The organism is Pseudomonas sp. TH39(2020) (assembly GCF_016650715.1).
Taxonomy (GTDB): domain Bacteria; phylum Pseudomonadota; class Gammaproteobacteria; order Pseudomonadales; family Pseudomonadaceae; genus Aquipseudomonas; species Aquipseudomonas mandelii_C.
Window position 1 is genome coordinate 402,287 of record NZ_JAEKFF010000008.1, and the last position, 115,343, is coordinate 517,629.

At 57.0% G+C, this 115,343-nt stretch carries 104 protein-coding genes and 4 pseudogenes (2 of these 108 running past the window's edge); 50 read left to right on the plus strand and 58 right to left on the minus strand.

From position 1 onward, the window contains the following. The 4 genes from thrC to JFU47_RS30155 form a co-directional block, all read right to left on the minus strand. On the minus strand, positions 1–323 hold the beginning of the coding sequence (gene thrC, locus JFU47_RS30140; protein WP_201187851.1) for a threonine synthase. It extends 1,066 nt beyond the left edge of the window; 323 of the gene's 1,389 nt are visible here — the first part of the coding sequence; it begins with the start codon at positions 321–323; its stop codon lies off the left edge, out of view. A gap of 18 nt (positions 324–341) precedes the next feature. Then, complete coding sequence (locus JFU47_RS30145) at positions 342–1,232, minus strand: LysR substrate-binding domain-containing protein (RefSeq protein WP_140681253.1); 891 nt, start codon at positions 1,230–1,232, stop codon at positions 342–344. A 50-nt stretch (positions 1,233–1,282) separates the two neighbouring features. Beyond that, entirely contained in the window at positions 1,283–2,722 is a 1,440-nt protein-coding gene (locus tag JFU47_RS30150; protein ID WP_201187853.1) for an amino acid permease, read from the minus strand. A gap of 139 nt (positions 2,723–2,861) precedes the next feature. Then, positions 2,862–4,130 (minus strand): cystathionine gamma-synthase family protein, encoded by a 1,269-nt coding sequence (locus JFU47_RS30155; protein ID WP_201187855.1) that lies wholly within the window; start codon positions 4,128–4,130, stop codon positions 2,862–2,864. Between the two features lie 359 nt (positions 4,131–4,489). On the opposite strand from JFU47_RS30155, the pseudogene JFU47_RS30160 reads away from it, so the two are divergent. Further along, positions 4,490–4,795 (plus strand): annotated as a pseudogene (locus tag JFU47_RS30160) (histidine phosphatase family protein); the annotation flags it as partial. 228 nt (positions 4,796–5,023) lie between these two features. On the opposite strand, the gene JFU47_RS30165 reads toward JFU47_RS30160, so the two are convergent. Continuing rightward, a complete protein-coding gene (locus JFU47_RS30165; protein ID WP_201187857.1) occupies positions 5,024–5,932 on the minus strand; it encodes a carbohydrate kinase family protein in 909 nt (302 codons plus the stop codon). Between the two features lie 65 nt (positions 5,933–5,997). Continuing rightward, entirely contained in the window at positions 5,998–7,563 is a 1,566-nt protein-coding gene (locus JFU47_RS30170) for a carbohydrate porin (protein ID WP_201187859.1), read from the minus strand. Between the two features lie 168 nt (positions 7,564–7,731). Between JFU47_RS30170 and JFU47_RS30175 the strand changes: the two genes are divergently transcribed. The 9 genes and pseudogenes from JFU47_RS30175 (at position 7,732) to JFU47_RS30215 (ending at position 16,013) form a co-directional block, all read left to right on the plus strand. Continuing rightward, positions 7,732–9,006, plus strand: a complete 1,275-nt coding sequence (locus JFU47_RS30175) for an ABC transporter substrate-binding protein (protein ID WP_201187861.1) — start codon at positions 7,732–7,734, stop codon at positions 9,004–9,006. 21 nt (positions 9,007–9,027) lie between these two features. Further along, entirely contained in the window at positions 9,028–9,990 is a 963-nt protein-coding gene (locus JFU47_RS30180) for a carbohydrate ABC transporter permease (RefSeq protein ID WP_140894347.1), read from the plus strand. Further along, the gene (locus JFU47_RS30185; RefSeq protein ID WP_008074255.1) at positions 9,987–10,829 is read left to right on the plus strand and encodes a carbohydrate ABC transporter permease; all 843 of its coding nucleotides are present in this window, start codon (positions 9,987–9,989) and stop codon (positions 10,827–10,829) included. Before JFU47_RS30180 ends, JFU47_RS30185 begins: the two co-directional genes overlap by 4 nt. A 27-nt stretch (positions 10,830–10,856) precedes the next feature. After that, positions 10,857–12,002, plus strand: a complete 1,146-nt coding sequence (locus JFU47_RS30190) for a sn-glycerol-3-phosphate ABC transporter ATP-binding protein UgpC (RefSeq protein WP_201187863.1) — start codon at positions 10,857–10,859, stop codon at positions 12,000–12,002. Beyond that, positions 11,999–13,501 carry a glycoside hydrolase family 32 protein gene (locus JFU47_RS30195; protein WP_201187865.1) on the plus strand — a complete coding sequence of 501 codons (1,503 nt, stop codon included), beginning with the start codon at positions 11,999–12,001 and terminating at the stop codon, positions 13,499–13,501. The genes JFU47_RS30190 and JFU47_RS30195 overlap by 4 nt, the downstream gene beginning before the upstream one ends. Positions 13,502–13,576: 75 nt before the next feature. Next, on the plus strand, positions 13,577–14,569 hold the full coding sequence (locus JFU47_RS30200) for a LacI family DNA-binding transcriptional regulator (protein WP_123368775.1): 993 nt from the start codon (positions 13,577–13,579) through the stop codon (positions 14,567–14,569). A 46-nt stretch (positions 14,570–14,615) separates the two neighbouring features. Beyond that, positions 14,616–14,801: pseudogene (locus tag JFU47_RS30205) on the plus strand (GFA family protein); the annotation flags it as partial. A gap of 80 nt (positions 14,802–14,881) precedes the next feature. After that, a complete protein-coding gene (gene msrA, locus JFU47_RS30210) occupies positions 14,882–15,388 on the plus strand; it encodes a peptide-methionine (S)-S-oxide reductase MsrA (RefSeq protein ID WP_201187867.1) in 507 nt (168 codons plus the stop codon). A gap of 205 nt (positions 15,389–15,593) precedes the next feature. Further along, positions 15,594–16,013, plus strand: a complete 420-nt coding sequence (locus tag JFU47_RS30215) for an organic hydroperoxide resistance protein (RefSeq protein ID WP_201187869.1) — start codon at positions 15,594–15,596, stop codon at positions 16,011–16,013. A 623-nt stretch (positions 16,014–16,636) separates the two neighbouring features. Here the strand turns inward: JFU47_RS30215 and JFU47_RS30220 are convergent. The 5 genes from JFU47_RS30220 to JFU47_RS30240 all read right to left on the minus strand — a co-directional run bounded on the left by JFU47_RS30220 (position 16,637) and on the right by JFU47_RS30240 (position 22,282). After that, a complete protein-coding gene (locus tag JFU47_RS30220; protein WP_201187871.1) occupies positions 16,637–18,145 on the minus strand; it encodes a tripartite tricarboxylate transporter permease in 1,509 nt (502 codons plus the stop codon). Between the two features lie 24 nt (positions 18,146–18,169). Then, positions 18,170–18,664, minus strand: a complete 495-nt coding sequence (locus JFU47_RS30225; protein WP_201187873.1) for a tripartite tricarboxylate transporter TctB family protein — start codon at positions 18,662–18,664, stop codon at positions 18,170–18,172. Next, positions 18,661–19,632 (minus strand): tripartite tricarboxylate transporter substrate binding protein, encoded by a 972-nt coding sequence (locus JFU47_RS30230; RefSeq protein WP_201187875.1) that lies wholly within the window; start codon positions 19,630–19,632, stop codon positions 18,661–18,663. The genes JFU47_RS30225 and JFU47_RS30230 overlap by 4 nt, the downstream gene beginning before the upstream one ends. A gap of 208 nt (positions 19,633–19,840) precedes the next feature. Next, a complete protein-coding gene (locus JFU47_RS30235) occupies positions 19,841–20,929 on the minus strand; it encodes a polyamine ABC transporter substrate-binding protein (protein WP_201187877.1) in 1,089 nt (362 codons plus the stop codon). Between the two features lie 51 nt (positions 20,930–20,980). Beyond that, a complete protein-coding gene (locus JFU47_RS30240; protein ID WP_201187878.1) occupies positions 20,981–22,282 on the minus strand; it encodes an NAD(P)/FAD-dependent oxidoreductase in 1,302 nt (433 codons plus the stop codon). A gap of 149 nt (positions 22,283–22,431) precedes the next feature. On the opposite strand from JFU47_RS30240, the gene JFU47_RS30245 reads away from it, so the two are divergent. Continuing rightward, complete coding sequence (locus JFU47_RS30245) at positions 22,432–23,334, plus strand: LysR substrate-binding domain-containing protein (RefSeq protein WP_201187879.1); 903 nt, start codon at positions 22,432–22,434, stop codon at positions 23,332–23,334. A gap of 17 nt (positions 23,335–23,351) precedes the next feature. Here the strand turns inward: JFU47_RS30245 and JFU47_RS30250 are convergent, their stop codons facing one another. Beyond that, positions 23,352–23,573, minus strand: coding sequence for a hypothetical protein (locus tag JFU47_RS30250; protein WP_201187881.1), 222 nt, complete (start codon positions 23,571–23,573; stop codon positions 23,352–23,354). 217 nt (positions 23,574–23,790) lie between these two features. Here JFU47_RS30250 and JFU47_RS30255 point away from each other — a divergent pair, with 217 nt between their 5' ends. The 7 genes from JFU47_RS30255 to JFU47_RS30285 all read left to right on the plus strand — a co-directional run bounded on the left by JFU47_RS30255 (position 23,791) and on the right by JFU47_RS30285 (position 31,304). Next, entirely contained in the window at positions 23,791–24,561 is a 771-nt protein-coding gene (locus tag JFU47_RS30255) for an alpha/beta hydrolase (protein WP_201187882.1), read from the plus strand. 129 nt (positions 24,562–24,690) lie between these two features. After that, positions 24,691–24,948: a DUF2790 domain-containing protein gene (locus JFU47_RS30260; protein ID WP_201187883.1), complete on the plus strand. Its 258-nt coding sequence runs from the start codon at positions 24,691–24,693 to the stop codon at positions 24,946–24,948. Between the two features lie 108 nt (positions 24,949–25,056). Next, positions 25,057–25,728, plus strand: coding sequence for a heavy metal response regulator transcription factor (locus JFU47_RS30265; protein WP_201187885.1), 672 nt, complete (start codon positions 25,057–25,059; stop codon positions 25,726–25,728). Then, positions 25,725–27,131: a heavy metal sensor histidine kinase gene (locus JFU47_RS30270; protein ID WP_201187886.1), complete on the plus strand. Its 1,407-nt coding sequence runs from the start codon at positions 25,725–25,727 to the stop codon at positions 27,129–27,131. The genes JFU47_RS30265 and JFU47_RS30270 overlap by 4 nt, the downstream gene beginning before the upstream one ends. Positions 27,132–27,589: 458 nt before the next feature. After that, positions 27,590–28,030: a helix-turn-helix domain-containing protein gene (locus JFU47_RS30275; protein ID WP_201187888.1), complete on the plus strand. Its 441-nt coding sequence runs from the start codon at positions 27,590–27,592 to the stop codon at positions 28,028–28,030. A gap of 222 nt (positions 28,031–28,252) precedes the next feature. Next, positions 28,253–29,437: an acetyl-CoA C-acyltransferase family protein gene (locus JFU47_RS30280; RefSeq protein ID WP_140681226.1), complete on the plus strand. Its 1,185-nt coding sequence runs from the start codon at positions 28,253–28,255 to the stop codon at positions 29,435–29,437. Positions 29,438–29,879: 442 nt separating this feature from the next. Next, the gene (locus JFU47_RS30285) at positions 29,880–31,304 is read left to right on the plus strand and encodes an undecaprenyl-phosphate glucose phosphotransferase (RefSeq protein WP_140681225.1); all 1,425 of its coding nucleotides are present in this window, start codon (positions 29,880–29,882) and stop codon (positions 31,302–31,304) included. A gap of 77 nt (positions 31,305–31,381) precedes the next feature. On the opposite strand, the gene JFU47_RS30290 is transcribed toward JFU47_RS30285, so the two are convergent. From JFU47_RS30290 to JFU47_RS30345, 12 genes are all read right to left on the minus strand, one after another. Then, positions 31,382–32,503 carry a glycosyltransferase 61 family protein gene (locus JFU47_RS30290; protein ID WP_201187889.1) on the minus strand — a complete coding sequence of 374 codons (1,122 nt, stop codon included), beginning with the start codon at positions 32,501–32,503 and terminating at the stop codon, positions 31,382–31,384. A 77-nt stretch (positions 32,504–32,580) separates the two neighbouring features. Beyond that, positions 32,581–33,675 carry a hypothetical protein gene (locus JFU47_RS30295; RefSeq protein WP_446739650.1) on the minus strand — a complete coding sequence of 365 codons (1,095 nt, stop codon included), beginning with the start codon at positions 33,673–33,675 and terminating at the stop codon, positions 32,581–32,583. 430 nt (positions 33,676–34,105) lie between these two features. Beyond that, complete coding sequence (locus JFU47_RS30300; RefSeq protein WP_201187892.1) at positions 34,106–34,840, minus strand: WecB/TagA/CpsF family glycosyltransferase; 735 nt, start codon at positions 34,838–34,840, stop codon at positions 34,106–34,108. Beyond that, entirely contained in the window at positions 34,840–36,039 is a 1,200-nt protein-coding gene (locus tag JFU47_RS30305) for a glycosyltransferase family 2 protein (RefSeq protein ID WP_201187893.1), read from the minus strand. The genes JFU47_RS30300 and JFU47_RS30305 overlap by 1 nt, the downstream gene beginning before the upstream one ends. Continuing rightward, positions 36,036–37,238, minus strand: coding sequence for a glycosyltransferase (locus tag JFU47_RS30310; protein ID WP_201187895.1), 1,203 nt, complete (start codon positions 37,236–37,238; stop codon positions 36,036–36,038). Before JFU47_RS30310 ends, JFU47_RS30305 begins: the two co-directional genes overlap by 4 nt. Before the next feature lie 75 nt (positions 37,239–37,313). After that, positions 37,314–38,249, minus strand: a complete 936-nt coding sequence (locus JFU47_RS30315) for a DUF535 family protein (protein ID WP_201187896.1) — start codon at positions 38,247–38,249, stop codon at positions 37,314–37,316. 7 nt (positions 38,250–38,256) lie between these two features. Further along, entirely contained in the window at positions 38,257–39,234 is a 978-nt protein-coding gene (locus JFU47_RS30320) for a glycosyltransferase (protein WP_201187897.1), read from the minus strand. A 43-nt stretch (positions 39,235–39,277) separates the two neighbouring features. Further along, positions 39,278–39,802 carry a serine O-acetyltransferase gene (locus JFU47_RS30325; RefSeq protein WP_201187899.1) on the minus strand — a complete coding sequence of 175 codons (525 nt, stop codon included), beginning with the start codon at positions 39,800–39,802 and terminating at the stop codon, positions 39,278–39,280. Positions 39,803–39,810: 8 nt separating this feature from the next. Next, positions 39,811–40,767 carry a glycosyltransferase family 2 protein gene (locus JFU47_RS30330; protein ID WP_201187900.1) on the minus strand — a complete coding sequence of 319 codons (957 nt, stop codon included), beginning with the start codon at positions 40,765–40,767 and terminating at the stop codon, positions 39,811–39,813. Further along, positions 40,760–41,377 carry an acyltransferase gene (locus JFU47_RS30335; protein ID WP_201187901.1) on the minus strand — a complete coding sequence of 206 codons (618 nt, stop codon included), beginning with the start codon at positions 41,375–41,377 and terminating at the stop codon, positions 40,760–40,762. The genes JFU47_RS30330 and JFU47_RS30335 overlap by 8 nt, the downstream gene beginning before the upstream one ends. Positions 41,378–41,512: 135 nt before the next feature. Continuing rightward, positions 41,513–42,982, minus strand: coding sequence for an FAD-dependent oxidoreductase (locus JFU47_RS30340; RefSeq protein ID WP_201187903.1), 1,470 nt, complete (start codon positions 42,980–42,982; stop codon positions 41,513–41,515). 325 nt (positions 42,983–43,307) lie between these two features. After that, positions 43,308–44,684 carry an oligosaccharide flippase family protein gene (locus JFU47_RS30345; RefSeq protein ID WP_201187905.1) on the minus strand — a complete coding sequence of 459 codons (1,377 nt, stop codon included), beginning with the start codon at positions 44,682–44,684 and terminating at the stop codon, positions 43,308–43,310. 95 nt (positions 44,685–44,779) lie between these two features. Between JFU47_RS30345 and JFU47_RS30350 the strand changes: the two genes are divergently transcribed. After that, positions 44,780–46,303 (plus strand): O-antigen ligase family protein, encoded by a 1,524-nt coding sequence (locus JFU47_RS30350; RefSeq protein WP_201187907.1) that lies wholly within the window; start codon positions 44,780–44,782, stop codon positions 46,301–46,303. Positions 46,304–46,308: 5 nt separating this feature from the next. Beyond that, positions 46,309–48,927: a glycosyl hydrolase family 5 gene (locus tag JFU47_RS30355; protein WP_201188528.1), complete on the plus strand. Its 2,619-nt coding sequence runs from the start codon at positions 46,309–46,311 to the stop codon at positions 48,925–48,927. Between the two features lie 64 nt (positions 48,928–48,991). Here the strand turns inward: JFU47_RS30355 and JFU47_RS30360 are convergent, their stop codons facing one another. Continuing rightward, on the minus strand, positions 48,992–50,638 hold the full coding sequence (locus tag JFU47_RS30360; protein ID WP_201187909.1) for a phosphoethanolamine transferase: 1,647 nt from the start codon (positions 50,636–50,638) through the stop codon (positions 48,992–48,994). Positions 50,639–50,896: 258 nt separating this feature from the next. On the opposite strand from JFU47_RS30360, the gene galE reads away from it, so the two are divergent. Continuing rightward, positions 50,897–51,874: a UDP-glucose 4-epimerase GalE gene (gene galE, locus JFU47_RS30365; protein WP_201187911.1), complete on the plus strand. Its 978-nt coding sequence runs from the start codon at positions 50,897–50,899 to the stop codon at positions 51,872–51,874. A 44-nt stretch (positions 51,875–51,918) separates the two neighbouring features. On the opposite strand, the gene JFU47_RS30370 is transcribed toward galE, so the two are convergent. The 5 genes from JFU47_RS30370 to JFU47_RS30390 form a co-directional block, all read right to left on the minus strand. Further along, positions 51,919–52,650, minus strand: a complete 732-nt coding sequence (locus JFU47_RS30370) for a CpsD/CapB family tyrosine-protein kinase (RefSeq protein WP_240050547.1) — start codon at positions 52,648–52,650, stop codon at positions 51,919–51,921. A 68-nt stretch (positions 52,651–52,718) separates the two neighbouring features. Next, entirely contained in the window at positions 52,719–54,281 is a 1,563-nt protein-coding gene (locus JFU47_RS30375; RefSeq protein WP_201187913.1) for a GumC family protein, read from the minus strand. A 20-nt stretch (positions 54,282–54,301) separates the two neighbouring features. Further along, positions 54,302–55,357, minus strand: coding sequence for a hypothetical protein (locus JFU47_RS30380; protein WP_446739651.1), 1,056 nt, complete (start codon positions 55,355–55,357; stop codon positions 54,302–54,304). Positions 55,358–55,443: 86 nt separating this feature from the next. Next, positions 55,444–56,001 (minus strand): polysaccharide biosynthesis/export family protein, encoded by a 558-nt coding sequence (locus JFU47_RS30385; RefSeq protein ID WP_140681200.1) that lies wholly within the window; start codon positions 55,999–56,001, stop codon positions 55,444–55,446. Between the two features lie 459 nt (positions 56,002–56,460). Further along, positions 56,461–56,958 carry a VPLPA-CTERM sorting domain-containing protein gene (locus JFU47_RS30390; protein WP_201187915.1) on the minus strand — a complete coding sequence of 166 codons (498 nt, stop codon included), beginning with the start codon at positions 56,956–56,958 and terminating at the stop codon, positions 56,461–56,463. A 406-nt stretch (positions 56,959–57,364) separates the two neighbouring features. Between JFU47_RS30390 and JFU47_RS33410 the strand changes: the two genes are divergently transcribed. After that, complete coding sequence (locus JFU47_RS33410; RefSeq protein ID WP_201187917.1) at positions 57,365–57,505, plus strand: hypothetical protein; 141 nt, start codon at positions 57,365–57,367, stop codon at positions 57,503–57,505. A 3-nt stretch (positions 57,506–57,508) separates the two neighbouring features. Here the strand turns inward: JFU47_RS33410 and JFU47_RS30400 are convergent, their stop codons facing one another. Then, positions 57,509–58,162: a peroxiredoxin gene (locus tag JFU47_RS30400; RefSeq protein ID WP_201187919.1), complete on the minus strand. Its 654-nt coding sequence runs from the start codon at positions 58,160–58,162 to the stop codon at positions 57,509–57,511. Between the two features lie 528 nt (positions 58,163–58,690). Here JFU47_RS30400 and JFU47_RS30405 point away from each other — a divergent pair. Next, complete coding sequence (locus JFU47_RS30405; RefSeq protein ID WP_201187921.1) at positions 58,691–59,407, plus strand: glycosyltransferase family 25 protein; 717 nt, start codon at positions 58,691–58,693, stop codon at positions 59,405–59,407. Between the two features lie 102 nt (positions 59,408–59,509). Here JFU47_RS30405 and JFU47_RS30410 read toward each other — a convergent pair whose 3' ends face one another. Continuing rightward, on the minus strand, positions 59,510–59,839 hold the full coding sequence (locus JFU47_RS30410) for a hypothetical protein (RefSeq protein ID WP_134418540.1): 330 nt from the start codon (positions 59,837–59,839) through the stop codon (positions 59,510–59,512). 149 nt (positions 59,840–59,988) lie between these two features. Between JFU47_RS30410 and JFU47_RS30415 the strand changes: the two are divergent. After that, a pseudogene (locus JFU47_RS30415) lies at positions 59,989–60,087 on the plus strand (Orn/Lys/Arg family decarboxylase); the annotation flags it as partial. A 126-nt stretch (positions 60,088–60,213) separates the two neighbouring features. On the opposite strand, the gene betA reads toward JFU47_RS30415, so the two are convergent. The 4 genes from betA to speB form a co-directional block, all read right to left on the minus strand. Next, positions 60,214–61,902, minus strand: a complete 1,689-nt coding sequence (gene betA, locus JFU47_RS30420; protein ID WP_201187925.1) for a choline dehydrogenase — start codon at positions 61,900–61,902, stop codon at positions 60,214–60,216. A 2-nt stretch (positions 61,903–61,904) separates the two neighbouring features. Next, entirely contained in the window at positions 61,905–63,473 is a 1,569-nt protein-coding gene (locus JFU47_RS30425; protein WP_201187927.1) for a purine-cytosine permease family protein, read from the minus strand. Positions 63,474–63,646: 173 nt separating this feature from the next. After that, positions 63,647–65,155: an aldehyde dehydrogenase family protein gene (locus tag JFU47_RS30430; RefSeq protein WP_201187929.1), complete on the minus strand. Its 1,509-nt coding sequence runs from the start codon at positions 65,153–65,155 to the stop codon at positions 63,647–63,649. 27 nt (positions 65,156–65,182) lie between these two features. Then, positions 65,183–66,187 carry an agmatinase gene (gene speB, locus JFU47_RS30435; RefSeq protein ID WP_123368824.1) on the minus strand — a complete coding sequence of 335 codons (1,005 nt, stop codon included), beginning with the start codon at positions 66,185–66,187 and terminating at the stop codon, positions 65,183–65,185. Positions 66,188–66,338: 151 nt separating this feature from the next. Between speB and JFU47_RS30440 the strand changes: the two genes are divergently transcribed. From JFU47_RS30440 to lipA, 6 genes are all read left to right on the plus strand, one after another. Beyond that, positions 66,339–67,253: a LysR substrate-binding domain-containing protein gene (locus JFU47_RS30440; protein WP_201187931.1), complete on the plus strand. Its 915-nt coding sequence runs from the start codon at positions 66,339–66,341 to the stop codon at positions 67,251–67,253. Between the two features lie 56 nt (positions 67,254–67,309). After that, a complete protein-coding gene (locus JFU47_RS30445) occupies positions 67,310–68,818 on the plus strand; it encodes a sigma-54-dependent transcriptional regulator (RefSeq protein ID WP_201187933.1) in 1,509 nt (502 codons plus the stop codon). A gap of 417 nt (positions 68,819–69,235) precedes the next feature. After that, entirely contained in the window at positions 69,236–69,613 is a 378-nt protein-coding gene (gene gcvH, locus JFU47_RS30450; RefSeq protein ID WP_201187935.1) for a glycine cleavage system protein GcvH, read from the plus strand. 10 nt (positions 69,614–69,623) lie between these two features. Further along, positions 69,624–72,479 carry an aminomethyl-transferring glycine dehydrogenase gene (gcvP, locus tag JFU47_RS30455; protein WP_201187937.1) on the plus strand — a complete coding sequence of 952 codons (2,856 nt, stop codon included), beginning with the start codon at positions 69,624–69,626 and terminating at the stop codon, positions 72,477–72,479. Between the two features lie 149 nt (positions 72,480–72,628). Next, complete coding sequence (glyA, locus tag JFU47_RS30460) at positions 72,629–73,885, plus strand: serine hydroxymethyltransferase (RefSeq protein ID WP_201187939.1); 1,257 nt, start codon at positions 72,629–72,631, stop codon at positions 73,883–73,885. Positions 73,886–74,109: 224 nt separating this feature from the next. Then, positions 74,110–75,126, plus strand: coding sequence for a lipoyl synthase (gene lipA / locus JFU47_RS30465; protein WP_201187941.1), 1,017 nt, complete (start codon positions 74,110–74,112; stop codon positions 75,124–75,126). On the opposite strand, the gene JFU47_RS30470 is transcribed toward lipA, so the two are convergent. Further along, positions 75,101–75,610 (minus strand): winged helix-turn-helix transcriptional regulator, encoded by a 510-nt coding sequence (locus JFU47_RS30470; RefSeq protein ID WP_201187943.1) that lies wholly within the window; start codon positions 75,608–75,610, stop codon positions 75,101–75,103. The two genes, lipA and JFU47_RS30470, sit on opposite strands and share 26 nt — an antisense overlap. Before the next feature lie 100 nt (positions 75,611–75,710). On the opposite strand from JFU47_RS30470, the gene JFU47_RS30475 reads away from it, so the two are divergent. Together JFU47_RS30475 and JFU47_RS30480 are read left to right on the plus strand one after the other, a co-directional pair. Continuing rightward, entirely contained in the window at positions 75,711–76,340 is a 630-nt protein-coding gene (locus JFU47_RS30475) for an isochorismatase family cysteine hydrolase (RefSeq protein WP_140681186.1), read from the plus strand. A 6-nt stretch (positions 76,341–76,346) separates the two neighbouring features. After that, a pseudogene (locus tag JFU47_RS30480) lies at positions 76,347–77,908 on the plus strand (aldehyde dehydrogenase (NADP(+))). An 81-nt stretch (positions 77,909–77,989) separates the two neighbouring features. On the opposite strand, the gene JFU47_RS30485 reads toward JFU47_RS30480, so the two are convergent. The 5 genes from JFU47_RS30485 to JFU47_RS30505 all read right to left on the minus strand — a co-directional run bounded on the left by JFU47_RS30485 (position 77,990) and on the right by JFU47_RS30505 (position 80,910). Then, positions 77,990–78,370 carry a RidA family protein gene (locus JFU47_RS30485; RefSeq protein ID WP_123369193.1) on the minus strand — a complete coding sequence of 127 codons (381 nt, stop codon included), beginning with the start codon at positions 78,368–78,370 and terminating at the stop codon, positions 77,990–77,992. Between the two features lie 136 nt (positions 78,371–78,506). Further along, entirely contained in the window at positions 78,507–78,965 is a 459-nt protein-coding gene (locus JFU47_RS30490; RefSeq protein WP_123369203.1) for a metallophosphoesterase family protein, read from the minus strand. 33 nt (positions 78,966–78,998) lie between these two features. Next, the gene (locus JFU47_RS30495) at positions 78,999–79,391 is read right to left on the minus strand and encodes a GFA family protein (protein ID WP_201187946.1); all 393 of its coding nucleotides are present in this window, start codon (positions 79,389–79,391) and stop codon (positions 78,999–79,001) included. A 45-nt stretch (positions 79,392–79,436) separates the two neighbouring features. After that, positions 79,437–80,138 carry a hypothetical protein gene (locus JFU47_RS30500; protein ID WP_201187948.1) on the minus strand — a complete coding sequence of 234 codons (702 nt, stop codon included), beginning with the start codon at positions 80,136–80,138 and terminating at the stop codon, positions 79,437–79,439. Position 80,139: 1 nt separating this feature from the next. After that, positions 80,140–80,910 (minus strand): DUF2092 domain-containing protein, encoded by a 771-nt coding sequence (locus JFU47_RS30505; RefSeq protein ID WP_201187950.1) that lies wholly within the window; start codon positions 80,908–80,910, stop codon positions 80,140–80,142. Between the two features lie 117 nt (positions 80,911–81,027). Between JFU47_RS30505 and JFU47_RS30510 the strand changes: the two genes are divergently transcribed. From JFU47_RS30510 to JFU47_RS30535, 6 genes are all read left to right on the plus strand, one after another. Next, entirely contained in the window at positions 81,028–81,429 is a 402-nt protein-coding gene (locus tag JFU47_RS30510) for a hypothetical protein (protein ID WP_046049539.1), read from the plus strand. Continuing rightward, positions 81,422–81,979: an HD domain-containing protein gene (locus tag JFU47_RS30515; protein WP_240050542.1), complete on the plus strand. Its 558-nt coding sequence runs from the start codon at positions 81,422–81,424 to the stop codon at positions 81,977–81,979. The genes JFU47_RS30510 and JFU47_RS30515 overlap by 8 nt, the downstream gene beginning before the upstream one ends. 208 nt (positions 81,980–82,187) lie before the next feature. Continuing rightward, positions 82,188–82,469, plus strand: coding sequence for a DUF3303 domain-containing protein (locus tag JFU47_RS30520; protein ID WP_140681178.1), 282 nt, complete (start codon positions 82,188–82,190; stop codon positions 82,467–82,469). A 291-nt stretch (positions 82,470–82,760) separates the two neighbouring features. Continuing rightward, the gene (locus JFU47_RS30525; protein ID WP_201187952.1) at positions 82,761–84,377 is read left to right on the plus strand and encodes an arylsulfatase; all 1,617 of its coding nucleotides are present in this window, start codon (positions 82,761–82,763) and stop codon (positions 84,375–84,377) included. 69 nt (positions 84,378–84,446) lie between these two features. Further along, positions 84,447–85,715 carry an OmpP1/FadL family transporter gene (locus tag JFU47_RS30530; protein WP_201187954.1) on the plus strand — a complete coding sequence of 423 codons (1,269 nt, stop codon included), beginning with the start codon at positions 84,447–84,449 and terminating at the stop codon, positions 85,713–85,715. 48 nt (positions 85,716–85,763) lie between these two features. Continuing rightward, on the plus strand, positions 85,764–86,453 hold the full coding sequence (locus tag JFU47_RS30535; RefSeq protein ID WP_123369187.1) for a DUF3313 domain-containing protein: 690 nt from the start codon (positions 85,764–85,766) through the stop codon (positions 86,451–86,453). Here JFU47_RS30535 and ligD read toward each other — a convergent pair whose 3' ends face one another. The 3 genes from ligD to JFU47_RS30550 are packed head-to-tail and all read right to left on the minus strand — an operon-like array spanning position 86,454 to position 91,433. Beyond that, positions 86,454–89,045 (minus strand): DNA ligase D, encoded by a 2,592-nt coding sequence (gene ligD / locus JFU47_RS30540; RefSeq protein WP_201187956.1) that lies wholly within the window; start codon positions 89,043–89,045, stop codon positions 86,454–86,456. Then, complete coding sequence (locus JFU47_RS30545) at positions 89,042–90,037, minus strand: methyltransferase (protein ID WP_201187958.1); 996 nt, start codon at positions 90,035–90,037, stop codon at positions 89,042–89,044. The genes ligD and JFU47_RS30545 overlap by 4 nt, the downstream gene beginning before the upstream one ends. 10 nt (positions 90,038–90,047) lie before the next feature. Next, a complete protein-coding gene (locus tag JFU47_RS30550; RefSeq protein WP_201187960.1) occupies positions 90,048–91,433 on the minus strand; it encodes an iron-containing redox enzyme family protein in 1,386 nt (461 codons plus the stop codon). Positions 91,434–91,626: 193 nt separating this feature from the next. On the opposite strand from JFU47_RS30550, the gene JFU47_RS30555 reads away from it, so the two are divergent. After that, the gene (locus tag JFU47_RS30555; RefSeq protein ID WP_201187961.1) at positions 91,627–92,079 is read left to right on the plus strand and encodes a cupin domain-containing protein; all 453 of its coding nucleotides are present in this window, start codon (positions 91,627–91,629) and stop codon (positions 92,077–92,079) included. A gap of 52 nt (positions 92,080–92,131) precedes the next feature. On the opposite strand, the gene JFU47_RS30560 is transcribed toward JFU47_RS30555, so the two are convergent. After that, the gene (locus tag JFU47_RS30560; RefSeq protein ID WP_140681169.1) at positions 92,132–92,857 is read right to left on the minus strand and encodes a tellurite resistance TerB family protein; all 726 of its coding nucleotides are present in this window, start codon (positions 92,855–92,857) and stop codon (positions 92,132–92,134) included. Positions 92,858–93,023: 166 nt separating this feature from the next. Here JFU47_RS30560 and JFU47_RS30565 point away from each other — a divergent pair, with 166 nt between their 5' ends. The 5 genes from JFU47_RS30565 to JFU47_RS30585 all read left to right on the plus strand — a co-directional run bounded on the left by JFU47_RS30565 (position 93,024) and on the right by JFU47_RS30585 (position 96,183). Further along, the gene (locus tag JFU47_RS30565) at positions 93,024–93,449 is read left to right on the plus strand and encodes a GNAT family N-acetyltransferase (protein ID WP_123369181.1); all 426 of its coding nucleotides are present in this window, start codon (positions 93,024–93,026) and stop codon (positions 93,447–93,449) included. 247 nt (positions 93,450–93,696) lie between these two features. Next, complete coding sequence (pcsA, locus tag JFU47_RS30570; RefSeq protein WP_134104210.1) at positions 93,697–94,413, plus strand: phosphatidylcholine synthase; 717 nt, start codon at positions 93,697–93,699, stop codon at positions 94,411–94,413. 16 nt (positions 94,414–94,429) lie between these two features. Further along, positions 94,430–94,816 carry a DUF488 family protein, N3 subclade gene (locus JFU47_RS30575; RefSeq protein WP_201187963.1) on the plus strand — a complete coding sequence of 129 codons (387 nt, stop codon included), beginning with the start codon at positions 94,430–94,432 and terminating at the stop codon, positions 94,814–94,816. An 84-nt stretch (positions 94,817–94,900) separates the two neighbouring features. Then, positions 94,901–95,416, plus strand: a complete 516-nt coding sequence (locus JFU47_RS30580) for a GNAT family N-acetyltransferase (RefSeq protein WP_201187965.1) — start codon at positions 94,901–94,903, stop codon at positions 95,414–95,416. Next, positions 95,416–96,183 (plus strand): metallophosphoesterase, encoded by a 768-nt coding sequence (locus JFU47_RS30585; RefSeq protein ID WP_201187967.1) that lies wholly within the window; start codon positions 95,416–95,418, stop codon positions 96,181–96,183. Before JFU47_RS30580 ends, JFU47_RS30585 begins: the two co-directional genes overlap by 1 nt. On the opposite strand, the gene JFU47_RS30590 is transcribed toward JFU47_RS30585, so the two are convergent. From JFU47_RS30590 to JFU47_RS30600, 3 genes are all read right to left on the minus strand, one after another. Next, positions 96,157–97,032: an alpha/beta fold hydrolase gene (locus JFU47_RS30590; protein WP_201187969.1), complete on the minus strand. Its 876-nt coding sequence runs from the start codon at positions 97,030–97,032 to the stop codon at positions 96,157–96,159. The genes JFU47_RS30585 and JFU47_RS30590 overlap by 27 nt on opposite strands. Before the next feature lie 193 nt (positions 97,033–97,225). Then, positions 97,226–98,695, minus strand: a complete 1,470-nt coding sequence (locus JFU47_RS30595) for an aspartate/glutamate racemase family protein (protein WP_201188530.1) — start codon at positions 98,693–98,695, stop codon at positions 97,226–97,228. Between the two features lie 10 nt (positions 98,696–98,705). Then, on the minus strand, positions 98,706–99,998 hold the full coding sequence (locus tag JFU47_RS30600) for a cation:dicarboxylate symporter family transporter (protein WP_201187971.1): 1,293 nt from the start codon (positions 99,996–99,998) through the stop codon (positions 98,706–98,708). A gap of 180 nt (positions 99,999–100,178) precedes the next feature. On the opposite strand from JFU47_RS30600, the gene JFU47_RS30605 reads away from it, so the two are divergent. Continuing rightward, a complete protein-coding gene (locus JFU47_RS30605; protein ID WP_201187972.1) occupies positions 100,179–101,102 on the plus strand; it encodes a LysR substrate-binding domain-containing protein in 924 nt (307 codons plus the stop codon). Positions 101,103–101,460: 358 nt separating this feature from the next. On the opposite strand, the gene JFU47_RS30610 is transcribed toward JFU47_RS30605, so the two are convergent. The 3 genes from JFU47_RS30610 to JFU47_RS30620 form a co-directional block, all read right to left on the minus strand. After that, a complete protein-coding gene (locus JFU47_RS30610) occupies positions 101,461–102,474 on the minus strand; it encodes a GlxA family transcriptional regulator (protein WP_201187974.1) in 1,014 nt (337 codons plus the stop codon). A gap of 157 nt (positions 102,475–102,631) precedes the next feature. Then, positions 102,632–103,423, minus strand: coding sequence for a type I methionyl aminopeptidase (gene map / locus JFU47_RS30615; RefSeq protein ID WP_201187976.1), 792 nt, complete (start codon positions 103,421–103,423; stop codon positions 102,632–102,634). Next, positions 103,420–103,686: a TA system antitoxin ParD family protein gene (locus JFU47_RS30620; protein ID WP_201187978.1), complete on the minus strand. Its 267-nt coding sequence runs from the start codon at positions 103,684–103,686 to the stop codon at positions 103,420–103,422. The genes map and JFU47_RS30620 overlap by 4 nt, the downstream gene beginning before the upstream one ends. Positions 103,687–103,996: 310 nt before the next feature. Between JFU47_RS30620 and JFU47_RS30625 the strand changes: the two genes are divergently transcribed. Both JFU47_RS30625 and JFU47_RS30630 read left to right on the plus strand, forming a co-directional pair. Continuing rightward, a complete protein-coding gene (locus JFU47_RS30625; protein ID WP_201188531.1) occupies positions 103,997–105,676 on the plus strand; it encodes a thiamine pyrophosphate-binding protein in 1,680 nt (559 codons plus the stop codon). 256 nt (positions 105,677–105,932) lie between these two features. Then, positions 105,933–107,150: a DUF3422 domain-containing protein gene (locus JFU47_RS30630; protein WP_201188532.1), complete on the plus strand. Its 1,218-nt coding sequence runs from the start codon at positions 105,933–105,935 to the stop codon at positions 107,148–107,150. 149 nt (positions 107,151–107,299) lie between these two features. Here JFU47_RS30630 and JFU47_RS30635 read toward each other — a convergent pair whose 3' ends face one another. Beyond that, positions 107,300–107,521: a hypothetical protein gene (locus tag JFU47_RS30635; RefSeq protein ID WP_201187980.1), complete on the minus strand. Its 222-nt coding sequence runs from the start codon at positions 107,519–107,521 to the stop codon at positions 107,300–107,302. Between the two features lie 196 nt (positions 107,522–107,717). Between JFU47_RS30635 and JFU47_RS30640 the strand changes: the two genes are divergently transcribed. Continuing rightward, entirely contained in the window at positions 107,718–107,930 is a 213-nt protein-coding gene (locus JFU47_RS30640) for a hypothetical protein (RefSeq protein ID WP_201187982.1), read from the plus strand. A gap of 114 nt (positions 107,931–108,044) precedes the next feature. On the opposite strand, the gene JFU47_RS30645 is transcribed toward JFU47_RS30640, so the two are convergent. The 5 genes from JFU47_RS30645 to JFU47_RS30665 form a co-directional block, all read right to left on the minus strand. After that, positions 108,045–108,818 (minus strand): L-iditol 2-dehydrogenase, encoded by a 774-nt coding sequence (locus JFU47_RS30645; RefSeq protein WP_140895384.1) that lies wholly within the window; start codon positions 108,816–108,818, stop codon positions 108,045–108,047. A 64-nt stretch (positions 108,819–108,882) separates the two neighbouring features. After that, on the minus strand, positions 108,883–109,980 hold the full coding sequence (locus JFU47_RS30650) for an ABC transporter ATP-binding protein (protein ID WP_201187984.1): 1,098 nt from the start codon (positions 109,978–109,980) through the stop codon (positions 108,883–108,885). Positions 109,981–110,145: 165 nt separating this feature from the next. Further along, on the minus strand, positions 110,146–110,976 hold the full coding sequence (locus JFU47_RS30655; protein ID WP_111450004.1) for a carbohydrate ABC transporter permease: 831 nt from the start codon (positions 110,974–110,976) through the stop codon (positions 110,146–110,148). 10 nt (positions 110,977–110,986) lie between these two features. After that, the gene (locus tag JFU47_RS30660) at positions 110,987–111,913 is read right to left on the minus strand and encodes a carbohydrate ABC transporter permease (RefSeq protein WP_024164558.1); all 927 of its coding nucleotides are present in this window, start codon (positions 111,911–111,913) and stop codon (positions 110,987–110,989) included. Positions 111,914–112,072: 159 nt separating this feature from the next. Further along, positions 112,073–113,380 carry an ABC transporter substrate-binding protein gene (locus JFU47_RS30665; RefSeq protein ID WP_201188533.1) on the minus strand — a complete coding sequence of 436 codons (1,308 nt, stop codon included), beginning with the start codon at positions 113,378–113,380 and terminating at the stop codon, positions 112,073–112,075. 287 nt (positions 113,381–113,667) lie between these two features. On the opposite strand from JFU47_RS30665, the gene JFU47_RS30670 reads away from it, so the two are divergent. Further along, a complete protein-coding gene (locus JFU47_RS30670; RefSeq protein ID WP_140892911.1) occupies positions 113,668–114,618 on the plus strand; it encodes an AraC family transcriptional regulator in 951 nt (316 codons plus the stop codon). Positions 114,619–114,689: 71 nt separating this feature from the next. Further along, positions 114,690–115,343, plus strand: the 5' portion of a protein-coding gene (locus JFU47_RS30675) for a carbohydrate kinase family protein (RefSeq protein WP_201187986.1). 246 nt of this gene lie beyond the right edge of the window; the window shows 654 of its 900 coding nt (coding positions 1–654); it begins with the start codon at positions 114,690–114,692; its stop codon lies beyond the right edge, outside the window.

The following is a 115,343-nucleotide window of genomic DNA, read 5'->3' on the forward strand; positions in this document are numbered from 1 at the left end:
GTTGGGCCATGAAACAGCTGGAGTATCCACTCGTTATGGCCAATCTGCTCAAGCGGCGTAATAGCGCGGTGGTTAAAGTTTCGATAGCTGTCGCTCAGCAAAGCACGCAGAGTGCTTTCGTCCATGGAAGAGCCAACGTAGGGTGAGACCACTCGCCAGACCAACTCATCGAATGGTAGCCACGACCAGCTGGTAATCTGCTTCTCAGTGAAGACAGGCAAACTTGCGGGGACATAGAGACCACCATCTTCGGCGAGCCCCGACAGAACCACACTGCGAAAGTCCGCCCGCACGTCACCGCCGCGTGTGCTTACGTAATGCATGATGACTCCAGATCAGAATTACAAAAGGCGGTGGGCTTGAGCCACCAACCAAGTAGAAAAAGTTGCGGCATCAGGCGAGAGCTCCTCGGCCTGCTCACGCACTAGATAAAAAGACTCGCTGGCCTCGATTCGGTGACTGAATGGAGCAATCAGGTGCCCACTCTTGAGCAAATCTTCCACTACGGAAGACCGCGCTAAGGCAACGCCCTGACCTAGTTCTGCCATGCGGATTGTGGAAATCAGTGTGTCGAACTGAAGACCACGGGAATAGTCGACATCGTCTGCTCCAACCCGCTTCAACCAGTAACCCCAACCTTCCTCGTACCCCAACACATGCAGCAAAGAATGGTTCATCAAATCGCGGGGCTCACGTATCGGTGAGCTGGCCATGAGCTCTGGCGAGCAAACGGGCTGGAGGATGTCCCAAGTTAATCGTTGAGAGTGCAATCCCGACCACTCCCCGCATCCCCAGCGAATCTCCAGGTCATCCTCTCCATCCGGTTCTTTCACCCAAATGTTGCTGATATATCGGATGTCGATTTGGGGAAACTCTCGACAAAAATCTGCGAGCCGAGGGGCCAACCAATAGTGAAGGAAGGAAAGACTGCCACGCACCTTCACATGCCTTCGATTGTGCTGGCCAAAAATCTCGTTTGTACCCACTGCAAGACGGCTGATCGCGTCTTGTACTACCGGCAGGTACGACTGCCCTTCTTCAGTCAAGCCAAGCCCTCGGGGTAGGCGCTTGAACAGCGCCACTCCGAGATGCCCCTCTAACTGACGGATCTGCTGACTTACTGCACCTTGAGTCAGGTGCAACTCCTCCGCTGCATGGGTGAAATTCAAATACCGCGCCGACACTTCGAATGCCCTCAGCCAATTCAAGGGCGGTAGTGATTTTTGACTCATCGGCGCAACCTCATCGGGACTTATCTCTGCTCAATCATCGCCTGAGCTACTCACGCAGCACCAGCGGAATGATGTGCAGCCGCTGCTAATGCCAACCGCTCTTCTCGCTTCTTGCGAGTGATCCAATAAACGAAGTAACACCACGCGATAAACGGAAGACCGAAGTAAAGCGCCACTCGCTGCTCAGGATCAAAAGCAATGCCGACGCAGGCGAGCAAGCAACACAACAGAGCACCAATAGGAACCCAAGGGTAGCCGCGCACACGGAAATGCAGATCCTCAACTCGCCCGCCATTGGCGACGTATTGGCGTCGGAATGCGATTTGGCTCGCAGCGATGCTCATCCAAACGATCACGACCGCGAGGCCCGAAATCGACACTAGAGCCAAGTAAACAGTGTCAGGGGCAAGCACACTGCTAAGCAGCGAGGCCATCGCACCCGCCATACTCAAAACGATCGCGTTAACCGGTGTACCCCGACGCGAAAGCGTGGCGTAGCGCTTAGGCATGTGACCTTGATCACTCAACGTCCAAAGCATGCGCGAAGCCGCATACAACCCTGAGTTAGCCGCAGAAACCAGCGCGGTAAGAATGACAAAGTTCATGATGTCAGCTGAGTACGGGATACCAATCAGCTCGAACACCATCACGAATGGACTTTCGATGACGCCGGCCTGCTCGCGGGGCAGCAAGGTCGCAAGGACAAAAATCGTACCCACGAAGAACAGCGCCAGACGTACCACCGTCGTCCGGATCGCCTTGGGTACGCTTGTCTGAGGATCTTGCGCTTCACCTGCCGCAATCCCGATAAGCTCAGTCCCAGAAAATGCGAAGGAGACAGCTAGGAGTGTCATCGCAATGGGTAAGAACCCTGTAGGGAAAAGCCCTTCACGGGTAAAGTTGGAGAGTCCGGCGCCCTGCAAATTCTGTACTTGGAAGAGACCGCAAATAGCCCCACCACCAATTACGATAAAAGTGATGACGGTCAGAACTTTAATGAGCGAAAGCCAGAATTCAGTCTCCGCAAACAGACGAACAGATACAACGTTGCTTAAAAATACTGCAATGGCAAAAAACGCGCTCCAAATCCAGACCGGTGTATCAGGGAACCACCGAACCATCAGGATACCCGCAGCCGTAAATTCAGAGCCAATAGCTACTGCCCAAGTGAGCCAGTACAGCCAGGCAACCGTATAACCCGTACCTGGGCCCAAGTATCGAGTTGCATAAGTACTGAAAGATCCGGTTTCTGGCATCTGTACTGCCAACTCACCGAGACAGACCATTACCAAATACACCATCACCGCACCGATGATGTAGGCAATCACTGCGCCGAGCGGCCCTGCCTGATTAACGGTGTAGCCGGAGGTAAGGAATAATCCCGTACCGATTACACCGCCCAACGCCAACATAACAATGTGGCGGGTTTGCATCTCTTTCTTAAAGTTTAACCCTGGATCGGACTGATCGTTTTTTATTTGAGTGGACATCGCTATATTCTCATGAAGTGTTCGGACAAAAATTCTTGCACCGGCTATTAAGCAGTACAATTAGATTGTCGCTAGTTGTTATTGTTTTCACCATTCATGAAAGACTGTCCGATCATAAAACCGGACGTCTTACCCAAGCTCAGGTTCCCACCTTAGTGAAACGCTCGGTGTTACCAGCATGGTGACTTGCATGACTTTGTTTACTGCGAACTAACGTGAATGCTTGTTTAAGATCAGCCAACAAATCGGCCGTATCTTCAATACCTACGGAAACCCTGACCAAGCCCTCAGAAATTCCAAGTGCCTCACGTTCCTCCAAGGTGTTTTCCACGTGGCTGGTTGTCCGTGCCGGCCCGTAGATGGTTTCAACCGCTCCTAAGTTACCTGCCCGATGGGCATACTTAAGCAGCGGTAGCAAACGAGTCACTGTGTCCATGCCCCCTACCAGCACGAAGCTGACAATTGCGCCAAATCCGCGCATCTGCGAGCGAGCAATGACATGACCTCGATGTTGAGGCAGTCCCGGATAGTTCACAGACTCAACCAGCGGCTCGGTGCATAGGTACTCGGCCAGTGCTTGCGCGCTCACCTGTTGCTGGCGGAGACGCAAAGCCAGAGTCTTGATGCCCCGGATGATGAGATAAGCCGAGAACGGATCCAGCGAGGCCCCATTAATTTCGCGGTAATGGCGAACTTGAGTCATAAGATGCTCGTTGCCGCAGACCACACCGCCAAGCACATCGCCATGACCGGACAGGAACTTGGTAGCACTGTGCACCACCACATCTACCCCGAGAGTAAGGGGATTCTGATTCAAGGGCGTTGCGAACGTGTTGTCTGCTATGACCAACGCCCCAACACGCTTCGCCGCCGTCACTAGACGTCGTATATCCAGAACTTTCAGTGTTGGGTTCGTCGGGGTTTCCAGGTAAAGGACATTGCAGCCTTTTGCGATCTCATGCTCGATAGCTTCTATGTCGAGGGTATCGCAAAGCGTGACTTCGACTCCCATGCGAGGGAGAAACTCTTCAAAGATCTTGTTTGTACCACCGTAGCTGTCGCGGGTAGAAACCACACGCTGACCATAGGACAGGAAGGTATGCAGCACACCACTGATTGCAGCCATCCCGGTACTGAAAGCGACAGCCGACTCTGCGCTTTCAAGCTCGCAGAGTTTGTCTTCCAGGACAGAGACAGTCGGGTTGCTCATGCGGCTGTAAATGAAGCCAGGCTCTTTACCCAATGCCACGTCATACCATTCATCGATGTCATGGTAACCGTAGGCGGCACTGACTACGATGGGAGTCTGGGTAGCGTTGTAGGGATGCTGAACTTGCTCTCCCCCCCAAACCACTCGCGTCCCCAAACCAGCATTCTGGCTATGGCCGGGTTTTATCTTGTCATCCATAAGTCTATCTCGCATCGATGAAACACAGATGTGTTCCGAATGGGCTTGTGATGACTATATGGAAGACTTGAACGTGTGAAAAATCATGTTATCTGGGGCTGAGGGGTGCTTTTTTTAATGGCTGATCGATATGAAAGGGCCAAGATTGGCAAGTTACTGCCACATAGGTGGCCGCCCGTTTAGTCACAGAAAATTTGATGGGCGGACGCTCACGTCACTTCTGGCTGATACTCTCGCGTCCCTATGTTGTGTTATTCAGGCACGCTCATTGCGCTTCAAATACCCGTAGGAGCGCATCCTACGAATTCGCGAGAGAACAAAACAAGGACGTAATTACAGTGGACAGGGAAATCATCTTAATGCGTCATGGCCAGCCGGATCTGGTTGTGGTCGACAAGGTTTCAGCGCTCGATATGAAACGCTGGATCGAGCAATACGACCTATCCGAAATCATCAACCAGCCCGCCCCTAAGGCTAGTTTGGAGCTGGCCGTTACCGCCAAAGTGATCGTGTCGAGCAGTGCGCCCCGGGCGCTGACATCTGTTCGGGCGCTGGGCCTTCAGCCCACCCTTATAGATGAGATTTTCTGCGAGGCGCAGCTGCCCTATGGACGATGGACACTGCCGCGCCTTTCACCGTTTACGTGGGCATTTATTCTCCGAGTTGGAAGCAGCCGGATGGACTCGCAAAAAAAGCAACGGTAACCGTTACTGGAGCGCGACGACCTATCGAATGAATCAGAGTTAAGGCACACACACTTCGTACGATGCTGGAGTCTCAAGTTCAAGAAAAGCTACAGCGCGATCCTGAAGCGATAACGACCTATGCAGCCAAACCTGAACCAGAACGAAAGCCGTACACCAGCAAGCCAACGGCTCAGGACAAGGCCATGGTCAGGTATGTGTTAGCAGCTCCAGTAAACCTTCCACATCAGCTAGCGCAGGAGAATGGGCTCCGGCATGGCGGCAAGATATGGATGCGCAAGCCGCTGAAAATCGCAAGCGCTCTCCCAAGTCTGCGATCCCCAGCAACTCCGCAGCCAACCAACCAGCCATACAAGCGTCTCCTGCTCCAACCGTGTCTTCCACTTTCACGGCAATAGCCAGCTGCTCGAGTTGGCTGTTCGGGGTGTGGAGAATCATCCCGTGCTCCCCTCGGGTAAAAAGGATCTGCGCCTGAGGATTAAGAGCACGAAGTTCATCCATTGCCTGGTGCTCGGTCAGCCCTGGATAAATGTGCCGAAGGTCTTCGTCGGAAAGCTTAATCATGTCAGCAAGAGTAGTCATCGTAGGGAAGGTCTGCTCCCGATAATGGCTATCCATTAAATTGCGCCAGTTCGGATCATAGCTAATCCGTTTACCGGCTTCTTTGGCCTGCTGAGCTATTTTAACCAGCCTGTCTGCGAGTGGCTGTCGAGCCAAACTGATGCAGCTGAAATGACACAGCTCTGCTTGGTTGCTCCATCCTTCGGGCATCAGATCCGGATCAAAAAACAGATCGGTCTCTCCAGCAAAAAAGTATCTTGGCGGACGGCTCGATGGAACAATGGCGACCAAAGGATCTCGGTCTACCCGTTGGATAAATCGCATATCCAGGCCTGCCTCCTCTGATTGCCAGGCGATTTCGTCGCCCAAAGAGTCCGTACTGATAGAACCCGCAAAGGCGCTGCTGACGCCCAAGCGACTTAGCGCTCGTGCCACGTTCCAGGGCGCGCCGCCTGGATAGCCTTTCCACTGTCCAGGGACACCCTGGACAAGGTCAGTCAGGGCTTCGCCAAATACTACTGCGCGAGGCAATACCATCGTCATTTCCTCAATTTTTTGTCGTAGGGATAACTGCTGGCTGATCGGCCGGACGCGTTCAACTATTAAAACCAGGTTTCCATTTGTATCCCGTATTGCCACACACCTCCGGCGTTGAAGTCCGTCTTGCCGAAGTTGTCTGTGGAACTGTATCTGTCCAGATCCGAAGACCAGTTCATGAAGCTTGCGAACACTCGCAATTCGGGACGTGTGAGAAGGTCTCCAACGTCAGGCTTGAATGTTGGAGCGATCGTGAATTTCCAGAAGTTACCGTCGACCGCATTGCGCTGCAGGTAGCCCTTGGGGTCGAGATCCATGGTTTGCCAGCTCATTTCGTAGGCCATCTCGAAATTGCTGTTGATTGCATTGGCCAACCGCACGTTCAGGGTCATCCAGCGGTAGTCGTCACCCTTGACGTATCTGTCCTTGCTCTGTTCGGCCAACAAGCTGGGGCCGATACGCCAGCCGGGTGCAATGGGTGTCTCACCATAAAGCGCCAGACGCAGAGCGCGGGCATCGTCGATCAGTTCGCCATCCGAACCGATGTTCTTGACCTCTGCCCCCAGGCCTTGCCCATAGAGCAGTGCCGTTTTGAAGAAGCCTTCCCTGCCGAAAAAGTTTTTCTGGTGATTGGCCAGCATGCTGTGCAAGCCGGAATCCGCAGGCGTCAGGCCCGCTTCATTGCTGCGAGTGCCGAAGTCGTTTTTCTTTGAACCAATGGCGTTGAACATCCACTGCCACTGACCACTGTCGAAGAACTGGTTGGAGGTCAGGATGTAGCTTTCCACATCGGCGTTGATACCTCCTTCACTGAAATCCCCGTAATTACGCCCGATCAAGGAGTAATTCGAGCGCCAATTCTTGTTCATCTGCACATCGTAGATGCCACCTCCGGTGCCGGCCAGATAGACCACGTCGGAGTCCAGCCAGTGGATATCGAAATTGTCTCTATCGAATCGCTTGCCTGCCCACAAAGTGGCGTTCTCGAACACTGAATTACCCTTGAATGCAGCGAGATGGTCGAGCTCTGTAAATACCTGACGCACGTTCAGGTTGCTTTCGTCGGCCGTCCAGTCATTGGAGCTTTCCACTCCATCGGCGATGGACACCGTGAATTTTGAATGGGTGCCGTTCTGCGCATAGGCCTCTTTCGACAGGTCGATGCGCATGTAGGTGTCGTCTTCATTGCCGAGTCGCCCGACGGCGCCACCGACTGAACCGGCCGGGGTTGTATAAGGGCCGCCACGACCACCACCTAGCCCATCGTTGATCAGCAATCCGGAACGGGCATAACCCTTAAAGCTGAAGCCGTCCGTGAGATGGCCGCTGCTGCCCTGCTTTTCCATGCTTTGCTGACGGGCTTCGAGTTTTGCCAGTCGGGTATCCAGCGTGGGCGCCGCAACGGTTGTCGCCGTGGTTGCTGTCGGCTGCAAGGCGGGAGTGGTGAGTTTGATCTGCTGCAATTCCCTGGCGAGCGCCTGGGTTTGCTGTTCGGCTGCGGCCGCACGCTTTTCCGCTGCGCTGGTGCGAGCTTCAAACGCGGCCATGCGTTCTTCCAGAGTCGCGGCCTGAGAGGTTGCCGCGGAGGTGCCGAGCACGCCTGCGAGGAGCCAGCCTGATGCTTTCTGCATGTGGATTTCCCTGTTTTGTTTTTATTGTTTTGTTACCGCGACCGGCCATTTTTCGTGAGTTGTGAATTGTCGTAATCGACGAAAAAAAGGATGCCTCATCGCAAATACGCTGCTACATTTGGCGATGTTAACGTTAACTTTTCTAAAAACAAAAATAAAGGGAGCTCTATGAAACATCTGAAATCTCTTCTTCCAGCGGCACTGCTCACCCTCTGCGCCGGGCTTCCATCCCTCTCGAGCGCAGCCAATTTGACGATCTCGTGCGGTGCGGTGGGTGCGGAGTTACAACTCTGCAAGGAGGCTGTCGAGGCGTGGTCGAAACAGACCGGCAACAACGTCGAGGTGGTTTCCACGCCTAACTCGGCGACCGAGCGGTTATCGTTCTACCAGCAGATCCTCAGTGCGCAGTCCGCCGACATCGACATCATTCAAATCGATATGGTGTGGCCGGGAATGCTCGCCAAACACCTGATGGATCTGCGCGAGGTGCTTCCAGCCAACGCGACCCAAGGCTACTTCCAGGCACAGGTGGATAACGCCACGGTGAACGGGCGGCTGGTGACGATGCCGTGGTTCACCGACTCGGGCCTGCTGTATTACCGCAAGGACTTGCTCGAGAAGTACGACAAGCAGGTTCCCCAGACATGGGAGGAAATGACCTCTACCGCAAAGGATGTTCAACAGGCTGAGCGCAACGCCGGGAATCCCAATGCGTGGGGTTACATCTTTCAGGGGCGCGCCTACGAGGGTCTGACGTGTAATGCGCTGGAGTGGATCAGCAGCCAACCGGAAGGCGGGCTGGTCAATCCACGAGGTGACATCGTGGTCAACAGTCAGGCCTCAAGAACGGCTTTGACCCTGGCGAAAAGCTGGGTAGGAGACATCTCCCCGCGTGGCGTACTCAATTACACCGAGGAAGAAGGTCGTGGCGTATTCCAGTCGGGCAACGCGCTGTTTATGCGTAACTGGCCGTATGTCTGGGCCTTGGTGCAAAGCCAGGACAGTGCGGTAAAAGACAAGGTCGGCGTCGCTCCCCTGCCCCGCGGCGGCAAGTCCGGTAACCATGCCTCCACCCTTGGTGGCTGGGGTCTGGCGGTATCGCGTTACAGCGCCCATCCAAAACTTGCCGCAGAGCTGGTGAGCTATCTGACCCGTGCCCAAGAGCAAAAACATCGTGCCCTGATAGGCGCCTATAACCCGGTTATCGAGTCGCTCTATCAAGATCCCGAACTGCTCGCGGCAATGCCTTATTACAGTCAGCTGCACAGCATTCTCAACGATGGGGTCATGCGCCCCGCCTCTATCACTGCCGATCGCTATCCACGGGTCTCCAATGCGTTCTTCGATCGAGTGCATGGCGTGCTGGCGGGCGAGTTGCCTGTCGATCAGGCGCTGGCCGAACTGGAAAGTGAACTCACGCGCATCAAACGCCGGAACTGGTAAGCCACAAGGAAGGAAATCACCATGTCTGTCTCTTCTACCCATGCCCCCTGTGACGAGCTCCTGCTCACCAGGGAAACGCCCGTACAACGACGCCGAGTACGCGCTGCCTGGCTGTTTCTGACGCCGATGTTGCTGTGTCTGGCCCTGGTGGCAGCCTGGCCGCTACTGCGCACATTCTGGTTCAGCCTGACCGACGCCAATCTGGCGGACACCGGTGGCGGAACCTTCATTGGCTTGAGCAATTATCTGTTCCACAACGGTACCAACTGGTCGGGCATTCTGGTCGATCCACAATGGTGGAACGCAGTGCGCAACACCTTGCATTTCACCGTGGTATCGGTGGGACTGGAAGTCGTACTGGGACTGCTGGTGGCGTTGCTGCTGAACATCAAGTTCACCGGCCGTTCTCTGGTGCGTGCGTTGATTCTGATTCCGTGGGCGATTCCAACCATTGTCTCGGCGAAGATCTGGTCATGGATGCTTAACGACCAGTTCGGCATCATCAATCACATGATGCTGAGTCTCGGCCTGATTGACGCCCCTCTGGCCTGGACGGCAGATGCGGATCTGTCGATGTGGGCGGTGATCATCGTCGACGTCTGGAAGACCGTCCCTTTTGTCACGCTGCTGATGCTGGCGGCCTTGCAGATGTTGCCTAGCGATTGCTACGAAGCGGCCAGGGTCGATGGCATTCATCCGCTGAAGGTGTTCTGGCGTGTCACGCTTCCCCTGCTGATGCCCGCACTGCTGGTGGCGGCGATCTTCCGCATCCTCGACTCCCTGCGGGTATTCGACGTGATCTATGTGCTGACCTCGAACTCATCGAGCACCATGAGCATGTCGGTGTATGCCCGCCAGCACCTGGTGGAGTTCCAGGACGTTGGTTACGGCAGTGCGGCCTCGACGTTGTTGTTTTTAGTGGTTGCGGTAATCGCCATGCTTTATCTCTACCTCGGACGCCGTCAACTGGAGGTCCGGTCATGAACCTGCGCCTATTGAAAAAAGCGCTGTTGCGCCTCGGATTCTGGTGTCTGATCGGGGTGTTGCTGCTGTATGCGGTCTTCCCCTTCTACTACGCAATCGTGACTTCGCTGAAGCCGTCCAGCGCCTTGTTCGAAGTGAGCTACTGGATCGAAAACCCCGACTTCTCCAATTACGCGGCGGTGCTCAATCAAGCCTCATTCCTGCGGGCGATCGGCAACTCGCTGGTGGTTGCACTGTGCGTGGTGACGCTGGCGCTGTTCCTCAGCCTGACCGCTGCCTATGCCTTGGGCCGGGTGAAGTTCCGCGGGCGTGGCACGGTCTTGATGATGGTCCTTGGCGTGTCGATGTTTCCCCAGGTCGCAGTGCTGTCGGGGCTGTTCGAAGTGATCCGCGCCCTGGGCCTGTACAACACGTCCTGGGCATTGATCCTGAGCTACACGATTTTCACCCTGCCCTTCACCGTCTGGGTGCTGACCACGTTCATGGGGCAACTGCCCCATGAACTGGAAGAAGCGGCAATCATGGATGGCGCGTCGCCCTGGGTCACTCTGACCCGCGTGCTATTGCCGCTGCTCTGGCCCGCACTGGTCACCACTGGCTTATTGGCCTTTATCGCAGCGTGGAACGAGTTCCTGTTTGCCCTGACCTTCACCCTCACCGACACGCAACGCACGGTGCCGGTCGCCATCGCCTTGATTTCCGGCGGCAGCCCTCATGAGTTGCCTTGGGGGTTGTTGATGGCCGCCTCGGTGGTGGTCACCGTCCCACTGGTGATTCTGGTGCTGATCTTCCAGCGCCGCATCGTTTCCGGTCTCACTGCCGGCGCGTTAAAGGGTTGATGCCCGACAATTACAAGGAACAGCATCGTGATCAAATTGAAACTGGACAACGTGAACAAGCAATTGGGCGGCATGCGGATTCTTCGCGACGTCAGCCTGGAAATCGCGGCGGGTGAATTCGTGGTGTTCGTTGGCCCTTCGGGCTGCGGAAAGTCGACCCTGCTGCGACTGATCGCCGGACTGGATTCGATCTGCGGCGGCGAGCTGCTGATCGACGGGCGACGGGTCAACGATCTGGAACCACGCGAGCGTGGCGTCGGCATGGTGTTTCAGTCTTATGCGCTGTACCCGCACATGAGCGTCTACGACAACATCAGCTTTGGCCTGAAACTGGCCAAGACTGAAAAGAGCAGCTTGCGCGAGCGGGTGCTGAAAACGGCGCAGATCCTTCAATTGGACAAACTGCTGCAACGCAAGCCAAAGGAACTGTCCGGTGGGCAGCGTCAGCGTGTGGCCATGGGCAGAGCCATGGCGCGGGAACCGGACATTTTGTTGTTCGATGAGCCGCTTTCCAACCTGGATGCGTCCTTGCGGGTGCAGATGCGCAACGAAATTGCCCGACTGCATGATCGGCTGGGCTCGACCATGATCTACGTCACCCACGATCAGGTTGAAGCGATGACCCTGGCCGACAAAATTGTCGTGCTCAACGGCGGGCGCGTAGAACAGGTCGGCTCACCGCGCGAACTCTATGAACGCCCGGCCAGTCGCTTTGTCGCCGGTTTTCTCGGTTCGCCCAGAATGAATTTTCTGCCGGCGCGCCTGCAGACGCCAGGCGAAACCAGCCTGGTCGATACCCTCGTATGGGGTATCACGCCCCTGCCTTTCGACAGCTCGAACCTGGCGACGGGCACGCAGCTGAGCCTGGGGATTCGCCCGGAGCATGTGTCGCTCAAGGCGGCGGATGGAGCAGCTGGCGTCGTCGTTACCGCGGTCGAATACCTGGGCAGCGAAACCTATGTGCACCTCGAGACAGGTCAAGACGAGCCACTGATCTGTCGTTGCGAAGTCAGCGCCGGATGGCAAGCAGGCGATCGGGTTGAGCTGCAGCTGGACATCGACAACCTGCACCTGTTCGACGCCGACGGCGCGGCCTTGAGGCGCCACCCACAAGCCATTGAAACCCTGCCGGATGGCGTCCCTCTGCGCTCGGCACGAGCAAGCGCCCTATGACTGTGTATTTGAATCCTGTGAACGACCCAATGTCTTGCGCCCTTGACCTTGCGCAGCATGCGCTGAGTGATGGTCTGTCTCGCGTCATCGACGATTATCGGCCCGGTTATCATCTTGCCCCTCCGGCGGGCTGGATGAACGACCCTAACGGGGTGGTGTACTTTCGTGGCGAATATCACGTTTTCTATCAACACTACCCCTTCGAAGCAAAATGGGGCCCGATGTATTGGGGGCATGCCAAGAGTGCCGATCTGGTCCATTGGCAGCATCTGCCCATTGCGCTGGCACCCGGCGATGACTTCGACCGTGACGGTTGTTTTTCCGGTAGCGCGGTGGTGTGTGGAGATACCCTGGCCCTGATCTACACCGGGCATACCTGGTTGGCGGACGTGGGTGACGAACGCTACATCCGTCAAGTCCAGTGCCTGGCCACCAGCGTCGACGGCATCCGGTTCGTCAAACATGGCGCCGTCATCGAGACCGCGCCGCAAGACACGATCATGCACTTTCGCGACCCCAAGGTATGGCAGGAAGATGACTGTTGGTACCTGATTGCCGGCGCACGTCTGGGCGATGTGCCGTTGCTCCCGCTGTACCGTTCCACCGATCTGCACACCTGGGAGTTCCTCGACTATGTGTCTGGCGGCAGCGAAGGCGATGGCTATATGTGGGAGTGCCCGGATCTGTTCCGGCTGAACGGACGCGATGTGCTGCTCTACTCCCCCCAGGGCATGCAATCCGAGGGTTACGAACGGCTCAACAAATACCAGACCGGTTATCGAGTGGGCCGACTCGACAGCGAATGGCACTTCACGGGCGGGCCTTTTATCGAGCTGGATAACGGCCACGACTTCTATGCCGCGCAAACGCTCCTGGCCGCCGACGGTCGGCGCCTTGTGTGGGCGTGGCTCGACATGTGGGAAAGCCCGATGCCGAGCCAGGCCCATCACTGGTGCGGCATGCTCGGTTTGCCGCGCGAACTTGAACTGTGCGCCGATCGCCTTTGCGTGTATCCGGCACGGGAGCTCACCGCTCTGCGCAAAGCGCCATTGCCGGGCACGCTCTGGTGGGGTGAGTCGGGAACCCGGCAGGTGCCGGAAGTGAATGGCGATATGCTCGAAATCCATGTGCATCTGGATCTGCTCGGCTGCACCGACGGCCACCTCGGAATCGCCCTGCGTTGCAGCGATGATGGTCATGAAGAAACCCTGCTTTACTACGATGCATTGCTGCAGCGCCTGGTGCTTGACCGCAGCCGCTCGGGTGCGCAAGTCACCGGTCAGCGCAGCGTGTCGATAGACCCGACACAGGGGCAGCTGGAACTGCGTGTGTTCCTCGATCGCTCGTCCATCGAGGTATTCGACGAAAACGGACGCTTCAGCCTCAGCAGTCGCCTCTATCCGCGGCCCGACAGTCTGGGCGTGAAGCTGCTGGCCAGCGGGAGTGGCGGGCATGTCTCCATTCCCAGAGCATGGCCGCTCGCCTCGGGATGGCTATGAGCAGCGTCATTCGAGTCGCGAGAAGCGCGGGCCCTGTGTCATGATTCTGCGTCAACCTGACCGGCCTCGCCTCGCATGACTTCAGTGAAAGACGTTGCACAGCTGGCCGGCGTGTCCCTGATGACGGTTTCTCGAGCGCTCAACAACCCGGAAAAACTGAGCCCCGAAACCCTTCAGCGGGTACGTCGCGCCATTGATGAACTGCAATTCGTACCGAGCCTGTCGGCGCGCAGGATGCGCGGCGACAACCTCCAGTCGCGCACCATCGGTGTGTTCGCCCTGGACACCGCGACCACACCGTTTGCGGTCGAGTTGCTGCTGTCCATCGAACAGACCGCACAGCAGGCGGGCTGGAATGTGTTCATCCTTAACCTGTTGAGCAACCCGCCCACCGACCAGAACATCGACCTGATGTTGTCGCACCGTCCCGACGGGTTGATCTTCAGCGCCATGGGATTTCGCCAGGTGTGCATTCCGGAGCGCTTGAAGAGCAAACCCCTGGTACTCGCCAATTGCCTGGCGGATGACAGTCGCCTGGTGAGTTATGTGCCCGACGACGAAACGGGGCAGTATCGAGCCGTACATCACGCGTTGAGTCAAGGCTATCGGCGCCCTCTGTGTATCAATCTGCCAAAACAGAGTCTGGCCTGGGACCTGCGACAAAAAGGCTTGCTGCGTGCCTGTCAGGCATTCGGCCTTGCGCCTGACGCACTCCTGCAATACGACCTTTCCGATCATGATGCCTATGGTGAAACCGCAGCCATCCTCGACCGGCACATCATTGATGGTCATCCCCAATTCGACATTCTGATCTGTGGCAACGACCGCATTGCGTTTTGTGCCTATCAGCTGTTGTTGGGCCGAGGCCTGAAAATCCCCGACGATGTCGCCGTGCTCGGCTATGACAACATGATCGGTATCGCTGAGCTGTTCATCCCGCCGTTGACGACAGTGCAACTGCCGTACTACGAGATCGGTCGTAAGGCTGCCCGGCACCTGATCGAGACCATTGAGGTATCGGGAGCTCAGCCAGTTGATTGTCCATTAGTGGTCAGGGCATCACTATAAGAATGAGCTAATTCGGTGATTGCACGCCCGCTTGCTTTCGATTTGCCAGTTCTGTGGCGACTGCGGCTCTTCGCTGTTCTGGTCTGATTCCAAAGGCGAGTTTTCAGATTGGATGTCCGTGGCGATAGGCACCCTGGATACGCCGTTCCTGAGTGAAAAACAGAAACACGTGTGGGTTGTATCGAAAGCGCCGTGGTATGAGATTGAGGATCGCTGGCCGCAGACGGAATGAGAACTTTCGGCCAAAAAAACGAAAGCACATGAGGTACATTGATACCTGATCCCAAATTCACTGATGGGAGGGACCGTACTATGACGACGCGAACTGAAACTGCCATCCTGGCAGGTGGCTGCTTCTGGGGCATGCAGGACCTGCTGAGACGCTACCCCGGCGTAGTGTCCACGCGGGTAGGATACTCGGGCGGCGATGTACCCAATGCGACTTACCGCAACCATGGCACGCACGCGGAAGCGATCGAGATCGTGTTCGATCCGGACCAGATCAGCTATCGCCAGATCCTCGAGTTTTTCTTCCAGATCCACGACCCGACGACGAAGAATCGTCAGGGCAACGATGTGGGTATGAGCTACCGCTCGGCACTCTTCTATCTCAACGATGAACAGAAGCAAGTGGCCGAGGACACGGTGGCCGACGCTGATGCATCCGGCCTCTGGCCCGACAAGGTCGTCACTGAAATCGTGCCCGCAGGCCCGTTCTGGGAAGCAGAAACGGAACATCAGGACTACCTCGAACACTACCCCAACGGTTACACCTGCCATTTCATTCGGCCAGACTGGAAACTGCCTAAACGAGGGTGATGGTGAGGCGCATCTGCGAAGGGTCAGGAGGCCAGATGATTTGTATCGTTCTGTATGTTTGCGGGTGATCTTACACAGCGTTACACAACCACTGAATCAGGACACATACGCAGTACATGAAGGTGAAAAAGTGGGCGGCGTCGCACACCTGGCGTTCTCCGATGAACCCAGGCTAAAGAGCCCACCCCCCAGCAGGAGCCACCTCATGATCAATGAAATCGATACCGTGCTTTACACCGGCAAGACCCACACGACCGGAGGCCGTAACGGCGAGGCGCGAAGTGACGATGGACGTTTGGACATCAAGCTTTCCGCGCCCGGCTCGTCAGGGAGTGGTACCAATCCCGAACAGCTGCTGGCTGCAGGTTGGTCGGCCTGTTTCATCGGTGCAATGGGTAAGGCGGCTGTCGCGTTGAAGGTGACCCTGCCGAGCGACATTGCAGTCGATGCCGAAGTGGACCTGGGCAAGACCGAAGACGCGTTTTTCCTCCAGGCACGCCTCAATGTCAGCCTTCCGGGCTTGGACCCCGTTGTCGCACGGGCGGTGGTGGATGGCGCACACCAGAGATGCCCGTACTCCAAGGCGACCCGTGGCAACATCGACGTCACGATCAATCTGGTTTAACCAAAGCACGCCGTGCGGCGCTGTTCACTTAAGATCGGGGTACATATCCGTTTCTGCGGTGATGGCGGCTGGCGGTTTCGCTTTTACAGCGAGTCACTTGGAAAAGCGCCAAGTAACCAAACGCTTTTGCCCCTGACGTACGGTGCCTCGCCTAGGCTCGGCATGCCCTCGCTCCGGTCCTGCTCCGTGGGCCCGCCGCCATCGGCCATCCATGGCCGGGGGCGGCTACCGCGGCATCCTTGCCGCGGTGCCCACTACGCAGAACCTGCGCTCGGCCTTCCGACGGGGCAGATCAAGATCAAAAGCAAGATCAAAAGCCTGGCGTTGTACCTGTGGGAGCGAGCCTGCTCGCGAAAAACGTCCGGACACCGCGTTCATTCAGACAGCACGCGTCATCGTTGACGTCCTTCGCGAGCAGGCTCGCTCCCACAGGGGAGTGCGTACGCTTGAAGAGGCAGGCCGGCCGGTAGGCCGCCTCGCTTTTGCGGTGCACGCCCCCTCACGCCCTGAGCCTCTCCGTCAACCCGCCGCCACCTCCACCGGTGCCTCTATCAATGTTGATCCCCGCCGTATTAAAGCCTGCAGGTAAGCCTTTTCGTCATAGACGGCGCTGGCCAATCCGCTCAATCGTCCTCATGCAACTTGATACCGCGGGCGTGAAGCAGGTGCGGAACCACCAGCACCAGCAGCGTTAGCGCGAGAAACGCGGCCGATATCGGTTGTGTCACAAACACCAGCCAGTCTCCCTCGCTGATGGACAACGCATTGCGCAGCTGCTTCTCGGCCATGGGCCCCAGCAGCATGCCGACGATCACAGGGGCGACGGGAAAATCGAAACGACGCATCAGCACCCCGCCCCAACCGATCGCCAACATCAGCAAAAGATCGAAGGAAGAGTGACGCATGCCGTACACGCCGATGGTGGCAAACACCAGAATGCCGGCGTTCAGGTACGGCCGGGGAATCTGCAGAAGCTTGACCCACAGGCCCACCAGCGGAAGATTCAACACCAACAGGATCACGTTGCCGACATACAGCGATGCCACCAGGGTCCAGACCAGTTCCCCCGACGTCTGAAAGAGCATCGGCCCCGGCTGCAGGTTGTAGTTCTGGAACGCGGCCAACAGAATCGCCGCAGTAGCGGACGTTGGTATGCCGAGCGTCAGCAGCGGCACCAACGAACCCGTCGCGCTTGCGTTGTTGGCCGCCTCGGGACCGGCAACCCCCTCGATCGCCCCCTCGCCCTTGCTGCCCGCAAACTCTTTCGGGTACTTGCTCAGTTTGCGCTCTGCCGAATAGGACAGGAATGTCGGAATTTCAGCGCCTCCTGCCGGAATCGACCCGAAGGGAAATCCGATCAACGTGCCCCGTAGCCAGGCGGGGACCGAGCGTTTCCAGTCAGCGCGCGTCATCCACAACGAGGTCAAGCGGTGCCGGTTCGACGCCTCTTCTTTTTGATACAGCAAGCTGTACAAGGCTTCACCCACTGCAAACAAACCGACCGCCACGAGCACGACTTCGATGCCATCGACCAACTCCGGCACCCCCAAGGTGTAGCGGGCAATGCCCGAGGTCGAGTCCAGGCCGATCAAGCCGATGGTCAGTCCAATCCCGAGCGAGGCAAAACCGCGCAGCATTGAAGCGCCGAGTACCGCAGACACCGTCGTGAAGGACAGCACCAGAATCGCGAAATACTCGGCAGGACCAAACTTGAGCGCCAGCGTGGCAACAATAGGGGCAAACAACGTCAGCAACACCGTCGCGATGGTGCCGGCAACAAATGAGCCTATCGCAGCCGTTGCCAGGGCCGGTCCTGCCCGGCCGTTGCGCGCCATGAGATTGCCTTCCAGGGCCGTGACCATGGAGGACGACTCACCGGGCGTATTGAGCAGGATAGAGGTGGTCGAGCCTCCGAACTGAGCGCCGTAATAGATACCGGCGAACATGATCAAGGCGCCCGTAGGATCAACCTTGGCGGTGATCGGCAGCAGTAGCGCCACCGTCAGCGCCGGTCCAATACCCGGCAAGACTCCAATGGCGGTGCCGAGCAAACAGCCGATAAAGCCCCACATCAAATTGATCGGTGTCAGCGCAGCGGAAAAACCAATGGCCAGGTTCGCGAGAGTTTCCACGGTGTTTACCTCCTTCGGTCCGGGTCAGATCCAGGCGTTGACCAAGGGCGGCAGGGAAACCCCTAGCCCGGCGTTGAACAGCCAGTAAATCGGCAGGGTCAAGGCAATGCCGATAGCGAGGTCCTTCACCGGACGACGACTGCCAAAGCCCCGTGCCGAACAGGCAAACAGCAGCCCTGCGGCTAATACGAAGCCGGTGAGGTTAATCAGCACGGCCACCCCCACCAGTCCCGCCGTCACCCAGGCTGCGCCGGATTTGCCGCCAGGCAGCGCTTGGGCGGCTTCGTCATCGTGGTCTGCCAGCTCGCGGAAGCCACCGGTGACAGCCTGATAACACAGCAACAGACCGACCACGCCCAGGAACACCGCGACAGCGTACGGATAGACGTGGGCTCCCAAGATGACGAACCCCATCTCGGGCGGAAACCGGAATGCGCCCACCGCCAACACGGCGCTGATGGCAATCACTCCGGCGCCAATCGCCAGTTGCACCGGCACTATTGCGCGAGGCTGAGTCATTTCGAAACCAGCCCGACCTCGACCAGCATCGCACGCAGCCGCACATGCTCTTCGTCGACGAATTTGCCGAACTCATCGCCGGTCAGGACGTTGGGTGACCATTTGTTGGTGTCGATATTGTCTTTCCAGACTTTGCTATTGGTGGCGGCCACGACGGCGTCGGTCACTTCTTTGCGCTGCTCGGGCGTGAGGTTCGCCGCACCGTAAACACCGCGCCAATTGCCGATGGTCACGTCGTAGCCTTTCTCTTTGAGGGTCGGTGCATCGATGCCTTCAATGCGTTCTGGCGCGCCGATGGCGAGTACCCGGAACTGGCCGTTCCTGATGTATTGGCCCAGCTCGGCATAACCACCGGTGATCACCTTGATCTGCCCGCCCAATGCTTGAGCAACGACTTCACCGCCACCCGCGAAGGCGACGTAATTCACTCTGTTGACCGGGACACCCATTTTCGCGGCCAACTCGGCAATGCCGATGTGATCGATCGACCCCTTGGAGCCACCGCCCCAGGAGATGCTGGTCGGCTTGTCTTTGAAGACTTTCAGCAAGTCCTCCAGGGTTTTGAATTCAGACTCCTTGCGCACGGCAATCACGTTGTATTCGGTAAACAGCCGGGCAATCGGCGTCACGTCCTTCAAGGTGATTTGCGGCTTGTTCTGTTCAATCGCAGTGACCATGATCGCACCGACAACCAGCAATGCATTTGGATCGCCCTTGGTGCTGTTGGCGAACTGCGCCAGCCCCAACGTCCCCCCTGCTCCACCCTTGTTCTCGAAGGTGGTGGATTTGGCCGTGTTGGCCTCGATCAAGGCTTTGCCCAGAACCCTCGCGGTCTGGTCATAGCCACCCCCCACAGAACCCGGGGCCATGAACTTGACGGTGTCCAGCGCAAAGGCCGGTGTCGCGAGTGCGGCAGCGGTCATTCCCACTGCCATGTAGCGGCTGAATCGACTAAACAAAGCGAGCATGCGTTTTCTCCCGAGACTTTTTGTTTTTATGGGCAGTCGTTGAACGTCGATCAGGGAGCAAACCCTGATCAATGAATAGCAATCTCAGGATAAGCGTAGGCCATGGTTAGGGCGATGACATACAACGAAGAATCTCTAGGAATAAGACTAATGCCAATCAGCTAAGCAATTTCAGCTGCGACGCAGCCAAAGGATCGTGCCGATGTTGTCATGTGTTGGTTTTCAGCTTGGTCCACAAACGGGTCGTCAACCGTGCAATGGCCGCGGGAAGTTCCTCGACGGTAAACAACTTGTCCAACACACGGGTCGGCGGATAGATCGCCAGGTCTTGTTTCACGGCCGGAACAACATATTCATCCGCCGCAAGGTTGGGGTTGGCGTAATGGATGCTGTTGCTGATGTTGGCAATGACCTGCGGTGTCAGCAGGTAGTTCATGTAGGCGTAGCCATTCTTCTCGTGCGGCGCGCTCTTGGGCATGACCACCATGTCGAACCACAAGGTGGAACCTTCGTCAGGGATCGAATAGGCGATGTCGATGCCGTTGTTGGCTTCCTTGGCGCTGGCGGCCGCCTGCACGATGTCGCCATTGAAACCGATCACCGCGCAGACATTGCCGTTCGCCAGGTCGCTGATGTATTTGGAGGCGTGGAAATACTGGACGTAAGGCCTGATTTTGAGCAGCGCCTGCTCGGCTTTCTTGTAATCCGCCGGCTCGTGGCTATGCGGCGGCAGCCCCAGGTAATTCAGGGTGATCGGCAGGATCTGCGTAGGGTTATCGATAATCGCCACCCCGCACTGGCTCAGCTTTTTAATGTTGTTTTCATCAAAAAACAGATTCCACGAATGGGTGACATCGGTGTTGCCGAAAATCGCTTTGATCTTTTCGACGTTGTAGCCGATACCCGCCGTGCCCCACATGTACGGATAACCGTACTGGTTGCCCGGATCATTGACCTCGAGTTTTTTCATCAACGCCGGATCGAGGTTTTTCCAGTTGGGCAGCTGGCTTTTATCGAGTTTCTGAACCGCCCCGGCTTTGATCAATCGGGACAGAAAATGGTTCGAAGGGCTCACCACGTCATAGCCGGTGTTGCCGGTCATCAGTTTGGATTCGAGCACTTCGTTGCTGTCGTGAATGTCGTACGTTGCCTTGATCCCCGTTTCCTTGGTGAACGTGGTCAAGGTGTCGTCGGCAATGTAGCCGTTCCAGTTCGAAATATTGACGACTTCGTCAGCGTATGTGGCTGCCGACAACGTCGTCAGCACGACCATCAGGGAAATGTTATTGACGCGCATGTTCAATCACCGTGTGTTTGATGAGTTTTTATTCTTTGATCGCCGGGTGTTCTAGATTTCTGTTTTGGCCCTGACCGCCTCCACGCGCATTCGAAGCATGGCACCGATATCGAGCAAGGGTCGCGGTGGCAGCCAGCCCGGCTGGGCTCTGCGCATCACTGATTCGAGGATGGGTGAGCTGGCACCCGATGCCAGTTCGGCGAGCAAGCGTCCCCAAAGGGTGCCGCGTGCGACGCCCGAACCATTGCAGCCGGCCACCGCAAACACCCCTTCGTCGACCTTGGCGAAATACGGTTGCCCGGTGCGCGAAGCGCTCAAGTGTCCGGTCCAGGTGTATTGAATGTCTTGCTCGTTCAAAAACGGGAAGCGTCGTTGCAAACCGAGCACATGGTGTTTGCGACGGTGCAGCAGCTCACTGTCGGATAAATCCCGAGAACGGTATTCCGCCGTGTTGCGGATCATCACGCGGCGGTCCGGGGTCAGTCGCACCGTGGCGCCCAAGGGCCGGGTGGACAGCACACCCCAAGGCTCAACCGCGCCGATGGACTTGAACTCGGCGTCGCTGAGTGGTCGTGTCAGGCTGGCGCTGAGTTCCATCGGGAATGTCCCGCTGTCTTCGATCCCTGAGCGCGGGATGAACGCGTTCAGGCACACCAGGACGTGCCTGGCCTCGATGCTTCCATCGTCGCCATTGGCGCGAATACGCCCTTTGCCCAAACGCTCCAGGCCGGTGATATCGGTGTTTTCAAACAGGGTCACGTTGGCCGGCAGCGTATCCAGCAGGCCCTTTACGTATTTCGCGGGTTGCAGCAGTGCGTTGCCATTGCCGCACCAGATCGCGGCCTGGTAATGCGCGGTGCCCAGTTGTTTGCTCAGTGGTTCACCTTCCAGAAAATGCGCAGAGGCGCCGACAGCGCGTAGCGTTGCCAATTTGGCCGCGACATCGGTCAATTTGCCGGGATCGTTGACGGCGAAGTAGTAGCCCGATTCCCTGAATTCACATTCGATGCCGAGACGAGCAATGCGCTGGCGCACTCCGTCACTGGCGGCACGGGAAATCGAGGTATCGACTTCAAAACCGGCAAACCCCGGGTTGCCGATCAGCTCATCCTTGGCCGGATGTTCGTGACCCACCACGAAGCCTGAATTGCGCGCCGACGCGCCCTGTGCGGCCCGTTGTCTGTCGACAATCACGATCCGCGCCTGAGGGTGCATTTCAGCGAGTGTGTGAGCGGCGCACAGGCCAGTGATACCGGCACCGATAATCAGCCAATCGGCTTTTTGCGTGCCTTTGAGAGCATCGCAAGCGGGAGAACTCCCCGCCTGCGCAATCCAGCCACATACATTGGTCATGCATCACCTCATCTGCCTGTCGTTCTGCAAGCACCGCACATGACGTCATCGCATGAGTATTTCCGGCTGGCGCTAGCTAGAGCTAGAATCTATAAGGCCTGTAGTGATACAACCAACGTTATAAAATCATCGAGCCATTCAAAAAACGCATGGATAAAATCCACCACGTTCCTTCTCTCCAGGCCTTGCAGGCGCTGGTCGAGGTCGCAGGCTCGGGCAGCTTCACGCAAGCGGCGCAAAAGCTGTGCCTGACCCAAAGCGCAGTGAGCCGAAAAATCCAGCAGTTGGAGAGCCACTTCGACTTGCCGATGTTCGTAAGGAACAGCCGCAGTGTTCGACTGACACCGGAAGGCGAACAGGTACTTGCGACCGCCCGAAGTATCCTGGCGCAACTGAAAACCCTTGAAGATCGGCTGACACCGCAAAAACGACCCTTCCGTATACGCATGCATGTGTCGTTGGCGGTTCGATGGTTGTTGCCGAAGTTGAGCGAGTTCTATCGAAGCCATCCGCAGGTTTCGCTGTCGATCGAAACCGTGGCCACGGAAGTGGTGGAACCGGCCATCGACAGCGACGCCTACATCCTCTATCTGCCCGAGCCGTCCCGCGATCCTGATTGCCTGACGTTGTTCGAGGAGGCGCTGGTGCCGGTGTGCGCCCCAGGCCTGGGCAGCACCTCCCAGCCGTTGGAGTCGGTGGCCGATCTCGTGCGTTTCCCGCTGTTGCATCGCTCGGCGGACAAGCATGACTGGGTCCAGTGGCTGCACGCCAATGGCGGCCAGTCACTCGAGGACTACCGCCATATCCCCTTCAACCTCGACGAGTTGGCGCTTGATGCGGCGGCGCGAGGGCTGGGCGTCGCCATGACTGACCTGACCCTGGCAGGAGAATCACTCGAACGAGGCGTGCTCGTCGTTCCGTTCGGCCACCCCTTGAAGACCCGCGGCATTTACGCCTTGAACCTGCAACCTTCTGCCGCCGCTCATCCAGCCTGCTCGCTGATCTTGCAGTGGTTTGCCCAACAGGCCGAACAGCCAGCAGGCGAAATTTGACCACCAGGGATTGACCACTACGTTCCGCGCCCCAACCCTTCTTTCGCATTGGCAAAGGCAGCGCTCGCCTCTTGAACCAGCCTGCGCCATTCAACGCTGTTGATGAGTCCGGTACGCTCCATCTCATCGGCAGCCTTGAGCAACTCGTCATATTGCTCTTCGGCATCCATCCGGATTTCGGGCACTTTCAGGAGCTGATACCAGGCCGCCAGGGCTTCGCTCTTTTGATCATCACTCATGCTCAAACTCCCAAAGACAGTCTTTGTTTTGAAGTTTTTTCATGGGTGGCGTTCCTCGCTCCCGACATACGGCAGGCAGGCATAAAGACAGGCGCGCCGTGCATTACAAACTTGTCATTGAGTTGTCAGCGTAGCCAGCACCCTCGCTTCATACAGTGGCGTCGTCAGTCACCCACCGCGGGTGACACACCTCCCACTGATGACAAGGGTCGACACCATGAAACCATTGTGCAAACTCTGCCTGATCACCGCCAGCCTGTTGATGCTGGGCACCGGTTCCGCCATGGCCAGCAACATCGCGCCGGTCAAGGCCAACAACGTCGTGCTGGTGCATGGTTCCTGGGCCGATGGCTCGAGCTGGTCGGATGTGATCAGCCGGTTGCAGGCCGCCGGCTTGCACGTGACTGCGGTGCAAAACCCGTTGACCTCGGTCGCCGACGACGTTGCCGCCACCCAACGCGTGCTCGATCAACAAGACGGCCCGACCGTACTGGTCGGCCATTCCTACGCTGGCACCGTGGTCAGTGAGGCCGGGGTCAATCCGAACGTCAGCTCGCTGGTTTACGTTGCAGCCCGAGCACCGGACGCGGGTGAGGACTTCGTCGCGCTGTCGGCCAAGTACCCGACCATGCCCGTACGCGCCGGCACCGAGGAACACGATGGTTTCATCAGCCTCAAGCAAGACGCCTTCCTCAAGTACTTCGCCAGTGACGTGCCCCACGACAAGGCGATGGAACTGTTTGCCGTCCAGCAACCGATCGCCAAAACCCTGTTCACCGACCGCACCACCGCTGCCGCCTGGCACACCAAACCGTCCTGGTACGCGGTCTCCAGCCTCGATCAAACCATCAACCCAGACCTGGAACGCTTCCTCGCCAAACGCATGAACGCGACCACCATCGAGCTGCCGTCGAGCCATCTGTCTTTGGTCTCCCACGCCAAAGAAATCGCTGACCTGATCCTCGAAGCCGCCGGTCGCCAACCGTAACTTCGGCGCCGTTTCATTACAAAATTGTCATTCAACTGTGGGTCGGCTGTGCGGATCGCCTGGGTAACCTGTACTCACTGTCAGGTAACCCATCGGCATCCAACCCGCCCCTGAATAGAGGGAATCATCATGAAAATGTTAATCCTCGGTTTTGCTGCTCTCCTCGCCACCGGTTCGGCGTTTGCCGATACCCAGACCGCCGAACCAGTCATCCACGACAAGACCGGTTTCTTCGTCCACCTGGATATCGCCAAAGACCTGTCCAGCAATATCATCACGCAAGAATGCGGCATCGTCCCCGCGCAGCTGATGTACCTCGACCATCAGGGTCGCAAGCACGTGCTGGATTACCAGGTCCAGGGCATGGGTTGCATTGGTGATAATTGATCAGACGCCTGTACTCACAAAGGATCGGGCTACACTGGCGCCACTGGCTGACCTCTGTAGCCCGCCGCCGCGACAGGTATGTTGCTGACACCGAACCAGGCAGATCCCATGAACATCCTCGTAGTCGAAGACGAACCCAAAGCAGGCAATTACCTGCTCAACGGCCTGCAGGAACTCGGCTACTCCGTCAGCCTGGCCCGCGATGGCGTCGATGGCTTGCACCTGGCACTGGAGCACGATTTCGACGTCATTGTGCTGGACGTCATGATGCCGAAAATGGATGGCTGGGAAGTCCTGCGCCGCTTGCGCAAGGACGACGACACCCCGGTGCTGTTTCTCACGGCCCGCGATGACATCGCCGATCGCATCAAGGGCCTGGAACTGGGCGCCGACGATTACCTGATCAAACCGTTTTCCTTCGCCGAATTGGTGGCGCGCCTACGCACCCTGACCCGGCGCGGCCCCACCCGGGAAGAGGAACAGTTGCAAGTCGCCGACCTGCAAATCGACGTGCTCAAACGCCGCGTCACCCGTGCCGGCGTGCGAATCACCCTGACCAACAAAGAGTTCGCCCTGCTGCATCTGTTCGCTACGCACCAGGGCCAGGTTCTTTCACGTTCGATGATCGCTTCGCGAGTCTGGGACATGAATTTCGACAGTGACACCAACGTCGTGGATGTCGCGGTGCGGCGCCTGCGGCTGAAAATCGACGACCCGTTCCAACTCAAATTGATTCACAGCGTGCGCGGTATCGGCTACCGCTTCGATACGCAACCATGACCTCACGCCTTCGCCACTCATTAACGTTGCGCCTGGCACTGGTGTTTGCCTTGCTCGCCTTTGTCTCGCTGACCCTCCTGGGGGTGGCGTTGTACCGGGATCTGGAACGCGAGCTGATCCGCCGCGACGACGCCGCGTTGGTCAACCGCATCGATCAACTGCGCACCTTCCTCAACGACAGCAACACCCTGGACCTGATCAAGACCAAACCGGCGCTGTTCCAGAACATGCTCGGCAATCGCGAGGCGCTGCTGACCATCGGCGCACCCGGACAAAAACCGTTGCTGGTGGTCAACCCCGGAAACCTCGCCGTACCGTCGCTGACACCGGTGGCCATGGACCATCTGTTGACGCTGGCCGACGTGCAGCATTACCCGAGTGTGGATGGCGTGCCCTTCGCGGCGCTGGCGGCGACTATCGACTCCGGCGACCTGGGCAGCCTGCAAGTGGTCACCGGGCGCCTGATGACCGAGCGCACCGCGGTCCTCGCCCGCTACCGCCTCAACGTGTACCTCTTCGCCAGCGTGGCGGCGATTCTACTGGCCCTGTCCGGCTATCTGCTGGTACATCGCGGGCTCTTGCCCGTGCGACGCCTGGCCCGACACGCCCAAGGCATCGGCGTCGGCAACCTCACCGAGCGTCTCGACAGCCAGGGTGCACCGCAGGAACTGCTGCCGATGATCGAGGCGCTCAACGCAATGCTCGACCGTCTCGGCAAGGGCTTCGTGCAACTGGGTCAGGTGTCCACCGACATGGCCCACGAACTGCGCACGCCGATCAACAACCTGCTCGGCGAAACCCAGGTCGCCCTGCAGCAAAACCGCAGTATTGAGGCCTATCAGCAACTGCTCGCCTCCAATGTCGAAGAGCTGGAGCGTCTCGCGCGGATGCTCGACAACATGCTGTTTCTGGCCCGCACCGACCCCGTCAGTGCTTTGCGCCAACGGCAGGAACTGGATGCTGCCGATGAAATGGAACGCATGGCCGACTATTTCGAAGGGCTGGCGGCGGATGTCGGGATCAGCATTGATGCCCAGGGCAGCGGAGTGATCTGGGCCGAACCGATGTTGCTGCGCCGTGCCTTGGCCAACCTTTGCGCCAACGCGATCAAATACGGCGCGCCTGACTCCGAACTGTTCATCCGCGCCACGCCCGCGGCCGATGGCATCCGCCTGCAAGTGCGCAACCACGGCCAGACCATCCCCGCCGAACACTTGCCCAGACTGTTCGAGCGCTTCTACCGCGTCGACGAATCCCGCGAACGCTCGGCGCACTCCAACGGCCTGGGCCTGTCGATCGTGGCGACGATCATGCAGCTGCACAATGGGGCTTACAACGTTAGCAGCAGCGAAGGCATCACCTGCTTCGAGCTGTTTTTTCCGGCGCGGCAATTGGATGAATGAGGTCGGAGCGGCCTGTCGTATGAACTGAATCTGCCCGTCGCGGCTCCGCTACATGTCTCATTTTATTTCCCTGCTTTGACAATCGGTGCTTGAGCTTTAGTCTGTCGCAACCTATAAATACTATAGATAATCATGAGCGACCTACTGCCGTTTCCGCTGTCCAAAAAGAAAGCCTTGGAAATCATTAGGGAGCTTTCGCATAGATCTGAGCGTGTCTTTTACTCTAAGCACGCACGGTCTCGCATGATTGAGCGAGAGATATCTGCCTGACGTCATGGATTGCCTCCGCAGAGGACAGGTCACTGATGGCCCCTATCAAGCACCCGGGGGCGATTGGCGATTCACTATTTCATGGTTCAGGGCTGGGTCCCCCCTCCAAATTGTCGGCGCAATCGATGTTGACCAAGACGGGAGATATCTCGTCATAGTGACCACGATGCAAAGGGAGAGATAATTTGATGTACCACTACGTTGAAAGCGGGCTACCGAACGTCTGGCTTAGCAACGGCTACAGGGTGAAAGAGACTGCCTATGGCGAGTCGGTTGCTATCACGGATGTCGAGGGCCTTCACGACTTTATCGGCAAGACGATTGCGCAAAAACCGGCAGCTCTGACCGGTGCAGAGTTTCGGTTCCTGCGTAAAGAGCTGGGTTTGTCTCAAGAAAGGCTGGCCAGCATTGTCGGGCTGACCTCCCAAGCGGTGGCGATCTGGGAAAAGACTGACAAGATTCCGACTGTAAATGATCGCTACCTGCGCGGGCTTTACCTGGAAGCCAAGACTGGCGAGGCGGATCTGATGGCCGCCATTAACTCGATCAACGAACTGGATCATGAGCTTCATAAGCTCAACCTTCAGTTTGAAGATGGATGGCACAAGAAAGACCAAACGTGCGCCTGACAAAGACCTGAATTACAAAGCCCGGACGTGTACCGGGCTTTTTTCTTTCCTGCGCTTTTGACCGGATCAGACGGATCAAAAAGCGACTTCAACTGAAATGGCCAAAAACGCCACCCCCCTTGAGCAGTTTTGGCATAGGCCAAAATCATCGCTGTGTCTAGACTCCCCCATATAACAGTGCGAAAGCACACTTGAGTCCAGGACTGTTCCAGGGGAACCCGCATGAACCCATCCGACATTTTTGTTATCAGCGCCGTCCGCTCCGCTATCGGCAGCTTTGGCGGTTCGCTCAAAGATGTGCCACCTATCCAACTAGCCACTGACGTTTGCCGTGCCGCCATTGAACGTTCGGGGCTGGCACCTGAACACATCGGTCACGTGGTGATGGGGCATGTGATCCCGACGGAAGCACGTGACGCCTACATCTCTCGTGCCGTGGCGATGAATGCCGGCCTGCCGAAAGAGACGCCTGCCTTCAACGTCAATCGCCTCTGCGGTTCTGGTTTGCAAGCCATTGTCAGCGCAGCACAAAGTTTGATGTTGGGAGACGCAGGCGCTGCGCTGGCGGGTGGCGTCGAGTCCATGAGCCGCGGGGCCTATCTGTTGCCGCAGGCGCGCTGGGGCGCACGCATGGGTGATATGCAAGCCACTGACTACGTGCTCGGCGCTCTGCAAGACCCGTTTGGCGGTTTCCACATGGGCATTACTGCGGAAAACATCGCCGAGCGCTATGGCATCACTCGTCAGGCTCAGGATGAGTTGGCGCTGCTCAGCCAGCAACGAGCGGCCCGGGCGATTGCTGAAGGGCGGTTTACCGACCAGATCGTGCCGATCGAAGTGGCGTCCCGCAAAGGTACCGTGACGTTTGCGACGGACGAGCATGTCCGCGCCGAGGTCAATGCCGAGCAATTGGGCAAGATGAAACCAGCCTTCAAAAAAGACGGTAGCGTCACCGCCGGCAACGCGTCGGGCCTCAATGATGGTGCCGGAGCACTGATCATGGCCACGGGTCAGATGGTTCTCGACCAAGGCCTCAAGCCGATCGCCCGACTGGTCGGTTACGCCCATGCCGGTGTGGAGCCAGAGCTGATGGGGTTGGGACCGATTCCCGCCACCCGCCTGGTCCTCAAACGCGCCGGCCTGACCGTTGCCGACCTGGATGTCATCGAGTCCAACGAAGCATTCGCGGCCCAAGCGTGTGCCGTGGCGCAGGAACTGGGCTTCGACCCGGAGAAGGTCAACCCGAACGGCTCGGGGATTTCTCTGGGCCACCCGGTGGGCGCGACCGGTGCGATTATCGCCACCAAGGCGATTCACGAACTGCACCGTGTTCAGGGCCGCTATGCCCTGGCTACCATGTGCATCGGCGGCGGCCAAGGCATCGCCGTGTTGTTCGAACGCGTCTGATCGACCCAAACGAAGACGGCGCCCCTTGTGGGCGCCGTCTCGTTTTACCGCGATGGAATCAGTGCGCAATGCACATAGATTTCAGCTCGGTGTAAACCCTCGATCACTGCGCGACCAAACTCGCGCCCCCTACCCGATTGCCGACCAGGCACGACCTTGCTGCTGACACCGCGGACGGCCCCGCTGCCGGCCGGTCGGTATCTCGGTGGGCTTCATTTTTTCAAGCCCGGAGGTTCTACTAAACTACTCAGAACTACGCAGATTCAGTGAATGATTTCACAGTACTGCTAAAGTGATAGCACGCGTCGCCACATGCTCCCAAAGCCTGCATTTTCGAAGGTGGGTGGCTAATCACGGTGACGCCAACGCTCTCAAGCGAGGGCAGCATGAACTGAATCGCGTCATCATCGAGCGCGAGGGGCAGCAGACATGAGGTCTAAATATGATATTTGAGCCCAACAGTACCCGTTCCGTGCTCCAGCGAAGAAGCAGTACCAGTATCGTTATCCAGGCTGGTCTCGATTGTGTTGCGGTGACCGGTGTTGCGTGGTTTTTGATCAATTATCATATCGGCTTCATAACGCAGTCCTATGTCATCCTGCTCCTGTTGCTGCTGGGGGCGTTGGCTGTCGTGTACGACCACTATGCTATTTACCGCAGCAATGTTGGTTTTACCGTCAAAGCCTTCAAGCTTTTGAAAGCGTGGACCGCCACGTTTGGCTTTCTCGTTGCCATGGCCTTTCTTACCAAGCAAAGTGAACAGTACTCGCGCTTATTGGTCGGGCAGTTATTTGTTGTTGGATATTTTGCTCAGTTGCTTTTGCACCTCGCGACACGCGAGATGCAGAAGAAGTTTTTGGCCCACCCGACTCAATTGGAAAACTCGCTCATCATTGGCTCCGGCGAGCTGGCCAGCTATCTTCACAAGAAGATCAGCAATAATCCCTGGCTCGGTGAGCGAATAGTCGGCTGTGTGTTGATTGGCGCGGACGATGATCGGGGAAAGGAAAGTCCGGAAGGCGCGCAACGTCTGGCGATACTGGGCGATATCTCCGACCTTGATGAGTTAGTTGTTAAACATGCCATTCGTACCGTCTATTTCGTGACCCCTCTGGGTGGCTCAGAGGTCATCCAGGATGTTTATTTAAGGCTGTTCGATAAACACATCTCTGTTAACTGGGTGCCTGACATTTTCTCGTTGCGCCTGATCAACCACAGTGTTCGCGAAATTGCCGGCATTCCCGTACTGACCTTGTCTGAAACTCCGCTGATGGGGATGCGCCTGTTTCTGAAGAACCTTGAGGACAAAGTCCTGGCCTTTCTCATTTTGGTTCTTGCAGCGCCAATCCTGGTAGCCGTCGCCATTGCCATCAAGCTCGATAGCCCCGGCCCCATATTCTTTCGTCAGCAGCGCATGGGGTGGAGTGGAGAAGCTTTTCGGATCTGGAAGTTCAGAAGCATGGTCGTCCATCAGCCGGAAGACGGCATCGTCAAGCAGGCGCAAAAGAATGACCCGCGCATGACCAGGGTTGGGGCCTTTATTCGGCGGACCAGCCTGGATGAGCTACCGCAGTTGTTCAACGTTTTGATGGGGGAAATGTCTCTGGTGGGGCCTCGCCCGCACGCTATTCAACACGATGTGCAGTACTCGCCCGACGTCTCGGGCTACTTTGCGCGTCACAACATTAAGCCGGGCATCACAGGCCTGGCTCAGGTACGCGGCTATCGTGGTGAAACGAAGGATATAGATCAGATGATCAGGCGTGTTGACTCGGACATTGAGTACATCAACAACTGGTCGCTATGGCTCGATTTCGTCATTCTTTTACGGACGGTGTTTGCCTTCTCCGGCAAACATGCTTACTAGCCAGTCTTGAGCGTCTGGGCGATATCTAAACCCATTTGATGCGGAATAAAGGCGAGGCCAACAACGGCCTCGCCGTATCAGGATGGAAAGAGGTCCAGCGTGCGCTCCACTTCATCAGGATCGACACTAAAACCGTCCCCCTCTGGGGTGCCGACCACAAAACCGAAATTTTGTTGATCGCGATCCGTTAGATATTTGAAAAAACAGAGGAAACGATTAGGCGGTTGCAAAACCAGTAGCGAACCACCTGGCTGCAGCACATTAACGCCGTGTATAAGATGACTCCCCTCAATCCCTACCACGGTTCTTGCTCCGGCACAGGCCGCGACGATGGTCGGCACGTCGGATTTCGCAGGATCGATAATACGAAAACCTCTGCGGTCACGCAGGCGCTCGGCAAGCTCCATTTCATTGCGTAACAATCGCAATTCACCTGTGCCCCCTCGCAGAATGAACACGCCAGGGTGAGAGCAAACGTTGACGTGTGAAAGCAACTTTTCCCCCATCGCACGGAAACGCAAATGCTTATTTCTGTTTTGACACAGATCGTCAAAGATCACGAGTTCACGAAAAAAAGCATTACGTAAACGAATCGGGGTCATGCCAAGCCAGTCCTCATAGCCGGGGGTATGAAGTATGCCGTTCGTGACAGTGGAAACAAGGTTGGCAGACGCTGCCGTGGTCACCGGAACGCCCTCCTCGCATGCAATTGGATAGGTTATACAATCATCCATTAACCAGGAGCCGAACCATTTATTCCCCCCCGCCGTGCAATACATCGCGCCGCGATCAATTTCGTTTTCTACACGAATATTTGGCAACCATCCGGATTTGGGCGACAACGATGCTTTGGCATTACCTTTGTAGAGAGCGCCATCAATTAACCAGACATCTTTAAGCAGGTAGCCTCGTGTTGCGCCATGCTCAACACTACCGATGCCTTCCATTGTGCGACGGGGATGTTCATAAGGATAAAAAAGATCTCCTGCCCACCCGGTCACACGTTCGAGCTGGCCGGGAAGGAAAAAAGCCGGCGGAGCATTTGAGATTTCACCTGGAGCAATTTCCCAGGTTTTCACGGCCTGGCTTTGCAGGGATAACGACGGTTGGCGTGTGAGCCGTGTGTTAAACATGTGTTTATACGCAGCAAGGCTCCACTTTGATTGGCTATCACTCGTCAATGCATTGAATTCCGACATATGCACCCCATTCAAATGTGGTTATACCGAAACAGCCTTTATGGCGAAAACTGCTTCATTTAAAATCAACAACCTGTTCAAGTGGATACAACACTTTCCAGGACAGGGGGTGACTTCAGATGAGCGTAGCGACCGCGCAACGTGTCGAGAAGCGTTTCTCCCGGCGCTCTGGAGCAATGAATGTATATTTTGAAAAGCCCACCAAAACCCATTTCGCGATATCGACTAGCAACGTCCTCGTCACTCGGACCGTCCGGCAACCCGAGGTGAAGTGTCAACTTCTTGCCTTCGACAGCAAATAGCGGTGTCTCCCAAAGAAATTGAGCCGCGCCCACCTTGGGCAGTCGAACGAACAAATAACCGTAATTACCCAACGTATCGACATCGCCGCCACGCCTTCTTTTCCACTCAAGAAGTCCATCGTCCGGGCGTGCCAGGCACGTTCCGATATCATAATAGTCAAAGCCGTTTTCTATCGCCCACTCAAGTGCCATGAACGTAGTAATCGAATTAACTTCACGTAACTTTTTAGCATCAGAAAAAACAGTGTCGGGATAACCGAAACGGACCGTACTCCAATAGCGCTTCCCTGCCCGGGTAATTACGCACCCCAGATGACATGCAACAATCTCATCCTCCAGCAGTACTAGATCGAGCCGTCCGGCATTTTTTGCCACCCTTTGAACCTCATGCGATTCAATTTGAGAGGCGGATGCACCATGCCTTGCGCTGGCATAAGGTTTAAGCATTTCCCGGTCTGCGATGTCTATCTCGTCGTCGTTTAATGCCTGCTTCATACGGTAACGCAGCCGGTTCTTGCGCAAATTTCGACGTAACTCGGTGTTGTACCTGGCGGTGATATCGTCAATTGACCGGCTCAGCGGCACGACAGCACTCAAATATTGAGGCACGTACAATGCACCCAAGGTTGGCATTTCACTGACCCACACCGTGCGACTGGAGTTATCCAGTTTTAACCTGCTGTCCGCCATGTGAGTGTCAGCGCCCATGAGCACCTTCACAAATTCCCGTTGTGACTTCCTGCCTACATAGAGGATGTCGTAAGGACTGTCTTCCCGCAGACGAAATCTGACCATTTCCCAGCGCCAAAAACAGGCTCGGCCAAGTATATCCCGCAGCCAGGCGACAGCTTTTCTTAGCTCGAATCGCATCGAAGGCGATATCAGCTTACGTATTAATTCTGCTATATATCTTTTCATTTGGTTATTAGCACAATTCAAGGAAGGGGCGTTTTAGTTTACAAATCAACAAACTAAATACTTGAAATTAGCGCTCGACAGCAGAGCACGTTTTTTTTCAAGATATGTGATGATTCCTAATTACAGCACCGACACAAACTGCCGTCTAATTGGAACAACACCTTTCCTCCTTGCGAAAAACTCGCAACACCTTCCCTGGAATCAAGATTGTCCGACACCATTTTGTTGACGCCAATCTTAATGAAAAAAAATAACCCCGAACACGTCCGTCAAGTCGATAAATCCAACCTGAGTAAAGGTGCTACACCGGAGTTTTGCAAGATATTTCAGTCGTGTTTTTTATGACGCAGGGAAGTCCATCCAAGTGTCAAATTCCTGTGCGTCAGGAATCCCTATAGATCAACGTGCGCAACAAGAACATCGGATTACCCACCACATAGCGAGTGAATAAGCGCTTTGGCTCACTGATGAGCCTGAACACCCACTCACACCCGAGACGACGCACCCATCGCGGAGCGCGAATCACCTTTTCACCGAGAAAATCCAGGATCGCCCCTCCGCACACGACAAGACAGGGCACGCCGCTGGCGGCGAGCCTCGCCGCAACGGCTTCTTGCTTGGGCATACCCATGCCCAGCACAACCAGTTCCGGTTGAAACTGTCGGGCAAGATTTATGTAGACATCCACCGGCGCGAAACCATGGTGAGCAGAGACTACATTGACCGCAAATACCGCTTCGCTATGCTGCACCGCATTGGTTAGAAAGGGTTCTTCTGTGCCCCAGAAAGCCACGCGCCGACCCTTGAACGCGGCCAGTAATTTGGGGATGAAATCCGTGCCGTTCATATTCAGCCCCGGCTCCAGGCCCAGGCGACGAAACAGGATGGCCATGCCGGAGCCATCCCGCAATAACACGTCCGCAGCCAGCAGCGCATTAAAGTAGTCGGTATTGGCCGCCACCAGATTCATGGCATGGGCATTGGCGAATCCGAGCACTGTCGTTACGTCAGGTCTGGATAACGCATCAATCAATGCTTGCTCGTCATCAACATCGCTGATCACCCTGAGTTTCTGGGTAATCGTTTGCCAGCTGTGCTGCCAGGATAAAGCACGCATTAGCTGTCATCTCGCTTCGAACGCACCCATTCAACCTGGCGCTTAAGCAAAAATCCGAGGTACAGAGGGATTTTCTTCATCGCGTAGAACGGCGCATACAACAAGGCTGAAAAAGAAATAATCCCGCGACCAAATTGGCTCCATGCCAGCAAGATAGTCACCCCCAATATTGCCACCCCGGAAGAAGCTATCAATGCTGGCGCCAAAGCTCCCGACAGCATAAATACCAACCATGACAGACCAAATGCCGCCGCCAAGGCCAACGTCAATAAGGCCAACGGAGGGACCAGCAAATCCAGCGTCATCGCCAGCAGACTCCAGTGATGCCGGCCAATCGACTCCACCAGTAACTTTGGCGTATCCCCAAGGATTACCCCTAGATGACCATGTTCCCAGCGCGTACGCTGGGTAGTCAAACCTTCATCGCTGCGCGGAAAGTAACTGGTCACCAGGGCATCGGGGCAGAACACAGGCGGCTTGCCGCTTCGGCATAAATCCAGGCCCATCTTCAAATCTTCAACGATGTGACCACTGGCCAAATTGATCAACGTCAGATCCCGCCAGACGAAAGCCATTCCCGTGCCCATTAACTGACAGGGCAAACCAAGCCGGGTCCAACCCTGCGGCCGTACCCGATTCTTCACACACCAGGCAAACTCGGCTAGCCGCACTTTTAGCCCGGAACCTGCTGGAGCAAGCATTAAATTAAGTGCTTGTGCTGGCCGCCCTGAGTCGATGCAACAGATTGCCAAACGCTCAATAGAACCCTCGGCCACCTGGCAATCCGCATCGACAACAATCATGACCTCCGGCGCATCACTCGACAAATGACGCACCCCACAGTCCAGCGCATAACCCTTGCCACGCTGCTGATCATTGCTGCGCTCCACCACCTCGGCGCCCGCCGTGCGGGCCAGCGCCGCCGTGTCGTCTGAACAGTTATCCGCCACCACCAACAGGCGATCACCCAAAAGCAGCTGCGGCCGAATGCTGTTTAACGTCGCGACGATGATCGAGGATTCGTTGTGTGCCGGTATCAACACCGCCACCCGCGGTCGCGGTCGCGGTCGCGGTCCTTGCGCCGACGAGCGCGACCGTGCAGGCAGGCAGGCCATCAGCACCTGTACAAACAGCACCAACACCGGCAGGAGGATGAATATCAGCAGTGAGCTGAACAGCCAACTAAGTAATGTGATCATGCTTGCGCCCTAAACAAATTAGCCAACTTGGCCGCTTCGATATCGATGTCGTGTCGCTCCAGCACTCTCTGATAAGCCGCCTCGCCCATCCGCTGCAATACCTCAACAGGTTGCGCGAGGCAGTCCGCCAGTGCCGCCGCCAACTCATCCACAGCTCCAGCGGGAAACAACCAACCGTTCTCACCCTGTCGCACTAACTCGGGAATGCCCGCCACATAGCTCGTCAGTACGGGCCGGCGCAAGGCCATGGCTTCCATGATGACCACCGGCAAACCCTCGGCGAAGCTCGGCAACACCAAGGCCCGCGCCGCAAGAATTTCCGCCCGCACCTGATCGCTGCTGATCCAGCCGGTAATTCGCACTTGCGCCTGCAAGCCATGCCGTGCAATCAGGGCTTCGATTTCCGCGCGCATTTCCCCATCGCCGGCCAGTACTATTTCGAACGCCACGTTTTGTGCTGCCAGAATGCGGGCGGCCTCAAGCAGCAAAAGCTGCCCCTTCTGCTCACACAAACGACCTACACAAACCAACCGCGGCGCGGATGGCACGGCAACGGCCGGCACATCGTGAAACGCCCGCTCCAGCCCACAGTGCACCACCTTTACCCTTGGCCAGTGCGCATGAGCCACCCAGCGAAACAGCTGGCTACGCCCATAAGAACTGATCGCCGCGACAAAAGCTGCGCGCCGGACTTTCTCGCCCAAATGAATAAACTGCGGTTTGTCGAACTCTTCCGGACCGTGCACGGTAAAACTGTACGCCGGCCCACCGAGTACATTGGCCAGCATCACCACCTCGGTTGAGTTGGTGCCGAAATGCGCATGCACATGCTCGGCGCCGAACGCCTGCAACCAAGACAGTACGCGACATGCCTCAAACAAATAGACCAAATGGTACGGCCAGGGCCGATCGGCGCGCTGGCCCATGCGTAGCGCCAGCCACAGCGCCGAAAAAAACCGTCGGGGCTGGGCGCGCAGCACCTGCAGCACAGGCACTAACAGCTCTTTGACTCCGCCCTGCAGCACATACTGGGTTTTATCGCGTTCAGACATGTCCTCGGCATCCACCAATTCGGCATCCCAGCCACGCAGAGCAATGCGCTGCACCACAAACCCCTGACGTTCCAACGCCAAAATCTCGCGACGAATGAAGCTATGGCTGACTTTGGGGTATTGATTGATGAAATAAGCGATACGCATAGGAACCAGACTTAGTTGTCGTTGCGGTGGATTATTACTGCAAGTAATCCCACAGTAGTACAGGTCTCAGGAACGTCAACTAGCCATCCGGTTGCTGCTATAACTACCTATCAACACGCTGTCTATCTTTTTAAAGGTGTCGTCCAGCAGCTCATAGCGCCTGCGGTACATGGCACGTTTTTTTGAAGCAATACTGTCGAGCGGTTTTCTGGACAGAATCATGGGAATCTCGAAAAAATCTTCGCGCTCTGATGGAGTCGCTCCATGCTCTAACCAGATCACATCATAATTTGCCGCCAGTTCCAGAGCTTTGTGAGCACCAAAATACGGATGACGATGGTGGCGATACCCATCCCCTACCGCATAAATTTTTTCAACACCAATGTTAATGGCAATGTATTTAATAACTTCGATCAGAAAGCTTCTTGGCCGAAGGCCTTCAAAGTCTTTTGTCAGGTCCCTGTAGATACTCAACGACCGTTCACTCTCGACGCCTTTATGTATCCCTTGAACGGCGCCGATAAAAATACATAACTCAGTGTCCGTACGACACAAGGTGAATGCTATTGATGCAATGCGCAGATCACCTTGAAACAAGTTCAACACCAGTTCCCCTTCACGCATAAACCAGAAGGGACGATCCAGCACCAGGGAACAGCCAGCAGCAAACTCCGACAAATCACTCAGCATCAAACTGTCACTTCGCCCCAACAGCAATAACTGCGGACAGCTTTTGGTAACCACTTCGTAATGCGAGGCCAACACACTAAGTTTATTCTTTGGGCCCCAGCTTCTACTGATGTAGGGCCAATGAACAACGCCCACACAATCCCCGCCCAACTTCTCTACACCGGACTTACCCAGAGCGCTCGACATACGAGCGCAAAACAGCTTTAGCTCGGACCAGTTTCTTGCAACTAAAACCAGCATTTTAAACTTATTATTCATTGCCCTTAAAGAATACCCGGCGTGTAAAAAAAACACGCTCTTTAATATCACCCAATTATTCATATAAGTCTCACTTGTATTCGATCAACGCCGTCTTGCCGGCGCCGAATCTGTTCAGTAGAAACTTGACTTGCCCGAGCATCTCGGGAAATTTCCCCAGCACGAGAAAGAAAGCCCGCAGCCAGTTTTCGCGCGTGGATCTATCGCCCCTGCGGGCGAGGCGCACGACCTGCAATGGATAGACCAGCAGCACAAGCAGCCCAAACCATCCCAACACCAAACTCGCGATAACAGTCGCCAGCGGGACGCCCAATCCCCAAAACCAGACACGGCGCGACTCACGCAACCAATGTTGCTCCGGTGCGGCCCCATGCAAAAATGCGCCCTCGGCAAAGGCATAACCACCGCGCAGGGTACGCTGCCACCATTGGCCGAACCGGGTCATGGTTGCATCGTGCAAGGTCATTTCCTCACCCAGACGCCAGACCTTCCAACCATTCCCACGCAGACGCACGCACAATTCAGGCTCTTCCCCGGCAATAAGGCCCGGTCGAAACCCGGACGCTTCGGCAAAGGCGTCAGCCCGCATCAGCGCATCGCCACCACATGCCTTGGCCTCACCTACCGGCGTATCCCATTCGTAATCACACAGTAAGTTGTAAACAGAGTGCTGCGGAAAACGTTCACGGCGCCTTCCACAGACCACCGCAACGTCAGGATGTGTATCAAGAAAGACCAGCGCCCGGGGCAGCCAACCGCCGACAACCTCACAATCACCGTCGACGAACTGCACATAACGCATCGCCGGCAATAAGCGTTGTATGCAGGAAAATCCCTCATTGCGTGCACGCGCAGCCGTAAAGGGAATCGTCATGTCCAACTCGACCACCTCGACCCCAAGCCTCAGTGCCATCTGCACTGAACCGTCCGTTGATCCAGAGTCGACATAAACAACCTTCTGCGCCGAACCGATGAGGGAAGTCAGACAACGCTCAAGCCGTAGGCCTTCGTTGCGACCGATAACAACGACACCAATCCCCATAGTCATGGCGTTCACTCAGCGACGCAGTTTAAGTAATCCATCGGGTGGCTCATGAGAATTCCCTCGATTCTGCGTGCTTCCTTTTTTTGATAGTCGCCGGCACGCCCACTGCCATCGAGTCGTCCGGTACATCGGTCAGCACCACAGCATTTGCACCAATCACGACATTGTTACCAATGCGGATATTGCCCAGTACCTTGGCCCCTGCACCGATATCAACATTGTTACCCATCACCGGAGCAATCGGCTCACTCACATTCTTGAGGCCCACGACGACGCCATTGCGGATGCGGCAATCATCGCCGAACTGCGCATAGCCACTGATCACGATTCCGCCGAAATGATCGATGACGAAGTTGCGCCCGACCACCACCTCACACGGCAGCTCGATACCCGTGACGATCTGCACCAGTTTGAAGAGCACTTTGTATATAAAGGAGAATAACTTGCGTAGCAGTGCCGGTCGCACACCGTAACGCCAGCGCCCAAAGCGATAAACCACCATCACCCAAAACCCCTGAGCCCCCCAATCTCCGGCGTATGCACGTAAATCCGCACGTATGTTTTCGAACATAACTGGCTCTACCGTGTTGGTTGGCTAGCGAATTTGGTATCACGCAGCAACGCCCAGGTCACACGAGTATGCTGCCAACACGCCCCTAAAGCGGCCCGACCGCGGCCTTTCAATAGCGCCTTGAGCGCCACAATCAGATCACCCAGACTCACCAGTAGCATATGTGAGGCCAAACCAGGCAGACCGTGGTGCTTGCGGAAATACAAAAGCTCACTTTCGATTTGTAACGTGGGTAGCTGACGACTAGCTGCATTGAGTTTGTCAACAGACTTGGCACTTTCACCGCCGATATGCACCACCGTGGTATGCGGGTAGTAAACGACCTTCCAGCCTGCCTGTTTAACGCGTTTGCAGTGATCTATCTCCTCGAAGTAAAGGAAGTAGCGCGGATCGAACAACCCAACCTGGTCGATGACTTCACGGCGGATCAGGTAATAGCACCCGGGCACCCAGTCGCACTCACGCACCGAAGCATGATCCCAGGCCATGTCGTCGACTCTTTTCACCACAGGGAAAAAGCGATCAAGCCCTGTGTGCGAAAGGAAGACATTCAACGGCGTTGGAAAATAGCGACAGGAGGGCTGTAAATCACCCTCTCGTCCAACCAACCGAACGCCGAGGACACCGCAATCAGGATGAGTCTCCATATAGTCGAGCGTCTTGCTCAGCGTATCCGCAGCAACAAAGGCATCGGTATTGAGGAGCAACGCATACTTGCCCTGCAGGTGTTCAACCAATTGATTATTGGCACGCCCAAAGCCAACATTATTTTCATTGGCGAGTTGCAATGCCTCTGGACAAATAGTTGCCAGACATTCCAGCGAATTATCGACAGAGGCATTATCCACCACCAAATAGCGCGTGCGATCCACGCTATTTGACTGGCGTAAAGCATCAAACATTGGTTGCAACAACTCCGCTGTATTGTAATTAACTACCAATACGTCAAGGGGAGTACTAACCATTGGGTTGCTCGCCAAAAAAGTGTTGCGCTCTCATTGCTATAAGCTTCGGTTCAAGTGCCGGGTCGTATACACCACTGCGCTGCCTGATAAGGTCAATCCACGGATAAGTGGCGCTACGCTCTTCGACTTTCGCCAACACCTCTTCCATTGTACAAATAACCTTGGCTGGATTACCCGCAACCACAACTCCAGGCGGAACATCTTTTACGACTACAGCACCGGCTGCAACAATCGAATCAGGACCAATAGTCACACGCGGCATGATGATAGAACCATAGCCGATAAAACAATTATCACGTATATCGATAGCGCCGACAGAGTCAAGTTTTTTACCATAGCGCACCTCGAGCAAGCCGACTATTCCATCGTGGCCGAATAGCGTGCAACAAGATAAACCTACATTATTTCCGAGTCGTACTAGCGAAGGATCAGTTATATTGGCAGCAGGATTGATCCATACGCCTTTACCGATGGAGTGCAGCCCCCCCCACCGAACCATATGTTTAGCCCATTCATACCCGTCCGGTTTACAGAATTTTTTATAGAGCGAGGTCCCATGCCCCGTTGTTTTTGCAATATAAGCAATAGTACGCTTTAGTAGACCAATCATCCTGTCAGCCTCAATAATTTAGCGATAGACACCTGTGTCAAGGTTAGATACACCCTGATTCTTCATTACCACTACCCTAAGAGTAGACGCTTCCCTAAAATCCAACACTCAAATAATCCACACATGCTCCCCCCTTCATGAATATCTGCCCACCCCGGGCCCCAGCTGATGGTTAAGATGTTCCGCCAGCCTTAGAACAATTTGCAGAAGAGGCATCGTGGGGTTACAGGCACCGCCTGTAGCGAACACACTGCTGCCCGCAACGTAAAGATTCTCAACGCCGAACACTTTGCAGTTCTCGTCGACAACGCCAAACTCAGGCGAAGTCGCCATGCGCGTGGTCCCCATATGATGAGCATGGGGATTGAGCTTCAGTGGTAAATCGACGTCATAAACGTATTCTTCCAATTTGACAAAGCCCAACCCTGTGTCGGCAAAACACTTTGCCACTTCGAGCCCTATGGACTTGACCGTATTTCTGTCTGCCGGGGTCAGTTCCCAATGAACATTTGCCTTCCTCATCCCTAACGCATCCCGCTCGTCGAGCAATGAGATTCGGCTATTGGGGTTGGGAAACTGCTCGATCAGAGTGCCGAGCACCCCATCTCCAGGGCAATCGAACTTGGCAATAAATTCAATCTTGCGTTCCGCACCCACTTCGCAAACGAGGTTCTCGAAAAAGCTCTTGATGGCTGCCATTCGCCCATAGGATTTCACTTCGGAGACAAGCGTGGCCGTCACATTCCCTTTACCTGACTTGTGCTCCATCACGAATGCATCGGTCGTGAAGTACTCCTGCCGAGCATCCGTACCCTGCCCGTCTTTCAGGATGAAGTTTCCCATTTCGACGTTCAGGTGTTCCATGAAGCATCTACCGACGAAACCATCCGTGCTTACGATACCGCCAGCTGCCAGGGACTCGCTGTTGAGCAGGTGCCTGGCATTCTCGATCGCGCCTGTCGCCAGAATGAATTGTTTTGCCGTGACTCGCTCTCGATGCAACTGGTAGTCCGAGACGACTATCGTTGCTATGCGGCCGGTCTTGCTGTCGAACTCAAGATCGACGCAATTGCAATTGATGAAGACATCCAGCCCCTCGGTCTCATTAAGTTCCCTGGCATATTTTTGTGCAAATCGCGTCGGCGGGCTTAGCAGGAAACGATCGGCATCAAAGTCGGTGCCGTCCAAACTCGCATTGATAGCCTTGAATCCAGAGTGCGGCGGAAGATCGACAATATCCATGGCCGCCGACAGATTGCGCTCGATCTCGGAAAACGCGATGGGCCAACCGGGCACGGGCACCGGAGGGCCTACGGTAAAGTCCGACCGTTCGAATGGACGGCATCGCCCGGCCCAGTGATTGGAGGTACCGCCAAGATAACGCAGGCGTGTTTCATGAGCGTACATCTCGAGGCCTGACGATGAGACCGTGTAGAGGTTCTGCGAAGCCGGCGAATACTCGTGCCCGCCGCCCTCGACAAGCACCACACGCCGACCATTACCGGCTAAACGCAAGGCCAGCGTAATGCCGGCAGGTCCACCGCCTATGATGCAGATGTCATAGTGGTCGCGGAGTTCTTTCTGCGATTGGTAGTCTTTGATCATGCGTGCGTTTGCCGGAAATGCTGGGCAGGCAGCACCCATCCGTTGATGACAACAAACTCGGATTTAGCAGCAGAAGGCCGGACAACGGCTTTGGAAAATCCGAACATGAGCCCCCCGAGACTCAATAGAGCAGAAGCCTGGAGGAAGCGTCTGCGCCCCATCACAGAGGTATTCAAATCAGTTTCTCTCATGATTCAAAGCCTCACGACATCGAGATTACGTTGGAAATTTCAACTACACATCAAGGCCACATTTTTTGGCGACGGCCATCAATACCTCAATGGCGACGCTGTGCCGCAGCTTTGGAAACATCAAGAGAAATAGATCAAAGCCATTTAACAAAATCCGTCAATAACTCCCCACACAATGCCCCCACCGCCAGCATAGGCAGGACCACCAATTCACGCTTGAGACTGAACAGCCCCAGACGACAATTGACATAAAAAACCAGGATAAGCGTAGGAAACGTGTACAGGGCAGCGCCCCAAATCGCATATTTGACCCCGCCAATCGCCAGCAGCAGAGGCAGCAGCACCCACAACGAGACCACGCGAATAATGTTATCGATAGCCTGGTACTTGGTCAGTCCCAAGGCAATCCAGACCTGATTCGCCAGTAGGTAGCGCATGGTGAAAAAAGAGAGTGAAAGAATGGCCATCATGTTGCCGGCCTGAGCGTAACGCTCATCGTACAAGATGCTGATGAGCAGTGGACTGCCGGTCAGGAACAGTCCGCAGAGAAACAGGCAGGCAAGATCGAGCATCAATTTCAAGCGGTAATACAAAGAGTGGAGCCGTACAGTGTCATTAGTTCTTGAGGCCTCACTGAAGGCCGGCAAGGCCACGGCCCCGACTATCTTTTGCAACGCAAGCTGAACAGCTCCCAAAATCAGCACGGCAATGGAGTAAACGCCCAGTTCGCCGGCCGTCATGCTGCCGCCGAACCAGACACGATCACCGTACATGGCCAATACGCCCACTGCCGACGACAACAGTATCCAACGGCCGAAGCCGACTAATTCATCGAGCGCAGAACGCTCCCACTGTAGGCGGTTAGAAGGGCCCTCAAACCAGAAATGCCCCAGCAGCGTGTTAACCATCGATTGCACCATACCTGCAATCACCAGTGACCAGATGGACCTGGTGAAGTAACCGATGCCCAGCATGACCACCAGCCCGACGACCTGAGACGCAAACTCGGTGAGTACCACTTTCTTTTGCTGGAAAGAGCGCACTGCCAAGTCGATTTTGGTCGACTGAAAACCAACGATGATTGCCGAGAAACCGGTCACGGCCAACACCAGCGGCAACTCGGGTGCGGCGTAGGTGGAATGGGTCGACCACAGATTAATGGTCTGTGCATACCAAGCGAGGGCCGCGAGGAGAAGTGTCGAAGCAAAAAGGATAAAGCCGCGCACGATCTGCACGGTCCAGATGGTATTTAGAAACACCGGATCGTCGCCTCGCGGGCTCTGGATGATGTTCTGGCGCAAGCCGACATCGGAAAGCATGTGCAGAACCAGAGAAACGGTGATGGCGATCATCATGATGCCGAACATCTCCGGCATCAGCAGACGGGCCATTATCAGGTTGCCACCCAAGCGAAAGGCTTGAGACGTAACCAGCGCCCCCAGATTCCATGCCCCGGCAGAGATCGCTCGCTTACGCAGGCCCAACGGTGGCGACAAATCAACTAACGACATAACATCATCCCCGGACTCAATGGCTCAAAACGAACTATAGTCGCGTTTGGCCATTCCACTAGCCGTCGCTCATCAATCAATAAGTCCAATCATCCATGCCTGAGCACTTCCGCGCGTTAATCGTCATTCTGGTCCTTACTGGCATCGTATTTGCCATGGCACGTCGACCAGCAGCAGACCTGATTCCCGACCGAAATTTCACTCGTCGGCGCAATCTGTGGTTCGTATTGACGCTTTTGGCATTTGTGTCGCACAGCTTCTGGGTGTACGCGGGTATTGCCGCGATCGTTTTGACCTACGCACGAAATCGCGAACGCAATCCCGTGGCGCTATTTTTTCTTCTGCTGTTTCTCATCCCGCCGGCCACGGCGGAGATTCCGGGCTTCGGCCTGGTCAACTATTTTTTTGCCCTTAACCATATTCGTGTACTGGCACTGTGTGTGTTGCTTCCGGCTTTTTTCACTCTGCGCAAGCGCGCCGACACGGTCCCTTTCGGGCGCACCTGGCCTGACAAACTGTTAGCCGCCTACCTCCTGCTGACGAGTTTGCTTTTCCTGCGCGAAACCACCATCACCGACACCTTGCGCCAAATGCTTTACCTGTTCATCGAAGTTTTTTTGCCTTACTACGTTGCCAGCCGGGCGCTGAAGAACCTCAGCGACTTCAAGGACGCTCTGTTCGGTTTTGTACTCGCCGCCATGGTGCTGTCGCTTATAGGTCTCTTCGAATATGCCAAGCACTGGCAGCTGTACAGCGCGGTTGTCTACGCCATGGGCATGCAATGGGACCCCGGCTACTTGAGCCGTGGTGGCTCATTACGCGCCAGTGCCACTACCGGCCAGGCCATTGCGCTGGGCTTCGTCATCAGCGTGGCCATCGGCTTTTACCTGTACTTGCAGGAGGAGGTACGTAGCAAATTGCAGCGCAGCCTCGGCGCACTGTTGCTCGCCGGTGGTCTGTACGCACCGCTGTCGCGTGGGCCCTGGATCGGTGCAGCCATCATGATCGTCGTGTTCATCGGCACTGGCCGTAAAGCAATCAAACGCCTGATGCTGCTGGCGGCCGCCGGGGCGCTCGCCCTGCCCGTGCTGGCCATCGTGCCGGGCGGGCAAAAAGTGCTTGATCTGCTACCGTTTATCGGCACGGTGGATGTCGAAAATATCACCTACCGGCAGCGCTTGATTGATAACGCCGTGATCGTTATCCAGCGCAACCCTTGGCTGGGTTCTTTCAATTTCCGCAGCACACCGGAAATGCAGTCCATGATTCAGGGCCAGGGGATCATCGATATCGTGAACACCTATATTGGCATAGCGCTGTCGTTCGGTTTGATTGGTTTGACGCTTTTCGTGGTTTTTTTCGCCAGTGTTCTGCAGGGCATCCGCAAGGGGATGCGTTCGTTCCCCAACGAAGATGATGAGGCACGCCGACTCGGACGTGCACTTCTGGCGACACTGGTCGGGATCCTGATCACCATCGTTACCGTTAGCAGTATCACGGTCATCCCCCTGGTGTATTGGTCGGTGGCTGGACTGGGCGTGGCCTACGCTCAGATGGCACGCAGGCTCAAGCACACCTCGACGGTCGTCACGGCGAGTGCCCATCTCCAACTCAGGTAGAACCCATGATCCAGTTGTGTCGCAGCCCCCAGATACTGCTCCTGCTGTTTTTTGCTATTTGGCCGTTTCGTACCTGGGCGTCGGACTGGGTCGTCAGTGTGGATGAGCGCAACGGCCTGCCAATGCTGGAGCGTGGCGGCAGTCCGGCAATTGCTACGACATTTTCGTTTTTTGGGCGCAACTGGGACTGGACGTATTTGCAGACCGAATTCAAGGTAAACACCCCTTATCGATACGCCCTTGCAGGCAAAAACAAAGCGCTGGATTTCGACTTGACTGCGCAGATTCAGAAACAAGACGAGCAAAAGCTGACCTGGAACTTTGCCGTGGATGCACACAGCGGGAAGTCGGGCGTTTCAGGTGGTGGCATGGTCTTCGAATTCGACCCCGCTCTTTTTGCTGGAGAAATGGGCGAGCCGACTTTGCTACCCGACAACCGCGGCTGGACCTGGGGCAATGCGCAAGGGCGACGCATCGAAATGCGCTTCGAGCCCGCACTGGCGAGTGTGTACTTAGAACCGGGCAGTAAATCCGAGGTGCGTGCTTTTTTCTACAAGAACACGATCAAACCTGGCCGCCTGGATTTCACAGCGACCTTGAGCGTTTCTGGCGATGTGGCGGTCGGCCCAACCGTTACCGAGCGCTTCGGCTTGTCGGACCCAAAGAGCTGGCCGACTGACAAGCTCGACTGGAAAACCTCGCCGGTCGACCTGTCCTTTCTCAACGCTCAGGAAAAACCTGCAGGCAAGCGCGGCTTCGTCAAAGCCTCCGGCGAGCAATTGCAATTTGCCGACAACACCACGGCGCGTTTCTGGGGCACCAACCTTTCGGCCTACGCGCTGTTCCAAACCTCAGACGATGCAATCAAGCTGCAGGCCAAACGCCTGTCGGCACTGGGCTTCAATCTTGTACGACTGCACCACCATGACTCGCCATGGGTCTTCCCGAACATCTTTGGCGACGGCAGGGTGACGCGCAGCACCCAGCAACTGAGCCCGGAATCGCTGAAAAAAATCGACTGGTGGATCAAATGCCTGAAAGACGAAGGCATCTATGTGTGGCTCGATCTGCACGTCCAGCGAGTCTTTACTGAAAAGGACAACATTTATGGCTTCGATGAATTGCCCAAAGAAGAACAGAATTTCACCTATCTCAAGGGCTATTCCTATGTAAACCTCACCATTCAGCAAGCCATGAAGCGCTTTGCCGAAGCCTACCTGACCCATGTAAACAGCTATACCGGCCTCGCTTACAAAGACGACCCGGCGATTGCCGCCGTACTGATTACCAACGAAAACGACGTCACCAACCACTTTGGCAACGCCCTACTGCCAGACAAGAATTTGCCGAAGCACAACCGCGTCTACATGGCGGAGGCCGAGGCTTTTGCCAAACAGCACAATCTGTCTGCAGACCAGACCTGGCGCTCCTGGGAGCCAGGCCCCTCCAAGATGTTCCTTAACGATCTGGAGCGACGTTTCAACATCGACATGATTCAGCACCTGCGTGGAATAGGCGTGAAGGTCCCCATCGCCACGACCAGTAGCTGGGGCCGCAATGGCCTGAACTCCCTGCCGGCACTTACTTCCGGCGACGTAATAGACGTCCATAGCTACGGTGGCTCGGGACAGGTCGAGAAAAACCCGCTCTACAGCGACGGCATAGTGAACTGGATTGCAGCCGGCCAGGTCATCGGCAAACCCTTGACCGTCACCGAGTGGAACAATGAGCCCTTCCCGATACCAGACCGTCACTCGCTGCCACTCTATATCGCCGGCACCGCCAGCCACCAAGGCTGGGATGCGCTGATGCAATATGCCTACAGTCAGGAGCCAATGGGGGGCGTAGGGATGAGTGCCAACAACTGGCACGCCTATAACGACCCTGCAATGCTGGCCACCCTGCCCGCCGCCGCCTTGCTTTATCGCCGTGCAGACGTTCGCGAAGCAACAACGACCTACGTCTTCGCGCCGACGTCAGCCACCCTGTTCAACCAAATGATCACACCGGCCAACTCTGCTCTCCTGCGCACAGCCATGGAGAAAGGCAAGCTGGAAATCGCGATGCCACAGACGCCGGAATTGCCTTGGTTGCAACAGAGCGTTATCCCAAGCAATGCACAGGAATTCCATGACCCTGACCAGTCGCTGCTGGACGCCAATGCCATCGAGTCCACGACCGACACGGGAGAGCTAAAGCGCAACTGGAAACAAGGCGTCTACACCATCAATACACCGCGCACCCAGGTCGCTACCGGCTGGATCGGCGGTGAGTCGATCAGCCTCGGCAACATTAAGGTTCAAGTGAAGACCGCCAACGCCAGTGTGGTGGTGCAAAGTCTGGACGACACGCCTTTGGGCCGATCGCAGGATTTACTGATTTCGTTAGGCACCCGTGCCGTCCCCCAGGACGGAGACAAAATACCTTTTTACGTTGAGCCCCTCGAGGGCACGCTAACCATCCAGGCGCCGCAAGGCTTGACACTGTTCACCCACGGCATTCTGGGGCAAATGAAGAAGCTGCCCGCGACCTACCTTGATGGCCGCTACACAATCAAGTTCGACGGCTTGCAGGCGTCGAACTGGTTGTTTCTGAAAAAAGGCGTCACGCAAGCACAACCTTAGGCGACGCGCAGCCGACATCAACCTGATGGAACAACGCCTTGCGGCGTTGTTCAGCGAGGACTATTTAAAGAGCGTCAAAATCAAACGATGGAACATAGCCTGCGCCGAGCAGATATGGACATTTCGACGATACAAAATCATCACTTAATAAATCATCCGAACTTTTGTACTTATTCGTAAAAACCCCTGTGATACTTAAAAGCGTATGTGGCAAGGACGATATGCTGACTTTCTGACTTTCTCTTTCCTTCAGCTTTAAAAGCTTGAGCGATTGCTGGCTTGAAACATTATCGGATGCCCAGATAAATGCCGAAACCGGGAGGTCATATTTATTGCCAATGCCATGACCCAAGAGCCCTCGACTATCATCCATCATGTTTTCACCATGATCCGATGAATAAACCAAGACAGATGGTTTTTTGCTTGACTTCAATTGATCAATAATTGAGCTCAACAACCAGTCCGTATATAAAATACTATTATCATATTCTGCGGTAGTTTTGTCTTTGAAGCTGTCTGTTAACGGCTTGAATTTATCGAAATTTTCCGGGTATCGGCGTGAATACTCGAAATGACTACCCTTGACATGAATGAATATGGCTTTCTTTTCTGTACCGCTTTTATTTAGTATTTTTTCATATTCTGAAATCAATGCTCCATCATAACTTCTCTCAAAATATTGACGGTGTTGTGCCTCTGCAGCTATTTGTGGAATTATTCCGCCAAAACTATCAACCTCCTGCACAGACAACCAATAGGTCATGTACCCGGCTGCGCGATATATACCCACCAATGATTTTGTTGACGCAATGGAGTCCCAATCCGATATAGGCTCAAGGCTCAGCATCGAAGGAACCGCAAACGAGGTATAGGGGGCTGTCGTGCAGATCTTGTTAAACTTGAAAAGCCCCTCCTGCTTACCGAGATTCGGGGTTGTTTCCTTGTTATAACCGTAGAGCGACCAGTTCTGCGGCCGTGATGACTCACCGATCACAAAAACAACGGTTTCTATATTTGATTGATTCGACAGGCTGGTTATTTTTACATCAGATTCCCGACGGCGCTTGACAAGTTCCTCCGTCCCCAAATACAAATTTGCAGTCAGGGCAATTTGCGACAAATAACCTACTGGCGCGCTTTGATCTTTTGCAAGGAGATCCATGACTGCAGATTTCCCGAAAGAATTAAGTTTGACGGTTTTATAAAAATAAGCCCCATACCCCACAAGCAAGGCGCTAACGACCAAAACAAAAATACCTTTGTTTTTATATAATTCGCGCTTATGCAGTCCTATTAATCCAGCCCCATAGCAAAATATGAAAATCACCAAAACGATACTGATGGGCTGCCAATAGGTCGGCAGAAATTCGCTTGCCTCCTGATAATTTGTCATGCCAATAAATATATAGGCAGCTGTTAATCTCGAGTTGAAGTTCAAAACCAAAAACAGATCAATAGCTGCTGCCAAATAGAAAGGCAGCAGAATGATGTGAACCTTGAATTGACTGGATGAAATAAATCTAATTGCCAAAAGCCACAGCACCGACATGCCAAGGGTGTAAAAGACCAATAAATCAATTTTAGAGTATTGGTAGTTTGTTAGCGTTCTAATAATCAACGGCGATAGCAGAAATGACCACAATACAAAATTTGGCCATTCTGCTTTAAATATTTTTAATGAGTAATCGATAATTTTGGCAGAATTTTTCATGTGATAATTATTCTCGCAGGATGCCCAAATGCCTCCTCAGAGGGTAGCTTCAATTGGCGTGCTCGCTGTATCTTGTTCGAAATATTCTCTTCTTTGGCGTTGCAAATGTAGCGAGTCGCAAGGCTTGACACTGTTCACCCTTGGCATTCTGGGGCAAATGAAGAAGCCGCCCGCGACCTGCCTTGATGGCCGTTATACAATCAAGTTCGACTGGCAGTAGCTTGCACAGCGATAGTGCCCAGGAAATCGGAGATCAGGATGAAATTTTTGGTGGTGGGTGGCGCGGGTTATATCGGCTCGCACATGGTGAAGCAGCTACTGAGTGCAGGTCACGAGCTTGTGGTGGCAGACAATTTCTCAACGGGTTATCGCAGCGCGTTGAGGGGTGGGACATTGGTCGAACTGGACATAGCCGACGAACAGGCGCTGGACACCTTGTTTGCGGGACACCACTTTGATGCCGTGTTCCACTTCGCCTCCTTTATACAGGTGGGCGAATCCGTCGCTGAACCTGCCAAGTACTATCAAAACAATTTCGCCGCCACCCTGACACTGCTACAGGCGATGGTTCGCGCCGGGGTTAAAAACTTCATTTTTTCCTCGACCGCTGCCGTCTACGGTGACCCGGTGTATGTACCCATCGATGAGGAGCATCCCAAGGCCGCGATCAACCCTTATGGACGCAGCAAGTGGATGGTGGAGCAGATGCTTGAAGATTTCGACCGTGCATACGGGCTGAAATCGGTCTGCTTGCGCTACTTCAACGCCGCCGGAGCAGACCCTGAAGGACAGTTAGGTGAACGCCATGAACCGGAAACACACCTGCTGCCCCTGATCCTGCAAGCAGCCTCCGGGCGGCGCGCAACCATCACCGTCTATGGCCGTGATTACGATACGCCTGACGGCACTTGTATTCGCGACTACGTCCACGTTGTCGATCTCGTTGCCGCTCACGCACTTGCCGTGGAATATCTGCTGGCAGGGGGTGCAAGCACGGCGTTCAACCTCGGTAACGGTCAAGGTTTCTCGGTACAGCAAGTGATAGATACCGCGCGCTACGTGACCGGCCAGGATATCTCTGTCAGCGAAGCGCCACGTCGCGCGGGCGATCCACCACGCCTTGTGGCCGATCCCCGCAGGGCCAACACATTACTTGGCTGGCAACCGCAATTTGGCTCACTTGAACAGATAGTGGCGCATGCCTGGAGCTGGGAGCAGAAGTACCCTTGGCACTGAGCGTCGGCGCTAGCCAATAGCGCCGACCTCCTGCGGGTGATGCTCTAGTAGTAAGAGCGGTTTTCGGGCTCGGCTTTGTTCAACACCGTGCCAATCAGATTGGCTGTCCCAAGATGATGCAGGCTTTCCTCGATCTCTTTCTTGCTGTTCAATCCATTAGCGACAACGAGCAGGACGCAGTCGAACCTGGGCAGGACGTTAATTACATCATCCGAACTCAACAACGGTGGCAAGTCGAAAATCACGATGCGTGAGTTGTAGCGCTCGCGCAGATCAGCAATCAAATGGCTCACTGCAGGCGATGACAACACCTCGGTGGAAAGAGGAATCGGCTCACGCGTCGGCAGGACCACAAAGCGCGGCAAGGTCGGATTGACCAGTACTTCTTGCAGTTCAGCTTCATCTGCCAACAATTCATTAAGCGATTTATCCATCGGCAGACCCAGATACTGACCCACCTTCGGACGACGCAAGTCGAAGTCCACCAGTAACGCAGTCTTGGTCGTGTGATGCGCGATACTCATCGCCAGGTTTATCGCCAATACCGTCTTGCCTGCCTCCGGAGTCGGCGAGGTGATGGCGAGCGTGCGCCAGCCATTTTCTTCCATGATTTTCAGCACTTGTGTACGCAGTAGATCGAATGCCCCGCTCATATTCGAATTTTTGTTGTAAGCCACAATGCGGTTGCGCTCAAGGTGATCTGGTCGCAAAGGTACAACCTTGGTTTGCACATAACTGAGTGCATTCAGACCTGTGGACTGCGCGGTCGGCGTCATGGCTTTTGACGAGGTCTGTTGCTCGGCTTTTTCGGTATCGGGATTGATTATTTCCATGGCTATATTCCTTATGCAAACCGGCCCAGAGCTTTAAACATCAGAAGATCCAGAGGCATGTAGAGGAAGTGCAGGAGCACCAGAAAGATCGCGATTGTCACGGCTCCACAGACGATCAATAGCGTTCGCCACTTCCTGCGGCGTGATAGTTCAGCCTTGGTGTGAATGTAGGGAATGGAAACCAATACGCGTCTACCCAGCACGGCAGCCAGGGCCTGGGCACCACGCACACGCTGACTCATCATCTCGAGGAGCATCACCAGCGCGCCAGCACCCACCGGGGCAAGCAAGAAACCCATGGCAACCACTTTTTTACGGTTCGGCCGTACCGGCTTTTCGGGCATCAGCGGCGACTCCAGAAGAACAAAACGCTCGGCTTTGTTTTCCTGCTCCAGGCTTTCGGAAATTTTCGCACTCATTTCCTTCGTGCGAATCTCCTCATATTTTTTACGAGCATTATCATGGTCACGCATCACCGTGACCAAGCCGCGTTCGACTTGCGGCGCCTCAATAATTTGTGCCTCTAATTCGGCTATTTTGCTGAGTATTTGCTGCTTTTGATCGGCCAGCGACTTGATACGTGCTTCTGCTCCGGAGACCCGCGCCTGGGCCTTGGCAACGTCCAGATTGACCGAAGCCGCTGCACCATCAGCACCTTTGCCAGCCTCAAGTGCAGCAATTTTGCGTTTGACGGCACGCACGTCGGGGTGGGCTTGCGTATACAGCGACTGCAACCGGGTGTACTCCGCTTTGAGGCTAGCCAGATCCTGTGGTTTATCAACTGCTGCACCGGGTGCTCCAGGCTTGGTCGCTAGCCCGGCATTCGCGGCGGAAAGCTCCAGCTCATTGAAGCGCAACTCCTCACGGGCAGTTTTATAGTCACGGTCGACCTCTTTAAGCTCGGTTTCGGCGCGCGTCAACATATTCATGCGCAGCTCTTGATGCTCGGGCAGCGCGTTGCTGTGTGCCTGCTTGAAGTCCGCCAGCCGGTTCTCCAGGGCTTCCAGTTCCACCCTGAGTTTGTCCGCCTCCTGCGTCAGGAACTCTGTCGTTTCACTGGCGCGCTCGGTGCGCTGCTTGATGTTTTCATCCAGAAACAGCGTCACCAGCTCATTGGCAACTTTGTTCGCAATCTCTGGCTGCCGGTGCTCAAAGGAAAGACGGAAAGCAATCGTCACCTCTCCGCGCCCCTTAACAGCAGCACTGACGAGGGAGACCACAATCGCATTGCGCATTTCTTCGATCTTCTCGCTAACGCTCAGTGGCCGACTTTGCGAAGCAAAAAGATTGTATTTGTCGATGATCCCTTCCAGATGCTCACGGGTCATCACGCGCTGGCGAATGACTTCGATGCGCTCATCGGCAAAGGTATTGTTGTTGGCCGCCACCAGGTCTGGCGAAATCTGTTGAGACTCCACCAGAATCGTGCCGGATGACTCATAGGTCGGCGGGAGAGAGATCGCTACCGCTATGCACACGCCCAGTATGACCACGAAACTCACGATCAACAGCAGGGCGTGGTGCTTGATGATAGCTAGGTAGTCGTTGAACGACATTTCGTATTCAGAGGCCATATTTCTCACACAGCTGAATTTCAGAGACCGGGATAACTATAAGTCAGCATCAGCCCGACGACATTTGCAGTGGCATCCGGCAAGCCATCTTGCTGGCGTTGTTTGTATGTGTAGGATAGGCGTGCAATCCAAAAAGGCGAGAGTTCTTGGCTAAACCAGGCACTGTAATTTTGCAGGGTATTAGGCGTCCGGCCTTTTGCGTCTTGCCAAGAGACATCGAAACCGGTGCGTCGGGTCTCGTCGACGGCATAGCTCCATGTACCCCTCAGGGCATCAACCTCGACGAAACCACCGTCCCCGCTGGCGAGAGTGCTACGACTGGCGTCGATGCTGGTATCAATACGCTCACCGGCATATTGCAACATTAAACCGCCTTGGCCTTTGGGGCCGCTACCGGTGCCGGAGACCTGGTTGAGACCCGCGTAGGCCGTACCCTTAAGCCGCTCGGAGAATTGGACATTCAAGCCGACTGCGGGGGTGTAGCTGTTTGAGGAAGCCACCGCAGACCCCTTCTCCGGCTCATAGCGCTTCACGCCAAGACGGGTGAACAGCTCGACCTGCTCACTCCATGCATAGTTCCAGCTGAAGCGGGTCGCCAGCTCGTCATAGTTGGTCAGTGAAGCAACATCGTAAGTGACATGAGTGTAGTCGGTCTCGTTAACCAGGGTACTTCGCTCGCTGAGAGCAGTGCTCCAGTTGCCGCCCACCAAATACATCTTTTGCGTGCCATCGGAAGCAACTACGCCGGTTTCCTGAACCACCGTGGAAAGCGTCGAGTTTTCTTCATATCTCGCCGTGAGCCCAAAAGCACCCGTTTCGGTCGCGCGCTGCCACCCTAGCTTTAACCTGGGGTCTTCACGGTCCGAAACGATGGACGTATCCGACGAGCGCACGATATTTAATCCGAGACCGAACTGGAACTCATCCCGTCCGGAAGTACCCACAAGGCTGTAATCGGGGGCGATGATGGTACGGGTCACCCCCTTCTCACCACTCGTGAGCAGCAGTGGGTTGCTGTCGTACTCGACCGTCGAAGGCACTGCTATAGCTGATTGCCAAGTAGCAGCATAGGCCATGTCCGAACACGACAAAGCCAGGATTGCCGTCGCAACCCCGGTCGTTCGAAATCCAAGCAAGATAATCCCTAGTGCCTCGCGCAAGGCTAAGGCACGACCAGCGTATCGCCGGCTTTAAGTAGAAAATTGGTGGACATGTCATCCCCCGACATCAACTTGCTGTAGTTGACGCGCAGGATCTCTTGTCTAGCCCCATTGAGTCGCACGACCTTAATGTCGTCTTTATCGGCGAATTTGTCGAGCCCTCCCGCCATGCTTATTACCTGCAGCACTGACGTTTGACCTGACATATGCACGGTGCCGGGTTTCAGCACTTTGCCCTGAACGTAGACGAGATTACCTTCGGTGCCGGTGACGACAACGCTCACCTGCGGATCAGGTATGAACGCCTCAAGTTTGGCAGCGATTTGCTTCGCGACAGCAGTGGCATCAAGCCCCGCAACATTGACTTGCCCTGCCAGCGGGAAGGTAATGCTGCCATCGGGAAGTACGCGTACATCCTGTTTGAGCTTGTCTTCGCCCCACACGGAAACAGAAAGGTTATCTCCCGGACTCAGCCGGTAAGTCGGGTCGTTTTCGACGGCACTGGAAATGCTGGGCCAAACAGCCAGCGCGCAGAGCACAGGTATCAATGAACGGAACATCGGGATCCCTCCGTCTAAGTAGCCATGCAAGGAGTTTAGAACAAAAAAACCTTGTCAAATCACTCTAGCCTATTTCACGCCAAAGAAACTACGAAACAGCAATCATCTTGAGCTTCTGGGCGGTCAATTCCGCCAATGCAACACACCTGAAACCGGAACGTTAGTACAAAACAGCAGAATAGTGTTATTTAACAATGGCTTGGAGCAAGCAAGCCGCCCCCGACGTACTCCGCGCCAATATTAACTACACCGTACCCGCTTGAGCCGGCTCAACTGCGACACTGTCAACCTGGCGATGGCTACGTTTGCCAGCGCAACTAACTGATGTCAACGATTACAAACTAAGTATTATTGCAAGATGGACATCATCCGCAAAAACAATACAGAAAGCCGTGTGTCCAGCCAGCCACCAGAGTGGCCGTTTAAATAACCATTATTACCAAAAGCGTTAACAAACACCTATATCTTCCGTCGGTTGGCGACCACAATAAAACCAAACAATGCGGAAGAAAATAACCACGCTGCAGCAGGAAGCGGTACCGCATTCAGTTGGTTGATATCAGAGACATCAACCAGGCTTTTATCCTGGATTGTCGAATCAATCTTGAACTGCTTAGTGTCAACCGCCGCCATTAATCCGTCACCCGAAGAAGAATTGACGGATACGCCCACGCCTGAGTCAGCGTGATGAATGACACTGTTAAATTTGGCAGAATGGGCATCATCGAAGTAAATATCGGTGATCAACGAAGGCAAACCAAGGCCCTTTCCAAAAGTAAGCAACGCGCCACTTGCACGCTCTTCAAGAGCCGTGCCAAGTTGAGGCCTTGACTCCTCGCTCGTGTTGCTTATACGACTAATTTCATAAGACAAACTGGTCGCCTGAGCACTAGCAACGGCTGCAGCATTCAGGATCACAGAAAACAACACAAATTTAATGACAAGTGTTGAGCGCATAACACCGCCTCCTTGCGTAGGGGGTTATTCTTTTGTCGGTTGAAGGAATCTTTATCGGTTAAATTGAGCCTATAAGCACATCGCCATTACGTCAATAGCTCGTCACAATAATAAATCGAAATTTCATTTTAGGGAGGATGGCGTCAAAATAACGCCACAACAAGCACATCAGTCCAGTGAATTCTATCCATGTGAAATAGCTTCACGCATGGGCGTTAGCCCGCATCAGGACGCTGGCACATGACCCGGCAAGCGCCCTGCACCGGGCTACGGAGCACCTTGACAACGTCATGGACTCGACCGCCGACGACGTCTGTAAAGGCGGGTTTGTCGGCGACTTTCTGAAAGTACCCGGCAGCCTAGAGTTTTTGACGCATGAAGACGGCATGGCAGGTAAAGGCTCCCCGTGCATTCTCAGCCCTGGAACACAGTAGAAGTCTCGGCGCTGCGCCAGGGAACCATGCTCAACCTCCCTGGCACCCGCGCCGAGCAGATCAATGCAATGCGTGTAAAAGGCATCGCGATTGAAGACAGGATGAATGCCTGACCATTACTTCGGTTGCGCCACCGTACGCAAATAAGGTTTCACCGTCTTGAAGCCATCCGGGTACTTCTTTCTTGCGTCGTCGTCGGATACCGACGTAGGAATGATCACGTCCTCACCCGGACGCCAGTTCACCGGCGTGGCAACCGTGTGCTTGGCGTTTAACTGAATAGCATCGAGCAGCCGTAACACTTCATCGAAGTTACGCCCGGCACTCATCGGGTAGACCAGCATCGCCTTGATCTTTTTATCCGGGCCGACAATGAACACTGAACGCACCGTGGCGTTGTCCACGGCAGTACGAGTGCCGCCACTGGCGTTCGGGTGAATCATGTCGTAGAGCTTTGCCACCACCAGATTCTCGTCGCCGATCATAGGGTAGTTGACCGCATGGCCCTGGGTTTCTTCGATGTCTTTGGCCCAGGTCTGATGGTTACCGACCGGGTCGACGCTGAGACCGACAATCTTGGTGTTGCGTTTGTCGAACTCCGGCTTGAGCCCGGCCATATAACCGAGTTCAGTGGTGCAGACCGGGGTGAAGTCCTTCGGATGCGAGAACAGGATGGCCCACTTATCGCCAATCCATTCGTGGAAATGGAGCGTGCCTTCGGTGGTTTCGGCGGTGAAATCCGGTGCTTCGTCGCCAATACGAATGCTCATGTGCGTTCTCCTCGCTGTGAAGGGTAGGGAAACTCTCGGAACGATCCAGTATAGGAGACCTTGAAGACTTCGCTCTGCACCCCGCCGAAGAGCTGGCGCGAGCGGTAAATGTCCGGACCTATCGGAGCTTTCCGCCCGGAGCCCATTCACTGAGCACCTATCTGGCGTGTCTTCTCGAACGGGTGCTGCACGCCGATTTACGAGACTAAAACTTCATCCGCAAATGCTGCCTATACTGCAGTCCGGGGTCGATAGAGAAAACGGACAAAATCGCCAAGCATTCAGCCTGTCAGGTTGAGATCATGGAAGTTGACGCCGAGCCGTCAGGAAATGCAGAAAGTGGCCCTACTCTGACGCTGCGCGCGTGAACCGCCGGACAGCCTGGTTGATGAGGTGCACTTCAATCGAACACAACCCAGAAGACGTAAGGGATTGCCCTCTGTCGGCAGTGCTTACGTACGATTTTTTCCGAATTCTGCGGGTTCCCCAATCCAACTGCCCTGATTGTCTGCGCTAAGGACCTGACAGATGAATGTGATCGAATATTTTGATCGAGTAAGAATCATCAATATCTCGTCAAGAAGGGATCGCCGTTTAGAAACAGTAGAAGAATTCACTCGCAATGGCTTTCACATTGATGATGAAAAAATAGGCTTTTTTGAGGCTGTTACGCCCAGTGAGGGAAATGGCTTCCCGAGCGTCGGGGTCAGAGGCTGCTTTTTGAGTCATCTGGGGGTGCTGGAAGAGGCAATGCGCCTGAATTTGAAAAATATCTTGATCATGGAGGACGACATACAGTTTTCCAGACATATTTCTCAATATGGGAAAGAGGCGATCGAGTCTCTGGAAGGTATGGAGTGGGACATCGTCTATTTTGGGCATCCGTTTGAAGAAAATTCAAACTTGCCCGCTTGGAAAGCAGTCGACCGGCCAATACATTTGGCCCATTTCTATGCTGTAAACGGAAGATGCTTTGGGAAATTGAGGGATTTTTTATTCCAGGTTCTGGAGCGGCCGCCGGGGCATCCTGACGGAGGTCCGATGCATTATGACGCTGCTCTCAATACGCTTATTCATAAGAATAAAGAAATTTCGGCTTACTATTTCACCTGGAATTGTGGCTATCAAAGGCCCTCGCGGACGGACCTGCATGAGCTTTCCATCTTTGACAGGGTGCCTCTCCTGCGGCCGGTAATGGGTATGCTTAGGAGGTTGAAGGCAAAAAACCTGAGAAGAACTCGATAGTTTTCTCCCTTATAGGGGAGGTCTGAAGTACCCAATGTCTGACGTAACCAACCTGGCACGGTGCAGGAGCCGTGTCTGGGTGATTGTGGCGGACCGCCCTTGTCATTTGCGCGCCAACTTGTACCGGACGCACTCCTCATAAAAGCTCTCGCGCAGGGCTGCGGGCTTCATCCGCGAATTACTGTCATAGGTCTGCTCGGTAATGCCCATCGCCATCATGTGCATCCACGGCTTGCTGAACTTGTAGGTATGTAACTTCTGCCGCGCCGCGTACAGTGAAACCCCGGACAGCTTGAGTTCCTGGGCTCTCGCCGCGGTACCTGCGCCCCAGCTGCAAATGTAACGATCATTTGATGCCAGCTCTTTGGCCTGGACAGAGGCGGCAACGCTCGCCAGGCCTAACGAAATCAGCGCAACCATCACATTCCGCATTTGCATTCGATCCCAACTACCTGAAAATAAATTGATTTTGGTCAAAAGTTTCAGACTTCGGGGCCAGCAAAATGCCTTAAGTGCGCTAAAGCTTGTTTTCTCCGTTGTCTTACGGACGTTTTTTGATCGAACGGGTGACACTCGAAGAAGCTGCGGATAGGCCGTTGCTGGCCTGTCTCAAGGCACTGGAAGCCTTCGACAAATCCTTCCCGGGTTTCACCCATGACACCCAAGGGATCGAAAGCTAGGGCGGGGTTTATCGCTTGCTGGTGTTGAAATGAGCTAGCGCCTGTACATGCAGCAAAGTAAAAAAAACGGGCGCCCTGAAGGCGCCCGTTTTATGTGTCTTCTCCTGAGCAATTAACCCTTCGGGTTTAAACCCTCACATTGCGCCCCGGCAACGATGATCGCTGGCTGGTTTCCCAATCCTGGGCCAGACCGACGGGCGCATCGGACGCCGGCAACATGGTGCGCCCACGAACCAAATCGGAGGCCCGCTCGGCCAGCATGATGGTCGGTGCGTTGAGGTTGCCGTTTGGCTCGGTCGGAAACACCGACGAGTCAATCACCCGCAACCCCGCGATGCCCCGCACACGCAGCTCGGAATCAACCACGGCCATCTCGTCTTCGCCCATACGGCACGAGCCACAGGGATGGTAGGTGCTTTCCAGGTTTTCACGCACGAAGGCGTCGATTTCTTCGTCGGTGTTCACCTGTGGCCCGGGGGCGATCTCGCCGTCGCGGAAGCGGTCCATCGCCGGTTGGCCGATGATCTCGCGAGTCAGGCGGATGCAGCGGCGGAAACCTTCGCGGTCCTCTTCCCGTTGCAGGTAGTTGAATTGAATCTGCGGATGTTCGTAAGGGTCCGCGGAACGCACCCGAACATAACCGCGACTTTTCGGTTTGTTCGGCCCGGTGAGCACCATGAAGCCATGGCCCTTGATCGGTTTGTTGCCGTCATAACGCATGGCCGCGGGCAGAAAGTGGAACTGAATGTCCGGCCAGCGCAGGCCCTTGTCCGAGCGGATGAAACCACCGGCCTCGAAATGGTTGGTGGCGCCGAGTCCGTCCTTGAACAACAGCCAGCGCAGACCGATCAACAGTTTGCTCAGCGGGTCCATTTTGCTATTGAGCGTCACGGGTTCCTTGCAGCCGAACTGGATATACACCTCGGCGTGATCCTGCAGGTTCTCCCCGACTCCCGGCAGGTCATGACGCACGCCGATCCCGGCTTTGCGCAAGACCTCGGCCGGACCGATACCGGAGCGTTGCAACAAGTGTGGAGAGCCGATGGGCCCGGACGATACGAGCACTTCCCGGTTGCAATAGACCTGGTGCGTCTGGCCTTCGTGGTCATACATGACGCCAACGGCTCGCTTGCCTTCAAGGATGATCTGACGGGTCATTGCATGGGTGATCACGGTCAGGTTCGGACGTCCCATGGCCGGACGCAGGTAAGCGTTGGCCGTGGAGCAGCGTACGCCGTTTTTTACCGTCATGTGCATGGCACCGAAGCCTTCCTGCATGTAGCCGTTGCAGTCATCGGTCTTGATGTAGCCTGCTTCTGCGCCGGCCTCGACCCAGGCTCCGTACAACGGGTTTTTCATGTGATTGCCGTTGGTGGTGTGCAACGGGCCGGTGCTGCCGCGATAGCCGTCACCGCCCTCCTCGTAATGTTCGGCCCGTTTGAAATACGGCAGGCAATTGCGATAGCCCCAGCCCTCTGCACCGAGGGACTCCCATTCGTCAAAGTCATAAGCGTGGCCACGGATATACACCAGGCCATTGATCGACGAAGAGCCACCCAGCACCTTGCCCCTTGGGCAGTGAATGCGACGTCCGTTGAGGAAAGGCTCAGGCTCGGTTTCGTAGCGCCAGTTGTACTTCTTGGTGTTCATCGGGATCGAAAATGCACTCGGCATCTGGATCACCACACTGCGGTCGCTGCCGCCGAATTCCAGTACCAGCACGGAGGTGGCCGGGTCTTCGCTGAGGCGGTTGGCCAACACACAACCTGCCGAGCCGGCACCGATGATGATGTAGTCGTATTTTTGCGTAGCCATGATTATCTCCGGACCGTCGATTCGTTGAAAACGTGCAACGAAGGCAGGGGCAACTTGTCGCCGGTGGTGTATTGCGGGGATGTTTTTTCGATGTGCTGGATGACGGCTTCTTCGCGCTTGAGGTCGATTGAACGGCTGAACCAGTAGTAGACCAGCCCCGACACGATCAGCCCGACCAGCCAGGCGATATCGATGCTGCCGAGCGCTTTGGCGAGCGGGCCGACATACACTTCACGCTGCTCGACGCCGTCGTAGATGTAGAAGAACGGGATCATCGAGATGAAGCCGATGGCATACGCCGCGATGCCGCGCAGGCCCCAGCTGCCGTAGATGTTGCCGTGCGGCATGAAGAAATGCGGGATGGCGTAGCGGCCTTTGCGGACGAAGAAGTAGTCGGTCAGGTTGACCGAGGTCCATGGCACCAGGAAGTACAGCATCACCACCAGATAGATGCCCAACACTGACAGTCCTTTGCCCGAACTCTGGATGCTCAGGGCCACGCCCAGTTGCAGCAGGATCACGAAACCAATCGCCAGAATGCGTGCCTTGCGGGTCGGTTCGATGTGCTTGATGGAATCGACGCAGGTCAGCGTGGTCAACTTCGCGCTGTAGATGTTCATGGCGATGACCGGCAGGAACGCCAGGATCGTGACAACCACCACCACAGTTCCCATCAGTGGCGACACGGTGTTGCCGACTTGCCCAAGGGCCACCAGCACGTCCGTGGAATGCAGGTGATCGGCCAGCCAGCCACCGACAGAGATCATCCATGCGCCGGACAACGAGGCACCCAGGAACACCACGGCGATCAGTTTGCCGCTGGAGGTGTTCTTCGGCAGGTAACGCGAATAGTCGGACACATACGGGGCGTAAGCGATGTTGTAACTCGCCGCTGCCGCGAACTGGGCGATGAAACCGGTCCAGTTGAAGCCCAGCGGCGCTGGAGCCACTTCACCGGCCGCGAGTACCGGCACCGCGGCATCGGGAACCCAGCCCATCAGCACGGCCAACGTCACCAGACCGTAAAGCGGAAGCGACAGGTACAACGCCCATTTGAAACTGCGGTGCATCCAGTCATGTCCGAGGATCGCCAATACGGCCGCCGGTATCGTCACCGCCACCGCGATCACCGCGGGGTTGAAACCGAATAGCGTGTGCAGTCCCTGCATCATCAACACCAGGTTGACGATGTTGAAACCGGCGAACACAAATAGCGTCGCCAGCAGCACCAGGATCACACCGCGATAGCCGAACTGCGCACGGGACTGGATCATTTGCGGCAGGCCAAGGTGCGGACCTTGCGAACCGTGAAAGGCCATGAACAACGTGCCGAACATGATGCCCAGCGTGCCGGCCAGTGTGGTCCAGAGCGCGGTCAGGCCGACGCTCGGTCCGACGAAGCCGATGGTCATGGTGAAGAAAGTGAAATTGCCGAGGAACCAGAACGGGCCTTGGCTAGACAGTTTGTCGGTGCGCTCGCTCTCCGGGATGAAGTCAATTGAATGGCTTTCGACGACGGGTTTGTCGTCCAGGACCGACACGCTCAGGGCTGACTTGGCGTTAGTGTTCATGATGGTCTCTTATTGTTGGAAGATCATGACGAGATAACTGCATTCTTTTGGTGTACACCCCTGTGGGAGCGAGCCTGCTCGCGAAGGCGATGTGTCAGGCGACATTGATGCTGAATGTGCCGGCATCTTCGCGAGCAGGCTCGCTCCCACATGGGATTTGAGTCAGCCTTGACTCAGGGAAGTGTGATCCAGACTGCCTTGGTCTCCAGCAGGTAATCGAGCTGCTCCGCGCCCAGGTCCTTGCCGAATCCGGACTGCTTGTAGCCACCGAACGGCATCGACGGATCGAGGGTGCCGTGGGCGTTGACGTAGACCGACCCCGCTTTCAACCGTGGGATCAGGCTGTGCACCTTTCCAAGGTCATTGGAATACAGTGCGGCCGCCAGGCCGTAAGGCGAGTCATTGGCCAGGGCCAAGGCCTCTTCTTCATCGTCGAACGGTGCGGTGACCAGCACCGGACCGAAGATCTCTTCCTGGACGATGCGCATGTCGTTGCGGCAATGGGCAAAAATGGTCGGTTCGACGAAGAAACCGGGGCCTTCGACAGGCTGACCGCCGTAGACCAGTTCGGCACCTTCTTGCTTGCCGGTTTCGATGTAATCGGTCACTCGCTCCTTCTGCAACGCCGAGACCAACGGGCTGATGAAGCAGTCTGGATCCAGACCCGGTGCGATTTTCAGCGTGCGGGTGTAGGCAATCAGTTCGCGCAGGAATTCGTCGTAGACGCTGCGATGAATATAGGCCCGCGTACCGGCATCGCACACCTGCCCCGAGTTGAAAAACACGCCGTTGGCAATGGCCTGGGCGGCGGCCGGCACGTCGGCATCGGCCAATACGATTACCGGTGATTTTCCTCCGAGTTCGAGGGTTAGTCGCTTCATTTCGTCCAGCGCGGCGCGGCCGACGGTACGGCCGACCGGGGTCGAACCGGTGAAGGTGAGCTTGTCGATACCGGGGTGCGTGGCCATCGCCGCACCGACCACGCTGCCGCGTCCGGTCACGATGTTGATCACCCCGTCCGGGATGCCGGCTTCCTGAACCAGTTCGGCAAAGCGCAAGGCTGACAGCGAGGTCAATTCGGCGGGTTTAACCACCACGGTGCAACCGGTTGCCAGCGCCGCACCGAGCTTCCAGGCCATGGTTTGCAGTGGGAAGTTCCAGGGCACGATGGCGCCGACCACACCTACCGCTTCCTTGCGGGTATAAGCCAGGTAGTTGCCCGGCAGCGACGGTTCAACGGTTCGACCATGCAGCTTGGTCGCCCAACCGGCGAAATACCGCAGCGTATCGACCGTACCCTGGATATCGACATCCCGCGCGAAGGCGACTGACTTGCCCATGTCGATCGATTCGATTTCCGCCAGTTCGGCGGCGTTGCTTTCAATCAGGTCCGCCAGGCGTTGCATCATCCGCTCGCGTTCTGCCGGTTTGGCCTGACGCCAGGCGCCACCGTCAAACTGTGCCCGGGCGGCTTGCACGGCGCGATCCAGATCCTGTGTGGTGCCCATCGGAATGCGCGTGATCAGGCCCTCGGTCGACGGCTCGATAACATCGGATGTCTGCCCGTCACTGGCCTCGACAAAGGTGCCACCGATGAACATCTTCTGAACCTTGCTGAGGAAGGTCTGGGTGGCTTCGGATACACCAAATTTCTGGAGATACTGTTTAACGATCGTGTCCATTTTTATTCCCTCTGTGCGGCGGTCAGATCACGCCGTGGCCGTGGTGGTTTCGCTCGTGACTTGCCGAGCTTGAGCCCGCTCGTGGAAGATGAAACCAATGCTGTTGAGCAGCAGTTGCGCCGCCAGAATCGAGGTCATGCCGGAAGGGTCATAGACCGGTGCAACCTCCACCAGATCCATGCCAACGATGTTGCCTTTACTGCGCTTGGCCAGGGCCTGGATGATTTCCAGCACTTCGTAATAAAGGAAGCCGCCGTGACTTGGGGTGCCGGTGCCAGGGGCGATGGACGGGTCGAAACCGTCGATGTCGATGGTGATGTAGTAGTTGATGTTCTGCGGGATCAACGCCAGCACACCTTCGACGCCGAGGCGGCGCACATCACGGACCGAAAGGATCTTCGAGCCGGCCGCATGGGCCGCTTCGTAGTCATCGCGATTGGACGAAGACACGTTGCGGATACCCATCTGGGTCATGCCGACAATGTGGTTCATTTCGGACGCGCGACGCAGCGGGTTGCCATGGCCGTAGCGAACGCCATGACGTTCATCGACGAAGTCCAAGTGCGCGTCGAAGTGGATGATGTGGATCGGGCCACGGCCCTCGAACGCCTTGATCACCGGCGCGTGAACCGAGTGATCGCCACCGAGTACAACCGGCATGACGCCGGCATCCAGAATCTTGCGCACGGCGTACTCGGTGTTCTCGTTACTGGTGACCATGTCGGTGTGCACGATATCAGCGTCACCCACATCGACCATGCGCACATCGGCGGCGGTCAAGTACATGACGTCGTCTTCGTGGTCATAGGCGCCGGCATGGCCGAAGGAAAACAGGGTCGATGCCTCACGAATGCCGCGTGGTCCGAAGCGTGCGCCGGAACGCCACTGGGTGCCCATGTCGTTGGGCACGCCGAGGACCGCCACGTCCGCATCCAATGCATCCCAATCGGTGCACACCGGGGATTTGCCAAAGGTGCAGTGACCCACGAATGGCAGGTTCAGGCGACCGGATTCATAACCGTTGTTCGACATTTCAGGCATCTCCAATTCTTGTTATCAGCTGGCGGACTTGGAAGGCGACCGCCGTTGAAATGACTATGGGCGCAGGTTTTCGTGGAAAAAATGCTAAACATCAGATACTCATATCGGCATTACCGATGCATCCACACGCGGGAGGTTCAAGGTGATCCAGCTGCACGATGTCGATCTGAAACTGCTCAGGGTGTTTGCCACGATTGTCAGGTGCGGGGGCTTTTCCGCCGCGCAGGCGGCGTTGAATGCGGGCCAATCAACCATCAGCGAACAGATGACTCATCTGGAAACCCGGCTGGGGGTCAAGCTCTGTCAACGCGGGCGCAGCGGCTTTCGTCTGACCGAGCAAGGCGTGGCGATCCACGAAGCCACTCAGCGTCTGCTCTCGGCGGTGGAAAACTTCTGCATGGACGCCGACGTGCTCAAGCAGCACATCAGCGGCAAGCTCAATCTGGGGATCATCGACACCACCATTACCGACCCCGATTCTCCACTGCCGCGCACCACCCAGCGCTTCGTATCCAGAGGGCATGATGTGCACCTGAACGTGTACGTCGGCGCCCCCGCAGAACTGGAAGAACGCGTACTCGATGGCCGCCTGCACCTGGCCATCGGGCACTTCCCGATCTACGTTCCGGGCCTGCTGCACTCACCGCTGTATCAGGAAGCACTGGGGTTGTATTGCGGGCGGCGGCATCCGCTGTATGGCAGCAAGGCCGAGGGCGACGAACTGCTCGAAGAGATTGCCGCGAGCCGGATTGTCGTCAGGGGTTACATGCAGCAATACGACCTGGAGCACCTGGGCGTCAGCAAGGCCGCCGCGACCGTGGACAACATCGAGGCTTTGGCCATTCTGCTGATCTCCGGCGCCTATCTGGGCTTTCTGCCGATGCACTTCGCCGCCCAGTGGATCAAGACCGGCGAGATGCACCAACTGGCGCCCACCAGCTTGCAACTGATGTCGCCGTTCGACGTGATCACCCGACGGGGCACTGCCCCGCCGCCGATCCTTCAGGCGTTCCTTGAGGATCTGGCCGCTTGTTCGCGCACCACCGGCACCACCTGACAGACACTGCTGGTGCCGGTCATACTCATTCTGTTCGTAACCCTTGCAGGCCACCTATGCGCATCCACGTCACCTTCATCGACCGAGTCGGCATCACCCAGGAAGTGCTGGCCCTGCTCGGTGGGCGCCGTTTCAACCTGGATGCCGTCGAGATGGTACCGCCCAACGTTTACATCGATGCGCCCACCCTCGGCGCCGATGTGCTGGGGGAGTTGCGCGAGGCTTTTCTTGGGGTGCGGGGCGTGCAAGCGGTGACGATGGTCGACATCCTCCCGGGGCAGCGCCGACGCTTGCAACTCGATGCCTTGCTGGCGGCCAGCACCGACCCGGTGTTGGCGGTGGATGAGCGCGGTCATGTGCTGCTGGCCAATCCAGCGCTGATTTCTCTGTGCGGTCGAGAACCGGCCGGTGAGCCATTGACGGCGCTCTTCGATGATCCCGCCTTGCAACGCACATTGATCGAACACGGTTTTCGCCTGCCCATGCATGAGGTCAGCCTCGGTGGCCAGACGCTGCTGCTGGACGCCATGCCGATCACCGATGCTGGCGCCCTGCTGACCCTCTATCAACCGAACCGCATCGGTGAACGGCTCTCGGCGCTGCATCATGACCATGCCGAAGGTTTCGACGCGCTGCTCGGCGAGTCACCGGCGATTCGGACCCTCAAGGCCCGTGCCCAGCGCGTGGCAACACTCGACGCACCGCTGCTGATTCAGGGCGAAACCGGCACCGGGAAAGAGTTGGTCGCCCGCGCCTGCCACGCGATCAGCGCACGGCATGACTCACCCTTTCTGGCCCTGAACTGCGCGGCACTGCCGGAGAGCCTCGCCGAAAGCGAGCTGTTCGGCTATGCCGCGGGCGCCTTCACCGGTGCCCAGCGCGGCGGCAAACTCGGCCTGCTGGAACTGGCCGACCAGGGCACGGTGTTCCTCGACGAAGTCGGCGAAATGTCGCCCTACCTGCAAGCCAAGTTGCTGCGCTTTTTAAGCGACGGCTGCTTCCGTCGGGTGGGTGGCGATCGTGAGGTCAAGGTCAACGTGCGGGTCCTCAGCGCGACTCACCGAGACCTGGAGAAAATGGTCAGCGAAGGCAGCTTTCGCGAGGACCTGTTCTACCGCCTCAATGTGCTCAACCTGCAAGTACCACCGTTGCGCGAGCGCGGTCACGACATCCTGTTGATGGCCAACCACTTCATGCAGCAGGCGTGCGCGCAGATCCAGCGTCCGGTCTGTCGCCTGGCGCCCGGGACCTATCCGGCATTGCTCGGTAACCGCTGGCCGGGCAATGTGCGGCAACTGCAAAACGTGATCTTCCGCGCCGCTGCCATTTGCGAAAACCCGCTGGTGGACATCGACGACCTCGACATCGCCCGCACCGCCGTCGAGCGCAAAAACGACGGCGAGGTCGGCAGCCTGGAGGATGCCGTCGAAGGGTTTGAAAAGAATTTGCTGGAGCAGCTTTACAGCAGTTATCCGTCCAGCCGTTTACTGGCGGCACGCCTGCAAACTTCCCACAGCGCGATTGCCGTTCGGTTGCGTAAGTACGGCATTCCGAACAAGCCGTGAAGCCTCTACCGGTACACAATCCCGCCACCAACACTGACCCTGTGGGAGCGAGCCTGCTCGCGAAGGCGGTGTGACAGGCGACATAAATATCGACTGACACTCCCTCTTCGCGAGCAGGCTCGCTCCCACGGAGATGGGTGTCTTAAAATCGATACAGCGTATCGAAATCAAGACAAAACCTCTCGACGTGTCTGCCCTAGACTTCGCTCCCTCCTCTGCGCATGTCTGTATTGATTTCAATACGGAAGCTGCGCACCAATTCTGCTAAAAACATCTCAACTCGTTGATTTTTAATAAATAAATAAGATTGGCACCGCCCTTGCTATCAACCCTCAAGCCACGCTCGCTGCCCGGCACGAGCCTGCCAATCGCCATCCGCCACCAGCAGCGGATGAGTCAGAACAATGAGGAGTTGATATGAGCGAATTGCGTTTTACCGTCGATCACGAATGGCTGCGTCTTGAGAGCGATGGCCTGATCACTGTGGGGATCACCGCTTATGCCCAGCAAGCGCTGGGTGATGTGGTCTTCGTTCAGGTGCCTGAACTGCGCACCTTCGGTGCTGGCGATGAGGTGGCGGTGCTCGAGTCGGTGAAAGCTGCCAGCAGCGTGTACATGCCGCTGGACGGCGAAGTGGTCGAGGTGAATTCGACGCTGGAAAGCTCTCCCGAATTGATCAACGAAGACGCACTGGGTGAGGGCTGGTTCTTCCGTCTGCGCCCCAGCGACACGCGTGCAATGGACGCCCTGCTCGACCAGGCCGCTTACGAGCGCCTGACCAACGACGACGCTTGAGGATTTGCGTATGACCACCCTCCTCGACACCCGCAACGAATTCATCGCCCGCCACATCGGTCCGCGCGCCTTTGATGAGCAAGCCATGCTCAACAGCCTCGGCTTCGACTCCCTGGAAGCCCTGAGCGCCAGCGTCATCCCCGACAGCATCAAGGGCACCAGCGTCCTCGGCCTCGAAGACGGCCTGGGTGAAGCTGACGCCCTGGCCTTGATCAAATCCATCGCCGGCAAAAACCAGCTGTTCAAGACCTACATCGGCCAGGGCTACTACGGCACGCACACGCCGTCGCCAATCCTGCGCAACCTGCTGGAAAACCCGGCCTGGTACACCGCCTACACCCCGTACCAACCGGAAATTTCCCAAGGCCGTCTCGAAGCGCTGCTGAACTTCCAGACCCTGATCAGTGACCTCACCGGCCTGCCGATTGCCAACGCCTCGCTGCTGGATGAAGCCACCGCCGCCGCCGAAGCGATGACCTTCTGCAAACGCCTGAGCAAGAACAAAGGCAGCCACGCGTTCTTCGCTTCCGTGCATTGCCACCCGCAAACCCTCGACGTGCTGCGCACCCGCGCCGAGCCGTTGGGCATCGACGTGGTCGTCGGCGACGAGCGCGAACTGACGGACGTGACGCCATTCTTCGGCGCCCTGCTGCAATACCCGGCGAGCAACGGTGATGTATTCGATTACCGCGAACTGACCGAACGCTTCCACGCCGCCAATGCGTTGGTCGCGGTCGCCGCCGACCTGCTGGCCCTGACCGTGCTGACCCCGCCGGGTGAATTCGGCGCCGACGTGGCCATCGGCAGCGCGCAACGCTTCGGCGTGCCGCTGGGCTTCGGTGGTCCGCACGCAGCGTATTTCTCCACCAAGGATGCGTTCAAGCGCGACATGCCCGGCCGTCTGGTCGGTGTGTCCGTGGACCGTTTCGGCAAGCCGGCCCTGCGCCTGGCGATGCAGACCCGCGAGCAACACATCCGCCGCGAGAAGGCCACCAGCAACATCTGCACCGCCCAGGTGCTGCTGGCCAACATCGCCAGCATGTACGCCGTGTACCACGGTCCAAAAGGACTGACGCAGATTGCCAACCGCGTGCATCACCTGACGGCGATTCTGGCTAAAGGCTTGAGCGCAATCGGTCTGAGTGTCGAGCAGGAAAGCTTCTTCGACACCCTGACCCTGAACACCGGCGCCAACACTGCCGCGTTGCACGATAAAGCGCGCGCCCAGCAGATCAACCTGCGCGTGGTGGATGGCGAGCGTCTGGGCCTGTCCCTCGACGAAACCACGTCGCAAGCCGACGTGGAAACCCTGTGGGCCCTGCTGGCCGACGGCAAGACCCTGCCGGACTTCGCCGCCCTCGCCGCTTCCGTACAAAGCACCATTCCGGCCGCCCTGCTGCGCCAGTCGCCGATCCTCAGCCACCCGGTGTTCAACCGTTATCACTCGGAAACCGAGCTGATGCGCTACCTGCGCAAGCTCGCCGACAAGGACCTGGCGCTGGATCGCACCATGATCCCGCTGGGTTCGTGCACCATGAAACTCAACGCCGCCAGCGAAATGATCCCGGTGACCTGGGCCGAATTCGGCGCCCTGCACCCGTTCGCCCCGGCCGCGCAAAGCGCCGGCTACCAGCAGCTGACCGACGAGCTGGAAGCGATGCTCTGTGCCGCCACCGGTTACGACGCGATCAGCCTGCAACCGAACGCCGGTTCGCAAGGTGAATACGCCGGCCTGTTGGCGATCCGCGCCTACCACCAGAGCCGTGGCGAAGACCGTCGCGACATCTGCCTGATCCCGTCCTCGGCCCACGGCACCAACCCCGCTACCGCCAACATGGCCGGCATGCGCGTGGTCGTCACCGCCTGCGATACCCGCGGCAACGTCGACATCGAAGACCTGCGCGCCAAGGCCATCGAGCACCGCGAACACCTCGCCGCGCTGATGATCACCTACCCGTCGACCCACGGCGTGTTCGAAGAAGGCATCCGCGAAATCTGCGGCATCGTTCACGACAACGGCGGCCAGGTGTACATCGACGGCGCCAACATGAACGCGATGGTCGGCCTCTGCGCGCCGGGCAAGTTCGGCGGCGACGTGTCGCACCTGAACCTGCACAAAACCTTCTGCATCCCCCACGGCGGTGGCGGCCCGGGCGTTGGCCCGATTGGCGTGAAATCGCACCTGACGCCGTTCCTGCCGGGTCACGGCACCATGGAGCGTAAAGAAGGCGCGGTCTGCGCTGCACCGTTCGGCAGCGCGAGCATTTTGCCGATTACCTGGATGTACATTCGGATGATGGGTGGCGCCGGCCTCAAGCGTGCTTCGCAACTGGCGATCCTCAATGCCAACTACATTTCCCGTCGCCTCGAAGAGCACTACCCGGTGCTCTACACCGGCAGCAACGGCCTGGTGGCACACGAATGCATCCTCGATCTGCGTCCGCTGAAAGACAGCAGCGGCATCAGCGTCGATGACGTCGCCAAGCGCCTGATCGATTTCGGTTTCCACGCCCCGACCATGTCGTTCCCGGTGGCCGGCACGCTGATGATCGAGCCGACCGAAAGCGAATCCAAAGAAGAACTGGACCGCTTCTGCGACGCCATGATCCGCATCCGCGAAGAAATCCGCGCGGTGGAAAACGGCACGCTGGACAAGGACGACAACCCGCTGAAAAACGCCCCGCACACCGCGGCGGAAATCGTCGGTGAGTGGACGCATCCGTACAGCCGTGAGCAAGCGGTGTATCCACTCGCAACCTTGATCGACGCCAAATACTGGCCGCCTGTAGGTCGGGTCGACAACGTGTTCGGCGATCGCAATCTGATCTGCGCCTGCCCGTCGATTGCCGACTACCAGGACGCCTGAAAACAACACATACCCCCTGTGGGAGCGAGCCTGCTCGCGAAGGCGGAGTGTCAGTCACTTTTGAATCGCCTGGCACCCCGCCTTCGCGAGCAGGCTCGCTCCCACAGGTGTACATCAGCCCCATTCAGTGAACAACAGAGGACTCCACCATGTTCAGCAAACACGACCAGATCAAAGGCTACGACGACGAACTGCTGGCAGCGATGAACGCCGAAGACGCACGTCAAGAGCACCACATTGAGCTGATCGCTTCGGAAAACTACACCAGTCAACGGGTGATGGAAGCGCAAGGCAGCGGCCTGACCAACAAGTACGCCGAAGGCTATCCGGGCAAGCGCTATTACGGTGGCTGCGAACACGTCGACGTGGTCGAACAATTGGCCATCGACCGCGCCAAACAGCTGTTCGGCGCCGATTACGCCAACGTCCAGCCGCACTCCGGCAGCCAGGCGAACGCGGCGGTCTATCTGGCGTTGCTGCAAGCCGGCGACACCGTGTTGGGCATGAGCCTGGCCCACGGCGGTCACCTGACCCACGGCGCCAAAGTCAGTTTTTCCGGCAAGTTGTATAACGCCGTTCAGTACGGCATCGACACCGCGACCGGGCTGATCGATTACGACGAAGTCGAACGCCTGGCCGTCGAGCACCAGCCGAAGATGATCATCGCCGGTTTCTCCGCTTACTCGAAGACCCTGGACTTCCCGCGTTTCCGGGCGATTGCCGACAAGGTCGGCGCTTATCTGTTTGTCGATATGGCCCACGTTGCCGGGCTGGTAGCGACCGGTCTGTACCCGAACCCGATTCCCTTTGCCGATGTCGTCACCACCACAACCCACAAGACTCTGCGCGGTCCGCGCGGCGGCCTGATCCTGGCCAAGGCCAATCCGGAACTGGAGAAAAAACTCAACTCAGCGGTGTTCCCCGGTGGTCAGGGTGGCCCGTTGATGCATGTCATCGCGGCCAAGGCTGTGTGCTTCAAAGAAGCGCTGGAGCCGGCCTTCAAGTCCTATCAGGCGCAAGTGATCCGCAACGCCCAGGCGATGGCAAAAGTCTTCATTGACCGAGGTTACGACGTCGTGTCGGGCGGTACCGACAACCATCTGTTCCTGGTCAGCCTGATTCGTCAGGGCCTGACCGGCAAAGACGCCGACGCCGCCCTCGGTCGTGCCGGCATCACCGTGAACAAGAACGCCGTACCGAACGATCCGCAATCGCCGTTCGTGACCTCTGGCCTGCGCATCGGCACACCGGCGATCACCAGCCGTGGTTTCAAGGAAGCCCAGAGCATCGAGCTGGCGGGCTGGATCTGCGACATTCTCGATCACCTCGGCGATGCCGATGTCGAGGCCAACGTCGCCAGACAGGCTGCCGCGATGTGCTCTGATTTCCCTGTCTACCGCGACTGATCCGCAGCGGGAGGGCTGGCCCGCACTTTGTAGCAGCTGGCGAAGCCTGCGTTCGGTTCGGGCCGCGATCGGACGCAGCAGTCGTGAAATCAGACGATGCGGTGTTTCAGACAAACCTTGCACTCAGGTTTTACGACTGCTGCGCAGCCGAACGCAGCCTCGCAAGCTCGACAGCTGCTACAAAGTGCCGGCCGCCCCCCCGCTCGCGCTAAAGGAAAAACGACATGAGTATTCTTGTGGAAACGACCGGCAAAGTGCCGGTAAAAATGCAAGTCGGGGTCAAACTGCGCGGTGCAGAAAAAGTCGCGCGAATTCCGGTGAAGATCATCCCGACCGATGAGTTCCCACGCAAACCCGACTGGATTCGCGTACGCATTCCGATCTCCCCCGAGGTCGACCGGATCAAACAGTTGCTGCGCAAACACAAACTGCACAGCGTCTGTGAAGAAGCCTCCTGCCCGAACCTCGGCGAGTGTTTTTCCGGTGGCACGGCGACCTTCATGATCATGGGTGACATTTGCACCCGCCGTTGTCCGTTCTGCGACGTCGGCCACGGCCGACCAAAACCGCTGGACGCCGACGAGCCAATGAACCTCGCCGTGGCCATCGCCGACCTGCGCCTCAAGTACGTGGTGATCACCTCGGTGGACCGTGACGACTTGCGCGACGGCGGCGCCCAACATTTCGTCGATTGCCTGCGCGAAATCCGCAAGCTGTCGCCGGGCGTGCAACTGGAAACGTTGGTGCCCGATTACCGCGGTCGCATGGACGTGGCCTTGGCGATCACCGCCACTGAGCCTCCCGATGTGTTCAACCATAATCTGGAGACCGTCCCGCGCCTGTACAAAGCCGCGCGGCCGGGTTCGGATTTCGAGTGGTCACTGGATCTGCTGCAGAAGTTCAAGCTAATGGTCCCGCATGTACCGACCAAGTCCGGCCTGATGCTGGGCCTTGGCGAGACCGACGAGGAAGTCATCGAAGTCATGCAGCGCATGCGTGAGCACGATGTCGACATGCTCACCCTCGGCCAATACCTGCAACCGTCGCGCAGTCACTTGCCGGTCCAGCGTTTCGTCCACCCCGACGTGTTCGCCTGGTTCGCCGAGGAAGGTACGCGGATGGGCTTCAAGAACGTTGCGTCCGGTCCTCTGGTGCGCTCGTCCTACCATGCGGACCAGCAAGTTCAGCGGGTAACGAGCACTGTGGATTCCCTCCTTACTGCTGGATTCGATTCCCCTTGAAAGCCTCACGCCGTGCGTTGCGTTCTTCGATGTAGGCGGCGCTCGGCTCGCTGATCAGTTCTTCACGGCGCAAGAGTTCGCCGCAATGTTCGCAAAGCGGCCCTAGCCCTGCGGGTTGGCCACAGGTTTTGTGGGTATAAACGACCGCCAACTCCTCTTCCGGCGACTTGCACCAGGTTTCTCCCCACGCCCGCAGCGCAAGCACCACCGAATAGAAGGCCTGCCCTTTCGGGGTGAGGTGATATTCGTAGCGTGGCGGCCGCTCGTTGTAAGGACGACGTGCGACGAGCCCGTCAGCCTCCATATTTTTCAGGCGTGCGGCGACCATTTGCGGGGTTCCTCCGGTCTGCGCCTGGATCTCGTCGAATCGATGGCTCCCCATGAACAACTCACGCAGGACCAATACGGTCCAGCGGTCTCCCACGACCGCCTCAGCCCGTGCAATCGGGCACAGGGTTTGAACAGCACTTGTATTTACCGACATAAGGACTTGCCTCTTCTACAGTTGCTATGATTATCATATCAACAGCGTGCCAGGGCAAGCCCTCGGCACGGGTCATCCCAAATCCCTGGAGAAAATCGCCATGTCCAAAGCCATTTATCCCCTCAACAGAACCGCGTATCTGCTGGTCGATCCTTACAATGATTTCCTGTCGGAAGGCGGAAAGGTCTACCCCTTGATCGAGCCGATTGCCGAGCAAGTCGGCCTGCTCGACAATCTGCGCGCCCTCGACCGCGCCGTCCGTGCACTCGATATTCCGGTGGTCATCGTACCGCACCGCCGTTGGGAGCAAGGCGACTACGAAGGCTGGGATCATCCAAGCCCCACACAATGCAAGGTCATGCACATGCATCACTTCGCACGCGGGGAATGGGGTGGCGAATGGCACCCCGATTTCGCGCCAAAGGATGGCGACATCGTCGTTCAGGAACATTGGGGCTCAAGCGGATTTGCCAATACCGACCTTGATTTTCGCCTCAAGCAGAAAGGCATCACGCACGTGATCATCGTTGGCCTGCTGGCGAATACCTGCATCGAGGCAACCGCGCGCTACGCCGTGGAACTCGGTTACCACGTCACACTGGTGCGTGATGCGACCGCTGCCTTCAAGCCGGAAATGATGCAGGCCGCGCATGAACTCAACGGCCCCACGTTCGCCCACGCCATTGTGGCGACGGACGAGCTGATCGCGTCTCTGGCACAGCAGGGGTAACACGCCATGAAATTGACTGGAAACCTCATCATTGGTGCAAACGAAGTCCCGGCCACTGAAGGGACCATGAAGGCACTCAACCCCGCAACCAACCAGTTGATCGAACCGGATTTCGCATTCGGTGGTGTGGCGGAAGTCGACCAGGCTGCGACGCTCGCCGACGAAGCATTTGACCGTTACAGCCATACCTCGCTCACCCGGCGCGCGGCGTTCCTGGAAAGCATTGCCGACAATCTCGACGCTGTCCGCCATGAGCTTGCCGCACGGGCCGCGCTCGAAACGGGCCTGCCTGAGACTCAGCTTGAGGGCGAAGCGGCAAAAGCCGCCACCCAGTTTCGCCAATTTGCGGATGTCGTACGCAAAGGACGCTTCCTCCAGTTGGCCATCGATCCGGCACAGCCTCATCGTCAACCCCGCCCACGCATGGATCATCGACTTCAGAAAATGGCGATCGGCCCTGTGGCTATTTTCGGTGCGAGCAACTTTCCAATTTCATATTCGGTCGCAGGTGGCGATACCGCTTCAGCGTTGGCAGCCGGCGCGACCGTCATCGTGAAGGCGCATAACGCTCATCCCGGCGCATCAGAAATTCAGGCGCGTGCCATCCGCAAGGCGGTGCAAGAGAACGGACTGCCAGAGGGTGTTTTCTCGATGGTACGTGGCAGCGGCAACACGATCGGCGAAGCCTTGGTCGATCATCCGTTGATCAAGGCTGTGACGTTCACCGGCTCGGAGCACGGCGGCATGGCGCTGTACCGGCGTGCGCAGCAACGCCCCGACCCCATTCCCGTATTCACCGAGATGACCAGCGTCAACCCCACGTTCATCCTGCCCTATGCGCTGGCCGCGCGTGGCGCGCAAATCGGTGATGGCTTTGTCGAGCGCATGCTGGTCAATGTGGGGCAAGCCTGCCTCAGACCTGCCATCCTCTTCGCCATCAAAGGGGCTGGCTTTGAACCGCTGCGCGCCGCCATGATCAAGCGCGTCACCGAAGCATCGGCGCGCACCATGCTGACGCCGGGTATTCATGCCTCCTACTTGAACGGCCTAGCCACAATGGAGAGCGTTGGTGCAAGTCGCGTCGCCGAAGGCTCGCTATCCAACGCTGATGTTGATGGCCAATCGGTGTTGCATGAGGTCGACGGTCAACGCTTCCTGACCGAGGCGGTACTTGCGCAAGAAGTATTCGGTCCTTCAGCACTGCTGGTGAACGTCGAGGATGAGGATGAACTGCTCGCCGTCGCTCGCTCAAGGGCCAGCTCGGCGCCGCCATGCATCTTGATGAGCGTGATATGCCATTGGCTCATCGCTTGCTGCCGGTCCTGGAGCGGCGCACCGGGCGAATCGTTGTCAACGCCTTCGCGCATCCTCAGGAGGTGTCTTTCGCCACCATCCACGGTGGACCGTTTCCGGCAACGTCGGACAGCCGCTTCACCTCGGTTGGCATGACGTCGATTGAACGCTTTTTGCGCCCGGTGTCGTACCAGGGTTTTCCTGATGAGCTATTGCCTGAGTCATTGCGCGAGTTTGATCCCTTGGGGCTGCCTCGCCTCGTAGACGGCCAATAAAAGCCATCCTTGAAGCAGTCTTTGCCAACCCGCCCGGCGGCGCCCGCTCGTTGAGCGAGGCCGCCGGTCAAGCCCGCGGACTCAGCCCTTGGCCGCCATCGCGGTGACTTCCACGCGCATGCCTTCAACCGCCAGGGAGGCCACGCCAACGGCGGCCCGAACCGGCCAGGGCTTGGCGAAGAAGCGCTGGTAGACCTCGTTGAAGGCGGCGCGGTCGGCCATGTCGGTGAGGTAGATGGTCAGATGCAGAACCCGGTCCATGGAACTGCCGGCGTGCTCCAGCGCAACCTTGAGCGCCTGCAGCGTGCACTCGCTTTGCAGGGCGATGTCGCCCAATTCCAGACTGCCATCGGCGCGGGTAGGGATCTGAGTGGAGACCAGTAGGCCGCCGAAACCGGCGACATCCGAGGAGATGGATTGCGGATCGGGGTCGGGGAGAAAGGTGAGGTCGTGGTTTGCCATGGGGATCTCATGCATGGGGTGGTAAAGGGGCTGTCGAGTATATAGCGGCTGGAAAACCCGTCTAAGTATTAACGCTTTCGTTGCAACGCTGCCGACGGTGGAAATTCTTTTGTAGCCAAAACAATCCAGGGAAAGGTCATTCCAGTAGCGAGACCAGGCGCGGCTCAATTGAGGTCTCAAACACCTCAAGCAGAGCCAGCGTCACCGGCAGCTTGAAACGCCGGCGTCCCGCGCTGCCGGGATTGAGGTAGAGCTGTTCGCCGCGCCATTCTATGCGGGGCTTGTGCGAATGGCCGGTGATCACCAGCTTGATGCCTGCATCAAGCACGGCGGGGACATCGGCACTGTCATGTACCAGCAAGGTCTGCCATCCGTTCAGGTCGAAACATAGGCAGTCGGCGAGATTTTCCGCCCAAATGGCGTCCAGATCATTGTTCCCCCGGACCACGTGCAGGGGGGCTATTGACGCCAGTTGATCGAGAATGTCGGGATTGCCGATGTCGCCCGCATGAATAATCCGCTCACACCCCTGCAGTGCAGCAAGGGCTTCGGCGCGGAGCAAGCCATGGGTATCGGAAATCACGCCCACTTTCATGCAGCGCTCCAGGTCCGGTTCATGGATTGGCACCTATTCCTCAAAGCGGCCCGTGGCATCACGATCGCGCTCGTATCGTTTTGTGAGCGGAAACGGCGGCAACCAGGACTCACGACGCATGATCCAGCTTTCGTAGGTTGGCATCAGTTGGTCAGGGGCATCCAGGGACCCCAGGTTCACTTCGATTTCGTCGTCGGTGCGTGCAAAAACGGACGAGCCGCAGCGGGGACAGAAAAACCGCCCGGCGTAGTCGCGTGTTTCGCCTTCGATCGTCACCGCGCTCTGAGGGAATATCGCGCTAGCATGAAAAAGCGCCCCATGATGCTTGCGGCAGTCGAGACAGTGACAAAGGCCGACCCGATACGGGAGTCCTGACGCCTCAATTCGGACGTTGCCGCACAGGCAACCCCCCGTGAATCGCTCCATGCTGCGTCTCCTCTAAAATCAAGCAGTCGGAGCGTGCCCCCCGACTCAAGGCGCATTAACCACGACATAAGTCACATCGCTGCCCTGATACTGCGGTTGATACCAGGTCGAACCGCACTGCATGTAAGCCGTGTTGTACTGGATGACTTGCACGCAACTGGGAGGCAATTGCGCTGGCGTGAAAATCGACCCGACCACCGCCGCTGTCACCGCGACCGTTGCGGTGACGGCCGCCGCCGTGGCGATCGGATGGTAGTTATCGTCGTAGCCATAGCGGCCACGCCCGTCTACGTCGATGTCCACGTCGCGGCTGTTGTCGATGTTGACGTTACGGGTGCCGTTGTTGATGTTGGTTCGGTTGCCGACCGTGTTGCCGGTATTGGCCCGATTTCCAGAGTTGACTGTGTTACCGGCATTCGCCCGATTCCCAGAGTTGACTGTGTTACCGGCATTCGCCCGATTTCCAGAGTTGACTGTGTTACCGGTATTCGCCCGATTCCCAGAGTTGACTCTATTGCCGGCATTGACCCGATTGCCCGCATTGACGTTGGTAGCGCGTTGCGCGGTATTGCCGGTGTTGACGCGCTGAGCCCTTTGGGCACTGGGCGGCGGCGCACGATTGACCGATGCCCTGGCTTGCCCTTGGGCGCGCTGGGGTCGGGCATCCACATAAGTGACCAGGCTCAGCGTCAGTACCGAAGTGGTTGCGAGCGATAACAACAGGCTCCACGACATCGTCCTGTTCATGTCATTCCCCTCCCTGATCACTGGCTTTCTTCAATGGAATCGCCACGTCGCCTTTAGCCGGCGCGAAGGTGAAGATCGAGTTCTTGATGCCCGGCTTCAGGTTCCAGCGATACACCGCGCTATATTCCGGAAAACCCGGTTCATCGGTGGTAGTGATCACCAGTTTGCACGGCAGTGGCTTGTCGGATCGGGTGATCCACAACTGCCAGTCAACGCCCTCCTGCCGAAAGGCCAGGTGATCACACAGTTGCCCCTTGATCGTCGACGGACCGACGTACAGCGCCGCTTTCAGTGCATCGATCTGCGCCTGATCGCTGCCAAACAGAAACAGGTCCTCCATGGGCACCTGAATCCCATAATGATTTTCTATCATGTGCAGCGTATCGGAGATTTTAGGCGGTGCATCCACGGTGGTGTAGTACTTGAGAAACGGAGAATACTGGGTCAGTTTTTTGCCGTTGTAGAAGAACTCTCGCGTTCGAACATCGCCTTCCGTTTTGGCATACATCCGATCGCGACCCACCACTTTCAAGACAGTCGAGGCTTCGGTCTTGATCTTCTGGCCAGACTCCAGAACGGTATCCCGGGACACTTCGGCGTCGACCTGAAACGTCGGCAGACTGCGTAGGTAAGTGCCCATATCGATGAGTTTATCGACCACTTGCGGGTTGATTGTCGGGGTGGCGCCCGGTGTTGGCGGATCGTCGGCACGAGCCCCGGGGATCAGCGCCAGGGTGAACAACAGGCAGAAAACACTCGCGTTGGCTTTCATTGATCCCGCTCCTGGGCCTGTGCACGACTCTTAAGCCTAGTCCCGGCGTGCCTCGTTCGCCAGAAGGGCAAAAACCCTATGGGCAAACCGGATTGGAGCACTCTATGATTGAGCCCCATGACCACCACGCCTCCGATCCGCCAACCCTGCCCGCCCGGCGCCTGCGACTGCGGGCGTGACCCGCTGCTGGAAACACCGGGGGCGGACGTGCGCATCCTGTTTCTGACCCGCTCGGAGGAAAAGCGCCTGATCGAACGCCTGGAAAACCTCCAGAGCCTGAGTGATCTGGAACGCCTGCAACAGCGGATGTATGAGCAGTTGGGCATCCGCGTCGACATCGCCCCCGGTTTCAACGAAGTACGCACCATGCGCGGTATCGGTATTAACCTCGGCGAACAACCGGGGCTATGCCGCAAAACCCGTCAGTCGATCCCGGCCGCGATTCGCCGCGCACTGGAAAAACGCCCGGAGATTGCCTATGCGCTGCTCAACGCCAACGACCTGTTGCGTGATGCGTGAAATCAGCCCCATGAACATCGTCCTCGAATTCCCCGTCACGGACGACATACTGACGTCATTCGCTCTGGTGATCGGCGCTGATCTGCCGGGCTATCGCAATCACATTTATCGGGTGTTGAACTTCTATATCGCAATCAGCGGCATCGCCGGTCTGCCGTCCGAAACCGTGCAGATCGCGGCGGCCTTTCATGATCTGGGCATCTGGACCGACCGGACCCTCGACTACCTGGAACCGTCGGTTCGCCTGGCTGAGGGTTATCTCGCCGACCGGCAACTGTCGCACCTGAACAGCGAAGTGAGGGCACTGATCCTGGAACACCACAAAGTGCGGCCCTATGGTGCCGCCCATGCACTGAGCGTCGAGCCCTTCCGGCGAGCCGATGTCATCGATGTATCCCTCGGCGCGGTGACATTCGGCCTGCCACGGGACTTCATCAAAACGGTGAAGTCGACGTTTCCCAATCGTGGGTTTCACGGGATGCTGATCAGGCTGACTGCGCGACAACTCCTTCGCTCCCCGCTCCGCCCACTGCCAATGTTTCGTTGGTGAAACAGGCATCATCCACGGACTGATACAAAGGCAACGAAACAGGATCAGCGGTCATACGCAGAGTCTGGCCCGCTGCTATGCCTTCTCATGGGAGCAATGGTTTCAAGCCAGTCAGGATGAAGCTGGACACTCAAAGCGTGACCGTGGTCCCGGCACCCGCCAGGTGCGCGAAGAGCAACAGGTGCCAATCCGTAGCAGGAGGTGGCAAATGTTATTCATAGTCAGTTGGTCTATCAGTTCGGCAAATCGTAACAGCGCGATCGAGCGTTTCCTCAAGACCGGGGGAGCTCCACCCGCTGGCGTCAAAATGCTGGGACGCTGGCACGCCGTTGGTGGTGCCGCCGGTTTTGGCGTGGCAGAGGCCAGTGATCCGGCAGCCATTCAGAAGTGGGTGCTGGAATGGAGCGACCTCATGACCATGGAGGTCCAGGCGGCACTGACCGATGAACAGATGGGGCCGCTGCTGGCGGCCGCTGTTGGCAAGCAATAGTCGTTGGGGCGGCGAGCCAGGCTCGCCGCCTCATGCCCTCCCGCGATTCGAACAACACATTCCCTATGGTCGATCCAGGCACGGATTGAGGACTTCGCCTGGTTGAAATGTCAGCGATCATCTGAATCCACGACCCAGCTGTAAAGCCCATGAAACAAGGGGGCTGAGGCCGAAAAACAATTATTGGATATTTCACAATACGTACCTACGCTCATCGCGGGGGATCCAATTTTTTCGTGGGCGGTTGGGGGCTCGCCTCAGAGTACTAACGCTAGTGCGCAGGAGCTCGGCATGAACCGGACAACGTTATCCTCGGCGTTCGCTGTATCAGTACTGTTGGCTGCAATGGTTGTCCCCGGCGTCACTCAAGCTGCCGACAAAACAGCCCCCAACATTGTCGTCATCATGGGCGACGATATTGGCTGGTCCAATATCGGTGTCTACAACCAGGGCATGATGGCCGGTCGAACACCCAACCTCGACCAGCTCGCTGCTGAAGGCATGCGCTTCACCGACTACTACGCCGAGGCCAGTTGTACCGCCGGGCGCGCCAACTTCATTACCGGCGAACTGCCTATCCGTACCGGGATGACAACTGTCGGGCAGGCAGGTTCGCCCGTTGGTATTCCCGCCGAAGCCGTCACCATCGCCACCACACTCAAGTCCATGGGCTACGCCACCGGCCAGTTCGGCAAAAACCACCTGGGTGACTTGAATGAGTTCCTGCCCACCGTGCATGGTTTCGACGAGTTCTTTGGCTACCTCTACCACCTCGACGCCATGGAAGACCCCGCGCACCCCAACTATCCGCAGGAACTGCTCGCCACCGTAGGGCCTCGCAACATGGTTCACAGTTGGGCCGCGGCGACTGACGATACGACGGTGATGCCACGTTGGGGCAAGGTCGGCAAACAGAAGATCGAAGACGCCGGCACGCTGTATCCGGAACGGATGAAAACCATCGACGAAGAGATTCGTGACAAGGCATTTGCCTTTGTAGACAAGGCCAAGCAGGACAACAAACCGTTCTTTCTCTGGCTCAACCCGACTCGTATGCACATCGTCACTCACCTCTCCGACAAGTACGAAGCCATGCGCAATGCGCAAAATGGCTGGTCGGAGCAGGAAGCCGGCATGGCGCAGCTCGACGACATCGTCGGCGACGTGATGGCCAAGCTGAAAAAAGACGGCATGGATGACAACACCATCGTGGTGTTCACCACTGACAATGGCGCGGAAAACTTCACCTGGCCGGATGGCGGCACCACCCCGTTTGCCATGGGTAAAGGCACGGTCATGGAAGGTGGCTTCCGGGTGCCGGCGATCGTTCGCTGGCCGGGCAAGGTACCTGCTAACCAGGTGGCCAACGGCATCATGTCAGGCATGGACTGGTTCCCGACCCTGGTCGCGGCGGCGGGCAATCCGAACATCAGCGCCGAACTACTCAAGGGAAAACAACTGGGCGATACAACTTACAAAGTGCACCTGGACGGCTATGACCAGACACCGATGATCACTGGCAAAGGTCCGTCGAATCGCCATGAGATCTTCTACTTCGGCGAGAGTGCTCTGGGCGCGGTACGGATCGATGACTACAAATATCGCTTTATTGACCAGCCAGGCGGGTGGATGGGCGCCAAACTGGCGGTGGATGTGCCGATCCTGACCAATCTTCGCCTCGATCCGTTCGAGCGTATGGGCTGGCCGGAAAACCAGGCCGCTCAGGGTTCACAACAGTATTTTGACTGGTTCAAGTATCAGTTCTGGCGCTTCGTGTTTGTCCAGCAACAGGTCGCCAAACTGGCCGAAACCGCGATTGAGTTTCCGCCAATGCAGAAAGGCGCGAGTTTCAACCTCGATTCGGTCAAGGCCAAGATCGCAGCGGCTCGGGCGGAGATGGCCAAGTAAGCAGTCACGTACTGGGGTGGCCGCCACTGGCCACCCGCGTATGTGACGGACATTAGCCAAGGTGACCCCATGCAGATAAAAACAGCTACGTTGCCCGCCTTCACCCTGCTTGCCCTGTGCTCCCAGCACACTTACGCCGGCGGTCTCATGCTCTACGAAATCGGCACTGATAACGCCGGCCTGGCCAACGCCGGCGCCGCGGCCCGTGCTCAAGGCCCCTCGACCATCGCCAGTAACCCGGCGGGCATGAGTTACCTGCCAGGCACGCAAATCACCGGCGGCTTGCAAGTGCTCTACGGCAACCTCAAGTTCAATCGCGACGACGACACCAACGTCCCGGGTAGCGGCAGTGGCAACGCCCTCGACCCCATTCCCGGCGGTAGTTTCTTCATCAGCCACCAACTCGATGACCACTGGAGCGTTGGCTTCGGCCAGTATGCTGACTTCGGGTTGGCGGAGAATTACGACAACGACTGGTCCGGGCGCTATTTCGCGCAGAACGCCAGCCTCGGCGGTTTATCTTTTGTACCCAGCGTGGCTTATCGCTTTAACGAGCAATGGTCGCTGGGCGTCGGCGTGAAAGCCATGTACGGCATGCTGCAATCCGACACCGCGATTGACCGCTCGCCGTTCGGCCTTACCGACCGCAGCGACGGCCAGTTCAAGTACAAAGACAAGGATTGGGGTTTTGGCGCGAATGTGGGGGTGATCTACGCTCCGCAAGTCGGCACGCGCATTGGCCTGGCTTACACCAGCAAGGTCGATCTGCAGTTTGAGGACGGGCTAGACGTCAAAGGTAATGGCCCGGCGCTGGATCGATTGAACGGACTGAACACCCAACTCGACATAACCGTGCCACAAACCGTCACCCTGAGCCTGTTCCAGCAACTCGACCGGCAGTGGGCCTTGCTCGCCTCGGTCAATTGGCAGGACTGGTCAGAGTTCGGCGAGGTCGGGGTCCAGGTCGACACCACAGCGCTCGATGCCCGATCGACCACGATTGATGCCAACTACAAAGACACCTGGCAACTGGCGCTCGGCGCGCAATACCAGGCCACGCCACAATGGTTGTGGAACGTCGGAGTGGCTTACGACAGCAGCGCCGTCTCGGACAGTAATCGCACTGTAACTGTGCCAATGGCCGAATCCTGGCGCATTGCGACAGGAGCCACCTATGCTCTGAATAAGGACACCGACGTCAACGTCAGTTGGGCGATGGTCTGGCTCGGTGATATGCCGGTCGACCAGACCAAATCAACGTCCGGCAATCGAATTTCAGGTCAGTTCGACAATGCCTGGATTCAAGCCGTGACCGGCAATATGACCTGGCGTTTCTGATGCCCTGCGACCGAAAAAAACGACTTAATCCATGGAGCACACACCACTATGAATCTGTCCCGCAAATTGTTCGTTGGCGCTGCAATGGCCGGCCTGCTGCTCGGCGGTTGCACTTCGAAAGTGACGGAGAAGGAGCAATATTCCGGCTACCTGTCCAGCTATAACAACCTGCAAGAAGTGACCACCCCCAGCGGCGGAACAGCGATGCGCTGGGTGAGCCCGTCGTGGAACCCGAATGCGTATGACACAGTGGCTTTCAACAAACTGGAGCTCTACCCGGCGCCCAAGCCCACTGAGCAGGTTAACCAGCAGACGCTCAGCGACATTCAGAACTACATGACCAGCAAAGCCAAAAGTACGCTGGGGCAGAAATACCGCGTGGTCTCCAGCGCTGGCTCGGCCCCCAAAGGCTCAAAAACCCTGATCATGCGCGCAGCAATCACCGGCGTGAGTACCTCCAACGAAGGCATGAAGTGGTATGAAGTGGTACCGATCGCGGCAGTGGTCGGGGCGACACAGGCAGCGACCGGTCACCGCGACCAGGACACCAACCTGTTCATCGAAGCCGAGTTCATCGACGCGAAAACCAATCAGACGGTGGCCAAAGCGGTGCGCAAGGTGTTCGGCACCCAGCTTTCGAACGAAAGCCAGAAGGTTACCGCCAAGGATTTCAAAGCGGCGATCGATAAACTGGGCGTCGACTTCCAGGCATTCATCAGCAAGCCCCAGGGCTATTGATTATTTCTTCATTCCAACCCGCCGACGCATGTCGGCGGTGACGGATTGACGGGTTTTCTTAAGATCCGCCCAAGGCTCATCCCCGACCTCGGCCAGGCGTTCATGCACAGTGTGGATGTTCCACTGATTGCCGCCCTTGAGCTCGCCCACCTCGTCGCGAAAGATCGGCACCGACACCGGCAACCCTTCGCGGGTGCGCACGGCGTAGGCGCAGATGGTCGTGGCACCGAGGCCGTTGCGCAGGTAATCGATGAAGATCCGCCCGACCCGGTTCTTCGGGCCCGACACGGCGGAAAAACGCTCCGGTAGCAACTTGGCCATATGGCTGACGATCGCGTGGCTGAAGTCTTTCACCTCATCCCAACCCAGCTTGCGAGTCAGTGGCACCACCAGGTGAATCCCTTTGCCGCCGCTGGTCTTGAGGAACGCCTTGAGCCCCAGTTCATCGAGCACCGAGAGGGTCAGTTGAGTCGCCTCGACCATACTTTTCCAGGGCAGCGCCGGGTCCGGGTCGAGGTCGAGGACGAAGCGGTCGGGTTTGTCGAGGTTGTCCGAGGTAGCGTTCCAGGTGTGCAACTCGACGGTGCTCATCTGCACGGCGCCAACCAGGGCTTCGGCGTTGTTGATGATCATCACCGGTTGGCCGGTGAGTGTCTTGTCCAGGGTGGTGATCCCCGGAATGGCCAGGTGCTCGGCGTTCTTCTGGAAAAACAGTTCGCCGGCGATGCCGTCCGGCGCGCGAACCAGCGCCACGGGCCGGTTCTTGAGCTCGGGCAAAATCCATTCGGCGACGCTGGCGTAATACTCCGCCAGTTGCACTTTGGTGGTGCCGCTGCTGGCGTCAATCACCCGGTCCGGGTGAGTGATGCGGACCTTGCCCTCGCCCAGGCCGATTTGTGAGGGCGCGGGCGCGGCCTTTTTGTTGGCAGGGGTGGAAGGTTTCTCGGCAGTGGTTTTTTTCGCGGCTGAAGTCTTCACGGCTTTCGGACGCTCCTCGGTAATGTCTTCGGCAGGTTTGTCGTCACGCAAGCCATGGAACACCGCATGACGGACAGAACCTTCTTTGGTCATTTCGGCAAAAGCGACCTCAGCCAGCAGCGTCGGCTTGAGCCAGTGCACACCCTTGGCGTCAAAACCGCTCGGCGGGTTGGCCACCGAAATCTTTTTGCTTTGCAGCGGTTTCAGTTGCTCGTAGACGCGCTTGAGCGTCGTCTCGTTGAACCCGGTGCCGACCTTGCCCGCGTAACGCAACTCACCGCTGTCGCGGTCATGCAACCCCAGCAGCAGCGCACCGAAGGCATTGCGCGAGCCTTTCGGGTCGGTGAAGCCGACGATCACAAATTCCTGCCGATGCTTGCACTTGAGCTTGATCCAGTCGCTGCTGCGCCGCGACACGTAAGGCGTGCCCAGACGCTTGCCGATCAGCCCTTCCATCTGCATTTGGCAGGCGCTGTTGAGCAGGGCTTCCGGTTCTTCACTAAACGCATCGGAGAAGCGCAGCAGCGGATCTTTGTTCGGGTTGAGCACGGTCGACAGCGCGACCCTTCGCTCCTCGACCGGCACCTCGCGCAGGTCCACGCCGTTGAGGTAAGGCATGTCGAACAGGTAGTAGACGATGTTGCCGCTGCGGCCCGAGTCGAAGGCGTTTTGCAAGGCCTGGAAGTCCGGCACGCCCTGCTCGTCGGCGACCACCATTTCCCCGTCGAGCCAGGCGGATTCGAGGCCTAGCGCCGCCAACGCCTCGGCTTGCCTGGGCAGTTTGTGGGTCCAGTCGTGGCCGTTGCGGGTGAACAGTTTGACTTCGTCGTGGTCGATGCGCGCCATGATCCGATAGCCATCGAACTTGATCTCATAGCTCCACTCGCCGCCCGGGGCCTTTTCGACCAGCGTCGCCAGTTCCGGTTTGAGCAGCTCCGGCAATTTGGCTTTGCGGGCGCCCGTCAATGGCGCCGACTTTTCCTTGCGCGCCGGGGCGGCGGGTTTTTTGACGGGTTTGGGTTTGGCAGCGGTCTTCGGCTTTTTGGCAACAATGGTCCGGTCACTGAGCACGCTGTCGGGCTCGGCGGCGACCACGTCGTAATCGCTTTCGGGTTTGGCCGCACCGTCCTGATGCTTGATCAAAAACCATTGTTCCTGCTTGCCCGGCATGTGCGTGCGCACCAGGTTCCACAGGCCGCCGAGCTTCTCGCCTTTCAGCTCGAATTTAAGCTTGCCCTTGGCGTACGCCTCGGCCGGGTCGTCCTGAGGAATCCACACCCCCCGGTCCCAGACGATCACGTCGCCGGCACCGTAATGCCCTTCGGGAATGCTGCCCTCGAAGGTGGCGTAATCAATTGGATGGTCTTCGACGTGCACCGCCAGGCGCTTGACCTTGGGGTCCAGTGACGGGCCTTTGGGCACCGCCCAGCTTTTCAGTGCGCCATCGAGCTCCAGGCGAAAGTCGTAATGCAGGCGCGAGGCGTCGTGCTTCTGGATGCAGAACTGCAAGGCATGATCCTTCGCGGTTTTTTTGCCCGAACGTTTGCCGGCAGCCGGTTCAGAGGTTGCCGAGAAATCGCGCATGCGATTGTAATCGTCCAGGCTCCTGGTCATGGCGCACCTGCTGACGAGGTCACGGTGCCCCCGATGCCTGGGCCGATACGCGTGACAATCAGGGCGACGACGGCAATTCGTTCCACCCGCTGATAGCCAGGGGTCAACAGTTCTTCACCGAACACGTCGGGGTCGAGTTCGTGGTAGGTCCAGCCGAACGTCGGCGATTCCAGACGCGGCGTCACCGCATCCAGAAACAGGTCGAGGCCATCGATCATCGCCACGCCTGTGTACAGCACCAGGGAGCCACCGGGGGCCAGGCGATACAGGGCTTGCTCGACAATGCGCAACGACAATTGCGCGCCCAGCGCGCCGCCGCCATGTCGGTAAGCACGCTCGGCCGGGTCGGCCATATACGGCGGATTGGCGACGATCAGGTCGAAGTGGCCGTCGACGTCTTGCAGCACATCGCTGGCTTCGATGCTAACGTTCGCCACCTCGGCAAGCGCGACGTTTACCGCCGTCATGCGTAACGCCAACGGGTTGATGTCCACGGCCAGCACCTCGGCTTCACGGCGCGCGCGGGCAATCACAATCGCCCCGACGCCGGCACCGCAACCAATGTCCACGGCGCGTCTGATCGGCGCGAAGCTCTGTTGCAGATGAGCGTGAATCAGTTGAGCAAAACGATAAGTGTCGGGACCGAAGAACACCGCGTCAGCGGCATCAGTGGGGTAACCCGAATGCACGAACAACAGGTCATCGAGGCTTGACCAGCGCACATGACTTTTCAGTCGACCATTGCATTCCTCGAGGACGCCGGCCTGTTGCAACTGCCGCTGCTCATCCACCGACAACAGACCCGGCTCAAACGGCCGCGACCAGCCGAAGACCTCGCGCAGGGTCCGGGCGCTTTGCCCAAAGGAGCGATCATTGACCCGCTGATGGGTCAGCGGCGTTGGCGTGATGAAACGATAACCGTCGGCCTGCAAGCGGCGCCCCAGTTGCAGTAAGGCCAGATCGGGGGCGCTAAGGTGTTCTTCCTGATTCATGAAGGGCTCCCTATCGAAAACCGGATTTGAGTTCGATGAACCGTCGCGTGGCCATCAGGCCAGCGGGGTGGGCGTGCCGATGGGCAGACATCCATGGAATCAAGACCTGCATTTGCTCGTCGGCGGCAAGCCCTTTAAGTGTAGCGTGCAGGCTTTGGACATCCGGATCATTGACGGGCACGGGTGGTTCGGTCGCGGCACGGGTGCCGCGTCGAATCGCGACCGGCGATCGCTCGGGTTTCCAGTCGCCAGCAATCCAGTCGTGCAGCAGTTGTTTTTCGTAGGGGTTGAACACCCCGAACATGGCCGCGCCGTCGCCCTCGACCAATTGCCAGAAACGGCTGGCTTGCGGGTCCTGGTGACGCTTGATCCAGCCCTTGTTTTCCATGGCGATGAGGAAGCGTGGCAACTGCTCCGGCGACGACAGCCATTGATTGACGGTCTTGCCTTCAAACCGGCAATAGTCGGAATGCATGTGCTGACCAAACGGGCGCTTGCGCTCAAGCATGCTCAGCAACTCGCCGTGCAGGTCGAACGACTCGATGATCGCGCGACTGCCCTGCCCCAGATCGTTGAGCCGATAACCCAACGCAACCCTGCGCAGAAAGTCTTCGCGGTCGGCTTCCACCGGCAGCAATTGCAGCACCGACTGCACGGCCTTTCGCGCGTGGCCGGTGCTGGCATTGTCGATGGTCACGTGCAGGGTGAAGTAATACGGATCGATGCCCAGCTCGCTGAGTTCATAGGCGCTGATCAGCAAATGAAGCGGCAGTTGTTCATAACCGAGGTTGTAGCCGATCACTTCCGGTAAAAAATCGTCGCTGCAATAACCCAGCGCTAATTGCACCGCACCTTGCAAGTAACGCTGGTCCGGGATGAACGCGTTGTCCAGCAAACCATGTTCGGCCAGCAGCTTGCGGTAAATCACCACATGATTTTGCGCCGGGGTGCCGTCGCCCAGTTCTTCCAGATAGGTGCAAATCAGGCCTTCGAAACGCGGGTCATGCCAGTGCCGCAGCAGCCCATACAGCCACGCGCCATCCACCAGTTTGGTCGGGGCAACGGCTTGCAGGAAAAACAACGCGTGCGCCTTATTGGTGAAGAACTGCCGCGGCCCGCCATCCTTGCGCTGTTGCAGGTAATCGGCGTATTGGCGTGCCACGTCGGCGCAGTGCTGTTCGACAAAGGTTGGCAGTGCCAACAGGTCTCGCGGCATGTCCTCGGACAGGTCTGCGGCTTGCGCAAGTTGAGCCTTGAGAAAGGATTGGCCGAGTGCACGCCGGTGTTCGATATCGTCGCTCAGCAATAACTGTTCGTAGACAGTTTTCAGGCTGCCGGCGGTCAGGATCTCGCGTTGGTGAGCCGGCTGGGATGCAAGTCGTGTCAGGGCAGTCATGGGGTCGTCTCCGGTCTGAGGCCAGTGGCAGGACGCTCAATCAGCACGTCTCTACATCAGCAGAGCGACACGCCCGGAAAAAAATTCCATCGGCGTTGAAATCGCCCGGACAGACGGGCTTGTGGCGCGGCACCAGGCGCATTATCAAGTGAATATACTCAACGGGTGTAGGCACACCCTTCGGAGAGCAATCATGCGAACGGTTCATGTCATCGAGCCCGAAAGAAAACCCGACCCGGTCAATGTCGTGGGTGAGACCATCACCATTCTCGCGGGCGGGGATCTGAGCAAACCTTTTGAAATGCATATCCAGGAAGGCGTGCAAGGCGGCGGGCCGCCTCCGCACTTTCACCCTTGGGACGAAGCGTTCTACGTCATTGACGGGCAGGTGGAAGTGACGGTTGCGGGCAAGGCCACCACCGTTTTCCCCGGGGGTTATGTGCATATTCCCGGTGGGACTATTCATGCTTACAAGAACATCAGCGCGACGGCGAAGATGATCGGCGTGGTATCGGATCCGCGCGGAGGTCAGTTCTTTGCCGCGGTGGATCAGCTCAAAGTGCCGCAGGATTTGCCGCGGATACTGGCAATCGCCGAGAGCTTCGGCGTTACGTTTCTGGTGCCGAAAACCCCTGAAACCCGGTAGAGGCCAGCACCCTCGCTGATCGTACCCACGCAGAGTGAACTGGGAACGATCATCAGGCCACACCACCTTTGGCCTGTTGCTCCAGATGCACTTGCAGCTGCGGATCGATACTCAGCGCCGCAGCCAGCTCATCCAGATAGCTACGCTCGGCGTCCTGCTGATCGTCGACCAGCATCACACTGGCCAGGTACATCTCCGCCGCCATGCCGGAATCCGTGGCCGACTGCGCCACATCGGCGGCGTCCAGTGGCCGTGCAACTTCGTCATCCAGCCATTGCTGGAGCTCTGGGTCATCCGTGTGGCGGCCGATTTCGGTGCTGATCATCTGCTTCTCGGCGTCATCAATCCGTCCGTCGGCCTTCGCCGCCGCAATCAATGCACGAAGGATCGCGTGGCTGTGGTCCTCGACTTCCGGGCCAGACAACAGATCGACGGTACGCGGTGCCTGTTGCGGCGCCGAGGCCTGGCTGCGTTGCCAGGCTTGATAGGCCTGGAATGCCATCATTCCGAGCGAAGCCAGCGCCGCGTAGTTGGTGCCGCCTCCCGAGCGGGTCTGGGTCGAACCGCCCATGGTTGAGCCACCGCCCAGCAGACCACCGAGCAAACCACCCAGGCCACCGCCCCCGGCACTTGACCCGGCACCACCGCCCAACAGGCCGCCGAGCAATCCACCGAGACCGCCGAGACCACCTTGGGCCGACGAGCCACCGCCACCCTGTTGCGACATTGAGCCCTGGCCGGCCCGCAGAAGTTGTTCGAGCAGATCGCTGGTGTTCATGACGATGTCCTCATCGGTTGGAGTGATCCAGTCAGGCAACGATAGTCCTCGCCGGCAAATGCGCCACCACCGTTTGGCTGACGTGAAACCCTTATCGCACTTGACCCCGATGACCCTCGGCTGCGAGTGTTCCACCCTCGCTAACCTCCACAGGATCAACCAACACATGGACCGCCATCTGATTGTCGTCAGCGACGTCATCGAACCTGAAGTCGAGCACGTACTCAGCGCCGGGCTGAGTGCCTTCAATGATCAGATGACCGGTATCAACGACCGCCAGTCGCTGGCGGTCACGGTCCGCGATCCGGATACCCATCAGGTGCTGGGCGGTATTACCGGGCGTACGTCGCTCGGTCTGCTGTTTCTCGATTTGTTCTACTTGCCCGAGTCACTACGAGGCTCCGGGCTCGGCTCTCGACTGCTCAACGCGTACGAGGACGAAGGCCGTCGTCGCGGTTGCCGCTCGGCGGTGCTCTATACCCTTAGTTTCCAGGCCCCGCAGTTCTATGAAAAACACGGCTGGCAGCGCTTCGGCGAAGTGCCTTGCGACCCGCCAGGCACGAGTCGGGTGTTCATGAGCAAGGCGCTGTGAATGAGCCTGTCTGCACCCGATCAATCCGCCGATCACTGCGCTGGAGTAAAACGTATCGCCCTGCGCCGATGTTTCATTTAATACCCCGGATTTATCCGGGGTATTTTTTTGCGGCCCAGCTAAGATTTACAGATGGTGAACCTTATCCCCGGATACCCGGTCGATACATGCAACCTGACTTGGTTTGCCGACACCCCCCATTGAAGGGGTGATAACAGGCTTGCTTCACTTTCTGGAGAACGCCCCCGTGATATCGACCCTACACATCGCCAGGCTCAAAGCATGGGGCGCCCATGGTTTTACCGCCACCGGCGTGGTCACTGCCTTCCTCGCAACCCTCGCCCTGCTGGAGAACCAGGCCACAAACTGCCTGCTGTGGCTGGGCGTCGCCCTGATCGTCGATGGGCTGGATGGCGCGTTGGCACGCAAAGTCAATGTTCAGTCGGTACTGCCAAGTTTCGATGGCTCGATCCTCGATCTGGTCATCGACTACTTGACGTACGTGTTTATCCCCGCGCTGTTCATTTATCGTTACATCCCCTTGCCGGACTACACGCTGCTGCTGTCCGTGTCGCTGATTCTGGTCTCGTCACTGTTTTGCTTCTGCAACGTCAACATGAAGAGCAAGGACAACTACTTCCAGGGCTTCCCCGCCGCCTGGAACGTGGTAGCCCTGTGCCTGTACATTATCGCCCCGTCACCGTGGATCACTTTTCTCACCATCATCGGCCTGGCGCTGTTGACCGTGACCCGGATGAAGTTCCTCCACCCGTTCCGCGTGCGCAAATTCATGCCGATCAACATCGCGGTAACGGCCATCTGGCTGCTGTGCAGCTTGTCGCTGGTGGTCAACCATCCGGTGATCAACCCACTGGTGATGGGGCTTTGGCTGCTGATGTCGGCTTATTTCCTGGGTATCTGCATCTGGCGCACGGCGCTGGAGTGGTTCGAAAACTCGCGGTAATAAAGGAATGTAGAGCGTGCCCATCCATATCGTGCGCCTCGGTTCGCCGCGCGCAGCCAATGAAGGCCTGCGCCTGGGCACGGTGCGTCGCCCGCCGCGTGGCGTGCCGAAAGCCGAGTTTGCCAGCCGGGATTTTTATGACGTGTGGCAGCCGCTGCTGTCTCCCAGTGCAGAACTGGTCGTAGAAGCCAAAGCGGCGGAAGACGCCAAGGCGTGGGAAGCCTTCAAGCGCAAGTTCAAGACCGAAATGAACCACCCGGCGCCCAGCCAGTTGCTCGATTTGTTGGCGGCGTTGTCCCACCAAACGTCAATGGCCATTGGCTGTTATTGCGAAGATGAAGAGCATTGCCATCGGTCGGTATTGCGGGAGTTATTAAAGGCGCGAGGTGCACAGCTCAAATAGTCGCTGGCGCAGGCTATTGCGACATTGGCCGCTCAAGATCGAGCTAAAGGATTTCGCTAAGGACACAAGGATTGGGGCCTTCAAATGAATAACCGGATTCGACTCGCCACCCCTGACGATGCGGCAGCCATCAGCCAGGTCATCATTCAATCGCTGCGCCAGTCCAATGCCCTGGACTACCCTCCCGAAGTCATCACCCAGGTGGAGAAAAGCTTTTCTACCGAGGCCATCCGCGCCTTGTTGAGCCAACGCCAGGTCTTCGTCGCCACCCTTGATAAGCGTGTAGTCGCCACGGCCAGTCTTGATCAAGACGTTGTGCGCAGTGTATTCGTTGACCCAGGCCATCAGGGGCGCGGAGTCGGCAGGCAGTTGATGGCAACCCTTCAATCTGTCGCCCAAGACGCTAAGATCGAAGTATTGCGCGTCCCCTCCTCCATTACCGCAGAAGCCTTTTACTTCAAGCTGGGTTATCGAAAAATCCGCGACGAGTTTCACGGGGCCGAGCGCACGATCATTATGGAGCGGCGTCTGGCGCCCGTTGTCGACGCCTCGACGTCAGTTAAGCGGGGCTGCCATTCAAAACAGGTAGGAGTTGATTGATGCGCATCGCCTTGCTGTCAGACATCCATTTGTCCGTCAACGCGTTACCTTTTCCCGATGTGGATGCCGATGTTGTCGTTCTCGCCGGAGACATCTCCCGTCCCGCTGCGGCCATTGAGTGGGCCAAATCGTGCCCTGTTCCGATCGTGTACGTGGCAGGGAATCACGAGTTTTATGGCAGTGACCTGATTTCTACCTACGATCATTTGAACAGGTTGTCGGAAGGCACACAGATCCACGTATTGGAACGCTCGGAGTATGTTCACAACGGCGTGCGGTTTTTGGGTTGCACCCTGTGGTCTGACTATCGTCTTTTCGACTCTGCAGAGGATCGGGCACAGGGTGTTGATCTGGCTACGAAGCTCATGCGGGACTTCACCCACATAAAAATCTCGCCAGATTTTCCAGACCTGTTCAGCCCGGCAGTTTCCCAACTGGTTTTTTTACAGACCGTCGCCTGGCTGGAAGACTGCTTCACCCGCGACAGAACCACTCCTACGGTGGTGGTTTCGCATTTCGCACCGACACGGTTGAGCATAGGCCCGCTGTTTGAGAATTCGCCGATTAACGCGAGTTTTGTTTCAGACCTCGAAGACAGGATCAATGTCTGGCAGCCGGCACTTTGGCTGCATGGCCATACCCATGGGAGCTTTGACTACCCGGTGGGCAAAACTCGCGTCATTTGCAACGCCCGGGGCTATGCAAAAAATGGCATTAATGAAAATCCGGAATTCAATGGCTCATACGTGATTGACCTGGATATCTGAGGCAACACGGCCCTGCCTCCTGCAAGCTGGATCCAGAAAACCGAGCAAGGCCTGCCGGGTGTCATGCAAGGCCGCCGAGTGTTCCATATCGAGGAAATGCCCGGTGTTCTTGATGGTATGGAAGCGGGACTGAGACGCATGATCGGCGAACAGCCGGGCGTCTTCGACCGAGGTGTACTCATCCCATTCGCCGTTGACAAACAGCAGCGGTATTTCGATAGCGGCGGCACAGGCGACATAGCAATGGGTGTCTTGGGTCAGCACCTCATTGACGTGAAAATGCATCTGCCTGTACTCGTGCTCGGCCAGGCTTCTGACATGGCGGTCATTAAAGCGTTTGAACAGCGATGGCAGGTGCTTGCCGATTGTGCTGTTGATCAAGCGACCGACATTGAGGCGGTCGCAACTCTGCAGATGGTTCAGGCCGCTCTCCAGGTAATCGCGCATCGGTGTATTGATACGCGCTGCGAATGAATTGATCACCGCCTTCTCGATTCGTCGCGGCCGCTGAGCCAGCGCCAGCAAGGTAGCTGCACCTCCCCAGGAAAAGGACAGTACATGGTGTGCACAAAAGTGTTCGATCAATTCCAGCAGTATCGCGGCCTCGTCTTCCTTTCGGATCGGTTGGCCATGGAGGTTGTGTTCGATAGACTGACCGGCGTAGGGCTGGTCGTAGAGAACCACATTGAATCGTGGCTGCAGGTAACGCACCGTTTGGGCAAAAGATGCGGTCGTTGCCAGTGAGCCATTGACCAGAATGATGGTCTTGTCAGCGGCTGTGTTGAGATAGTGCTCGGTATAAACCTTGTACTTCCCGCAGATCTCGACGATGGCAGTTTTCGGCATCATGACATTTACTTCCTTGAATCCATTGGACTAAGCGCACAGCGTGAGAGTGCTCGAATGGTTACCGTGACCATTGAGTCATCGACTGACCAGCAATTCAGAGTTAAGCAGGGATTTCCCCGTCTGCAAGAACGCAGACGAGTTTTCCCGCCGAACCCTAAGCGCTGAACTGGCTCAGATCCCTGGCATTGCCTGCTTAATACTGCAGAGCCAAGTGAACACATCTGATCGCTAAAATGGTGGTCGGATCTACTAGCGCAACGGTGTGTTCCCGGAGTTTGAAGTCATCGCAATGGCTCAAGACCAGTGGCAGCTCCGTGCACCCCAGAATGAGCACATCCGCCCCCAATTCACACAGATGCTCTGCGACAAGGAGCAACTGATCCTTGCAGATCCCATCGGTAAAACCTGCCTTGATTCCTCGTTCTCCGTAAATCGCGTCCATGATCATTTCCTGGTAGTCGAATCCCGGAGTGATCAACTGCAAACCGGCGAGCCTTGCGGCGTCATGGTAGACCTGGCTCTGGACAGTCCCCGAGGTGGCCAGCAGTCCAATTGTTTTGCCTGAACCGTATTGCTCGGCGATTGCCTCAATGGTTTCGTTAAGCATGTTGATAATAGGAACCTGCAGGTAAGCCTGAATGCGTTCGACAAACGCATGGGCGGTATTGCACGGTATTGCGATGGCATTTGCACCGGAACTCTCAAGCCGCTTGCAGGTGGCGTACATGGCCATGGTCGGGTCGGCTTCGTGGAACAGCAGGTTAGCGGTTCGGTCGGGAATCTGAGGGTTCTGCTCCACCACCATCTTGATGTGATCTTGATCCCGACCTGCTGGCGTATGTCTGACCACCTTGGCCATGAAGTCCACGGTCGCCGCAGGTCCCACGCCCCCAACGATGCCAAGTTTGAACGGCGGGCGTGAGGGCTGATGGCCTGAAAGGGTGGCCGCCGCCGCGTATATCTCATTCATATCGAGCAGCTTTACCCCACGGCGCTGGAGGTCAGCCGCCACCAGCGAAAGTTCTGTCATCCCCGGGACAATCAGATTGGCCCCCTGGCTTTGCAGCGATAGACAAGCCTGATACACACCTTCCAACGGGACTCCGTCGATGTGCCCATCCTTGATCCCATCGACACCGTACATGGCCTCCATCATGGCCGACTGATCCTGCCCGGCAGGATAGACCAGTTTGAAGTCAGCCCCGAGGTATCGCTCGAATAACCCGGCGTGCCGAACGTAATCCGAAGCGAGAACTCCCAAGGTGCTACCCGGTTCGGCAACATGACGAATATGCTCGCTCAGGGCGGCCATCATATCGAGGATGGGGATACCCAACTCGTCCTGAATCTCCTCCCGGAACGTGTGACTGGCGAAACACGGCAACATGATCGCGTCCACGCCAGCGATTTCGAACGATTGGCAAACCTGAAAGACATAGAATTTTCTGGAGGTCATGTTCGCGACCCTGTCCAGTGGCAACAGAATGTCCTTGAACGGGTGTTGCTCGAAGAGAAAGTGGTAGCGCCCCTGATCAGCCAATACGGCCCTCGACTTCACCAGTTTGAAGAACAGATCACCTCCCGCCAGGGAGCCTAGCCCCCCGATGATTCCTAGTTTTCGGGTCAGCGATGGCGTGCGTGTGGGTTTGGCGGGCGCTCTCATCATCTGACTCTCAAACGGCAACGGTGGAAGGTCGTGTCGAGGCGGATGCCGGGGCAATCGGTTCTTCGACCTCCTCCTCATCCGGTTCCGACTTGGCGACAACGGCAGTGGCAATGCTGTTACCCACGACATTGGTCGCGGTTCTGGCCATATCAAGAAACTGGTCGATACCCAGGATCAGCAAAATGCCGGCTTCGGGAAGGTTGAACATCGGCAACGTGGCCGCGACCACCACAATCGAGGCTCTTGCGACACCGGCCATCCCCTTGCTTGTCACCATCAAGGTCAGCAGGATCAAAAGCTGCTGGGTAAAACTCAGGTCAACGTTGTAGGCCTGGGCGATAAACATGATTGCAAACGCCTGGTACATCATTGAACCGTCGAGATTGAACGAATAACCCAGGGGCAGCACGAAACTGGAGACCCGCTTGGGCGCACCGAACTGTTCCAATGCTTCCATGGTTTTCGGGTAAGCCGACTCGCTACTGGCCGTCGAGAACGCCAGCAGGATGGGCTCCTTTATCAACTTCCCGAGCGTAAACACCGAGCGACCGAGAAACAGATAGCCCGCGCCAAACAACACGGCCCAGAGGATCGCGATTCCCAGGTAGAACTCGGCGATCAACTTGCTGTAGTCCAGCAGCAAGCCAAGCCCTTCAGTGGTTATCGCGGCGGCAATGGCTGCGAATACCCCGATGGGTGCAAACGCCATGACATAGTCGGTGATTTTGAACATGACCTTGGCCAGTTCATCCACCAGCGTTGTGATCTGCGTGAACCCTGCTTTTTTCACACCGGCCAGTGCAAAGCCGAAAAACAGTGAGAACACGACAATCTGCAAGATTTCGTTGTTGGCCATCGCCTCGGCAATGCTGCGCGGGAAGACGTGACTGATAAACACCTTGAGACTGAAGTCGCCGGTGTTCACCGCCAGCGCTGTGGTGCTCGCTTGACTGACTTGCAGATCGAGCCCGGCACCAGGCTGGAACAGGTTCACCAGTAGCATGCCAATCAACAGTGAAACGACCGATGCGGTGATAAACCAGGCCATCGCTCGGGTGCCGATACGCCCTACGGATCTGGAACTGCCCATGCTGGCGATGCCGCCCACCAGCGTCGCAAAAACCAGTGGCGCGATGATCATCTTGATCAGCCGAAGAAAGATGTCGGTGACCATCGAGAAGTAGGAAGCCAATTCTTTTGCAGACTTTGCGTCTGCTGCGAAATGGTGGCAAAGCCAACCCACGAGCACGCCCAATGCGATGCCATAGGCGATGTGCCGAGGGAGTCTATTTTTCTTCACGGTGCTGTCCTCAAGTCGTTTTGTTGTTTTTTTGCTTGAGATCGATTCTATGGAGAGCGTGACGTGCAGATGATGAGTAATCACCATAGCCCGATGCGGTTTTGGAATAGTTTGTGAAATGTCGCGAATGTCAGCGATCGGCGGCGTAGACTTTTCCACAGCGCAGGCTGAGGAAGTGTCATGCAAATCAAGTGGGTGGACGATCTCTTGGCAATCGCCGAGTGCAAGAATTTCTCCCGAGCGGCCGAGATCCGATGCGTGACCCAATCGGCATTATCGAGGCGAATTCGCTCGTTGGAAGATTGGGTAGGTGTCGAACTGGTAGATCGAGGCACCTACCCTATTCAATTGACGCTGGCCGGCCGAACCTTTTGTGAACAAGGGCGCGAGGCTCTGGCCGCGCTGCTCGAATTGCGCTCATCGCTCAGACAAGAGGAACGAATGCCTGGGCGGTCTATTCAGGTCACCGCCGGGCACAGCCTTTCGATGACGTTCCTGCCCAAATGGCTGACTCGGTTTCAACAGCACAATGAGTCTTTCAATGCGCGTGTGGTGGCGGCCAATATCCATGACGCGGTCATCGCATTAGCTGAAGGCAATTGCGACCTGATGATTGTTTACCATCACCCTGAAGCGCCTATCCTGCTTGACGTCGAAAAGTTCCTCAGCCTGACCCTGGGACACGACTCATTCATCCCTCTATGCGCCCCGAATCGCCGGGGTGAACCGTTGCACCGCCTGCCCGGAAAGGCCGGGAAACCCATTCCTCATCTTGCTTACACCGCCACCACTTTTTTGGGCCGAGTGGCAGACATCGTTATCAAGAACGCACCTGTCCCCAGCGTGCTCACTCGATGCTATGAAGCAGACATGGCGATGCTGCTGATGCACATGGCCATAGAAGGCTACGGCGTAGCCTGGCTACCGCAAAGCGCTGTTGCAGAGGCGTTGGAGCGCGGACAACTGGTCAGAGCCGGTGGCAGCGAGTGGAGCACGCAGCTCGAAATACGCTCGTACTGTTCCAAAACCAATCAAAACCCGACCATGCTGGAGCTATGGAAAACGCTGGAGATCGCTTCGCAAAAAATCGCTGTGCAGCCTTAGTGCCCCCCACCTGATCGTCAGCCTGCGGCTGACCTGGGTCGCCTCGTCGCAATGCCTGGCTATTGGCCCAGACCTTGCCTTGGTCTCTTTTGCGGTGGTTAGTAGACAACCGTGACGACGAAACCGGCATTGCATTCCCCCAAGGTTGGGGACGCCCGCCAAAGCTGGCAGGCTTATTAATTGCCAAACTTCATTAAAGGGCAAGATAACCCTGTGCCCTTCGTTAAACCGGCGATTACTCGTGGGCTAGCCCTCGGCCTGATCACCCTGCTTCTGTTGATCGGTTTGCGATATACCTACTGGACAAGCCGCCGTCCGTAACCAAAACAGGATAGGCAAAGGGTCGAAAACAGACGTTCTATTTGACGAGTCGCGTTTCCTTGGAAGGTCTGTATCCGAAGTACGAGCTATAGCACTTGCTGAAGTGGCTGGGCGATACAAAGCCACACGCAACCAGCACGTCCACCTGGGACAGCTCTGTGTGCTGGAGCAGCCGACGCGCTTCGGTAATCCGCAATTCCATGTAATACCGTTGTGGTGTTGTGCCCAGTTGCTCCTTGAACAAGCGCTCGAGTTGTCGACGCGAACGGCCGGCGTAAACCGCCAACTGCTCCAGTTCCAGAGGCTCTTCGAGGTTGGCATCCATCAGCTTCACCACCTCGCGTAATGGCGCGCTTACACAGATATTTTCAGTCGGTTTTATACGCCGATAACGCGACTCCTCGAACGCCAGGATGTCCTCGATACCCTCGACAAGTGCTTTGTCGTGCAGTCCTTTGATCCAGTCCAGCGCCATGTGGAATGCCCCCGAGGGACTGGAAGCCGTAAGCCGGTCTCGATCGATGACGTAGGGCTCACTGGTGACATGCGTCGCCTTGGAGATTTCCGCGAGCGCGGGGCGATGTTCGGGATGAATCGCGCAACGATATCCGTCAAGCAAACCTGCCCTTCCCAGGAACCATGCGCCATTCCACAACCCGGCCAGAATGACGCCCTGGTCTGATGCAGCCCTCAATAGGGAGATGAGTTCATCCGTCGCTTTGAGTTCTGTCCTGTAGCCGCCGCAAATGACCAGAAGGTCCAGGTCCTGGATCGTAGAGCCATCGAAACGGGTATCCGGCCGAATGACCAGGCCCAGGTCGCTGATGACCTCCTCATCGGTCAAGCCGAACGTTCGGGAAGAGAACAACCCGGGTCGCAGAAGATTCGCGGTGACTATCGTATCCAGTGCTTGCGTGAATGCGGGCAGCGAGAAATGCTCAAGCAGCAGAAATCCTGCCCGGACCACTTGAGCCTTCTCATTGGGATTCTCATTCAGATAGCGAAGATTTTTCCCCTTCATGCCTCCGCTAAATTGGCGTCGCTCGATCAATGTTCGACCTACTCGGTTACGTTACCCAACGGGTCGTTGGGTGCGTTGATAGACCTTAATGCTAACTGTAGAAGTTTCAAAACCACTAGCGCGATTTTGCGATTGATCAGGCCAGCGGAAAGCCGTGACGTAACGTTGTGTCACTCGCAAGCTGCACCTAAACGATGGCGGGATACCCATCGACACTATCGGGCCAAGGGGACAGAACCTCGAAGCCGTCGTCAGTGACTGCGACCATATGCTCCCACTGAGCCGAGAGTGAGTGATCCTTGGTGACCACGGTCCAGCCATCAGCCAGGGTTTTCACATGGCGTTTGCCAGCGTTCAACATGGGTTCAATGGTAAAGATCATGCCGGCTTTCAGTTTCAGGCCCTGGCCTGGGTAGCCGTAGTGAAGGACCTGCGGCTCATCGTGATAAATCTTGCCGATACCGTGACCGCAGTATTCACGCACGACGCTGAATCCGTCTCTTTCGGCCACCTTCTGAATGGCATGGCCAATATCACCCAGCGTAGCGCCTGGGCGGACGACGCGAATACCGGCACACATCGCTTCATAGGTCGTCTCTGCCAGACGTCGGGCATCCGGGCCGGGCTCACCCACGAAATACATGCGGCTGGTGTCGCCGTACCAACCCTCCTTGATAACGGCAATGTCGATATTGACGATGTCGCCATCCTTGAGTGGCGTGGCCGAAGGAATGCCATGGCAGACCACTTGGTTGACCGATGTACACACGGTTTTCGGGAAGCCGTGATAACCGACATTGCCCGGAATGGCTTTCTGCACGTTGACGATGTAGTCGTGACAGAGCTGATCGAGTTCGTCGGTGGTGACCCCCGCTTTGACATGCGGAGCAATCATGGCCAGGACCTCGGCGGCCAACGTGCCCGCAGCACGAGACATGGCTATTTCTGCCGGGGTATTGAGCTTTACATTGGCCTTCATTGCTTGGCTCCTGATGCTGCATCAACCTGGGCGCTTTGCGAAAAACCGGCGAGTTCGCACAGCTGTTTTACATCGAGGCCGCCGGCCAGTTCGGCACGAATCAGCAAGCGGCAGATGTCGCTGTGGTCCAGGTCGGGATGTAACTCCGCAAGCATCCCGATGCGCATCCAGTGCTCGGCTTGTGCGTTGATCGAGCGACTCAGCGCATCGCTGGCGACGCGCAGATTCTCGTGCATGGCTTCTGAAATTTTTACGATACCCACTGACCAATCCAATATGAAATGTATATGGATCGTATATTAGTCGGTAGTCGTGTGAAATTGCAATTTCAAGATTTACAGCCATGACTGAAGTGCGCGGCAGCATAAAAAAGTCACTGGGTGACCTGAAGCCCGACTTCAATAGCTGAGGGAATGAAGTGCTGAGCAATCATCGTTTGTACCCCCACTCGATGATGCTCAGAATTCGTGGCGCAGACGTTAGCCGTTGTTCTTCCAATTGATCGAGTCAGTACCTGTCAGAAAGAGAGCGATTCACCCTTTCACACCGCACCATTCGACTCAGGAGATAACAATGAATAAAACCATTTCTCGTCGTAGCGGAGGTCAGATTTTGGTGGATGCCTTACGCATCCATGGCGTCAAAAGAGCTTTTTGTGTTCCGGGAGAAAGCTACCTCGCGGTTCTCGATGCATTGCATGACGTGCAAGAAGAAATCGATCTGGTGGTGTGCCGCCAGGAAGGTGGGGCGGCCTATATGGCAGAAGCCTACGGCAAGCTCACTGGAGAGCCGGGCATCTGCTTCGTGACCCGAGGCCCGGGTGCTACAAACGCCTCGGTTGGCGTTCACACCGCGTTCCAGGATTCATCGCCGATGATTCTGTTCATTGGCCAGGTCGCTCGCGATCAGCAGTATCGCGAAGCCTTTCAGGAAGTTGATTTTCGCCAGATGTTTGGCCCCTTGGCGAAATGGGTCGTGCAAATAGACGACACCCGCAGAATTCCCGAACTGATCAGCCAGGCGTTCCACCGAGCGGTCAATGGCAGGCCTGGGCCTGTAGTGGTCGCACTGCCGGAAGACATGCTGACCGAAATGGCGGAAGTCAGTGATGCCGGGCCTTTCAAACGCGTATTGATGACCCCGGCAGCCGAGCAAATGGTCGCCATGCAGCAACTGCTGGAGCAATCAGAGCGTCCATTGATGGTGCTGGGTGGCAGTGGTTGGGATACCGAGTCAGTGCACGACATCCGGCTTTTTGCTGAACAGCAAAACATCCCGGTTGCCGCCTCCTTTCGCTGCCAGGACCTGTTCGACAATCGACACCCGAACTATGTCGGTGATCTTGGTTTCGCCGCGTCAGCGCAGCTGTCCTCAGCGGTAAAAAACGCCGACCTGTTGTTGGTCGTGGGCTCCAGAATGGGTGAGGTTTCAACGGGCGGATATGCGGCCTTGGACATCCCTGTACCGAAGCAAACCTTGATCCATGTTCACCAAGGCATCGAGGAATTGGGACGGGTTTACCAACCTGAGCTGGCGATAAACAGCAGCATGTCGACCTTTGCCAAATCAGCCGCAAAACTTCCGGCGGTGAGCAGCCAAATAAAGAGTGAATGGACGCGCACCCTGAACAAAAACTACCGCGAAAATCTGCAACACTCGCCCTCCCCTGGCGATGTGCAAATGGCCGAAATCATAGAGTGGTTGAATCGCAGTCTTCCGGACGACGCGATCCTGACCAATGGCGCCGGAAACTACGCCGTCTGGCTTCAACGCTTCTATCAGTTCCGCCAATACCGCACTCAGTTAGGCCCTACCAATGGCTCCATGGGCTACGGCGTTCCTGCGGCGGTGGCCGCCAAACTGACGTGCCCGGACAGAGTGGTGGTTTCGTTTTCCGGGGATGGCTGCTTCTTGATGAACGGTCAGGAGATAGCGACCGCAGCGCAATACGGCGCCAATGTGATTTTCATTGTGATCAACAACGGAATGTACGGAACCATCAGAATGCATCAGGAACGCAATTACCCTGGACGCGTGTCAGGCACTGAATTGCACAACCCGGATTTCGCCGCACTGGCCCAAGCCTATGGACTGCATGGCGAGGTGGTCACCGCCACGTCGGAATTTGCCCCAGCGTTTGAACGCTGCCTTGGTATGTCCCGGCCATCCTTGATTGAGGTCAGAGTCGACCCTGAGGCATTGACCCCTCGACTTAGCCTGACTCAGATCAGAGAACAATCAAGCAACAAGTGAGCGGTAGTTTCTTCTGTTTTGGGCGCCTGGTTCACGCTGTAAAAGGCGCCTTTTTTTAGTTCTACCCTCCCACACAATGGTTCGCCTGCCCGCTACTGAATTGACAGCGGTGCGTTACCACCCTGCGAAAACCCATGGATTGCTGCTTGTGACTCGTGAGTTCATCGACCTGTCCCATCAACAACAGCAGTCGATGAATGCCCTGAAGGCCTTTTATCGCAAACGCCAAGAACAATACCAACAGGGCCTGAACAGCATGCATCCGCAAAGACAAACCCTGCACAACGAACTGCACGCGCGCCCGTCACTGTATTTCGACGAGCCGGCCCATGTGTTTCATCTGGCTTTTCTCGGCGGGGAACCGGAGTGCAATGCGCTGCTGGAGCACTGCTGCCCTGCTCCGATCGATCCTCATGCCGCCCAGGGCATCACCCAACTCGATGGCCACGCCCTGAAATGGGAACGCCACGCCGAGTTCTTCACCCTGACCCTGGTGGTCACTTCATCCTGCGATGACTTGTCCTGGACATCGCTGCCCGAAGTGCTGGCACAAAAGGTCGAAGCGCATTTGCCGCAGCTGATCAACTCGGTGCAGATCGTCGTGCGTGGAGAGTCCGGCCTGGACCTCGCCGACTACGGTTTCAAGGACCCGTGCGGTTCCTGCGTGGGGGGTGGCGATGCGGTGGTCTGGAGCGATTTTCGTCTCAGCGAGGATGGCAACAACCACATCCTGTTCATCAACCGCCGCCTCAACGCTTACCGCCAAGGGCGGATGATCCGCCGTCTGCTGGAAATCGAGACCTATCGCATGATGGCCTCGCTGTCGTTGACCACAGCCAAGACCTTGAGCGCGCAACTTGATGTCTTTGACAAGACCTTGGTCACCCTCTCCGAGCGTAACGCCGACGCCGACAGCGGCAACGCGAAAGCCCTGCTGGCGGACATCTCCAACCTGTCAGCCCAAGTGGTCAGCAGTACCGCGAAAACCCGCCACCGCTTCAGTGCCACCCAGGCCTATGCCCAACTCGTGTACGAGCGCCTGGGCGAATTGCGGGAAAGTCACGTAGGCGATTGCCAACGCCTCGGGGTGTTCATCGAACGCCGCTTCAAACCCACCGTCAGGTACTGCACCGCCACCGAACAACGCCTGGAGCACCTGGCAAAAAGCGTGGCCAACCTGGGCGACCTGTTGCAAGCCCGGGTACAGGTGGAAATGGAAGAACAGAACTCGGAAATTCTCAAAAGCCTGAACGCCCGCGCCGATGCACAGATCAAGATCCAGCGTGCCGTGGAAGGTCTGTCGATTATCGCCATTACTTACTACCTGCTGAACCTGCTCAAGCTTGGCTACTCAGGGTTGCACCTGCTCGGCGCCGAGGTGGCCCCGCGAGAGGCGATGCTAGCCATGACGCCTCTCGCGATCGCGATCCTTGCGCTGATTATTTTCCGCATCAAGAAAGTCAAAGAGCACTGATGCGGTGAATCGCCGGGGGAATTGCTGGGACACTCAGCCACTTCTTGATGCATCGGTACAACTGGGTTCGACCCCATCAATTCAATGGTGGGCTGGCGCCAGCTCGGGCCGAAGAAAAACTTAACGTCGTGTCCGGGATTAGTTGACCACTACAAAGTATTTAACGGGGTGACGACGTCAGCGCTTGAAGGAGAGACATTAAGAAAGGCATTCCAGAGCTCGTAAGCATCGTGATGCCGTTTGGTCGCCTCTTCCCATTCTGGTCCTGAAACACACTTGGAAGAGACCAGCGTCATCATGCCCATCGTTGCGGCGTCCAGCTCGATCAGGAATGCGTGAGACTGGATTCTGAAGTCTTCGACCGATGGCATTACATGTTCCCCCGGCGGATTACACCGCTATTAAGGAGCGACTGCTCCTCGGACGGTGGAGTATCGACAGGAGGGAGAATTCAGGCAGCCTGACCGCCGGTACGTTTCATTGCCCAAACTGATCGACGCCGACAAAAAATCTCGAACTCAAGCCATGGCATTGAATCCAATGTTCAGGTCAATGGAGGTTAGCGATATGAACAACGATGACAGTGTTAACGACGTCGATTCAGATGCAGCGTCAGATGCAGCGTCAAATGCCGAAAGAGATCTTGAGGACAAGGACCCTGACGCCAAAGGTATCGATCAGACCAATACGCCCTCTTCAACTCGAACCAGGGAGCAGGAAGCTGAGGAGCTCAGTCGGAAAATAGCTGAGATAGAACGCAAAGTGGCAGACGGTAACTAGCCCGATGCTTGACGCTGGCTGGCGTCAAAAGCGGCCATGGACGTGGGTCGAGTTGGCCGCTTTTTAACCTTGTTGGGGCGCGTAACCGTTGCAAGTGCCTGTGAGGCTTTGACGTCAACTCATCCAGTTTCCACCGTCGACGTTGTAGGTCTGAGCCACCACGTATTCACTCTCGGACGACGCGAGGAATATGGCCATTCCCGTCAGGTCATCAGCAGTCCCCATCCGTCCGAAAGGCACCTCTTGACCCACGAGCCTTTTCTTTTCGCCCAATGGTCGATTCTCGTATTGAGCGAACATCGCATCGACGCCATCCCAGTGCTCGCCGTCTACCACGCCTGGCGCGATGGCATTCACATTGATCCCGTGCTTGATCAGATCCAGACCTGCTGATTGTGTAAGGCTGATCACTGCCGCTTTCGTCGCGCAATACACACCCACCAGAGCTTCCCCTCTGCGACCTGCCTGGCTGGCCATGTTGATGATTTTGCCGCCATTCCCTTGCCTGATCATCTGACGAGCCGCTGCCTGGAGGGTGAACAATGTTCCTGCAACATTGATCGAAAACAAACGCTCGAAGCTGTCGCGGGTGATGTCGACTATGGGCGCGAGATCGAATAATGCGGCGTTGTTGATCAGGATATCCAACTTGCCTGTCTGTGAAATCACAGCTGCAATCGCATCATCGATAGACGCTTGGTCGGTCACGTCCATCTCGACAGCGTAAGCGTTTGGTCCGAGTTCGGCAGCCGTGGCCCGGGCGCGCTCAAGGTTGATGTCAGCGATGGCTACCGTCGCCCCTTCATTAACATAGGCCTGAGCAAAAGAACGGCCGATGCCTCGGGCGGATCCGGTGACAAGCGCGCTTTTACCTTCTAGTCGTTTCATTGAGTGTTCATCCGTTTTCTTGAATGTCGGGTACGCCCAACCGAGGGCATTGAGAGGATTAAGATCAGGCGGCGCGACGCACCAACGGGGCGACAGCCTTGCCGTGTTCATCGAACAAATGGCAATGCGCAACGTCCAGCGCGACCCACCGCTGCTCTCCATAAGCGACGTCGCAGTCGCCATTGACTCGCACGGTGAGTGCTTCACCGGACTTGGCGACGACGTGGCAGAAGGTGTCACTGCCCAGGCGTTCGGTGACGTCCGTGGTAATGGGCAGTTGCCCTTGATCATCCAGGCTGAGGTGTTCGGGACGTATTCCCACGGTGACCTCGTTGCCCTTGCCCAATGTGCTTCCATCACGAGGGATCAGCAGACGTCGACCGGAGGCCAGTTCGACCTCTACGCCCTGATGGCTGTTGGCAACCACGGTGGCCTTGAGAAAGCCCATTTTCGGGGTGCCCAAAAAACCTGCTACGAACAGATTGGCCGGTTGGTGATAAAGCTCGAGCGGCGAGCCAATCTGCTCGATACGACCGCCGTTGAGCACCACCACCTTGGTGGCGAGCGTCATGGCTTCGACCTGATCATGAGTCACGTAGATCATCGTGGCCTGCAGTTCTTTATGCAGCCGGGATAGCTCCAGACGCATCTGCACCCGTAGAGCGGCGTCGAGGTTGGACAGTGGCTCGTCGAACAAAAAGATCTTGGGGTTACGCACGATGGCGCGACCGATAGCCACGCGTTGACGCTGGCCGCCGGACAGTTGCTTCGGCTTGCGCTCCAGCAGGCGTTCCAGCTCCAGGATCCGTGCAGCCTCAGTCACCTTGCGCTCGACGTCCTGCTTGTTATCACCCGCCAGATCCAGCGCGAAGGACATGTTCTTGCGCACCGTCATGTGCGGGTACAGGGCGTACGTCTGGAACACCATCGCCAGGTCACGCTTGGCCGGGCTGACTTCGGTGATGTCGCGGCCATCGAGTTCGATGGTGCCGCCGCTGACTTCTTCCAGGCCGGCGATCAGTCGCAGCAAGGTGGATTTGCCGCAGCCCGACGGGCCGACGAACACCACGAACTCGCGGTCGTTCACTTCCAGGTCGATGCCTTTGATGATGGAAAAGCCTTCGAAGCCTTTTTGCAGATTCTTGATTTTCAGGTTGGCCATGATGATGGGCCTCCACTTGTTGTTATTCAGTTGAGCCGTGCGGGCTTTTTTGTGGGAGTGAGCCTGCTCGCGATGAGGCCGTGTCAGTCAACATCACTGTTGAATGACACTCCGCCATCGCGAGCAGGCTCGCTCCCACAGTGGATCGCGTTGAGTCGGCGATCTTCATTTCACGGCGCCGAACGACAGGCCGCGGACCAACTGTTTCTGGCTGATCCAGCCGAAGATCAGGATGGGCGCGCAGGCCAGCGTCGACACCGCCGACAACTTGGCCCAGAACAGACCTTCGGGACTGGAGTAGGAGGCGATCAACGCGGTCAGCGGCGCGGCTTTCGACGAAGTCAGGTTCAAGGACCAGAACGCCTCGTTCCAGCACAGGATCAGCGACAACAGTACCGTGGACGCCAGGCCGCCCTTGGCGATCGGCAGCAGCACCCGGACCATTTCCTGCCACAGCGTGGCACCGTCGAGGCGCGCGGCTTCGAGGATGTCCTTGGGGATGTCTTTGAAGTAGGTGTAAATCATCCAGACCACGATCGGCAGGTTGATCAGCGTGTAGATCACGATCAGCGCGATGCGCGTATCGAGCAGGCCGAAACTTTTGGCCAGCAGGTAGATCGGCATCAGTACGCCCACCGGCGGCAGCATCTTGGTGGAGAGCATCCACAGCAACGTGCCTTTGGTGCGCTTGGTTTCGTAGAACGCCATCGAGTAGGCCGCCGGCACCGCGATCAGCAGGCACAGGGCCGTGGCGCTGAACGAAATCACCACCGAGTTCCAGGCGAAACTGAAGTAATCGCTGCGCTCGTTGATGTGCAGGTAGTTCTCCAGCGTGGGCGTGAAGAGGAACTGTGGCGGCGTGGCGAAGGCGTCGATTTCGGTTTTGAAACTGGTCATCACCATCCAGAAGATCGGGAAGAAGATCAGGATCGCGATGGCCCAGGCCAGGGTGCCGAGCAGCAGGCTTTGCAGACGGCGGGATTGTTGAAGGGTCATGGCGCAGGCCTCAGGCTTTGTCTGTCAGGTTTTTGCCGATCATGCGCACCAGCACGATGGCCGCGATGTTGGCGATCACCACCGCGATCAAGCCACCGGCGGACGCCATGCCGACGTCGAACTGCACCAGCGCCTGGTTGTAGATCAGGTAGGCGAGGTTGGTCGAGGCGTAGCCGGGGCCGCCGTTGGTGGTGGTGAAGATTTCGGCGAACACCGAGAGCAGGAAGATGGTTTCGATCATCACCACGACGGCAATCGGCCGTGCCAGGTGCGGCAAGGTCAGGTGCCAGAAAATCGCGATCGGCCCGGCACCGTCGAGGCGCGCGGCTTCTTTCTGTTCCTGGTCGAGGGACTGCATGGCGGTCATCAGGATCAGGATCGCGAACGGCAGCCATTGCCAGGACACGATGATGATGATCGACAGCAGCGGGTAGTGCGCCAGCCAGTCCACCGGCTGCGCGCCGAACAGCTTCCAGACGTAGGCGAGGATCCCCGAGACCGGGTGGAAAATCAGGTTCTTCCAGATCAGCGCACCGACGGTGGGCATGATGAAAAACGGCGAGATCAGCATCACCCGCACGATACCGCGACCGAGAAACTCACTGGCCTCCAGCAGCGCACTGATCAACACGCCAAACACCACGCTGATCAGCAGCACGCTGCCGACCAGCAACAAGGTGTTGGTGGCGCCGGGCAGGAAACCCGAGTCGCTGAGGAAGTAGCTGAAGTTCTCAAGTCCCACGAACGCGTTTTCACCGGGGTAGAGCAGGTTGTAGCGGATCAGCGAGAAGTAAACAGTCATGCCCAGTGGCACGATCATCCACAGCAGCAACAACGCCACCGAGGGGCTGACCAGAAACCAGCCGGGGTTGGCCAACCGGCTTTTACGCACCGGTTGGGGAATGTCCATGTGAGCTTTGGCAGTTGAAATATTCATGGCGATAGAACCAATTAAGAACAGGTGCATGAAGATCAAATGTGGGAGCGACGGTGCGGCGATCCGACCTGCTCGCGAAGAGGCCGGTACATCCGATGCCTCTTTGACGATTGGAACATCGCTTTCGCGAGCAGGCTCGCTCCCACAATAGGTTGCGGATTACTTGGGGTAACCGGCGCGCTTCATTTCACGTTCGGTGGAGGTCTGTGCGGCGGCGAGGGCTTGATCAACCGACATCTGCCCGGTGAGCGCCGCCGAAAACAGTTTCCCTACAGACGTGCCGATCGCCTGGAATTCGGGAATGGTCACGTACTGGATGCCAACGTAAGGAACAGCCTTGATCGATGGGTGCGCAGGATCGGCGTGCTGCATCATCTGCAAGGTCACTTGCGCGAACGGTGCGGCCTTCAAATAGGCCTCGTTGTAGGTGGACTGCCGAGTGCCTGGCGGCACGTTGGTGATGCCGTCTGTTTTAGCGACAAGTTGAATGTATTCTTTTGACGTTGCCCACGTGATAAAGGCCTTTGCTATGTCTTTGTGCTTGGAGGTTGCCGGTATCGCCAGCGACCACGCATACAGCCATGACGAACCTTTGTCGGTGACCTCAGTCGGTGCAGGCGCAAAGCCCACGCTGTCGACAACCTTGCTCTGCTCTTTATCGGTGGTGAACGAGCCCGCGACGCTGGCATCCACCCAGATTGCGCATTTACCGCTGTTGAACAGCGCGAGGGTTTCGTTGAAACCATTGCTCGACACGCCTGGCGGCCCAAACTTCTTGAGCGTATCAACGTAGAAATGCGCCGCTGCTGTCCACTCCGGGCTGGACAGTTCCGGCTGCCACTTTTCATCAAACCAACGGGCACCAAAGGCGTTGGCCATGGTGCTCATCAGCGCAATGTTCTCACCCCAACCGGCCTTGCCACGCAGGCACATGCCGTACTGCCCTTTGTCAGGCTGGTGTAGCCTGGAGGCAAATTCGCCGAGCTGCGTCCAGGTCGGGTGCTCCGGCATGCTCAGGCCTGCTTGCTTGAACAGATCGGTGCGGTAATAGGTGATCGTGCTTTCACCATAGAAAGGCAAGGCGTAGAGCGTGTTGTTAACTGACAGGCCTTGGCGTACCGAAGGGAAGATGTCTTCCAGGTCGTACTCCGGTGGCAGCCCCGTGATCGGCTCGAGCCAACTCTTGGCGCCCCAAAGCGGCGTTTCATAGGTACCAATCGTCAGCACATCAAACTGTCCACCCTGAGTGGCGATGTCGGTGGTCAGGCGTTGACGCAGGACGTTTTCTTCCAGCACCACCCAATTGAGCTTCACATCAGGATGCTGCTGTTCAAACACTTTGGAGAGCCGCTGCATCCGGATCATGTCGCCATTGTTGACGGTGGCAATGGTCACTGTTTCAGCGGCTTGACTGACAAGGGCGAAGGATAGGCCAGCGGAAAGGAAAAGCGCTTTCGGGATGTTCATCGTAGTGCTCTCCGCTCCGCGCCTTGGACGACGGGAGCTATTATTTTTGTTTGTTAACCACCGCTGATCAAATACGTCTGACCGGCAATGGTGGACGACTGGATTACAACAGCTTAAAAAAGCCCGGACAAACGCGTAGCGGATGCTCATCTGATACTTTTTTAACCGAGCGCGGCATAGCGGCCCGAGATCAAAAAAGTATCAGTTGCAGGCAATACGTGAGCTAGCAGGTGCCGGACGAGTAGGCGTATGTTGGTCGCATTCGAAGAACAAAAAAGGGGCATGAGATGCCTGATTCCCGAGCAGCCCTGTTTGAGCAGCGACCCGCCGAGCTGGAGGTCATTCTTCCAGAGCCCGATCATTGCTTTCGCTGGTACGAACACGATTACCCCTACTCCCTGGCTCGCTGGAACCATCACCCTGAATTCGAAATCCATCTGATCCGCCAGGGCAGCGGCAAGCTCGTCGCGGGCGATTACATCGGTGCGTTCGGTGCAGGTCACGTGGCGCTCATCGGCCCCGACCTTCCCCATGACTGGATAGGCGATCTCGCGCCAGGTGAATACCTGGCGGGGCGCGATGTGGTGCTGCAGTTTGATGGCGCAGCCATTCTGGCCTTACGCGCAACGATGCCTGAGCTGGGCGAGCTGCAACACCTGTTCGAACAAGCACGTCGCGGCCTGGAATTCACCGGGGCAACGGCGGCACAGGCAGCACGACTGCTGGAGGACATAGGCCCGGCGCAAGGGCTCGAGCGTTTGATTCTGTTCCTGCAATTGATCAACGCGCTGATGAAAGCACCCTCGCCTGACGTTCACTTGCTCGCCAGCGCGTGCTACGCGCCCACCCTGGATGCCCGCAGTTCCGAGCGCATCAACAAGGCATTTGACTATCTACTGACTGAGCTCACAGGCGACATTCGCCTGTCGGTTATCGCTCAGCGCCTGGAGATGAGCGAGCCCGGTTTTTCGCGTTTCTTCAAAAGGATTACCGGCCACGGCTTCATCGATCTCATGCGCAAGCTCAGGGTTCAGCGCGCGTGCAGGCTGTTGCTGCAAACGGAGATGTCAGTGGCGGACATCTGCTTTGAGGTTGGCTATGAAAACCTGTCCAACTTCAACAGGCACTTTCGCATCGAAATGGAACAGACACCCAGCGAATATCGTCGCGAAACGGCGATGACGATGTTCAACCGCAACGGTGCTCACCCCTCCCTGCCTTTCACCAGAACCCATTGAGTGAGTGATGCCCGGCGGTCGACGCTGATCAGCCAGCAGTAATCGCTCTGAGAAATATTGAGGAAATGACCATGGTATTGCCTCGCGCAGTCGTATTTGGCGAAGCCCTGACCGACCTTGTCCAAGGCATCCCCGGACAATGGAAAGGCTATCCAGGCGGCGCGCCCTGGAACGTTGCACGAGCGCTGAGTCGCTTGGGCGTCAGCAGCGCTTTCGCAGGCTCTATCAGCACGGACTCCCTGGGCGACGAGATCGCCAGGCAGTCAGAGGCGGCAGGTCTGGACGGGCGATTTATCCAACGAGTAGACCGAGATCCGTTGGTGGCCATCGTTCCATCGAGCCGTCCTCCACGCTATTTTTTTGCTGGAGATGCCGATCAGTTTTTCGACCCGGGTCTGATGCCGGAAGGATGGATTGACCATGCCCAGGTGTGCCATTTCAGCTGTATCAGCCTGGCTCGTCAGCCGATTGGAGACAGATTGGTAAAAATCGCTCAGCTGGCCAAAGGAGTGGGTAAACGGATTAGCTATGACCCGAACTGGCGTAATTTGATGGACAGCCGTTATCGGCAGCAGACGTTCCCGACGATGACCGCCCTGGCCGACATGATTAAACTTTCCGACGAAGACCTCCGGCACATTTATCCGGGGCTGACCGAACACCAGGCATTGGACGAGCTTCGCGCACTCAATCCAGTGGCTGAAATCCTGTTTACCCGAGGTGAA

What these genes read in the sequence shown, in the direction of transcription:
- JFU47_RS30145 (WP_140681253.1), bottom strand. Translation starts at nt 1,232, where the DNA reads ATGAGTCAAAAATCACTACCGCCCTTGAATTGGCTGAGGGCATTCGAA.
- JFU47_RS30150 (WP_201187853.1), bottom strand. Translation starts at nt 2,722, where the DNA reads ATGTCCACTCAAATAAAAAACGATCAGTCCGATCCAGGGTTAAACTTT.
- JFU47_RS30155 (WP_201187855.1), bottom strand. Translation starts at nt 4,130, where the DNA reads ATGGATGACAAGATAAAACCCGGCCATAGCCAGAATGCTGGTTTGGGG.
- JFU47_RS30165 (WP_201187857.1), bottom strand. Translation starts at nt 5,932, where the DNA reads ATGGTATTGCCTCGCGCAGTAGTATTTGGCGAAGCCCTGACTGACCTT.
- JFU47_RS30170 (WP_201187859.1), bottom strand. Translation starts at nt 7,563, where the DNA reads ATGCAGAAAGCATCAGGCTGGCTCCTCGCAGGCGTGCTCGGCACCTCC.
- JFU47_RS30175 (WP_201187861.1), top strand. Translation starts at nt 7,732, where the DNA reads ATGAAACATCTGAAATCTCTTCTTCCAGCGGCACTGCTCACCCTCTGC.
- JFU47_RS30180 (WP_140894347.1), top strand. Translation starts at nt 9,028, where the DNA reads ATGTCTGTCTCTTCTACCCATGCCCCCTGTGACGAGCTCCTGCTCACC.
- JFU47_RS30185 (WP_008074255.1), top strand. Translation starts at nt 9,987, where the DNA reads ATGAACCTGCGCCTATTGAAAAAAGCGCTGTTGCGCCTCGGATTCTGG.
- JFU47_RS30195 (WP_201187865.1), top strand. Translation starts at nt 11,999, where the DNA reads ATGACTGTGTATTTGAATCCTGTGAACGACCCAATGTCTTGCGCCCTT.
- JFU47_RS30200 (WP_123368775.1), top strand. Translation starts at nt 13,577, where the DNA reads ATGACTTCAGTGAAAGACGTTGCACAGCTGGCCGGCGTGTCCCTGATG.
- msrA (WP_201187867.1), top strand. Translation starts at nt 14,882, where the DNA reads ATGACGACGCGAACTGAAACTGCCATCCTGGCAGGTGGCTGCTTCTGG.
- JFU47_RS30215 (WP_201187869.1), top strand. Translation starts at nt 15,594, where the DNA reads ATGATCAATGAAATCGATACCGTGCTTTACACCGGCAAGACCCACACG.
- JFU47_RS30225 (WP_201187873.1), bottom strand. Translation starts at nt 18,664, where the DNA reads ATGACTCAGCCTCGCGCAATAGTGCCGGTGCAACTGGCGATTGGCGCC.
- JFU47_RS30230 (WP_201187875.1), bottom strand. Translation starts at nt 19,632, where the DNA reads ATGCTCGCTTTGTTTAGTCGATTCAGCCGCTACATGGCAGTGGGAATG.
- JFU47_RS30235 (WP_201187877.1), bottom strand. Translation starts at nt 20,929, where the DNA reads ATGCGCGTCAATAACATTTCCCTGATGGTCGTGCTGACGACGTTGTCG.
- JFU47_RS30240 (WP_201187878.1), bottom strand. Translation starts at nt 22,282, where the DNA reads ATGACCAATGTATGTGGCTGGATTGCGCAGGCGGGGAGTTCTCCCGCT.
- JFU47_RS30245 (WP_201187879.1), top strand. Translation starts at nt 22,432, where the DNA reads ATGGATAAAATCCACCACGTTCCTTCTCTCCAGGCCTTGCAGGCGCTG.
- JFU47_RS30250 (WP_201187881.1), bottom strand. Translation starts at nt 23,573, where the DNA reads ATGAGTGATGATCAAAAGAGCGAAGCCCTGGCGGCCTGGTATCAGCTC.
- JFU47_RS30255 (WP_201187882.1), top strand. Translation starts at nt 23,791, where the DNA reads ATGAAACCATTGTGCAAACTCTGCCTGATCACCGCCAGCCTGTTGATG.
- JFU47_RS30260 (WP_201187883.1), top strand. Translation starts at nt 24,691, where the DNA reads ATGAAAATGTTAATCCTCGGTTTTGCTGCTCTCCTCGCCACCGGTTCG.
- JFU47_RS30265 (WP_201187885.1), top strand. Translation starts at nt 25,057, where the DNA reads ATGAACATCCTCGTAGTCGAAGACGAACCCAAAGCAGGCAATTACCTG.
- JFU47_RS30270 (WP_201187886.1), top strand. Translation starts at nt 25,725, where the DNA reads ATGACCTCACGCCTTCGCCACTCATTAACGTTGCGCCTGGCACTGGTG.
- JFU47_RS30275 (WP_201187888.1), top strand. Translation starts at nt 27,590, where the DNA reads ATGTACCACTACGTTGAAAGCGGGCTACCGAACGTCTGGCTTAGCAAC.
- JFU47_RS30280 (WP_140681226.1), top strand. Translation starts at nt 28,253, where the DNA reads ATGAACCCATCCGACATTTTTGTTATCAGCGCCGTCCGCTCCGCTATC.
- JFU47_RS30285 (WP_140681225.1), top strand. Translation starts at nt 29,880, where the DNA reads ATGATATTTGAGCCCAACAGTACCCGTTCCGTGCTCCAGCGAAGAAGC.
- JFU47_RS30290 (WP_201187889.1), bottom strand. Translation starts at nt 32,503, where the DNA reads ATGTCGGAATTCAATGCATTGACGAGTGATAGCCAATCAAAGTGGAGC.
- JFU47_RS30295 (WP_446739650.1), bottom strand. Translation starts at nt 33,675, where the DNA reads ATGCGATTCGAGCTAAGAAAAGCTGTCGCCTGGCTGCGGGATATACTT.
- JFU47_RS30300 (WP_201187892.1), bottom strand. Translation starts at nt 34,840, where the DNA reads ATGCGTGCTTTATCCTGGCAGCACAGCTGGCAAACGATTACCCAGAAA.
- JFU47_RS30305 (WP_201187893.1), bottom strand. Translation starts at nt 36,039, where the DNA reads ATGATCACATTACTTAGTTGGCTGTTCAGCTCACTGCTGATATTCATC.
- JFU47_RS30310 (WP_201187895.1), bottom strand. Translation starts at nt 37,238, where the DNA reads ATGCGTATCGCTTATTTCATCAATCAATACCCCAAAGTCAGCCATAGC.
- JFU47_RS30315 (WP_201187896.1), bottom strand. Translation starts at nt 38,249, where the DNA reads ATGAATAATTGGGTGATATTAAAGAGCGTGTTTTTTTTACACGCCGGG.
- JFU47_RS30320 (WP_201187897.1), bottom strand. Translation starts at nt 39,234, where the DNA reads ATGACTATGGGGATTGGTGTCGTTGTTATCGGTCGCAACGAAGGCCTA.
- JFU47_RS30325 (WP_201187899.1), bottom strand. Translation starts at nt 39,802, where the DNA reads ATGTTCGAAAACATACGTGCGGATTTACGTGCATACGCCGGAGATTGG.
- JFU47_RS30330 (WP_201187900.1), bottom strand. Translation starts at nt 40,767, where the DNA reads ATGGTTAGTACTCCCCTTGACGTATTGGTAGTTAATTACAATACAGCG.
- JFU47_RS30335 (WP_201187901.1), bottom strand. Translation starts at nt 41,377, where the DNA reads ATGATTGGTCTACTAAAGCGTACTATTGCTTATATTGCAAAAACAACG.
- JFU47_RS30340 (WP_201187903.1), bottom strand. Translation starts at nt 42,982, where the DNA reads ATGATCAAAGACTACCAATCGCAGAAAGAACTCCGCGACCACTATGAC.
- JFU47_RS30345 (WP_201187905.1), bottom strand. Translation starts at nt 44,684, where the DNA reads ATGTCGTTAGTTGATTTGTCGCCACCGTTGGGCCTGCGTAAGCGAGCG.
- JFU47_RS30350 (WP_201187907.1), top strand. Translation starts at nt 44,780, where the DNA reads ATGCCTGAGCACTTCCGCGCGTTAATCGTCATTCTGGTCCTTACTGGC.
- JFU47_RS30355 (WP_201188528.1), top strand. Translation starts at nt 46,309, where the DNA reads ATGATCCAGTTGTGTCGCAGCCCCCAGATACTGCTCCTGCTGTTTTTT.
- JFU47_RS30360 (WP_201187909.1), bottom strand. Translation starts at nt 50,638, where the DNA reads ATGAAAAATTCTGCCAAAATTATCGATTACTCATTAAAAATATTTAAA.
- galE (WP_201187911.1), top strand. Translation starts at nt 50,897, where the DNA reads ATGAAATTTTTGGTGGTGGGTGGCGCGGGTTATATCGGCTCGCACATG.
- JFU47_RS30370 (WP_240050547.1), bottom strand. Translation starts at nt 52,650, where the DNA reads ATGACGCCGACCGCGCAGTCCACAGGTCTGAATGCACTCAGTTATGTG.
- JFU47_RS30375 (WP_201187913.1), bottom strand. Translation starts at nt 54,281, where the DNA reads ATGGCCTCTGAATACGAAATGTCGTTCAACGACTACCTAGCTATCATC.
- JFU47_RS30380 (WP_446739651.1), bottom strand. Translation starts at nt 55,357, where the DNA reads ATGGCCTATGCTGCTACTTGGCAATCAGCTATAGCAGTGCCTTCGACG.
- JFU47_RS30385 (WP_140681200.1), bottom strand. Translation starts at nt 56,001, where the DNA reads ATGTTCCGTTCATTGATACCTGTGCTCTGCGCGCTGGCTGTTTGGCCC.
- JFU47_RS30390 (WP_201187915.1), bottom strand. Translation starts at nt 56,958, where the DNA reads ATGCGCTCAACACTTGTCATTAAATTTGTGTTGTTTTCTGTGATCCTG.
- JFU47_RS30400 (WP_201187919.1), bottom strand. Translation starts at nt 58,162, where the DNA reads ATGAGCATTCGTATTGGCGACGAAGCACCGGATTTCACCGCCGAAACC.
- JFU47_RS30405 (WP_201187921.1), top strand. Translation starts at nt 58,691, where the DNA reads ATGAATGTGATCGAATATTTTGATCGAGTAAGAATCATCAATATCTCG.
- JFU47_RS30410 (WP_134418540.1), bottom strand. Translation starts at nt 59,839, where the DNA reads ATGCGGAATGTGATGGTTGCGCTGATTTCGTTAGGCCTGGCGAGCGTT.
- betA (WP_201187925.1), bottom strand. Translation starts at nt 61,902, where the DNA reads ATGGCTACGCAAAAATACGACTACATCATCATCGGTGCCGGCTCGGCA.
- JFU47_RS30425 (WP_201187927.1), bottom strand. Translation starts at nt 63,473, where the DNA reads ATGAACACTAACGCCAAGTCAGCCCTGAGCGTGTCGGTCCTGGACGAC.
- JFU47_RS30430 (WP_201187929.1), bottom strand. Translation starts at nt 65,155, where the DNA reads ATGGACACGATCGTTAAACAGTATCTCCAGAAATTTGGTGTATCCGAA.
- speB (WP_123368824.1), bottom strand. Translation starts at nt 66,187, where the DNA reads ATGTCGAACAACGGTTATGAATCCGGTCGCCTGAACCTGCCATTCGTG.
- JFU47_RS30445 (WP_201187933.1), top strand. Translation starts at nt 67,310, where the DNA reads ATGCGCATCCACGTCACCTTCATCGACCGAGTCGGCATCACCCAGGAA.
- gcvH (WP_201187935.1), top strand. Translation starts at nt 69,236, where the DNA reads ATGAGCGAATTGCGTTTTACCGTCGATCACGAATGGCTGCGTCTTGAG.
- gcvP (WP_201187937.1), top strand. Translation starts at nt 69,624, where the DNA reads ATGACCACCCTCCTCGACACCCGCAACGAATTCATCGCCCGCCACATC.
- glyA (WP_201187939.1), top strand. Translation starts at nt 72,629, where the DNA reads ATGTTCAGCAAACACGACCAGATCAAAGGCTACGACGACGAACTGCTG.
- lipA (WP_201187941.1), top strand. Translation starts at nt 74,110, where the DNA reads ATGAGTATTCTTGTGGAAACGACCGGCAAAGTGCCGGTAAAAATGCAA.
- JFU47_RS30470 (WP_201187943.1), bottom strand. Translation starts at nt 75,610, where the DNA reads ATGTCGGTAAATACAAGTGCTGTTCAAACCCTGTGCCCGATTGCACGG.
- JFU47_RS30475 (WP_140681186.1), top strand. Translation starts at nt 75,711, where the DNA reads ATGTCCAAAGCCATTTATCCCCTCAACAGAACCGCGTATCTGCTGGTC.
- JFU47_RS30485 (WP_123369193.1), bottom strand. Translation starts at nt 78,370, where the DNA reads ATGGCAAACCACGACCTCACCTTTCTCCCCGACCCCGATCCGCAATCC.
- JFU47_RS30490 (WP_123369203.1), bottom strand. Translation starts at nt 78,965, where the DNA reads ATGAAAGTGGGCGTGATTTCCGATACCCATGGCTTGCTCCGCGCCGAA.
- JFU47_RS30495 (WP_201187946.1), bottom strand. Translation starts at nt 79,391, where the DNA reads ATGGAGCGATTCACGGGGGGTTGCCTGTGCGGCAACGTCCGAATTGAG.
- JFU47_RS30500 (WP_201187948.1), bottom strand. Translation starts at nt 80,138, where the DNA reads ATGAACAGGACGATGTCGTGGAGCCTGTTGTTATCGCTCGCAACCACT.
- JFU47_RS30505 (WP_201187950.1), bottom strand. Translation starts at nt 80,910, where the DNA reads ATGAAAGCCAACGCGAGTGTTTTCTGCCTGTTGTTCACCCTGGCGCTG.
- JFU47_RS30510 (WP_046049539.1), top strand. Translation starts at nt 81,028, where the DNA reads ATGACCACCACGCCTCCGATCCGCCAACCCTGCCCGCCCGGCGCCTGC.
- JFU47_RS30515 (WP_240050542.1), top strand. Translation starts at nt 81,422, where the DNA reads ATGCGTGAAATCAGCCCCATGAACATCGTCCTCGAATTCCCCGTCACG.
- JFU47_RS30520 (WP_140681178.1), top strand. Translation starts at nt 82,188, where the DNA reads ATGTTATTCATAGTCAGTTGGTCTATCAGTTCGGCAAATCGTAACAGC.
- JFU47_RS30525 (WP_201187952.1), top strand. Translation starts at nt 82,761, where the DNA reads ATGAACCGGACAACGTTATCCTCGGCGTTCGCTGTATCAGTACTGTTG.
- JFU47_RS30530 (WP_201187954.1), top strand. Translation starts at nt 84,447, where the DNA reads ATGCAGATAAAAACAGCTACGTTGCCCGCCTTCACCCTGCTTGCCCTG.
- JFU47_RS30535 (WP_123369187.1), top strand. Translation starts at nt 85,764, where the DNA reads ATGAATCTGTCCCGCAAATTGTTCGTTGGCGCTGCAATGGCCGGCCTG.
- ligD (WP_201187956.1), bottom strand. Translation starts at nt 89,045, where the DNA reads ATGACCAGGAGCCTGGACGATTACAATCGCATGCGCGATTTCTCGGCA.
- JFU47_RS30545 (WP_201187958.1), bottom strand. Translation starts at nt 90,037, where the DNA reads ATGAATCAGGAAGAACACCTTAGCGCCCCCGATCTGGCCTTACTGCAA.
- JFU47_RS30550 (WP_201187960.1), bottom strand. Translation starts at nt 91,433, where the DNA reads ATGACTGCCCTGACACGACTTGCATCCCAGCCGGCTCACCAACGCGAG.
- JFU47_RS30555 (WP_201187961.1), top strand. Translation starts at nt 91,627, where the DNA reads ATGCGAACGGTTCATGTCATCGAGCCCGAAAGAAAACCCGACCCGGTC.
- JFU47_RS30560 (WP_140681169.1), bottom strand. Translation starts at nt 92,857, where the DNA reads ATGAACACCAGCGATCTGCTCGAACAACTTCTGCGGGCCGGCCAGGGC.
- JFU47_RS30565 (WP_123369181.1), top strand. Translation starts at nt 93,024, where the DNA reads ATGGACCGCCATCTGATTGTCGTCAGCGACGTCATCGAACCTGAAGTC.
- JFU47_RS30580 (WP_201187965.1), top strand. Translation starts at nt 94,901, where the DNA reads ATGAATAACCGGATTCGACTCGCCACCCCTGACGATGCGGCAGCCATC.
- JFU47_RS30585 (WP_201187967.1), top strand. Translation starts at nt 95,416, where the DNA reads ATGCGCATCGCCTTGCTGTCAGACATCCATTTGTCCGTCAACGCGTTA.
- JFU47_RS30590 (WP_201187969.1), bottom strand. Translation starts at nt 97,032, where the DNA reads ATGATGCCGAAAACTGCCATCGTCGAGATCTGCGGGAAGTACAAGGTT.
- JFU47_RS30595 (WP_201188530.1), bottom strand. Translation starts at nt 98,695, where the DNA reads ATGAGAGCGCCCGCCAAACCCACACGCACGCCATCGCTGACCCGAAAA.
- JFU47_RS30605 (WP_201187972.1), top strand. Translation starts at nt 100,179, where the DNA reads ATGCAAATCAAGTGGGTGGACGATCTCTTGGCAATCGCCGAGTGCAAG.
- map (WP_201187976.1), bottom strand. Translation starts at nt 103,423, where the DNA reads ATGAAGGCCAATGTAAAGCTCAATACCCCGGCAGAAATAGCCATGTCT.
- JFU47_RS30625 (WP_201188531.1), top strand. Translation starts at nt 103,997, where the DNA reads ATGAATAAAACCATTTCTCGTCGTAGCGGAGGTCAGATTTTGGTGGAT.
- JFU47_RS30630 (WP_201188532.1), top strand. Translation starts at nt 105,933, where the DNA reads ATGCATCCGCAAAGACAAACCCTGCACAACGAACTGCACGCGCGCCCG.
- JFU47_RS30635 (WP_201187980.1), bottom strand. Translation starts at nt 107,521, where the DNA reads ATGCCATCGGTCGAAGACTTCAGAATCCAGTCTCACGCATTCCTGATC.
- JFU47_RS30640 (WP_201187982.1), top strand. Translation starts at nt 107,718, where the DNA reads ATGAACAACGATGACAGTGTTAACGACGTCGATTCAGATGCAGCGTCA.
- JFU47_RS30645 (WP_140895384.1), bottom strand. Translation starts at nt 108,818, where the DNA reads ATGAAACGACTAGAAGGTAAAAGCGCGCTTGTCACCGGATCCGCCCGA.
- JFU47_RS30650 (WP_201187984.1), bottom strand. Translation starts at nt 109,980, where the DNA reads ATGGCCAACCTGAAAATCAAGAATCTGCAAAAAGGCTTCGAAGGCTTT.
- JFU47_RS30655 (WP_111450004.1), bottom strand. Translation starts at nt 110,976, where the DNA reads ATGACCCTTCAACAATCCCGCCGTCTGCAAAGCCTGCTGCTCGGCACC.
- JFU47_RS30660 (WP_024164558.1), bottom strand. Translation starts at nt 111,913, where the DNA reads ATGAATATTTCAACTGCCAAAGCTCACATGGACATTCCCCAACCGGTG.
- JFU47_RS30665 (WP_201188533.1), bottom strand. Translation starts at nt 113,380, where the DNA reads ATGAACATCCCGAAAGCGCTTTTCCTTTCCGCTGGCCTATCCTTCGCC.
- JFU47_RS30670 (WP_140892911.1), top strand. Translation starts at nt 113,668, where the DNA reads ATGCCTGATTCCCGAGCAGCCCTGTTTGAGCAGCGACCCGCCGAGCTG.